Below are 115343 nucleotides of genomic sequence, written 5' to 3' on the forward strand. Positions count from 1 at the left end.
CGACTGTTTATCAAAAACACAGGGCTTTGCTAAATTGAAAGATGATGTATAAGGCCTGACACCTGCCCGGTGCTGGAAGGTTAAGTGGAGTTGTTAGCCTCGGCGAAGCAATGAAATGAAGCCCCAGTAAACGGCGGCCGTAACTATAACGGTCCTAAGGTAGCGAAATTCCTTGTCGGGTAAGTTCCGACCTGCACGAATGGTGCAACGATCTGGACACTGTCTCAGCCATGAGCTCGGTGAAATTGTAGTATCGGTGAAGATGCCGATTACCCGCAGCGGGACGAAAAGACCCCGTGAACCTTTACTATAGCTTCGTATTGGTTTTGGATAAGTAATGTGTAGGATAGGTGGGAGACTATGAAGCGGCGTCGCTAGGCGTTGTGGAGTTGTCCTTGAAATACCACCCTTTGCTTATCTAGAGTCTAACTCAGCAATGAGAACAGTGCGTGGTGGGTAGTTTGACTGGGGTGGTCGCCTCCAAAAGAGTAACGGAGGCTTCTAAAGGTTCCCTCAGCACGTTTGGTAACCGTGCGTAGAGTGCAATGGCATAAGGGAGCTTGACTGAGAGACATACAGGTCGATCAGGTACGAAAGTAGAGCATAGTGATCCGGTGGTTCCGCATGGAAGGGCCATCGCTCAAAGGATAAAAGGTACTCCGGGGATAACAGGCTGATCTCCCCCAAGAGCTCACATCGACGGGGGGGTTTGGCACCTCGATGTCGGCTCGTCACATCCTGGGGCTGGAGAAGGTCCCAAGGGTTGGGCTGTTCGCCCATTAAAGTGGCACGCGAGCTGGGTTCAGAACGTCGTGAGACAGTTCGGTCTCTATCTGCTGTGGGCGTTAGAAATTTGAGTGGATTTGACTTTAGTACGAGAGGACCGAGTTGAACTAACCTCTGGTGTATCTGTTGTTCCGCCAGGAGCATTGCAGAGTAGCTACGTTGGGAAGGGATAAGCGCTGAAAGCATATAAGCGCGAAACCCACCACAAGATGAGATTTCTTTAAAGGGTCGTGGAAGATTACCACGTTGATAGGATACAGGTGTAAAGGCAGTAATGTCATAGCCGAGTATTACTAATAACCCATAGGCTTATGTATAGTTCCCGGTCTTCGGACCGGGACGCAAACTCTTTTGATAATTTACGATATGATTTTACTAATATGTTAACTTATACAGTTGCAATATACTGAAACAATTTAAGGTGATTATCGCAATGGGGCTCACCTCTTTCCATCCCGAACAGAGAAGTTAAGCCCATTTGCGCCGATGGTACTGCCAATGGTGGGAGAGTAGGTCGTTGCCTTTCTTTTAAACCTCAATCTAGTTATAGATTGAGGTTTTTTTTTACGCGAAATTTAACTACTTTAGTTATGATGAATTATAAATACACCTACTTAGTTACCTTACAATATTTGGGGTTTCGTTTTCATGGTTGGCAAAAGCAGCCAAACTTAAAAACAGGGCATCTTTTTTTGGATAAAACACTCAAATTTATCTATAAGGGTATTCGTCTTAAAAGTTTAGGTGTTGGAAGAACTGATGCAAGAGTTTCTGCAACTCATTTTGCTTTTCAATTATTTATTGATGAGAAAGTAGATTTTGACCAATTTATGGTTGACTTTAATGCGAATGCGCCAGGAGATATGTGCGCTTTGAAGATTGAAGATATTGATAAAAATTTTAATATTATTCAACATCCGAAGTTAAAGGAATATCGTTATTATTTTTCATACGGAGAAAAAAACCATCCTTATGCTGCGCCATTCTTAACTCGTTTTAGAGAACAATTGGATGTTGATTTGATGAAAGAAGGAGCCTTGTTATTTGAAGGTTTTCATAATTATAAACGTTTTTGTACAAAACCAACTGAAGAAACAAAAGTTGAAAGAGAGATTGTGTTTTGTAGAATTGAAAAAAACACAGAATTAACAGCTTCTTTTTTTCCAAAAGAAAGTTTTGTGTTAATAGTTAGAGGGCAAGGTTTTTTAAGAAATCAAATCCGTTTAATAATGGGAGCTTTACATGATTTAGGAAAAGGAGAATTTGATTTAGATTTTATTAAAGAAAGTTTAAACCCTACTTCTGATATTGAGTTTATTAAAAATATTGCTCCTGCTTCTGGTTTGCATTTACACAAATTAGAATTTAAAGATTTGTAATAATAATTACACGCGTTAGCGATTGCAGTTTTGTTTGAGCTCTTTTGTGAAGGATGAACAGAAAGCGAGTACGGAAAGCGCGACCCTTGTGGTAACGCCCTTATGTTGATTACGCTTAATACAAGAAAAGTCCATCAAACTAATGATGGACTTTTAATATATAGTTCTGGACTTACTTTGTAAGCTATCTTCAAACAAGATATATTTTGTTTTCAATAATACTTAAATAGACAAGTTTTATCCTTTGATAATACCTCTTGAAATAACAATTTTCTGAATTTCAGAAGTTCCTTCGTAAATTTGAGTAATTTTTGCATCACGCATTAAACGCTCTACATGATAATCTTTTACGAAACCGTTACCACCGTGAATTTGCACCGCTTCAACAGATTGTTCCATAGCAACTTTAGAAGCATATAGTTTTGCCATTGCACCAGACATATCGTAATTATTACCTTGATCTTTATCCCAGGCAGCTTTCATTACTAACATTCTTGCAGCTTCAACTTCTGTATGCATATCAGCTAATTTAAATGCGATTGCTTGATGGTTGCAAATTTCGGTTCCGAATGCTTTACGCTCTTTAGAGTATTTTAAAGCTAATTCGTAAGACCCTGAAGCGATACCTAATGCTTGTGCAGCAATACCGATACGACCACCTGATAATGTTTTCATAGCGAATTTAAAACCGAATCCGTCTTCACCAATTCTGTTTTCTTTCGGTACTTTTACGTCGTTAAACTGTAAAGTATGCGTGTCAGAACCACGAATTCCTAATTTATCTTCTTTAGGACCTACATGAAAACCTTCCATCCCTGCTTCTACAATAAAAGCATTGATACCTCTATGTTTTTTACTACGATCGGTTTGTGCGATTACTAAGTAAACACCTGCACGACCACCATTGGTAATCCAGTTTTTGGTACCATTTAATAAATAGTGATCTCCTTTATCTTCGGCAGTTGTAGCTTGAGAAGTTGCATCAGATCCTGCTTCAGGTTCACTTAAACAAAACGCTCCGATTTGCTCACCAGTAGCTAATTTTGTTAAATATTTTTGTTTTTGTACTTCAGTTCCATATGCTTCTAGTCCATAACATACTAATGAGTTATTTACAGAAACCATAACAGAGGCAGAAGCATCAATTTTAGAAAGTTCTTCCATAATTAATACGTAAGAAATAGCGTCCATTCCGCTTCCTCCATATTTAGGATCTACCATGATACCTAAAAAACCAACTTCACCCATTTTACGAACTAATTCGTCTGGAAAGGTTTGTGCATTATCTCTTTCAATTACTCCTGGTAATAATTCGTTTTGTGCAAAATCACGGGCTGCATCACGAATCATTATGTGTTCTTCTGTTAAACTAAAATCCATTATATATGATTATTATATTCGTAAAAATTGATTCCAAAGATACTTTTTTCATAGCATATTTTCAACAGAGTTTTATTATTTTTACAGATATGAATAGCGATTTTTACTTTATTATAGGTTTGATGTCTGGAACATCATTAGATGGAATAGATTTAGTGTATGTTCAGTTTGATAAAAAGGATTATAAAAACTTTAAAATACTAGCTACAGATACTATTTCTTATAAGGATGATTGGAAAGAAAAGTTGCAAAAAGCCATTCATTTTTCTGAAGAAAAATTATTAAAATTAGACATTGAATACGGTGAATTGTTAGGAGCCGAGATTAATGTTTTTACTAAAAAAAATAAGATAAAAAATATTGACTTTGTTGCCTCTCACGGACATACAGTTTTGCATGAACCAGATAAAGGCATTACACTTCAAATTGGTAATGGAAAGAAGATATCTGAACTTACTAAACAAAAAGTGATTTGTGATTTTAGAACTCAAGATGTTAATTTAGGTGGACAAGGAGCTCCATTAGTACCTGTAGGAGATAAGTTATTATTTGCTAATTATGATTACTGTGTAAATCTTGGAGGCTTTGCAAATGTGTCGTTTAAAGAAAATGAAAACAGAATAGCTTTTGATATTTGTGCTGTAAATATCGTGTTAAATTACTATGTGCAAAAACTAGGATTTGAATATGATGATAAAGGGCAAATAGCAGAGACAGGTGAAATAAATTTTGGATTATTAGAAAAACTAAACGCTTTAGAGTTTTATAAAAAAACGCCACCAAAATCATTAGGATTAGAATGGGTGCAGACAAATATTTTGCCTTTGATTGATGAATTAGAAAGAGATATTCCAACAATTTTAAGAACATTTATAGAGCATTCAGCAATTCAAATAGGGAGAGTTATTCATGAAAATGAATCGGTTTTAATAACTGGAGGCGGTGTTTTTAACTCTTTTTTAATGCAGAGAATCGAATTTTATGCTGGAAATAAAATAGCAATTCAATCTAATGAACTTATCAATTATAAAGAAGCCATAATTTTTGCTTTTTTAGGATTGTTACGTGTTGAAAATCAGGTGAATTGTTTGCGGAGTGTAACGGGTGCAAAAAAAGACCATTCTTCAGGAGTGATTTTTAATCCCTCGTATTTTTAAATCAAAATATTTGAGCTATCATTTTTTTATGGTAAGTTTGTGACTGTCTGTTTTTAACAGCAATAATAACAATCAAAAACCTTTTTAAATGACACAACTTTAACTTCTCTTTAAGAGACTGTTTAAAAAATAATATTATAGATTATAACGAATTGAAGTTGAAAATTTATTAGAAGATATTTATGAAAGATTTACTTAAAATATACGAACAAAAAGAACCAGAAATTGTTTTTCATTGGAGAGATCAAGAAACTGATGCTGAAGGGTGGACAGTAATTAATTCATTACGAGGAGGTGCTGCCGGTGGAGGAACAAGAATGCGTAAAGGATTAAACAAGAATGAAGTTTTATCTTTAGCAAAAACAATGGAGGTGAAGTTTACTGTTTCTGGACCAGCAATTGGAGGTGCAAAATCAGGAATTAACTTCGATCCAAATGACCCAAGAAAAAGAGGTGTTTTAGAACGTTGGTATAAAGCGGTTACTCCGTTATTAAAACATTATTATGGTACAGGAGGAGATTTAAATGTAGATGCAGATAAAGATGTAATTCCGATTACAGAAAGCTGCGGAGTTTGGCATCCACAAGAAGGTATTTTTAATGGGCATTTTAAACCTACTGAGGCCGATAAAATCAACCGAATTGGACAATTACGTCAAGGAGTAATTAAAGTAATTGAAGACAAAAAATTCTCACCAGATTTATCAAAAAAATATACAGTTGCAGATATGTTAACTGGTTACGGTGTTGCAGAAGCAGTTAAGCATTACTATAATATTTATGGAGGAAATATTGAAGGCAAAAGAGCCATTGTTCAGGGTTTTGGAAATGTAGGTTCTGCAGCAGCTTATTATTTAACACAGTTAGGGGCTAAAGTTGTAGGTATTATAGATAGGGAAGGAGGAGTTATAAATGAAGCAGGATTTTCTATGGAAGAAATGAAGGATTTATTTTTAGCTAAAGATGGTAACAAATTAGTTACTGATAAGATGATTCCTTTTGATGAAATCAACAGTAAAATTTGGAGCTTGCCTGCAGAGATATTTGTTCCAGCAGCAGCTTCAAGATTGGTTTCTCAAGATCAAGTACAAAAAATGATTGATACAGGTTTAGAAGTAATTTCTCCAGGGGCAAATGTTCCTTTTGCGGATAAAGAAATTTTCTTCGGACCAATTATGGAATATACAGACAATCATTTAAGTTTATTACCAGATTTTATTTCTAATTGTGGTATCGCAAGAGTTTTTGCATACTTAATGGAAGCAAAAGTAGCGTTACCTATGGAAGATAAGGCTATTTTTGATGATACATCAAACATTATAAAGAAAGCATTACAAAGAGCATTCACAAAAAGTGCGTCGAAAACAAAAATTTGTTCAACAGCATTTGAAATTGCATTAAAAGAATTGATATAAATTTAAACAATGGAAGCAGCGATTATTTTAGTATTTGTAATGGGGTATTTAGCCATTACTTTAGAACATAATATAAAATTAGATAAATTAATTCCAGCTTTAGTAATGATGGCCATTTGTTGGGCATTAGTGGCATTAGGGGTTGATGGTTTTACAAATTGGTTTGATTCATCACAGCATGCTTTAGTAGAAGGTTTTGCAGGTTTGCCTCATAATGATAAGTTACATTTAGTTGAAGAAACTTTATTACATCATTTAGGAAAGACAGCGGAAATATTAGTATTTCTTTTAGGAGCAATGACAATTGTTGAAATTATAGATTATTTCGATGGATTTTCAACAATTAAAGATTACGTAAAAACAAAAAGCAAGAAGAAAATTCTGTGGATGTTTGGTGTGCTAGCATTTATTTTATCAGCAATTATAGATAACCTTACTGCAACAATCGTATTAATTTCTATTTTACAGAAAATAGTAAAAAGAAGAGAAGATAGAATTTGGTTTGCGGGTTTAATTATTATTGCTGCAAACGCAGGTGGAGCATGGTCTCCTATTGGAGATGTAACAACAACTATGTTATGGATTGGTAAAAAAGTAAGCACACAAATGTTAGTAGCGTACTTATTTATACCATCATTATTATGTATGATTGTACCAACCGTTATAGCTTCATTTTTACCTGCTTTTCAAGGTAATATTGAATCTGATGAAAAAGAAGAAGAAAGTAAAAAAAGCCCTCATAGTGCTAGAATGTTATATTTAGGTTTAGGAGCAATTGTGTTTGTACCTTTCTTTAAAACAGTTACACACTTACCACCTTATGTTGGTATGATGTTGTCTTTAGCAGTGGTAGCTACTTTTGCTGAAATTTATAGTAGATCTAAGTTCTCATTAACAGATTATAATAGTGAAGAGTCAGATGCTCACGCACACCACAGCCCTGTACATGCTTCATTATCTAAAATTGAGATGCCTAGTATTTTATTTTTCTTAGGTATTTTAATGGCTGTTGCTGCATTAGAATCATTAGGTATTTTATTTAATTTTGCGGATAGTTTAAAGCAAAGTATTCCGTTAATGGGAACAGAAGTAGCGGGTACAAATGTATCTGATTTAGTAGTAATATTATTAGGTATTGGATCAGCAATAATAGATAATGTACCATTAGTAGCTGCGTCATTAGGAATGTTTTCTGAACCAATAGATAATCCGTTATGGCATTTTATCGCCTTTTCTGCAGGAACAGGAGGATCAATGTTAATTATCGGTTCTGCAGCAGGAGTTGTAGCAATGGGTATGGAGAAAATTGATTTCTTTTGGTACTTAAAAAAAATATCTTGGTTAGCGTTTATTGGCTTTTTGGTAGGGTCTATAGCTTTCGTTATCATGAGAAGTATCATTTTATAATAATACAGTAAAATAAAAAATCATTTTGAAAAAAGGAAAGTACATTATATTGTGCTTTGTGGAATTCAAAATGATTTTTTTTGAACAATTAAAGTAGCAAAGAGTCGTTAGTATTAAAAGCACTTAAAAAATAAGTAGATGTTATTATTTATTCAAGAAAATTTACAAGAAACAATATCCGAAGAAAAAACATTGTCTGTAATTCAGTTAATTAAAGATGGTGGTTTAGGTGGTCAAATTATTATAGGTCTACTTTTTGTATTGTTAGCCGTAGCATTGTACATTTATTTCGAACGTTTTTTTGCTATTAAAGCAGCTTCTGAAGTAGATAAAAACTTCATGAATCAGATTAGAGATCATATTACAAGCGGAAAGTTGGAAAGTGCTAAAGCATTATGTGAGAATACTAATTCTCCTACAGCACGCTTAATCGGAAAAGGAATTTCTAGAATAGGAAAACCATTAGATGATATTAACAAAGCAATAGAAAATGCCGGAAAATTAGAAGTGTATCAATTAGAAAGAAACGTTTCTGTAGTAGCAACGATTGCTGGAGCTGCACCAATGATTGGTTTTTTAGGTACGGTAATAGGAATGATTGTTGCAATACATGAAATAGCAAATTCAGGTGGTCAGATTGATATTAAACTGCTTTCTGACGGATTATATACGGCAATGACAACAACAGTAGGCGGATTAATTGTAGGTATTATCGCCTACATATCATATAACCATTTAGTTGTTCGTACTGATAAAGTGGTACATCAAATGGAGGCAAAATCAGTGGAGTTTTTAGATTTATTAAACGAACCAGCCTAATGAATTTAAAAGGAAGAAATAAAGTTGATCCAAGTTTTAATATGTCGTCTATGACGGATATTGTTTTCTTGTTATTAATATTTTTCATGCTAACATCAACATTAGTTACGGTAAGTGCCATTGATGTATTATTACCAAAGGCAGGCGGTAAAACAGAAAGTAGCAAAGTAGTTGCAGTTACCATAACTGATAAAGCTGCTTTTTACATTGATAAAACTAAGGTGAATTCAGCTAACTTAGAACGAACAATTCTAACAAAAGTAGGGGCAGAAAAAAAGAAAACCATCGTTATTAGAGGTGATCAAAATGCTCCTTATAAAAGCGTAATGAAAGTTATTGATATTGCGAATAAGAATAAATTAAAAATGATTTTAGCTGTTAAAGCTAAATAAATTGATTCATACTTCGAGTTATTTTCGAAGGATGCTAAAACAGTATTGAGGAGTTAGTAATATGAAAATATTTGAAACCGAACATAAACGTAAATCAGCAATTATTACTGCTGTTATTCTGATGCTTTTAATTGTTGGAGTATTCAATTTCGGAATGAAATATTTAGATCCACCAATAGAATACGGATTGGCTATTAATTTCGGTAATTCAGAAGTTGGTAGTGGTGAACCTGTCGAGAAGATAAAATCCCAATCGGCACCAGAAAAACCACAAGAAGAAGTTGTTGAAGAACCTGTAAAAGAAATACCGCAAGAAACTGTGCAGGAAGAAGTAATTACGAGTGAAACTTTAAAAGAGGTTCCTGTTATAGAAAAGTCAAAAGAAAAAAAGGAAGTAGTAAAAGAAACGCCTAAAAAAGTAACACCAAAAAAGAAGCCGAAACCTAAACCATCAAAAGAAACAACGGATGCGTTAAATAGTTTGTTAAACGGAACATCGAAAGATGGGGAAGCAAAAGGAGAGGGAGATGATGACAAATCGGGCGTAAAAGGAAACGAAAAAGGCGATCCAAATTTTAGTAAATATTATGGGAATTCAGGAAGTGGTTCTGGAGGAAATTATAATTTAGAAGGAAGAACAGCACTCTCTAAGCCGATACGAAAACCAGATTGCCAGGAAGAAGGTACGGTGGTCGTTAGTATTGAGGTTGATCAAAACGGAAAAGTTATCAAAGCTATTCCGGGAGTAAAAGGATCAACAAATACAGCAGCGTGTTTGTTAAAACCAGCTAAAGAAGCTGCTTTAAGAACAAAATGGAATGCAACGGTAAATGCGCCGTCAAAACAAAGAGGAACCATTATCTACAAGTTTTCTTTGTCTAAATAATTGGCTTTTAATAAAATTTCATCTCAATTAATATTGAGAGGTTATAAAATAGATATATGACATATCAAGAAACCCTAGTTTGGATGTTTGCGCAACTGCCAATGTACCAAAATCATGGTAAAACAGCTTTTAAAAAAGATCTAACCAATAGTATTGCTTTAAGTAACGAGTTGGGGGGTCCAGAAAAGAAATTTAAAACGATTCACGTAGGTGGAACTAATGGAAAAGGCTCTACAAGTCACATGATAGCTTCTATATTACAAGATTCAGGCTATAAAGTAGGGTTATATACTTCGCCACATCTTAAAAATTTTACTGAACGTATTCGAATAAACGGAGAAGAAATAGGTAAAGAGAGTGTCGTTGCATTTATATCAGAAAATAAATTCTTTTTAGAAACACAACGCTTGTCATTTTTTGAAATGACAGTAGGAATGGCATTCGATTATTTTGCAAAGCAACAAGTTGATATTGCTATTATAGAAGTAGGTTTAGGGGGGCGATTGGACTCTACAAATATTATTACGCCAGAAGTGTCGGTAATTACAAATATTGGTTTAGATCATACACAGTTTTTGGGAGAGACATTGCCAGAAATTGCTTTTGAAAAAGCGGGAATTATTAAAAACGGAGTTCCAGTAGTTATTGGTGAACGACAAAAAGAAGTTGAAAGTGTTTTTATAGCTAAAGCAGATGCTTGTAATGCTAAAATTCTTTTTGCTTCGGATGAAGCGTTTAGTTATGAAACCGATTTATTAGGCGATTATCAATCTAATAATATAAAAACAGCTGTAAAGGCTATTCAGCAGTTAAAAGTATTTAAAATATCAGAAGAAAATATAAAAAAGGGTTTGTTAAACGTTGTTAAAAACACCAATTTAAAAGGGCGTTGGCAAATTTTACAAACTGCACCAAAAATAATTTGTGATACAGCACACAATAAAGAAGGTTTGAGCTATACCTTAAAACAACTTGCAAAAGAAAAGTTTAAAGCATTACATATTGTTTTAGGAGTGGTTTCTGACAAGAGTTTAAAGGATATTTTACCAATGTTTCCTGAAAAAGCAATTTATTATTTTTGTAAACCGGCTATTCCAAGAGGGATGTTAGAAAAAATATTAAAAGAAGCAGCAAGTGAATTCAATTTGATTGGTGATTCGTTTAATTCTGTAAATCAAGCTTTTGAAGCAGCGAAGCTAAGAGCAAGTAAAGACGATGTAGTTTACGTTGGAGGAAGTACATTTGTTGTTGCAGAAATTTTATAAAATAAAGTAGAATATTATTGTTTTTTTCTAAAACAATACTATATTTGCACCCGCAATTGAGGGCAATTAGCTCAGTTGGTTCAGAGCACCTCGTTTACACCGAGGGGGTCGGGGGTTCGAATCCCTCATTGCCCACAGAATTCCAAGCCGAAACGGAATTAAAAAAATATCGGGGCAATTAGCTCAGTTGGTTCAGAGCACCTCGTTTACACCGAGGGGGTCGGGGGTTCGAATCCCTCATTGCCCACAGGATTCCACACCGAAACGGAATTAAAAAAATATCGGGGCAATTAGCTCAGTTGGTTCAGAGCACCTCGTTTACACCGAGGGGGTCGGGGGTTCGAATCCCTCATTGCCCACAGAAAGTCTCATCAGAAATGATGAGACTTTTTTTTGTTTAACATATTACTTCCTATAGTTTTTTTGTAATTTCGTAAATTAATTTAATAGATAGATTAAGTGTAGGCTTAATCTTATAAGTTGCTAAATCATAATTAATGAATAAGTCGAAAATTGCAATCATAGGATTGGGTTATGTAGGGTTGCCTTTAGCAAGGTTATTTGCAACTAAATATTCGGTTGTTGGTTTCGATATAAAATCTAAAAGAGTTGAAGAGTTAAAGTCAGGTTTAGATTTAACGTTAGAGGTAGGTGACGATTTATTAAAAGCTGTTTTAGTAGACAGCGATTCTGATAAAAAAGGCTTATTTGTAACAAGTAATGCTGATGATATAAAAAACTGTAATTATTATATTGTTACAGTGCCAACATCTGTAGATAAAAACAACCAACCTATTTTAGCACCTTTATTAAGTGCTAGTAAAACAATAGGAACTGTTTTACAGAAAAACGATATCGTTATTTACGAATCTACCGTATATCCAGGGGCAACAGAAGAAGATTGCGTACCTGTGTTAGAAGAAGAATCAGTGTTAAAATTGAATCAAGATTTTTATGTAGGGTATTCACCAGAAAGAATAAGTCCGGGAGATAAAATTCGTACTGTAGAAAATATTTTAAAAGTTACTTCAGGATCTACAAAAGAAACGGCTCAAAAGGTTGATGATTTATATAAGTCGGTAATTGCTGCAGGAACTCACATGGCACCCTCTATTAAAGTAGCCGAGGCTTCAAAAATTATAGAAAATTGCCAGAGAGATATTAATATCGCTTTTGTGAATGAGTTGGCTAAAATTTTCAACCTAATGAATATTAATACGAGCGAAGTTTTAGAGGCAGCAGGGACAAAATGGAACTTCTTACCTTTCAAACCAGGTTTAGTTGGTGGGCATTGTATTGGAGTAGATCCATTTTACTTAGCGCAAAAAGCACAGCAATTTGGGTATTATCCCGAAATAATTTTATCAGGAAGGCGTTTGAATGACAGTATGGGTAATCATATTGCATCAGAAGTGGTGAAATTGATGATATCTGAAGATGTGAAAGTTAAAAATGCTGAGATTTTAATTTTAGGAATAACGTTTAAAGAAAACTGTCCGGATATTAGAAATACAAAAGTAATTGATGTGTATCACGCTTTAAAAAGCTACGGAGTTAATGTTGATATTCACGACCCGTGGGCTAAAGAAAAAGAGGTTTCAGATACATACGGCATAAGTTTAAATGATACTCTTTATAAGAAAAAATATGATGCTGTTGTTTTAGCGGTATCACACAATAAATTTAAACAAGTAGATTTATTGAGGTTGAAAAAGGAGAATGGGGTTGTATATGATGTAAAAAATTTTCTACCTCAAGAATTAACAGATAAAACATTATAATGAAAAATTTCGCTTTAATTGGTGCCGCCGGATATATAGCTCCACGTCATTTAAGAGCTATAAAAGACACTAATAATAATTTAATAGCTGCGCTCGATAAATTTGATAGTGTGGGAGTGATGGACAGTTATTTTCCAAAGGCAGATTTTTTTGTGGAGTTCGAGCGATTCGATCGTCATATAGAAAAAATTAAACGCCAGCAAAATATTCAGCTCGATTATGTGAGTATTTGTACGCCAAATTATTTACACGATTCACATATAAGAATGGCTTTGCGCAGAGGAGCAGATGCTATTTGTGAGAAACCATTAGTTTTAAATCCGTGGAATGTAGATGCTTTACAAGCAATAGAAAAAGAATCTGGAAATAAAATTAATACGATTTTGCAATTAAGATTGCACCCAAGTATTATTGCGCTAAAAAAGAAAGTAGAATCAGAGAGTAAAAAAGGAAAATACGATATCGATTTAACCTATATAACTTCTCGTGGTAATTGGTACGATGCTTCATGGAAAGGAGATGAAAGTAAATCGGGAGGAATAGCAACAAATATCGGAGTGCATTTTTACGATATGCTTTCTTGGATTTTTGGTGAGGTACAAGAGAATTTGGTGCATTTAAGAGAAAAAGATAAATCGGCAGGCTATCTAGAGTTTGAAAATGCAAGAGTGCGTTGGTTTTTATCTATAGATGAAAATTCATTACCAAAGCAAATTCAAGAAAACGGACAAAGAACCTATCGCTCTATAACGGTGGATGGAGAAGAAATAGAGTTTAGTGGCGGATTTACAGAGTTGCATACCGAAAGTTATAAAGGCATTTTAAAAGGAAAAGGTTTCGGATTGATAGATGCCAAGCAATCTATAGAAATTGTACATGATATTAGAAATACCGAATTGGTTAATATAGGAGAGAAACATTTGTTTTTAAGTAGATAAAAGTATATTTGCAAAAAAGAAAAAGGAATGAAAATAGGAATAACCTTTAGTGCTTTCGATTTATTGCATGCAGGTCATGTAAAAATGCTTGAAGACGCAAAAGAACAATGCGATTACCTTATTTGCGGTCTTCAAACAGATCCTACTGTTGATAGACCCGAAAAAAACAAACTAATTCAATCTGTAGTAAGAAAGATATATTCAGTTAAAAGAATGTAAGTACGTTGATGAAATAGTGCCTTATGCTACGGAACAGGGCTTAGAAGATGTATTGCAATCTTTTAAAACATATATACGTGTTTTAGGAGATGAATATGCAGATAAAAACTTTATAGTGAGGTCGTATTATGAAGGAAAAAATATAGTATTATTTTATAATAAAAGAGAACATCGTTTTTCAAGTAGTGAACTTCGAAAAGAAGTTGCTCAAAAAGAAAGTATAAAAAAAAATAGAATGAATATAGCTGTAATAGGTTCTGGGTATGTAGGTTTGGTTTCAGGGGCATGTTTTTCAGAGATGGGGAATAAGGTTACTTGTGTAGATATTGATCAGCATAAAATAGACAAGCTACATGAAGGGATTATCCCTATTTATGAACCAGGTTTAGAAAAAATGGTGTTGAAAAATATAGCTAATAAAAATCTATTTTTCACAACCAAGCTAGAAGAAGCTATAAGAGATGCTTCTATTGTTTTTATAGCTGTAGGAACGCCCATGGGAGATGACGGTTCTGCTGATTTACAATATGTGTTGGCGGTAGCTAAAGAAATTGGTAGCAAGATGAATAAAAGACTTGTGGTGGTTGATAAATCGACTGTACCTGTTGGTACAGCAGACAAAGTTAAGGCAACGATTCAACAAGAATTAGATAATAGAGGGGAAGATATAGATTTTGATGTAGTTTCAAATCCTGAGTTTTTAAAGGAAGGAGCTGCCATCGATGATTTTATGAAGCCTGATAGAGTTGTTATTGGCGCTGAATCTGATTATGCTTTTGATAAGATGAAAGAATTATATAGTTCTTTTTTTAGATCACACGATCGTTTTATAACCATGGATATTCGCTCTGCAGAAATGACAAAATATGCAGCAAATGCAATGTTAGCTACTAAAATTTCTTTTATGAATGAGATCGCTAATATTTGTGAAAAAGTAGGCGCAGATGCGAATCAAGTTCGTATTGGTATCGGTTCAGATAGTAGAATAGGATATAGCTTTATTTATCCAGGAGCAGGGTATGGAGGTTCATGTTTTCCTAAAGATGTAAAGGCGTTAAATAAAATAGCAGAAGAAAACGGATACAACGCGCAATTAATTCAGTCTGTAGAAGAGGTTAACAATCGTCAGAAGTTTGTTGTTGCAGAGAAAATTGTAAAAAGATTTGGTGAAGATTTATCAGGAAAAAATTTTGCACTTTGGGGCTTGGCATTTAAGCCAGGAACTGATGATATGCGCGAAGCACCTGCAATTTATGTCGTAAAAGAATTGTTAAAACGAGGAGCAAAAATAAAAGCATACGATCCGAAAGCTATGGATGAGGCTCAACATTTTTATTTAAAAGGTATTGAGGGTATTTCGTATTTCGAATCAAAATATGAAGTATTAAAAGAGGCAGATGCTTTAATTATGCTAACAGAATGGAAAGAGTTTCGTTCTCCTGATTTTTCAGAAATAAAACAACAACTAAGCACTCCTATAATTTTTGATGGAAGAAATCAGTATAATGTATTTAATTTAGAAGATAAAGGTTTTGAATACCATCAAATAGGAAAAGCCTAAAAAAAATCGTTAGTAAAGAATTCATTAATTGGTTTAAAAATTATGCAGTTGAAAAATAAAACAGGAAAAAAAGAATTATTAAAACGTGTTTTCATAGTTCTTTTCATATTAGCTAGTTTTACAAATTATGCTCAGAATATTCAACAACAAATGAATACTATTGAGGTAGATAATTTGTCAGATAAACAAGTTGCTAATTATTGGGACAAAGCTAAAAAAGAAGGGTATACTTTAGAACAGGCATTAGCTATTGCTAAAACTAGAGGGATGTCTGAAATTCAAGCTCAAAAATTACAAACTAGGATTCGAAATTTAAATACTTCAACAAATAGTAAAAGCAAAGTAGAAGATTCATCACAAAACTCGGACAGTTCGGGTAATTCGGAAAATGAACTGTTTTTTGGATTAACAGGGGAAGAAGATATAACGCCTGAAAAAACATTGCTTTTCGGGTACGACTTTTTTAACAATCCAAATATTTCATTTACACCGAATTTAAATGTGGCAACACCTGAAAATTATGTAATTGGTAGCGGAGATGTTATTTCAATTGATTTATGGGGTGCTGCTGAGGCTAATTACGAAAAGAAAATAAATAGGCAAGGAGCAATTAATGTTCAAGGGGTTGGATATATTCAATTGGTAGGTTTGCCAATAAAAGCAGCTAAATCTAAAATAAAAAATTATTTAAAAAGAATTTATGCAGGAATCGGTGCTTCGTCTAACAGTTATAATAAAGTAAATATAGCTGTTTCTATAAAAGAAGTTAGAAATGTTCAAGTAAGTATTGTTGGTGAAGTAAAAGTGCCAGGTTCTTATTCATTAAGTGGTTTTTCAACAGTTTTAAACTCCTTATATGCAGCCGGTGGGCCAACCGAAAACGGAACTTTTAGAAATATAAGATTATTTAGAGGTGGTGAAAAAGTAGCTGATTTTGATTTTTATGATTTTTTAACAAATGGGTCTGAAGAAGGAAATATAACGGTTCAAGACCAAGATGTAATTATCGTAAAACCTTATGAGAAGTTAGTAACTATTGAAGGGGCGGTTAAAAGACCTGGTTTGTATGAAGTAAAGGATTCAGAAACGGTTTCAGATTTATTAAAATATTGTAGCGGTTTTGTATCAAATGCATATAAACAAAACATCATCATAGAAAGAGTAAACGGAAAACAAAAAGAAATAGTGGAAATTCCGTTTAAAAACATAGCTATAGAAAAATTAAAAGATGGAGATTTTATAACAATAAATGAAATTACTGATGATTTTTCAAATAGAATAAGCATAGCAGGTGCTGTTTTTCAACCTGGTAATTATGAATATAAAGAAAATTTATCCGTAGCAGCTTTGTTAAATAAGGCAGAAGGGCTTACCAGAGAGGCTTTTTTAGATAGGGGAATTATTGTAAGAACTTATGATAAAACTAACAAAGAGACAATATCATTTTCATTGAGAGACGTAAATAAAAATTTATTTTTGAAAGAAAACGATAGTATTTATATTTTCAACAAAGAAGAGTTAAAAGAAAAAGAATTTATTACTATTAATGGAGCGGTTAATAAGGCAGATAAATTTGATTTCATGAAAGGGATGCAAGTTGAAGATTTAATTGCCCTTGGAGGAGGATTAAAGGATGGCGCTGACGCTAATACTATTGATGTTTCAAGAAGGTTAAAAGATGGTAGTTTTGAAACAATAAGTAAAAATTTTAATCTTAGTGCAAGCGAAAGTTTAGAAGGTACGGCTAGTGATAGTTTTATACTACAGCCTTTTGATATTGTTTCAGTTCGTTATTTAAAAGGATATACAGAACAAAAAACAGTATTTATAAAAGGAGAAGCTAACTTTGAAGGAGAATATTCTTTAGGAGGTAAGAATGAAAGAATTTCAGACTTAATAGTACAAGCAGGAGGGTTAACAAAATACGCATATATAGAAGGCGCTTTTTTAACAAGAAAAAACAATAAGGTAGAAGATGTTAAACAATTAGAAATGATAGCAGACTTTGCTAAAAAAGACAGTTTAACAGCCGACACATCAAAAGAAATAAAACAGAAAAATACTTTTAAGATTGGTATTAAATTAAATGAAATTTTAGCCGAAGATGGTAAAGATTCAAAATTCGATTTAATATTAGAAGAAGGTGATGAGCTTTTTATACCTTCAGAAAGGCAAACCGTAAAAGTTGAAGGAGAAGTATTATCCCCATCATTAGTAAGGTACGAGAAAAGCAAGAGTTTTAAACATTATATAGAAAATTCGGGTGGTTTTTCTGCAAATGCAAAAAAGAGTAGGGCCTATGTTATTCATGCAAATGGAGATATAAAGACAACTAAACGGTTTTTGTTTTTTAAATCATATCCTAATGTAAAGCCAGGTTCAGTAATTTTAATACCTAATAAACCCGAAAATAAAGATAAGATGTCAACGCAAGAAGTAATTGCGATTACTTCTGGTTTGGCTACTTTAGGAGTGTTGATTAAGAGTTTAACAGACAAGTAATAGGATATGGAAAATAAAAAGAACCATAATGCTGAAGACGAAATAGATTTACTAGCATTGTTTAAAACTATTTGGCAAGGAAAGAGAACAATTATCCGTTACGTTATTGTATTTGGATTCATAGGTTTGTTTATCGCTGTTTTTTCAGAAAAAGAATATACCGCCTCAACAACAGTTATTCCACAAACTAAAGGTAGCAATGTTGGCGCAAATTTAGGCGGACTAGCCGCTATGGCTGGAATAAATTTAGGAGCATCAAGTAATACAGAGAGTATACCACCTAGTTTGTACCCTCAAATAGTGAGTAGTATACCTTTTAAAAGAGAGTTGTTAAAGGTTTCTGTAAAATTTTCACACATCACAGAAGAGGTTACTTACAAAGAATATTATGAAAAGTATAAAAAAAGGAATGTTCTTTCTGTTATAAAAGACTACACTATCGGTTTGCCTAATAAAGTATTTAATTTGGTTAAAAGTGAATCGAATAATATCAAACAGAAGAACAAAGATGCTATTTATAGAATATCAGTTAATGAGAATAAGCTATTTAACCAACTAGAGGGGCAATTAGTAATAGATAATAACAGCAAAGATGGTTTTATTAAAATTTATTTTTCAATGCCAGAAGCATTTCCTGCTGCGCAAATGACGAAGAAAATCCAAGAACTATTACAAACAGCGATTACTAAATTTAAGACACAAAAAACTAAAGAAGAGTTTGAATTTATAGAAGAACGATATGCTGAATTAAAAAAAGATTTTAAAAAAAAACAAGCTGTTTTAGCAAGTTATAGAGACCGTAATCAGGGCTTAATTACCTCGCGCTCACAATCGCGTTTAGAAAGTTTGCAATCTGAATACAATTTAGCATTTAGTATTTATTCTGAATTAGCGAAGCAATTAGAAACTCAAAAAATAAAGCTAAAAGAAGATACGCCTGTTTTTACGGTGATAGATCCTGTAAGCGTTCCTGTTGTAAAATCAAAGCCTAAAAGAGCAATAATTTTTATAATTTGGCTGTTTTTGGGGATAGTAATTGGAACAGGAGTTGTTTTTGGTAAAGATTGGATTAAAAAATTAAGATGAGTATGGCTATTTTAGAGAGAGTTATTTTAAAACTTCATAGACTAAGGTTTCGGTTGTTATACCCTAAAACATACAAAAAAGGAATTGTTTATGGACCTTTTTCAATAATACATCCTTAAAAATTACAATTTGGAGAAAGATTTTCATTAAATGACTATTCTTATTGGAATGCAACAAATGGAATTAGAGCGGGAAATAATGTAGCTATTTCTGCTGAAGCAAAAATAATATCACTCAAATTAAATTTCACAAAAGATAGTAATACTAAATTAGTGCATGTTGGTTTTGAAATAATAATAGGAAAAAATGTGTAAATAGGGGCAAATGCAATAATATTACCAAATGCTTCTATCTGTGATAATGTAATTATTGGAGCAGGAGCAGTCGTATTTAAAAGTATTTTAGAACCAGTTATTTATGTTGGAATACCAGTGAAAAAAATACATACGTAAATTATTGGAGAATATTAATTTTTTGACCATCGTAAAAATATTAGATTTTTTAATTCCGTTAGTTGTATTATCAATTGTAATTTTAAGAATAGGATTAGGGCTTTTTTGCATTGTATTTATCTGTTATTGTTTATGTATTAATAATAGTTTGCTTGGAACAGAAAAAGCATGAGTGATATTTGCAGTTCTGTTAGGAGCGTGTATAGATATTGTGTAGGTATTGGTTAATATTAAAAAAAGAAGGGAATTAATTTGATGTTTAGTATTTATTATTTAGCACTATTTTTTATACTTTTATTGACTGTTATTGTTACAGACATTCTTAAAAGTAAACAAGCGCTATCAGTATTTGTTGTTATTTTAGTTTTATTTTCAGGTTTTCGTTATGATGCGGGAATAGATTATTTTAATTATGAAAATATGGTATATGGAACATACCCACTTGTTTACATAGAGCCTTTAAGTCGCATATTGTTATTGGTTGCGAGAGCATATAATGAGGCTTTTGTTTTTTTTTCAATAACGTCTTTAATTTATATAGTTACAACATTAATAGCCGCTTTTAGATTCAAATCTTATGGTATGTTATTTGTTTTCTTATTTACAACTTTTACAACTTCTTATTTAACTTCTTTTGGTTTTGTAAGACAATATGTTGCAATGGGAATAGTTTTTTTAAGCTTCAGCTACTTATATGATAGAAAAAAAAAGAAATTTTTATTTTTTATAGTTTTAGCAACGATGTTTCATTTATCAGGTATATTTTTTATATTTTTTATGTTTTTCAATAAAATATTAAAGAAAAAATATAATCTATTAATATTTATTAGTGGTATGATTTTATCTTTCTTTTCTACTAAAATTTTTATTTTTTTAGTTAGTAGGTTAGGCCTTTTTGCTAATTATTTCCAAAGAGATTTTAATAGTGTTTCTGGAAAAAAAATTTTTTATAGTTTCGTTTTGATTTTCTTTTTTGCATCTTTAATACAATATTTTTTTGTTAAAAAAAGTAAGAATAAATTAATGATTTATGCCCAAAATATGACTTTTGTAGGGTTATTTCTTTACGGAACATTCTTTCAGTTCGGTGAGCATATAGCAAGAATTAGTTACTATTTTACTCCTTTTTATTTTGTATGGTTTTACCATTTGTATAAAGAGTTAAAAGGAAGGGATATAAAAATAGTTTTTTTGTTTTTTTTGTTTTTGGTTTGCACTTTTTACTATTTCAGTACATTGTATTTTGCCCAGTTCTCTGAAAGAGGAGATATTTTAAATAATTATGAACTATTCTTTTTGAAGTAATTTATATTATAAATTTTAATTGAAACCTTAGTTATTAACATAAGTAAATATAATATGACAATTGATATATTGATATCAACAATTAGTTCAAATATTAGTAATGTACCTTTTGTTTTATTAAAGCAAAGAGAGGATGTTTCTTATATTATTTCTATTCAGGTAATAAATAACGTAGCGTATGAAATACCAGATGTTTTAAAACAAAGAAAAGATGTAAGTATCTTTTTCTGTAAAGAAAAAGGTTTATCAATGAATCGTAATAATTGTATCAAACATGCAACTTCAGATATTTGTATAATAGCAGATGATGATGTTAGGTATAAAGATTCCTATATAGATAAAATAAAAAATGAATTTATCAAAGACTCTAGTTTAGATATTTTAATAGGCAAAATTAAGACAAATATAGGAGAGAAAGAGTATAAAAATTATAAACAAAAGGTGCAAAAAATTACTTTTTTAAACTTCAAAAATATTAGTAGTATTGAAATAGGTTTTAGAAGAAGAAGCATTATTAATAGTGATTTAGTTTTTGATAAAAATTTTGGGTTAGGTTCAACTAAGTTTTCAAAAGGAGGAGAAGAAAGTATTTTTATAAGAGATGCTATATTAAAAAAAATGAAAATTTTTTACTATCCTTTTTACATAGTAAATCACCCTTATGAGAGTTCTGGTAAAACAACTGATTTTAATCAACAATATATGGTTTTTTTAGGCGGGTACTCTAGAAGGGTGTCAGGTGTATTTGGCTACTTATTGTTCGTGTATTTTTTATATAAGCACAGAAGGAGGTTGAAAACTTTTAAAAAGGTGACAATGTTTTTTAGTTTTTTTTATAAAGGGTTTAATATGTGAATGAAAAAAGTTTAAATTAAAGTAGTGATGAGAGATAATATAAATATCAATAAAGTATCTATAATAACGCCATCGTATAATTCTGAAGATTTTATTTCAGAAACAATTGAGGGTGTATTAAATCAAACATATACTAATTGGGAACTATTAATAACAGACGATGGATCTACCGACAAAACAATTGATATTATAAAAGAATATCAGCAAAAAACAACTAAGATAAAATTATTTCAACTTAAAAAAAACGGAGGGGCAGGAATAGCTAGAAATAACTCTATTAAAAATGCTTCAGGTAGATTTATAGCTTTTTGTGATAGTGACGATGTGTGGAAAAGTGATAAATTAGAGAAGCAAATTAAGTTTATGCTAAAAAAGAACCTGTCTTTTACCTATTCGGCATATCAAAAAATGGATGAACAAGGTAATAAAGGAGCCATTATTTACCCACCTTTAAAAACTACTTTTATAGGTTTATTAAAAGCTAATACAATAGGATGCTTAACAGCAATCTATGATACAAATATATTAGGTAAAAGGTATATGCCTACTATTAGAAAAAGACAGGACTATGGCTTATGGCTGACCATTTTTAAAGATATAAAACAAACAGAGGGTATATATAATGAAGTTTTAGCTTATTATAGAGTACGATCAAATTCTATTTCAAGAAATAAATTTAAAGCAGCAGTATATCATTATAAGGTGTTAAGAGAGTGTGGAGAGGTAAGTTTATTTAATTCAATTTATCTTTTTTTACACTATTCTATTAAAGGGTTGTTCAAATATTTGAAATAAGTTAGATTTACTAGTATTGTTTTATAATTAAAAGAAAATAATTTTTCCTTAATTTAGCAAAAAAGCTAGAAAAGAAAGAAAATGAATTTGATTACCTTAAAGGAAAATGAAATTGTAAGAAGTGTGGTGATGATTAAAAAAGAAAAATGTTTATTTGTTAACCTTAATAAATCATTAGATAAGCTATTGACGAGTAGTAAAATATCTGATAAGTATGAAATTGTTTTTCATAAAGATTTAAATTTACAAGACAAAGCTATTACCTGTTATATAAGAGAAAACAACATAAAAGTTGTTGTTTTCGAGAAAACACAATTAAACCAATTATCTAATAATGAAGTTAATGAATTGGTTAATTTGCGTTTGTTGGGTATTGAAATATATGATTCAGAAAATTTTTATGAAACGGTAAATAAAAGAATTCCAATTATAAAAATTCAAGACAACCAGTATTTTTCAGACGAAATCTTTAGCCTGAAAAGAAAAAGAAGACTTACCTTTTTTAAACGAGGTTTTGATGTTCTATTTTCTGTGGTAATGTTTCCCTTTGTCTTTCCTTTAATAAGCTTGGGGTGTTTTTTAACCAAAATAAGTTCAAAAGGAAACATGTTTTATTCACAATTACGAATTGGTAGAGAGGGGAAAAAATTTAAAATCTACAAAATACGTACAATGGAAAATAATGATGGAGGTTTTACAGTGAAAAATGACAACCGAATTACACCTGTTGGTAAGTTTTTAAGATTATCTAAAATAGATGAATTACCACAGTTCTATAATATTCTTATGGGCGATATGAGTTTGATTGGCCCGAGACCTGAACAACCTAAATACGTAAAAGAATATAGCGAAGAGAATCCTTTTTTCAATTTAAGGCACATGATTAGACCAGGAGTATCAGGCTGGGCGCAAATACACATGCCAAAAGCTACACCTGAAGAAAATTTAAAGAAGTTAGAGTATGATTTATATTATATAAAAAAGTACTCATGGAAATTAGATGTTAAAATACTACTGAAGACAGTTCAGATTGTTTTTACTATGAATAGTAATTAAAACAGTATTTTTGTTTTTAAAAATAGCAAAAGAAAATGAAAAATATTTTAGTTACTGGAGGTTTGGGTTTTATAGGTTCGCATGTTGTGGTAGACTTACAAAAATCAGGATACGAAGTTTTAATTATAGATAATTTATCTAATAGTAAAATAGAAGTATTAGAACAGATAACAGCAATAACAGGCGTTAAACCAGCATTTTTTCAAATAGATTTACGAAATAAAAAAGAAGTAGCAAACTTTTTTTTACAAAATACAGTTGATGGTGTAATACATTTTGCGGCATCTAAAGCTGTTGGCGAGAGTGTAAGTGATCCTTTAAAGTATTATGAAAATAATATAAATAGCTTAGTATATTTATTGCAAGAAATGAAGGCGTTAAAAGTAAATAACTTAATATTCAGTTCTTCATGCACTGTATATGGCCAGGCAGATGGCTTACCTATAACAGAAAATGAACCAGTAAAAAAAGCAGAATCGCCATATGGTAATACAAAAAAAGTTGGAGAAGAAATAATAGAAGAATGCTCTAGGGCATATGATATTAAAGCTATTGCATTGCGTTATTTTAATCCAATAGGCGCACACGAGTCTATAAAAATAGGAGAGTTACCAATTGGTGTTCCTCAAAACCTTATTCCTTTTGTAACCCAAACAGCAGCAGGAATTCGTGAAGAATTGGCTGTTTTTGGAGGTGACTATCCTACAAAAGATGGTACAGCTGTTAGAGATTATATACATGTGGTAGATTTGGCTAAAGCCCATGTTACTGCATTACAACGTTTGCTTAAAAATAAAAGTGACTTAAAGTACGAAGTATTTAATATAGGTACGGGTAAAGGAACTTCTGTAATGGAAGTTATTAATATTTTTGAAGGCGTAACCAATATAAAACTAAAATACAAAATTGTTTCACGAAGAGAAGGAGATATCACTGCAGCCTATGCGGATACTACAAAAGCAAATGAAGTTTTAGGGTGGGCAGCCGAAAAAAACCTAGAAGAAGGATTGCTTTCTGCGTGGAAATGGCAAGAAAAAAAGTAATTAGTAACCCTATGAAAGGAATCATACTAGCAGGCGGATCGGGAACATGTTTATACCCGATAACCAAAGGGGTGTAGAAACAATTATTACCGGTTTATGATAAACCTATGATTTATTATCAGTTATCGGTATTGATGTTGGCAGGGATTAAAGAGATTTTAATTATTTTGACCCCAGAGGATTTACCGAATTTCGAGAAATTGTTAGTTGATGGAGCTGATTTGGGTATTCAAATCAGGTATGCTGAACAGCCTTCGCCAGACGGATTGACACAGGCCTTTCCGAATTTGATAACTTAACACAACAAATCAAATTTTTAGAATTGTTGTATGAATACGAAAAAACATAAACGATTATCACTTAAATAACATGTCATTATTCAGACGCTTTTGGAAGAAAATAAATCCAATTTTTTTATTGCGAAGTAACACAATCGTTCACGTTCAACTATCACTATAAAAGTCAATAAGTGGGTGTCAAATCCTAATGAAAAATACGATGCTGCACTTGCCGATTGGTGTGCTAAAGATGACTATCTAAATAAAAGAAATTTAGACAAAATTAGAACACATTCTATACTGTGTCTTTATGTCTATAATAGAGTTTTAAAAAACTGGTCGCCTGAACTAATTTCTGATCTAATTAAAATCGATTTCCCAAACAATTCTATGATGACAATATTATACGAAGCTACCTATATGCATATCTATACGCACCCACAAGCTAGCCTGAAAAAAAAACTAATAAAGCTTCTTTTTTATCAAAATCTAGGCGTAGAAAACCTAAAAATAGATGTAAGAAAGGCTCTAAAATCAAAAGTCAAGTAAATATATTTCAAAGACCTGAACATATTGAAAACAGACAGGAAATAGGGCATTGGGAAGGAGGGCGGTTCATTGGTGAAACTCAAAAATTTGTGATAGGAACTATAGTAGAACGTAAATCTAGATACACTATAATTATTGATCTTGAAAACAGAACTACAAAAGCATTAACTAGAGCTTTTGTCAAGGAATTGAATCGTTTTGATAACCAACTAACAAAAACAATGACATACGATAATGGAACTTAAATGGCAGGCCATAAAAGGTTATCCAAGAACGTTAAAATGGACATGTATTTAGCCAATCCTTATGCATTATGGTAACGTGGAACTAGTGAAAATACAAATGGATTTATTAGACGACATCTTCTTAAAAAAACAGATTTTAGAAGTGTAGATAATAGACAACTAAAAAGCATACAAAGGAAACACAATTACAGACCTAGAAAAATATTAGGTTATAAAACACCTCTTGAAGTCTTAGAACAAAAACTCTGTCTAATTTTTTCTTTCTAAAAAGCCTTCATGAAAATCTAGGTTTTTTGGAAACAAAAAATTAAATTGCGGCATTAATAATTAGCAACATTTGTTGCGTTAAGGCCTTGAATGCACCTAAAAAAAGCAGAATAGCCATATGACAATACAAAAAAAGTTGGCAAATGAAGAGGATTTAGTGCATGAAGATAATTTAGAATCTACAAAACACTCACTCAGAAAAAATTTGACGGAATTGTTTTAACAGTAGCGTATAAAGAATTTCAAACATTGGAGTATGCCGCTATGAAAAAAGAGAAGTCAGTAGTGTATGATGTAAAGAATATACTACCTATAGATATTAAAGACAAAGCGCTATAATTGAATAAGTTTTAATTGTAGATTTTATGAAAATGTATATTTCGATCGTTTTGATTCTTAAAGTTACCATATTACACAAGTAGTGTAATATATTTATTGATAGTTAAATAAATTGTTTTTTTATGAAAAAAATATTAATTACTGGAGGGGCTGGTTTTATAGGAAGCCATGTAGTCCGCTTATTTGTAAATAAATATAAAGATTACCAGGTTTTTAACTTAGATTGTCTAACCTATGCAGGAAATCTTGAGAATTTACAAGATATAGAATACGAACCAAATTATCATTTTATTAAAGGCGATATTACAGATGAATCTTTTATAAATGAATTGTTTATAAAACATCAATTTGATAATGTACTCCATTTAGCGGCAGAATCGCACGTAGATCGTTCTATTAAAGATCCCTTAGCATTTGCTAAAACTAATATTCTAGGAACCATGATTTTGTTAAATGCTTTTAAGAATTTATGGACAGATAATTGGCAAGATAAGCGATTTTATCATGTTAGTACCGATGAAGTATATGGCTCACTTGGCGAAACAGGTTTATTTATTGAAACTACTTCTTACGATCCAAACTCACCATATTCAGCTTCAAAAGCAAGTTCTGATCATTTTGTACGTGCTTATGGTGAAACTTACGGAATGCCTTATGTAATTACAAATTGTTCCAATAATTATGGTTCATATCAATTTCCTGAGAAATTAATTCCGTTGTTTATAAATAACATCATGAACAATAAAGCATTACCCGTTTATGGCGATGGTAATTACACCAGAGATTGGTTGTTTGTAGAAGATCATGCAATTGCTATCGATTTGGTATTTCATAAGGGGAATAATCATGAAACCTACAATATTGGAGGGTTTAATGAATGGAAAAATATCGATTTGATTCGTGTATTATGTGCTCAAATGGATGAGAAATTAGGTAGAGAAAAAGGAGTTTCTGAAAAATTGATTACCTATGTGAAAGATAGACCAGGACATGATTTACGATATGCTATTGATGCTACTAAAATTCAAAAAGAATTAAATTGGAATCCGAGTGTTACTTTTGAACAAGGTTTGTCTAAAACTATCGATTGGTATTTAGCAAATACAGATTGGATGGATAACATTACAAGTGGTGCTTATGAAAAATATTATAAAGAGCAATATCAGTAATTTTTTTCAGTTATCAAGTTAAGGAGCTATGAAGTCAACAACATAACAACCTAACTCAGCTTAACATTAAAAATGACAAAAGTGAGTGTCAAAAGCCATAAAGACCTAAATCTTTGGAAAGAAAGCATGAATTTCGTGGAGGACACTTACGCGTTCTTAAAGCGCTCTCCAAAAGAAAAGATATATGGTTTAACCAGACAAATTAGAAGATATACTGTTTCTGTTTCGTCTAATATTACAGAAAGAGCTGGTAGAAAAGGAGAAAGAGAATTTGCTCGTTTTTTATAGATTGTTTTAGGATCGTTATCGGCATTAGAAAAACAATTTGAAATAGGAAGAAGATTAGATTACATTTACAAGGGAGTTGATATATAATCGATATTTGATAAAATTATTTATATTCGAAGAATGCTCTCAAAGTTGATTAAAAGTATAACTGTATAACAACATCACACCATAACACAAAAAAAATGAAAGGAATAATTTTAGCGGGAGGTTCAGGAACACGTTTACACCCACTCACTTTAAGTGTAAGTAAACAATTATTGCCCATTTATGATAAACCGATGATTTATTATCCATTATCAGTTTTAATGTTGGCAGGAATTAAAGAGGTGTTAATTATCTCTACGCCTCACGATTTACCTAATTTCAAAACTTTACTGGGTAGTGGTGAACAATTTGGAATAGATATAACCTATGCCGAACAGCCTTCACCGGATGGTTTAGCGCAAGCCTTTATTATTGGCGAACAATTTATTGGTACAGACGATGTCTGTTTGGTCTTGGGAGATAATATATTTTATGGTGCTGGTTTACAGGGTTTATTAAAACAGGCGATTACTACGGTTGAGAATGAAAAAAAAGCTGTGGTGTTTGGCAATTATGTAAATGATCCAGAGCGTTATGGAGTAGCTGAGTTTGATAACGACCGTAACGTGATTAGTATTGAAGAGAAACCGACAACACCAAAATCTAATTATGCTGTGGTAGGCTTGTATTTTTATCCTAATTCGGTAGTAGAAATAGCAAAAAAAGTAAAGCCTTCAGGTCGTGGTGAATTGGAAATTACAGCTGTAAATCAAGCCTATTTAAATAAAGAGCAACTTAAATTAAATATTTTGAGTCGAGGCTTTGCATGGCTCGATACAGGAACGCATGAAGCCTTAACAGAGGCAACTGAGTTTGTAAAAGCTGTTGAAAAAAGAACGGGTTTAAAAATTGCCTGTTTAGAAGAAATTGCAGTGAACTACGGTTGGGTATCAAAACAGAGCTTAAGCCATAAGATAGAAAATTTAAAAGGCGACTATTATGAGTATTTAAAAAAGATCATTACTACTTAAAATGTCTTTAAAAAAGCAAGCCATACATAGTGTCATCTGGACTTTTGTAGATTCCTTTTTTGTAAAAGGGCTCTCGTTTGTAGCTGGGCTTATACTAGCACGAATTCTTGGCCCTACAGAATTTGGACTTATAGGGATGATTTCAATTTTTATCGCTATCGGAACCTCTTTGGTCGATAGTGGTTTGTCATCGTCCTTAATACGAACAAAAGATGCAGACGATACCGATTATTCAACGGTGTTCTTTACCAATTTAGGGATGAGTATTCTTATTTATGGTCTCTTGTTTATGGCAGCGCCTTATATCGCTGATTTTTATGAACAGCCCATTCTTATCAACCTTATTAGATTGTACTGTATTGGTTTTGTTATCACGGCAATAGCTGCTGTGCAGTTGGCAATATTAAATAGTGAAATGAGGTTTAAACGTATTACGCAATATAATATACCTTCAACAATAATAGGGGTGAGTGTTGGTGTAAGTTTAGGCTATTTAGGATACGGCGTGTGGAGCATTGTTTGGATGTATTTAACGACACAAGCTTGTAATTCTGTATTACTTTGGGTTTTCTCATCATGGAAACCCAGTATGACGCTTTCACGAACCAAATTAAAGTACCACTATAACTTTGGGTATAAACTCATGCTTTCAGGTTTGCTAGATCAGGTTTTTAATAATATATATAATGTTGTGATTGGTAAATATTTTAGCGTGCAATCGCTCGGGTATTATGAGCGTGCAAAAACGTTTAACACCTATCCAAGTACGGTATTGTCTGGTGTTATAGGTAAAGTAACTTACCCCATGTTGGCTAAAATTCAGGACGACCCACAACGTATATCTAGCGTTTATAGAAACATATTAGGTCTTACATTTTTTATCATTGCACCGATAATGATTGGCGGAGCAGCCATAGCAAAGCCTTTATTTTTAATGGTGTTAGGAGATGCTTGGTTGCCAGCAGTGCCTTTCTTTCAAATTTTAACGTTGGGTTTTATGTTGTACCCAATTCATGCTTTTAATATCAATGTTTTAAAAGTTTATGGACGTAGTGATTTGTTTTTAAAGTTAGAAGTGTATAAAAAAATAGTGGTCACTATTAGTATCATAGTAGCTGTACCATTTGGTATTTATGCGCTCGTTTGGAGCAGTGTTTTTATGTCTTTTATAGCGCTAGTTATCAATACCCATTACAGTAGTAAAATGATTAATTACACCTTAAAAGAGCAAGTGTTAGATGTGCTACCTGTATTATTAATTACGACAATTATGTACGTAGTTATGTCATTTGTTGTCAGTCATACAGAACCGGAGCATGATTTAATTCAAATTTTGTTAGCATCGCTTGCTGGCATAACTTTATACTTTGGTTTACATCATGTATTTAAAACGCAAGTCATGCTCTATGCACTTACTTTTATAAAAAACAGAAATCTATGATTCCTATTACAAAACCCTTTATGCCTCCACAAGAGGAATATCAGAAGTACTTAAAAGGTATTTGGCAACGCCAATGGTTAACCAATATGGGGCCTCTTGCGAGTGAATTAGAGATGTCGCTTAAAGCACATTTAAAACTCAAGCACCTATTGTATGTAACTAATGGCACTGTAGCGTTGCAAATGGCTATTAAAGTCTTGGGGTTAAAAGGAGAGGTAATAACGACGCCTTTTTCCTTTATTGCTACGACAAGTAGTATTGTCTGGGAAGGTTGTAAGCCGGTATTTGTAGATGTAGATAAAGCATCTTTAAATATAGACGCTAGTAAAATAGAAGCGGCTATTACCGATAACACAACCGCAATCTTAGCGACGCATGTATATGGAAACCCTTGCGATGTCTTAGCCATTGAAGTCATTGCTGAAAAATACAATTTAAAAGTGATTTACGATGGTGCTCATGCCTTTGGAGTGGAGGTTTTTGGGAAATCTATTTTTGAATATGGCGATATCAGCATCTGTAGTTTACATGCCACCAAATTGTACCACTCTACTGAAGGGGGACTTATAGTAGCCAAAGATCCAGAACTGCTAAAGCGATTATCCTACATGCGCAATTTTGGGTTTTCAGGTCCCGAAAGTTTTGCAGAACTAGGTATTAATGGTAAAAACTCAGAGTTTCATGCTGCCATGGGGTTAGCAAATATTCCTTATATTGAACAGATTCATAATAAACGTAAGGCGCTTACCGAGTTGTATCATTTAAGATTAAAACACTTAAAGGCCGTAGCTCCAATATGGCATAAAGCAGCGACTATAAATTACGCTTATTACCCTATAGTTTTTGACAGTGAGACTTTAATGTTAAAATGTATGGACCAATTAAAAGCGTCTGAGATATTTACACGCCGTTATTTTTATCCGTCATTAGCAAATGCTTTACCTTATTTAGAACCTCAAGATTTTGAAGTTACCGATATGGTTGCAAAACGTGTACTATGTTTACCATTGTTTTATGATTTAACGGTAGAAGAAGTAGAATTGATTTGTAGATTATTATTAAGAATTCAAAATAATTAAAAAGTATGCAATCTTATTTTTTTATTCCAGCATCTCGATTACATAAGCTTTCTGATATAAAGAAATCTCATGTAGATGAGATTATCATTGATTTTGAAGATGCTATTTTAAGTTCTAATATAGATACATATTTTAATCAACTCAATACCGTGACAGATTTTAGTTCCTATTGGTTTAGGGTGCCTTTACGAGCCGATTTTGAAGATGAATTAAATTTAACTTATATAGAACGATTTAAAAATATAGGGGTACAACTTATGGTTTTGCCAAAAATAAAATCAGCTGCAGAACTTATTGATATTATTTCAACATTTAAAACACTCAAATTTATAATACTTATTGAGCACCCAAGATTATTATTGGAGATTCAGCAGGTGTTTATGAATGAGGATTCTTTATTAAAATCTATAGTCGGTATAGGAATGGGGTCACATGATTTAATGACGTTTTTAAAAGCAAAACATACATCAGCTCAATTAGATTATCCTAGAAAAGAATTTTTGTATCTTGCCAAGGCTTATAATTTGCAAGCTATTGATATTGCTTCAATGAATGTTTTTAAAGAAAAGGATTTTACAGAAGAAGTTAAATATGCTCAAGATAACGGTTATGATGGAAAATTTTTAATCCATCCTACGCAATTGATTTGGTTTCAAAATCAAATACAACAAGACAATATATTATTAGATTGGGCTAAAAATGTATTACAACATTTACCAAAAGATTATAACGGAGAAAGCGTTGTTCCTTTTATATTGAACGATGAGGTTATAGAAAAGCCTCATGCGCTAAAAGCTTTAGAAATTATTAGAACACATAACAATGGAAAGTAAATTTGGAAATTATTACGAAGAGTTTGTCGTTGGAGAGACTTTGACTCACGCTTTAACAAAAACAATTTTTGAAAGTGATAATAATCTATTTAGTTTGTTAACAATGAATCATCATCCTGTGCATATTAATTTGGATTATGCACAGCAAAAACAACACGGAAAAATATTAGTTGTAGGTACTCTAGTATTTAGTGTTGTTGTAGGTATTACTGTTGCAGATATTAGTGGTAAAGCGATTGCCAATTTAGAATATGAAGCGGTAAAACATTTAAACCCTGTATATATTAATGATACCTTATATGTGCGTACTACAATCTTAGATAAATGGGAAACCTCAAAAAATGACAGAGGGATTGTATATGTTGAAACTATTGCTGAAAATCAATTAGGCGAAGATGTTTTGTCATTCAGAAGAAAAGTGTTAGTTTCTAAAAAGAATTCATAATTATGATTGATTTATTATTAAGAAGTTTAATGTTTGTGCCTAGTCATAATGAACGATTAATGACAAGTGCCTCAAAATCTGAAGCCGACGTGTTACTTTTAGATGTTGAAGACTCTGTACAACCATATGCAAATAAGCAAGTTGCAAGAGATCTTATAATCTCTTATGTTTCAGCAAAAAAGTTTGGAGGCAAAAAAATATTTCCACGTGTTAATGATCGAGAAAGTGGTGAATTACTTAAAGATGTTATGCAGCTCACTATTGATGGGGTAGACGGTTTTATGTACCCTAAATCTAAACGTGGCAAAGATGTTTATTTCTTTGATAAGCTTTTAGAAACGATTGAATACGAAAAAGGACTTCCTATTGGGACGTATAAAATTATTCCTTTAATTGAAACCGCTTCAGCAGTGATGAATGTTCAGGAAATTTGTTTGGCCTCACCACGAGTTGTAGCTATAGCTTATGGATCGGAAGATTTTGTTACCGATTTAGAAGGTGTACATGATTTAGAACATCAAAGTTTGTTTACACCTAGAGCAATGATTGCTATGGGAGCTAGAGCAGCTGGAGTGATCCCAATAGACACAGTACATGTTAGGGTACATGATTATGAAGATTTAGAAAAGAATTTAAAAATATCAAAAACCTTAGGTTTTGAAGGGATGTTGGTGTTGAATCCTAAAGAAATTCCTTTAGTACACCAGTATTATTCTCCAACAAAAGACGAAATTACAGACGCCAAAGAAATGTTGGTTTTAGCAGAAGAAGCTAAAGCTAATGGAGAAGGTGTGGCTATTATGAATGGGAAGTTTATTGGACCTCCAATGATTAAAGCCGCGAAAAAAATATTATTAAAAAAAGAATTAATTACAAGTAAAGGATGAAAAAATTAGTAATACTTGGAGGTAGAGGTATTGGTATGATTGCAGCTTCAGTTGCACAAGACCTAGGATACTATGAAGTGCTTGGTTTTTTAAATGATGTTGTGCCTATTGGAGACACGGTTGGAGTATATAAAAAGCATAAAGTGATCGGTACTTCAAAAGATGTAGAGCACTATTTGAAAGATGATGATGTTTATTTTTTTATTGGTTACATTGGAATGAAGAATGAAAAAGAAGTTTTTGATAAAATTTCTAATTTAAATATTCCAAGGAGACGTTATGCGACTTTAATACATCCAACAGCAGTTATTCCTAGAGGCTATTGTAAAATAGGTTATGGCGTTTTAATAGCTCCTTTAGTGCAATTATCTCCAGACACAACAATAGAAGACAATTGTATTTTATTGCCAAATTCATTTTTAGGCCATGATAGTACTATGAAACGATTCTCTCATATTACAGCAAATGCAGTGGTTGGAGGGAATGTGATCTTAGGTCGTGGTGCACATGTAGGAACAAATTCGACAATTAGAGAAAATGTTACTATTGGAGAATTTGCTATTGTTGGTTCAGGGGCAGTTGTATTAGGTGACATTCCTGATAACTCTATATATATAGGGAATCCAGCTAAATTTTTAAGACAAAAGTAAATGAGAAAACCTGTTGTTTCCGTATGTTGTTTAGCCTATAATCATGAACCTTATATACGCCAGTGTTTAGATGGTTTTGTAATGCAGCAAACTAACTTTCAGTTTGAAGTTTTAGTACATGATGATGCTTCAACCGATAATACTGCTGCTATTATTAAGGAGTATCAAGAAAAATACCCAACTATTATAAAACCTGTCTATCAAACTGAAAATCAGTACTCAAAAGGGGTGAGGGTTACTATTGTTTATAATTTTTCGAGAGCAGAAGGTAAATATATAGCTATGTGTGAAGGCGATGATTACTGGACAGACCCGTTAAAGTTACAAAAGCAGGTGGATTTTTTGGAAGCAAATCAAGATTGTTCAGTGGTTTTTCATCCAGCGTATTATGTAAATGAAAATAGCCGTGAAGTACTTAAAATTAACCAGCCAAAAGTGATACCACATGATTTTAAGTTAGGAATAAAAGATGCTATTTTGGGAGGAGGAGATCTTATAACGACGAATTCTATGGTTTTTTTAAATAAGTTTGTTGAAGAACTCCCCGCTTGGTTTTTTACAGCTCAAGTTGGAGATCTTACGCTTATGCTAGTTTTAGCGACACATGGTAAAATGGGGTATGTTGACGATGTAATGAGTGCTTATCGTGTAGCCGCGATTGGTTCTTGGAGTGAAACGATGAAAAAAAGTGAATCTAAAAGGATAAAACACCAAAAAGATGTTAAGAAAATGTGGATCCAGTTTGATATATGGACAAATAAAAAACACCATTTTTATATCCTTCTAAAATTAATAAAAGATGACTTGAACATCCGCAAAGTAAACATTATTAAATTGATTAAAAAATCCGTTAAAATAAAACGAGGAAGAATTAATTACAGGTGATTTAGTGCTAAGCGAACGTTATGATGCGGCTAATATTAACCCAGATGTTGTGGCGTTATTTAAGTAGTCTGAGTAGAATGTAATTAACATAGAGGCTACTATTACTAGTTCCAATAAAAAGATTTCAAAAACTGGACCAAATATTAAATCGGATTAAGACAGTACTCTAGGTGTTTTAAATTTATTAAGAATAGGTGCGTTACATTAGCGAATAACCAGGTTTTAAATTAGGGTAAAGAAGGACTGGAGGAGATTTTAAGTTTGTGTAAAAAAAAAACATTATTCAGTCAGTTGGTGCTTTGGTGCTGCTATAAATTTATAAGTAGCCTCCAGAACACTGTTTTTAAAAACTAAAGTAGCAGGATAGCCTTAGTTAATTTTCGGGAATATGAATGGGCCAGTGCAATTGAAAATACAGGAGGAGCAAGTCCTATAGATAATACAAATCATAGAAGTTCACATACATATGAGATAATTAACAATATGCTTATTATTTAAATCTTTTTTTACAAAGATTGAGAAATAACTGCTATTTATTTGAATATGTAAGTTATTTAGGCGGTATCTTGCGTTAATGAAATGATGTAGTTTAAAAAGCAAGAATAATTATGAATTTTATTAAAACAGAAATTCCTGAAGTTGTTATTATAGAGCCTAAAGTGTTTAACGATGAAAGAGGATATTTTTACGAATCGTTTAATAAAAAGAAATTTGAAGAAAATATTGGTGAAATTAATTTCATTCAAGATAACGAGTCAAAATCAACTTTTGGCGTATTAAGAGGCTTACATTTTCAAAAACCTCCATATGCGCAAGCAAAATTAGTTAAGTGTATTCAGGGAGCTGTTTTAGATATTGTTGTAGATTTAAGAAGAAATTCTAAAACTTACGGTAAACATGTTACGGTGGTATTATCTGAAAAAAACAAAAAACAATTATTTATTCCTAAAGAGTTTGCTCACGGTTTTATAGTACTGTCTGAGGAAGCTATTTTTTCTTATAAAGTAGATAATAAATATGCACCAGAATACGAGGATAGAATTTCGTGGAATGATGAAACTTTAAATATTGATTGGACTATTCCTTCAGAAGAAATTATTTTATCAGAAAAAGACAAAATAATCTCTAAGTTCAGCGAATTAGTATCTCCTTTTTAATATTGCGTAATTTAAAGAAGGCATAAAAAAAACAATTGCATGGTATTTAGGTAATCAAGATTGGTTGGATGCTATTGCGATGAAATAGAAAACGTCATTCCGAACATTGTGAAGGAATCTTTCGGTTTTGTACTATAAGATTACTTCGTCTTTTATCCTCGTAATGACGTAAAAGTTGTGTTTTTAATTTAGTTGGGTGTAGTAAACTTCAAAGAGAACGTCATTCCGAACATTGTGAAGGAATCTTTCGGTTTTTTGTACTATAAGATTACTTCGTCTTTTATCCTCGTAATGACGTAAAAGTTGTGTTTTTAATTTAGTTGGGTGTAGTTAACTTAAAAGAAAACGTCATTCCGAACATTGTGAAGGAATCTTTCGGTTTTGTACTATAAGATTACTTCGTCTTTTATCCTCGTAATGACGTAAAAGTTGTGTTTTTAATTTAGTTGGGTGTAGTTAACTTAAAAGAAAACGTCATTCCGAACATTGTGAAGGAATCTTTCGGTTTTGTACTATAAGATTACTTCGTCTTTTATCCTCGTAATGACGTTAAGTTATGTTTTTATTTTAGTAGGATACAATTACTTAAGTCTTGTTAAACTTAAGTCTTTATTATATTTTACAATAAACAAGCCGTTATTATTTGTACTGCTAAATGTTTTTTTACGATAGTCAAACTTGTTTTCTAGGCGCAGTGATACTCCGTCTTTAAAAGTTTCTGACAGCTCTTTTCCAGAGGCCAAACGTATTAAAATATCATACGTAATATCGAAACCTTTAATCGCATAATCAGAAGCTACAGTATTGTTTTTTTTGTAGTATTTTTTATTGAAAATCTTTACATTATCTGAAGATGAATCTTCAAAAGCATTAGAAACATAAGTAAAATCAACACTAGCTAACTTGTTATTTTCTATTTTATCGTAAGATTTATTTCTTTCTACAGCAAAAACCTGGACTGTCATATCATCAGGTATACCAATCATACTGTTTAAAACATCGGCAATAGCTACATTGTTATCAGAAGTGATGATAACCCAGTTTTGTTTATTCACAGCCATTTTATTGGTAAATAACTCTCTTTTAATATAACCGTCTTCTGGTTTTAAAATATGAATTTCGCTAATAGAATCATGCTTTTTTAAACTACTTACAATTTTACTTATTCTATCGTTAGAGTTAGCTTCACCATCACCTACAACAAAAACCTCTTCACCTTTATAAATGTCTTTTAAATATGAACCTAAATATTCAGTGTATTTATTTTTATCTGGTGCAGATTTAATAAGTTTGGTTGCAGAAAAATCATTTTGATTGCTAGAGAAATGAGGGAATACAATAGGCGCACGAACCTTACGAGCAATAAGCTCAGCTTTATCTGAATAAAAAGGACCAATAATAACATCGGTAGAATCTAGTTTTCTTTCTTCTATAATTAAAGGAACATTATCATCTCTGTTTCCGGTGTCAAAAACAGTTGTATTAATAAGTATGCCTTGCTTTTTAATTGAGTCGATTGCTATTTCGGCACCCATGTAAAAATCAGTAACCATATTAGCCAAAGGAGCAGAACTATTTAAATCACTAAATATATCTTTTGCAGAAGCAGATTTATAATCTTTTAATTTAAAAGGAAGTAAAATGGCTACGTCTATTGCTACATTTTCTTGAATGCTATCTTTATAAAATGTATAATTCTCATTAGTATTTACTTCTTCAATAGGTTTTATTTTTATTAATTGATCAATAGATAATTCATTATTTTCTATGCCAGGGTATTCAGGGTTTAAACGAATTAAATCTTCTTTTGAGATGTTATAAAAACGAGTTAAACTATATACGGTTTCTTTGCTTTTAACTGTATGAGTTAAAAATTTTTCTAAAACCTCTTCTCTGTTAATTGTGATTACTTTTTCAACAGATTTAACCTTTAAAACTTGGCCAATACTTAGTATATTATTTTTAATAGTTGGGTACTCAGGGTTCCATTCTATTAAATCGTCTTTAGAGATGTCATATAGTTTGGTTATACGATACACCGTTTCTCCTGCGATTACAGTATGATTTTCATACTCATACACAGTTTGTAGAAAAGAGTTTTTCGCTTTATTTTCTTCGTCAATATTCTTATCAGAAGGGTTTTCGTCTATATTTTCGTTATCAACAACTGTTTCATCAGCTGTGTTTGAAGAAATTCCGGTTTTTACTTCAGGATTCGGAATAATAATAACTGTATTTGCATCTGGTCGTCTGCTAATATCAGGATTTAAACGTAACAAATCTTTTGTTTTCATATCCAGTCTTTTTGCAATGTCACGCATTGTCTCGCCTTCTTGAACCTTATAAGAAATATAACGTTTTTGCTGACCACAAGAAACGGTAAAGGTTAAAATACAAATTAAAAGTAAAAATTGAAATTTCTTCATCTACATTTTTTTTATTATAAGGGGTTTATTCCCATTCAATTGTTGCAGGTGGTTTAGAGCTAATGTCGTAAACAACTCTGTTAACACCTTTTACATTATTAATTATTTTGTTTGATATTTTTTGTAAAAACTCATAAGGTAAATTTACCCAATCTGCAGTCATACCATCTGTGCTTTCAACAGCACGCAAAGCTACTACTTTTTCATAGGTTCTTTCATCGCCCATTACTCCAACAGAGTTTACAGGTAATAAAATTGCACCCGCTTGCCATACTTTGTTATATAAATTGTCTTCTTTTAATCCGTTGATAAAAACAGCATCTACTTCTTGTAAAATACGCACTTTTTCTTCGGTAATATCCCCTAAAATACGAATTGCCAATCCAGGACCAGGAAAAGGGTGACGACCTAATAGGTCTTTGTCAATTCCCATTGATGCTCCTACACGTCTAACTTCATCTTTAAAAATCATTCGTAATGGCTCAACAATCTTCAGTTTCATAAAATCAGGTAAACCACCTACGTTATGATGACTTTTAATCGTTGCTGATGGGCCACCGTTTACCGAAACTGATTCAATTACATCAGGATAAATAGTTCCTTGTGCTAACCATTTTGCGTCTTCAATCTGATTTGCTTCATCATCAAAAACATCAATAAAAACTTTACCAATAGCTTTACGCTTTTCCTCTGGATCACTTAAACCAGCAAGCTCATTCAAGAAACGTGCCGAAGCATCCACTCCTTTTACGTTTAAGCCCATACCTTCGTATTGCTTTAATACATCGGTATATTCATTTTTACGTAACAAACCATTATTAACAAAAATACAATGTAAATTATCGCCAATAGCTTTGTGTAATAATACCGCAGCTACGGTAGAATCTACACCTCCAGACAATCCTAAAACCACTTTATCGGTTCCAACCTTTGCTTTTATGTCAGCAACTGTTTCATCAACAAAAGAATCAGGTGTCCAAGTTTGTGCTACTTCAGCTATATTAACTAAAAAATTTTGTAATAATTGTTTACCATCGGTAGAATGATATACTTCTGGATGAAATTGAATAGCATACGTTGTTTCACCATCAATTTTATAAGCAGCGTTTTCTACATCGTTTGTGCTTGCTAATAAGATACCGTTTGTTGGTAAATCTTTAATGGTGTCTGAGTGACTCATCCAAACCTGACTTCCTTCTGATATGTCTGAAAAGAACGTTTCATCTTCTTTTACAAAAGATAAATTAGCTCTACCATACTCTCTAGTGTTTGATGGAGCTACTAATCCGCCAGAAAAGTGGGCTAAGTATTGAGCGCCATAACAAACAGCTAATAACGGTTTTTTACCTCTAATTTCAGATAAATCTGGATGTAACGCCGCTTCTGAACGAACAGAGTTAGGACTACCAGATAGTATTACTGCTTTAAAGTCGTTTAAGTTTTTTGGAATTTTGTTATAAGGATGAATTTCACAGTAAATGTTCAATTCTCTAACACGGCGCGCAATAAGTTGTGTGTATTGCGATCCGAAATCTAAAATAAGTACGTTGTGTTGTTGCATGTGCAAAAATAGTACTTAGAATTTAGATTTTAAGTATTTGATTTTAGATTTTTTGAAGTTTTTTAATAACGATAAACCACTGCGTTTATATTCATTCCTGCACCAACAGAAGCCAGTATAATTACGTCTCCTTTTTTTACCTCCTGATTTTCGATATTTCCTTTTAAAACCAAGTCTAATAAAGTAGGTACTGTAGCAACAGAGCTGTTCCCTAATTTATGAATACTCATAGGCATTATACCTTGCGGAATCGATTTTTTATACAATCTATAAAACCGCTTGATAATAGCTTCATCCATCTTTTCATTTGCTTGATGGATAAATATTTTTTTTACCTCATTAATTTCAATCTCACTTTTATCTAAAGCTGTTTTCATCGCTTTGGGTACATTGTTTAATGCAAATTCATAAATTTTACGTCCGTGCATTTTTATGTATCGAATATCTTTATCTAAGCTCTCATTATTTGACTTTCCGAAAAATAAAAAATAAGCTTCTTCTTTGGTGAAAGTTTGTGTAGCATGACTCAAAATTCCGCTATTACCGGCTTCTTTAAGTTCTACAATACAAGCGCCTGCTCCGTCGCTATAAATCATAGAATCGCGATCATACTTGTCAACAACTCTCGATAAAGTTTCACCGCCAATAACTAAGCATTTTTTAGCAATACCTGCTTTTATAAATGCTTGTGCTTGAATAACTCCTTCAATCCAACCAGGGCATCCGAATAAAATGTCATAAGCAACACAGTTAGGATTTTCAATTTGAAGTAAATGTTTTACTCTACTAGCCAAACTAGGAAGGATATCAGTTTGAATAGCATCATTTTTTACATCACCAAAATTATGAGCGAATATGATATAATCTATATTTTCAGAATTCACATTGGCATCTTCTATAGCTTTTTTAGCAGCAAAATATCCTAAGTCCGATGCTTTGTAGTCATTTTTAGCATACCTACGTTCTTCAATGCCAGTAATTGATTTGAATTTTTCAATAATTATGGTATTCGTGCTATCAAAAGAAGTTCCGTCTGCATTCAAAAATGAACTTGCTAAAAACTGACTATTTTCTTTTTTTATTGAAGGGATATACGAACCTGTACCTGTAATTACTGCTGATGCCATTCTGATTTATTAGGATTGTAAATACAAATAAAGCATTTTAAATTATATTAAAGTATTAATTAAGAGTCATTTTAAAAGAATTGTAGAATCCTTAAAAAATGGCTTTATAATTAAATATTTTAAAAAAAAGAGTTGTCTTTTTTGAGCTTGTGGTTTTCTAATATTATAAATACGAACTGTCGAAAGAGAAAGGTAACAAAGAAAGTAAAGAATCTGTTTTTACAATTTTACCAACTTCACCCATAAAAAACACTTCTATTGGTTCTTTTTGATTGATTTCATATTCTGATAAAGTTTGTCTGCAAGCACCACAAGGCCCCACAGGTTTATTTACGGTTGTATTTTCAGAAGCAGCTGAAATGGCTAGTTTTTTAATTTTTATTCCAGGAAATTCTGATCCCACTTTCCATACACCAACTCTTTCGGCGCACATACCAGATGGGTATGCCGCATTTTCTTGGTTGTTACCTAAAACTACAGCATCGTTTTCTAGTAAAAACGCAGCACCTACTTTAAATTTAGAGTAGGGGGCATAAGCTTTTGCTCTTGCTTCAATAGCCTTATCCATTAACTTTTTATCTTCTTGTGCTAATTCTGCTAAATCGTTATAAATCGTTGCAGCAGCTTTTAATTCTATTTTTTCCATAAAGAAATAGTGTTGGTCAAAAAAAGCAGCCTGTAAGACTGCTTTATATTATACTACGAATTTATTAAAAAAAAACTACAATCTAATAGTCATCGTAAATTTCTCCTAGATCAAATGATAAAGAAAAGCGTAAAGTGTTTTCTAAAGGGTTATTAACTGCTGATGTATTTACTAAGTATGATAAGTCTAACGTAAATGCTTTCGCAGTAAAACCTGTACCCAATGTTAAGAACTGTCTTTGACCTTTCTCTTCACTTTCGTGAAAGTAACCAGCTCTAAGAGCAAAGGCATTGTTGTATAAATATTCGGCACCTAATGCCCAAGTAGTTTCTTTCATTTCTTCACCAAAACTTCTGTCACCTAAAGAAGTAAACATTCCTTCAAACCAACCTCTGTTATTTCCTTGGCCTTCAGGAGAATTAGTATCACCACTACTAGATGGGACTAATAGTTTTGTGAATTCTAAATTAAGACCTACGATGTTCTGGCTGTCTAATATAAAGTCAAAACCACCACCAATCTTTGCGTTGGTAGGAATAAAGTTTTCTTGTCCTGGAGTGTATTCTACTTTAGGACCAATATTAGCAATGTTAAAACCTAAGCGGTAACGACCATTAAAGCTGCCGTAATTTTGTTCGTCAGATTGATAGTAACCAGAAACATCAACAGCAAATGAATTAACGGCATTAACATTACTATCATTAACATCTAAATTAGAGTTGATGTATTTTAAGCCAATACCCATTGAGAATTTTTCGCTTAACTTCATAGAATAAACACCCGTAATAGAAAATTCACTAGGGTTTTCTGTACCGGTACCGGTACCATTTTCGTTTGTTAATTCAACCTGTCCAAGTGAAAAATACTTAATATCTACACCCCAAGCGGCATTTTCTTTAAACCTATTTACGTAAGAAGCATTTCCTACAAAAATATCATCAGTCAAATTACGTAACCAAGGAGTATAGTTAACACCAACACTTATCTTGTTTTGGTTAAAAACTGTTTTAGCAGGATTGTGAAAAATAGAAAAAGCATCTGCGGAGGTTGCAACCCCTACATCTCCCATACCTCCGGCACGAGCATCAGATGATATTAATAAAAATGGAGTTGCTGTTGTATTTTGAGCTTTGATTTGAAGGGCAAAACATACAAAGAATAAAAAAAATGTTAATTTTTTCATGTAAAATTTTATTATTAGTTGAGCAAATATATGATATTCTTAAAAAAATGCTAATTTTTATTAGTTTTTAATCAGTTGTTTAACGTTTTAATCAGCTGATTATTATATAAAATAATATTTTTTTAGAATAAAGTTAAAATTTGTGCTCATTAAGTTTTTAATAATGTTAGCATAAAACTTTTTTATGTATAAAAATTAAATTTAATGGTAGATATTTAATCTTTTTCTTAGATTCGTAATACTAAACGTAAAAAAAAAACGTTTGTAATCTAGCAAGAGAAACTCTTAGACCCTTTTAATTTATAAATAAATTAGTTGTAAGGAGTCATAAATATTGTAAATTGCGCTACCCTTAAAATAGTTAAAAATACATGAAAAGCACGTTAAAAATATTTAGTTTATTGGCTATCACTGGATTGTTGATTACTTCTTGTAAGAGCAATAGAGGCAGTGGTTCAGGTAAATCTTCACTAACTGGCTGGAACTTTAATGATCCTAATTATGGAGGTTATATAAAAGGAAAAGATAATAATAGTAAAGAAGCTCCTCCTGGTATGGTACATATAGAAGGTGGAAGTTTTACTATGGGGTTAGTACAAGATGATGTAATGTTTGATTGGAATACGACACCTAAAAAGATGCATGTGCGTTCTTTTTATATGGATGAAACTGAGGTTACAAATGCTGAATATGGTTTATTTATGCAATATACCAAAGATATATTTCCACCAGAAGAGCCACAATTTAAAAATATTTACCAATCTATTTTACCAGATACTTTAGTGTGGAGAAAAGGTTTGGGAAATACAAATTTATTATCTGAAAGTTATTTAAGGCACCCATCTTATGCTGAATATCCTGTTGTAGGTGTTAGTTGGTTACAAGCAAATAAATACTGTAAGTGGCGTACAAATGCGGTGAATTTAAAAATATTAATGGATAAAGGTGTTATTAAAAACATTTTTAAAGAAGATTCATTAAGTTTTAAAGGAAAAGATAATTTTGATACAGATACTTATTTAACAAATCCTTATGCTTTGTTTGAAGGAGATTCAACAATTTATAAAAAAGGGATTCCTGTGCCAAGAAAAAAAGGAGATCCTAAACCAGCGAAAGATCAATTCTCGGGAAGACAGGTTACTTCATCAGATGGTATTTTAGCGCAAAAATTTAGACTGCCAACAGAAGTTGAATGGGAATATGCTGCAAAAGCTATTTTTGAAAATCGTGAGTATAATAATATTCGTGGGAGAAAAAAATATTCTTGGAATGGTAAGTATACTAGGGATAGAGATAAGAGAAGAAGAGGTGATCAGTTAGCTAACTTTAAACAAGGTAAAGGAGACTATAGTGGTATTGCTGGTTGGAGTAGTGATGGTTCAGATATTCCAAATGCAGCAAGAAGTTATCCTCCAAATGCTTTTGGTTTATATGATATGTCTGGTAATGTAGCAGAATGGGTTCAAGATGTATATCGACCTATAATTGATTCAGAAGCAAATGATTTTAATTATTTTAGAGGTAATGTTTTTACTAAAAAATTAATAGATCAAAGTGGTAAGGTTGTTATTGTAGGAGATGAAGTAGGTGAGATAGAATATGATACGCTAGAAAACGGAAGAATAGTACCTAAAGATTTACCAGGTAGTGTTAAGTATATTCCTATTACAAAAGAGGATACTTACATGAGAAGAAATTATAATTTAGCAAATAATTCAAGTTTGGGTGATGGAGATCAAGCTTCTTCTAAAAATTATATTTTAGATAAAGATCAGTTAGAAGGGGTGTCTAGAATGTATAATTCACCACAAAAACCTGAAGCTGAAAGAGATTCTTTAGGAAATGCAATAGATAATTACAAGTACGATTCTAAAAGAAGAACTACTTTAGTGAGTGATAAATCTAGAGTTTATAAAGGAGGTTCATGGGCTGATAGAGAGTATTGGTTAGATCCTGCTCAAAGAAGGTATTTTCCAGAGTATATGGCAACTAACTTTATCGGGTTTAGATGTGCTACAGATAAAATGGGACCAATGAGGCTTAATAAAAGGAAAAGAGCCGTGCCTGATAAAATTAACTAATACAATATATAAACCTCATTGAATTTCAATGAGGTTTTTTATTTTTACAGGATGAAAATAGTAGATTTATATTCGTTATTTACTAAACACGGTTTGGTAGATACAGACACAAGAGAAATTAGAAAAAACACCATTTTCTTTGCATTAAAAGGTGATAATTTTAATGGCAACAACTTTGCAGAAGAAGCGCTAACAAAAGGCGCTGATTTTTCGATTATTGACGAAGCTGAATATAAAACGTCAGAAAATATAATTTTAGTAGACGATGTATTAAAAACACTTCAAGAATTAGCAAGTTACCACCGTAGAATATTAAATATACCTATTATTTCATTAACAGGAAGTAATGGGAAAACAACCACCAAAGAGCTTATTAACGCAGTGTTGTCATCTAAATATAATACAACAGCGACAGTAGGTAATTTAAACAATCATATAGGTGTGCCTTTAACACTATTGTCGATGACAACAGCTACAGAAATAGGTATTGTTGAAATGGGAGCAAATCATCCAAAAGAAATTGCTTTTTTATCAAAGATATCAAATCCCGATTTTGGTTTTATAACCAATTTTGGAAGTGCACATTTAGAAGGTTTTGGTTCACTTGATGGTGTGATAAAAGCAAAATCAGAGCTGTATGATTTTCTTATTGATAATAATAAAAAAATATTTGTAAATCCAAAGGATACAATTCAGCTAGAGAAAACAAAAAATGCAAATACTATTTTATTTGATGAGTCGATTGAGTTTGTTGAAGCAAATCCGTTTGTGAAATTATCTTATAGAAGAATTGACATACAAAGTAATTTAATTGGAGCTTATAATTTCTCTAATATTTCGGCAGCTATAACGATCGCTAATTACTTTAAGGTGCCTAAAGAAGAAATAAGAGAGGCTATTGAAAATTATATTCCTTCAAATAATCGATCTCAAATAATAGAGACAAAAAAGAATAAGATTATTTTAGATGCTTATAATGCAAATCCAACAAGTATGAAAGCAGCATTAGATAGCTTTAGGACACTTAAATCAGCACATAAAGTCGTAATTATAGGAGATATGTTTGAGTTGGGTGATTATAGTCTTAAAGAGCATCAGAAGATAGTAGATTTAGCTACAGAATATAAGTTTGGTAATTTGTTTTTTGTTGGTGAAAATTTTAATCGAACCGAAACGGACTATCTAAAGTTTATAAGTTTTGAAGCGTTGAAGAAACATTTAATTAATATCCCAATACAGAAAAGTGTTATTCTAATAAAAGGTTCAAGAGGAATGGCACTAGAGCGAGTGGTGGAACTTTGTTAAATTGTGTTTTCTTGATGAAATTTAACCAGGTTGTTTATAGGTCGTTGAATTACATCGGTAACAGTTAAGTTATTTTTTCTAGCAATTTGCTCTAAAATATCGCTAAAATAATAAGCAATAGAACCTATAAAATAAATGGGGGTATCAATACCTTTTTTATAAGGTAATATATGGTGTTTAAAATATTTTTGAAACCCTTTTTTAATTATTTTTTTAATGTATTTTTCCTCTTTATACTCGAACATAAATTTAGCAAAAGAGGCTAAATACATATTAGGATTTGGTGTTCTATATAAATTTTTTTTAATGAAATCAACATCAACATTAAACTGATTTTTAAATGCTGCTGCTAAATTAATAGGCATTTTTTTATAGAAAAAATCTCTTAATAATTTTTTACCAAAATAGTTGCCACTAGCTTCATCCATTACTGTATAACCTAAGGATGCAGATGATTTTTTTATAGTAGCACCGTCATAATAACAACTATTAGAGCCTGTACCTAAAATAGCAACAATAGAAGGTTCTTTAGGGCTGCAGGCATATACAGCTGCTAGCATGTCTTCAGAAATAATGATGTTAGCATGTTTAAAAACAACCTGTAATACGTCAGTTAATATTTCAATAGGCAAAGTAGATCCACAGCCGGCACCATAAAAATGAATTTCTTGAATATCGTTTTTACAAGCTATTAGTTGTGTTACATTATTTATACGATTTAACAATTCTTCTTTTAAAATAATGGCAGGATTTAATCCTAGCGATTTAACTCTAAATACTTCTTCTTTTTGAGAGTCAAGAGCAATCCAATCTGTTTTTGTTGAGCCAGCATCTGCAATTAAAATCATCTAGATTATTTTGTAATATTAGTCTAGCAAAGAAACGAAACTTATATCTTCTTCATTTGTTGCTTCATCATTTGCATTTGTTCTTTTAGCATGCCATGCTTATCTAATTTTTTAGCTTCTATCATTAAATTAGTAGCTTCACGTTTTCTGCGTTTGGTCATTGCTATTCCTGCTAGTTGTAATTTAGCCATGGCCAAGTCATGATCCATCGCTAAACCTAATTTCACAGCCTTTCGTAAAAACTTTTCAGCTTGCGTTATGTTAGTTTGACTCAACATGATTCCGTGTAAGTAATTATAGTACCCTTCTTGTTTTTGAATTAAGGCTGTTGATGGATTTTTAATATAATCTAACCATTTTTTAGCACCTTCAAAGTTTTGTTTTCGCAATTGCATAAATGCTAGTAAAATAAATTCGTTTTTAAAATAAAAGAAAACGAAAAGACCTGCTAGTAAAAGAATACTAATTCCGTTCATTATATGAACTTGAGAAAATTCATAAATAGACCATAGAGTTATTAATCCTGCTAATCCTAATTTTATATTTTTATTGAACATTTTTTCTTTTTTTAATCAACATACAAAAGTACATTTTTCTGTTATAACATTAATGAGATTTATTTTTTATAAAACTTTTTGTACTTAAACCAAGCAAATAATCCTATAATAAAAACAAATGAAACTGAATAATAAACTGAGGTAGGTGTAATTACCTTATCTCCACTTGCATAGGAATGCAACCCTGATAAATAGAAATTTACTCCAAAATAAGTCATCATGATAGATGCAAAAGCGATAATAGACCAAAGATTAAAAGTATATCGTCCTCTTAACCCCGGAATTAAACGCATGTGCAAAACAAAAGCATATACCATAATAGATATTAACGCCCAAGTTTCTTTTGGGTCCCAACCCCAATAACGTCCCCAACTTTCGTTCGCCCACATTCCGCCTAAAAAAGTACCAATTGTTAATAAAACCAATCCAACCGTTATAGACATTTCATTGATAATGGTTAACTCCTTTATATGAAGATCCATTTTTTTCTTGTTTTTCGAGTTAGTGAAAATCATTAAGAATAAACTAAAAACACCTAAGATCATACCTAAAGAAAAAGGTCCGTAACTAGCAACAATAATAGAAACGTGTACTTTTAACCACCAAGAATTTAATACCGGTTGTAAGTTTGCTATTTCTGGATCTAACCAATTCTGACTTGCAAAAAACAAGGTAATTGCCGTAATAAAAGTTGCAGCAGCAATTGTTAATGTTGATTTTTTACCTAATGATAAACCAAAAAACATCGTTGCCCAAGCAACAAAAATAATAGATTCGTACGCATTACTCCAAGGAGCATTACCGCTAATATACCATCTAGATAATAAGCCTAAAGTATGTAGAATAAAGAAACCAATAATAATTGCGATTAATCCTTTTACCACATAGCTTATCCATTTTTTGTTTGAAAAAACCTGAGCGACTAAAAAGATAATTAAAAGAATACTTGACAATCCGAAGTACTTAATCAAACGATTAAAAACATCAAACTCATTATACATAATCTCTAATTCAATTTTATCTTCTGAAGGATAGACTTCTTTTCCGAATTTTTTCTGAAACTTTTTAATTCCGTCTAAAACCTTGTTAGTTTCTGCGTAGTTTCCAGATTTTCTTGAGTTTTGTAGAAGTTGCATATACACCGGTAGTGATTGACGTACAAATACAGAATCCGTTCCTTTAAAACCAGCATTTAATGTTTCTGGCTGCGATACCCATTTGTTATTCTCGTCATTAGGAATCGGGTAGATGCGTAACATACCGCCACCTAAAGTTTGTGATAATAACCAAACTCTTTGCTCTATTTTAATAGCATCCGTTTCAAACTTACTCTGAATCTTCTTTTTCTTAGCTTCCGCTACTAATTTACCTATTTTAGATGTTCCTTTAGTATCATAAAAATCAATAAAGCGCGCATATTTTGCATCTTTAGCAACGCCTAAAAGCTCTCTTATTTGTGTATTTCCTTTTTCTAAATAGATAAACGGAATATTTAACCAAAGCATTGGCATTTCTGTAATAGAAAGCAAAACCTGCGTTGGGTTCAGTCCTTTAAAACTATTGGTATGTGCAACTTTTCTTACTAATTCAGAAGCTAAAGTGTGTGCCGGCTTCATTCTACCACCAACATCTTGTATCACTAAAGTACTAAATTGATTGGTATGTTCAGGGCTAGGTTTATTGCTTGTTAAAATAGAATCTATTTGTATTATTGAGAGCTCTTTTGGTTTGTGCACATCACCATGTTCTTGTGCAGTTGAATTAAGAGATAAGAATAAAAGGATTACAGATAAACCAGCTTTTTTTAGCTTGATTTTATCTAGTGAATTCTTTAAGTCGTTAAAACGAGTGTTTTTTATGAATAAAATAAAAGTTAAACCAAAGAATAATAAGGTATAACCAACATAAGTAATCCAAGTACCTACGAAATCATGATTTACAGATAGATGAGTTTGTTCATTGTCGCCTTCGATTTTATAACTAGATTGAAACAGTTTATACCCTTTGTAATCTAAAATATTATTCATAAATATTCTAAAATCAAAAGTTTCTTTGTCGTCTATAACTGTAATTTCACTAGCATAGGCAGCGGCACTTTCTGAACCAGGATACTTTTCTAATTGAAAGTCATTTAGTTTAACTTTAAAGGGAGTTTCTAATTTTTTAGCACCATACCAAGCTCTAAAGTTTAAGTCGCCAATACTAAATTCTTCAACATTATCAACATTAAATTTACCACCATACAGCGCTATTCTTTTAGTTTCGTCATTTGCTGTAATATCAAAAATAACAGTATCGTATTTTTCATTATCTTTTTCTCCGGAAAGGGTTTTCATGATTCCTTTTTCAGGAGATTTCGGAATAACAAACTGTAATCCTTTTATGGTGTGCAATGTTAAAAACTGAAAGTGTTGCGAACTGTCTTTAACAATTTGACCTCTTTTTTGATCAGCCATTCTTAGCCAATCACCGTTGTTTTTAGAGACCATCTTTAAATTATCCCCTTCGTAATAAAAGTTAACAGAGGCATTTTTCTCAGGCACATCAAAACTTACAAGTATGTTGTGAATATTTTGAGTAGTTCCTCTTTTAATATAATGTTCGTGTCTGCTTCCGCTAGAACTTTCTACTAAAAATAAGTGTTCTACTCCGTTTTCGTCTAAAACAAGTTTTTGTTCAGACCAAGGAATGTATTCAACTAAATTATACGATATCTTATGTTGAGCTTTGTCTTTTTCAGGTTGAAAAGTTTCAGTAAATTTTACAGAATTACTTCCCCAAGCAGAAAGTAATAATTTGTTGTTTGTTTCTTTTTGAAACTGATTATTATCAACAACAACGTTTAAATAGTTGGTGTCAGAAAAGAAAGTGTTTGTAGTCTCTCCTTCATCAATAACCATAATTCCTTCATAACTAACATAGCGCGTAACTCCTGCGCCAATTAATATGAGTAAAAATGCTGAATGGAAAAGTAAAACGCCCCATTTTTCTTTTTTATATAAACGATACCTAAAGATGTTTCCAAAAAAATTAATTACAAAAAAGATCATAATTAATTCGAACCACCAAGTATTGTAAACTAAAGCTTTTGAAGTTTGTGTTCCGAAATCGTTTTCTATAAAAGTGGCGATTCCCATGGCCACTGCAAAAACGAAAAATAGTACCGCTGTTAAGCGTGTAGAGTAAAGAATATCTAAGATTTTTTTCATCTGTAAATCAGCTAAGTGTAAAACTTCGCAAATTTACGTATTAATGTCTTAATACCTTTATGAATTCACCCATTTTTAAGGAAATAAAACGTTAAAAAAGAAAGGTTATATCCCTATCTTTTCTCCCATTTTAACAAATGTCTCAATACGGTTCTTTGTGTTTTTTATAATGTCGGCGTCAATCGTTAATTTATTTTTATTAACTAACAGTACAATTGTTGATCCACCGAAGGCAAAATACCCCATTTCATCCCCTTTTTTTATTTTGATATTGGGTTTAAAAGTTTCGATAATAGTTCCTACCATTGTTGCACCAACAGGAGCTACGATAATATCTCCTTTTTCTTCGGACGATAAAATGCAATACTCACGTTTGTTTTCACAAAAAACTTTGGTAAAGTTTGATGCCAATGCGTATGGAGAAACTGAAAAATAGTCACCTTTTATCTTCGTCATTTCAGAAGGTGTACCGTCGTAAGGAAAATGGTAACGGTGATAGTCGTTTGGTGCTAATCGTAAAATAATTAACGAAGAGTTTTTGTGCTTCTCAGCCAATTCATCATTGGCTAAAAATTCTTTTAAAGTGAAATTTCGTCCTTTTATAAAGAAATGACCAATGTCTGTAATGTTTTCAAAAGCAAGCATTTTTCCGTCGCCAGGAGAGGTAAAGCCATTTTGAATAGGTCTGGCAGTTGGTTTTAGTTTTCTGTAAAAGAAATCGTTAAATGAAGTAAATTCAGAAATTGGCTTTTCAGCCTCGTCAATATTAATATCTAACTGTTTTACAAAAACGTTTATTTTTTTTATAGAAGATGATTTATCCATTTTTTTACCATACCAAGCAGATAAAAACTTACGTTTTGCTATTGGTAAAAAAGCCATTTTCCCAAACGGATTATTGTATAATAACTTTAAAAAAACTTCACCAGGCGGAGTTTCAGTAATTATATTGCCAGATGTTCTATCGATGAATTTTATTTTCATAATTTTATTCCTCTACGCTATCAATTAAAATAGTTAACATATCAATTGCTGCTTGTGCAATTTTGGTTCCAGGGCCAAAAACACCTACAGCGCCTGCGTCAAATAAATATTGATAATCTTGCGCCGGAATTACACCTCCAACAATTACCATGATATCTTCTCTTCCGTATTTTTTTAATTCAGCAATTACTTGAGGAACTAATGTTTTATGACCTGCCGCTAATGACGAAATACCTAAAATATGAACATCGTTTTCAATAGCCTGTTTGGTTGCTTCTTGCGGTGTTTGAAATAAAGGACCAATATCTACATCAAAACCTAAATCAGCATAACCAGTGGCAACTACTTTTGCGCCACGATCATGACCGTCTTGGCCTAGTTTGGCAATCATTATTCTTGGTCTTCGTCCTTCTAATTCAGCAAATTTATCGGCAAATTCAATTGCTTTCTTAAATAACTTATCGTCTTTTATTTCTTTACTATACACGCCCGAAATTGTTTTATGAACCGCTTTATGACGTCCGAAAACACTTTCTAAAGCGTCAGAAATTTCACCTAAAGTAGCTCTGTTTTTAGCAGCTTTTACTGCTAAATCTAATAAATTCCCTTCATTGGATTTAGCACAAGCTGTTAAATCGTTTAAAGATTTTGTAACCTTAGCGCTGTCTCTTTTTGATTTTATATCGTTTAACCTCTCGATTTGCGATAAGCGCACTGCTTCATTATTAACTTCTAAAATATGTAAAGGATCTTCTTGTGCCAGTTGGTATTTGTTTACACCTACAATTATATCTTGTCCGCTATCTATCTTTGCTTGTTTTTTTGCAGCAGCTTCTTCAATACGCATTTTCGGAATTCCTTTTTCAATAGCTTTTGTCATTCCGCCTAATTCCTCAACTTCCTTAATTAATTCCCAAGCTTTGTTGGTAATATCTTCAGTTAGTTGTTCTACGTGATAGCTTCCTGCCCAAGGATCAACAGTTTTTGTAATATTTGTTTCTTCTTGTAAATATATTTGCGTGTTACGCGCAATACGTGCAGAAAAATCTGTTGGCAAAGCAATTGCTTCGTCTAAAGCGTTTGTGTGTAAGCTCTGTGTGCCTCCAAAAGCCGCAGCCATAGCTTCAATAGTTGTTCGAGCTACATTGTTAAAAGGATCTTGCTCTGTTAAAGACCAGCCACTTGTTTGGCAATGTGTTCGTAAAGCTAAAGATTTTGGATTTTTAGGGTTGAATTGTTTTACGATTTTTGCCCACAACATTCTAGCTGCTCGCATTTTGGCAATTTCCATAAAGTGATTCATCCCTATTGCCCAGAAAAAAGATAATCTCGGAGCAAAAGTATCAATGTCCATTCCTGCTTCTAGTCCTTTTTTTATGTAGTCTAATCCGTCAGCTAAAGTATATGCTAATTCAATTTCGGCGGTTGCACCTGCTTCTTGCATGTGATAACCAGAAATAGAAATAGAATTGTATTTCGGCATAAAATCCGATGTGTATTTAAAAATATCCGCAATTATTTTCATTGATGGAGTAGGAGGGTAGATATATGTGTTACGCACCATAAACTCTTTTAAAATGTCGTTTTGAATGGTTCCTGATAATAATTCAGGAGCAACGCCTTGTTCTTCGGCGGCTACGATATAAAAGGCCAAAATTGGTAAAACTGCACCGTTCATAGTCATTGAAACCGACATTTTATCTAACGGAATTTGGTCGAATAAAATTTTCATGTCCTCAACAGAATCAATCGCTACACCAGCTTTACCAACATCACCTTGAACACGTTCATGATCTGAATCGTAACCACGGTGTGTTGCTAAATCAAAAGCAACAGAAAGTCCTTTTTGACCAGCAGCTAGGTTTCTTCTATAAAAAGCATTACTTTCTTCGGCTGTTGAAAATCCGGCGTACTGACGAATAGTCCATGGTCTTCTAACATACATTGTTGAGTATGGGCCACGTAAATTCGGAGCTATACCAGCAACGAAATCTTCATGTTGTTTGCTTTCAACTTGTGATTTTTGACTTTGGTCTAATTGTATGTTTGATACGTTTTTTCTACTCATCTTGTAAACGTTCTTGTTCTAGCTTTTCAGCTAATCTTTTTTGAATAATAGGTTGGATGAGTGTTTTTTCGTTTCTAATTTTCATAAACGGAAAAAGCTCCAAATCATTCTTCATTTTATCGTTGTTGTTCTGTATTTTATTAGTTCCTAATAAAACTAATTTACCAGTATCGAATTTTGTTTGTTCTTTCTCAGCAGAATCTTTAATTTTTCGTTGTATGATCCCTTCTTTAAGTTGTTTTAAGAATCCACCACCTTTTTCAATAGTTTTAAAAACTTCTAAAGAATTATGAGCCAATTGTTGCGTGATAGCTTCTATATAATAAGCCCCGTCTGCAAAGTTCTGAGCATCTGAAAGTTCGCTTTCTTGTTGTAAAATCAATAATTGATTTCTTGAAATTCGTTCACCAAATTCATTCGAATGATGAAAAATATCATCGTAAGAAATATTACATACCGTGTCAGCTCCGCCTAAAACAGCACTCATACATTCTGATGTTGTACGAAGCATATTTACATTATAATCGTACAATGTTTTGTTACGTAAGCTGGGTTGCACAAATAAATGCGTTTTATTGTTTTTAATAGCATACTCTTTTAAAAGTGATGCCCATAAAATTCTAAAAGCTCTTAGTTTCGCTATTTCAAAAAAGTAGTTACTGCCTACAGAGAAATTGAAATGTATGTTACTCGCTATTTTACTTCCGAAGTGATTTAAATATTCATTTGCGTGTGCAAGTGCGTAGGCAAGTTGTTGTGTGTTATTTGCTCCGGCATTTTGATATGTAGAAGCGTTAATACATATAGCGTTATTAACATTATTAATGATCTTTTCGAATTCTTTATGATCATTATTTAAGTTGGTAAACCAATTACCTGTACTCGTTAAATTGCCAATAATATCAATATTAAAATAACAATTATCAGAAGCGATAAAGTTTGATAATTCAATAATAAATTTAGCATCTAAAAATTTTACTTTAAAATAAAGCACAGTATTTTTAAGGTCTAAATCCTGAAGTAGTGTTTTGTAATCAAATTTATTTTTCGCTTTAAACTCAATAGACTTAGCGCCTCTTTTTAAAGAGTCGATAGCAAAGGAATTTGCTTTTTTTTCGTCTTCAATATAAATAGACTGACAAATATTGAATCCCTTTTCTGGGGTTGCTATTTTTGTTTTTGTTTGGTCTTCTTTTGTATAAAAAGGCTTAACGGTAATTCCTTCGTCAGTTTTCCAAAGAAGCGTGTCATTATAATCAGCACCTTTAAGGTCTACCTGTATTTTTTGTTTCCATTCGGCAGCACTAATTTCCTTGAAGTCGTTAAATAAATAAGTACTCATTATTTTTGTATGGTATCAAATTCGATAATATAAATATCTTCATCTTCTTTCTTCATCAAATATTTTTCACGCGCATAGCGTTCCAGTTGAAGAGAGTCTTGAAGTTTTTTTATAGTTTTTTTGTCTTTATCAATTTTGTTCTTGTGATAATCTATCCAGATTTCTAGTTCTTCAATTTCTTTATTAAATTCTCTATGGGTAAGATAAGAATTTTCATCAAAAAAAAGCATCCAAATAACAAATACGGTTAAAATAACAACATAAATATTTGTTGCTATTTTAAAAGAGGGTTTATTTTTTATTGATTTTAAATTCATATTATAAGCGATCGCTAATTACGGTTCTAACAATATCTATAGCTACAGTGTTATATCTATCATTCGGAATTATAATATCAGCGTAGTTTTTTGTTGGTTCAATAAATTGTTGATGCATTGGTTTTAGGGTACTTTGGTATCTGCTTAAAACTTCATCAATATCTCTTCCTCTTTCTTTAATATCTCTACGAACTCTTCTTATAAGGCGCTCATCAGCATCGGCATGTACAAAAACTTTTATATCACAAAGGTTTCTTAGTTCTTTGCTGTTAAAAATTAAAATACCTTCTACTATAATCACTTTTCTTGGGTGTGTTTTTATCGTGTCCTTGGTTCTGTTATGAGCTACAAACGAATAAATAGGTTGTTCTATTATTTTACCACTCTTTAAATCGCTTAAATGTTTTACAAGTAAATCGAAATCTATAGCCCTAGGATGGTCAAAGTTTATCTTTGTGCGTTCTTCATAGCTTAAATTATCGGTTTGAGCATAATATGAGTCTTGTGATATGATGCATACTTCATCTTGAGGAAGCTCATTAATTATTTGATTTACTACGGTTGTTTTTCCACTTCCAGTTCCGCCAGCAATACCGATTACAAATATGTTTTTCATTGAGTTTTATTAAGATGAGTTGTTAAAGCAAATTTAATGAAATATGTGCATAAAAAAAGCGCTAACTTAAGTTAGCGCTTTTTATTTTTATTGAGCCGATGGAGGGACTCGAACCCACGACCTGCTGATTACAAATCAGCTGCTCTAGCCAGCTGAGCTACATCGGCTTGTTGCCTTTAAAAGCGATGCAAATATATAATGTTTTTTGAATCTGCCAAAAGTTTTTTTTGATTTTTTTAAGAGATTTTTTAGGCTTTTTTTTTGTAGTTAATTAACCGTCTGATTAACATAAAAATACGATTTTTTTATTACTCAAAATAAATAAATATTTTATTTAAAATAATAACAGAAAGTAATTTTTTTCTTTCTTAGAGTGAGAAAATTGTTTTTTCGAGAGAGAAATGAAGTTTCTATTAAAACTTAGAGCGTAAAAATAAAAAAAAGCTCTAGTTTTAACTAGAGCTTTTATCAAGAATAAATATTATTAAGAATAGTAAATTATGAAAAATACTATTCTACCTATAGTAATAAACGAATAATAACGTTGTTTATTGTTGTAATAAGTTTATGCAGTTAAAGGTTTTCCTTTTAATCTTTTTTCAATTCGTTGCTTTACAACTGTTAATCGCTTCATAGCATCCATTAGGGCGCTATCTTTTGTTTCTTTATATACTTCGTTTATCTCTAGTATTAAAGATTTTACCTCTCTTGAAGCTAATATTCTATCACTAGTAGTAATAAATTTGAATTTTCTGTGCTCAAATTCGTCTGCTTTACTAATTAATTCTGAATTCATAAAATACTTACTTATATTTAATTATATTATCTTTTAGATTTTAGTCTGGTAATTGATTTTGTTTTACACAAAATTGTAAAATCATAAAGTAAAATGGGCGACAAATATATATTAATCTTTTTGTTAACCTATAATAAAACAATCAAATTGTTTTATTTATTTATAATTTTTCTTTATATAGTTCATTAAAGCTTAATTCTTGCTTTTATTTCAATCATAGACGGTATCTGTTGAGTTAAATATAATAATTTTTAATTGATAAATCAAATTTATTAGTAAAGTTTTAACAGATTAGGCCTATTTGGCTGATGATATCATAGTTTTTATATATGTTTTGTGTAATGAAATATTTATAAAGAACTAAAGTTGCTTATTTTTGTTAAAGAATGTTTTCTGTTGGTCTCAGAGTTGTAAAAAATTGTAGATATTTTGATTTCATATGTTTTGTACAATGCTACTAATAGAAAACATATATTAGGTAATAAAATTATAAATTAAATGAGAAAAAATTTATTAATAATTCTTGTAGTTATTATATATTCATGTAATAGTCAAGAGAAAAGAAAATTGTTAGGAGTTTCTGATTTTCAAAAAGAAATGAATGTTAAATTTAAAGATGCTTCTAAGTCGCCACTAACAAAAAGAGATTTAAAAAAATTTGAAGGACTAGATTTTTTTAAAATAGAAGATAAATATAAGGTGGTAGCCAAATTAACAAAAACACCAGATGCGCCTAGTTTTAGTTTTTCAACAACAACAGATAGGGTAGCGGTATATGAAAAATACGGTATAGTTTCTTTTTCGATTGATGGAGAGAATTTCGAGTTAGCTATTTATAAAGATGAAAACCCAGAGCCAATATATAAAGACAATTTATTTTTGCCTTTTTTAGATAATACAAATGGAAAAACATCGTATGAAGGAGGTCGATTTATAGATGTTTTAATTACTGATGAAAAAAATGATGGTACAATTAGATTAGATTTTAACAGAGCATACAACCCATATTGTGCTTACAGTAATCGATATTCGTGTCCTATTACTCCAAGAGATAATTACTTAAATACAGAAATAAAAGCCGGAGTTATGGCGTATAAGAAGTAAAACAAGAAAGCCTGCTAAATGCAGGATTTCTTTTATTTTGTAGGTGGATGCAATCCGTCTTTAATGTCTTGTTCAATAGCTTTTTCTAATGAAGCTAAATAATTTTTTCTAACTTTTAATTTAGTAGCTGCATGTGCTTTCGGGTTTAATGAAGCAAACATTTCGGCAACTTTAATAGCTGTTGGTAATAAATGAGTTTCAGGAACAACTTTATCTAAAAACCCAGCTGTAACAGCATCTTTAGGATTGTAAATTTCAGAATTATTTACACTGCGTTCAAAATAAACAGGCGCTAAACGACCTTTGGCTATTTCAATACCAGCATTGTGCATGGTCATTCCTATCATTACTTCGTTTAAACCTATTTTAAAATCACCTTCGGTACCAAGTCTATAATCCGCAGAAAGTAGTAAAAAAGCGCCTTTGGCAATTGCATGCCCTGTGCAAGCTACAATTATAGGGAAGGGAAAAGATAACATTCTATGTGATAGTTTAGATCCTTTAGTGACTAATTCTAAAGCCGATTCAGGAGAAGCGGTCATGCTTTTTAAATCATAACCAGCAGAAAACATTCCTTGTTGGCCAGTTAAGATTATGATCTTTTTTTCTTGCTCAGCTTTATCTAGTAGCGTGTTTAAAGAGTTGATTACTTCATGTGATATCGCATTTACTTTACCGTTAGAAAGGGTAATGATTGCATAGTTGTCTTTTGATGTATATTGTACTAATTCGCTCATGTTTAAATAAATTTGATAAGGTAGATTCCGGCAAAAACAGCTAAAAAACCTACAACAAAACTTGCAATTGTGTATAAGGCAAAAGAGGTGAAATCTCCAGATTTTAAAAATATATGATTCTCATATACAAAGGTAGAGAAGGTGGTGAAACCTCCACAAAAACCTGTTGCTAGTAATAACGTGCTGTTTTGAGACAGGGCTTCATTTTTAGCAGCTAAACCTAAAATAAAACCGATAAGTAAGCTTCCAATAATATTTGCGGTAAAGGTTCCGTAAGGAATTCCTGTTTGTGTGTTGTTTAAAGTTTTTCCTATTAAGAATCTTAAAACACTTCCAAAGCCACCTCCAATAAAAACCAATAATAGTTGTTTCATGTCTTTGCTAAAATAATAAAACCTCACATAATTGCGAGGTTTTATTGTATGAATATTATGAGGTATTGTTATTTTAAAGTAACATCATCTGCGTCGGTCCAATTCCATTTTCCTACTATGGTACCTTTTTCAACTGTAACAATTCCTGGATTTGCTCTTATAACTGTTTTTAAAGCGGTTTCATCACAAAACCCAAAAGTGTATGGTAAGTTAAATTCTTTTTGTGTAGCAGCTAAGTCTTCAATATAAGAGGCTGTTAAAACATAAACTTCATAGCCTTTAGCTTTAGCTTTAGCTGCAGTTTTTGAAATAGCGCTAATACCTTCTTTTTCTGTTTTTTCAAAATTATACATAATGATAAGCATTGCCTTTTCTTTGGCTAACATATTTTCTAATTGATCACCATTTTCATCGGTTTCAATCATAAAGTCATGAATAGGCGGTACTTCGTCACTGTCTTCCTGGTATTTCATGCCTTCAGCAATATCTGTACCTATTGAATATGCTCTGAAATCGATAATTGGCAAATGATTTAACACATAATAAGTAATAAATAATGAGATTAATATTGTTCCGTAAGTTTTTATAGCGCTAAGTTTCTCAGAAAGTAAAGGTTTAATATGTTTTAATCCGAAAATTAAAATCACAATGAAAACCATAAACACAACATTCTTGTAAAAAGTTTCTTTAGGCGTAAGCTTTAAAGCATCACCAAAACATCCACAGTCTGTAACCTTGTTGTAAGTGTAAGAATACCATGTTAAGAATAAGAAGATTAAGTTAAGGCCAAAGATACTCCATACTGTAATTTTTGGTTTGTAGCCAACAATAAGCATTACCCCTAAAACCAATTCAGAAATAATTAAAAGAATGGCAAAAGGCAAGGTGTAGGGAATTAAGAACTCCATATTTAAAACACCTTCACTAAAGTATTCTTGAAATTTATATTGAGAGCCAATCGGGTCTACTAACTTTACAAATCCTGAGTAAATGAATAAAAGCCCTACTAATACTCTTGAAATGTGTGTAAAAATTTTTAAAATCATTTTTTGGGGTTTAAGGTTAACTGTCTAATTCTGAATGATGAATCAATGCAAAAATAGCATAATTAATCATATCTTGATAATTTGCATCAATTCCTTCAGAAACTAAGGTTTTTCCTTTGTTATCTTCAATTTGTTTAACGCGGAGTAATTTTTGAAGAATTAAATCGGTTAAAGATGAAATTCTCATATCTCGCCATGCTTCACCGTAATCATGGTTTTTATTTTCCATTAATTCTTTGGTGATTTGTATATGTTTATTATATAAAGAAGTGGCTTGGATAGTATTTAAATCTGGTTGTTCAGCAACTCCCAACTCTAATTGAATAAGTGCCATTATAGCGTAATTAATTATTCCTATAAATTCCGATTTTTCTCCTTCATCAACCATACGCTTAGTGTTTTCTTGTAACTGTCGTATGCGTTGTGCTTTTATAAATATCTGATCAGTTAATGAAGGAAGTCTTAATATTCTCCATGCACTACCATAATCGCTCATTTTTTTTGTAAACAAATTACTACATTCCTCTACTACTACATCATATTGTTTGGATGTGTTTTGCATCTTTTTTATTTAAAAGTAATCCATCAAAAATAGTAAATATTAAAAGCTTTTCATTTATTTTTACTTAGAAATTTATTATGATGACAATTAATTGCAAAGAAACATTAATCGATCTTACTTTTCCAAAAGTAATGGGAATTTTAAATATTACTCCAGATTCTTTTTTTGACGGCGGAAAATACAAAGATAAACATGCAATTCTTAGTCAAACAGAGAAAATGTTACGAGAAGGAGCTACGTTTATTGATGTTGGAGCATACTCGTCTAGACCAGGCGCAAAGCATGTTTCTGAGGCAGAAGAGCTGCAAAGAATAGTGCCGGTAATAAAATTATTGGAGAAGAATTTTCCTGATATTCTTATTTCGGTAGATTCTTTTAGAAGTACTGTTGTAAGAGAATCTATAAATGCGGGAGCATCAATAGTAAATGATATTTCAGGAGGTAAATTAGATGATAACATGTTTGCTACAGTTGCAAGTTTACAGGTGCCTTATATTATGATGCATATGCAAGGAACCCCTCAGAGCATGCAGTTAAATCCTGTTTATGAAAATGTAGTAACCGATATAATTTTATTTTTTGCAGAGCAGTTGCGTAAACTTCGCAAATTAAAAGTAAATGATGTTATTATTGATGTGGGTTTTGGTTTTGGAAAAACAACTGAACATAATTACGAGCTGTTAAAAAAGCTATCGTTGTTTACGAATTTAGAAGTGCCAATTTTAACAGGTATTTCTAGAAAATCAATGCTTTATAAGCTATTGGATGTTTTACCAGAAAAAGCATTAAATGCAACTACAGTAGCTAATACAATTGCTTTATTAAATGGAACTAATATTTTAAGAGTTCACGATGTAAAAGAAGCTGTTGAGGCAGTAAAGATTGTAGAACAATTACGATAAAATGATTACATTTACTAAAACTTCAAAATAATTAATGAATTTGGATTTTATCGATTTTTCGTTTCTCGATGTACTTGATATTATTTTAGTAGCTGTGCTGCTTTATTATATTTATAAACTACTAAAAGGAACCGTAGCCATTAATATTGTTATAGGAATTGCCTTGATATTTTTAATTTGGAAAATAACACAAGCCCTTAATATGGAAATGTTAAGTGGTATTCTCGGTTATTTATTGTCAGGAGGTGTTATTGCATTGCTTATTGTATTTCAGCAAGAAATTAGAAAATTTTTATTGATGATAGGAACTACTAATTTTTCAACAAAGCGAGGTTTTTTAAATCAATTAAAATTTTTAAAGACTGAAATAAATTCAGAAACTGATGTGGAAACAATTTTAAAGGCATGTAAAAGTATGTCTAAAACACGAACAGGCGCTTTATTGGTTATTGAAAAAACAAACAACCTTGATTTTTTAATAAATACAGGCGATAAAATGAATGCCTTGGTAAACGAAGCTATTTTAGAAAGTATTTTTTATAAAAATAGTCCATTACATGATGGGGCAACTGTAATTCGTGATAATTTTATTATTGCAACTCGTGTGGTTTTACCTGTTTCTGGTAGTACAAGAATACCATCTCGGTTTGGGTTAAGGCACAGGGCAGCTATTGGTGTTACCGAAAAAACGGATGCTATATGTTTATTGGTTTCAGAAGAAACAGGAGAAATATCATATATAAATAATGGTGAATTTATATTTTATAAAACAGCTGAAGATTTATTTTTAAGATTGCAAAAAGACTTGGCATCATAAAAAAAGCTCGCAATTGCGAGCTTTTTAATTCTTATAAAAATCTAAAATTATTTAGCCGGAGCCATTTTAGATTGTATAGCAGTCATAACAGAGTTAAATTTCTTTGTTCCTTCAGCATCTAAAGTAGCAACTATTTCTTTCCCTTTTTTAGCTAATTCAACACTTTTTTTAGCTAATTCAGTATTTTTTAATACATCCCCTTTAGCGTCAATATAGTTTTTAGCGTATTCAGAATATGACTTTAAGTATTCGCCTACTTTAGGGTCTTTAAATTCAGGAATAGTTATTCCTTCAAAAGCAGATTTTACAGCTTCAGTAGTCTCTTCAGCTACAGCTTCAACTTCTTCTACAGTCTTAGTTGCAGCGTCTGTGGTTTTTTCGGCAGCAGTATCTAAAGCCTCAATAGTGTTTTCTTTTGCGTCTTTTACTTCTTTTTTACAAGAGGTTACTAGCAAAGCACCAGCAACACACATAGTTAAAATTACTTTTTTCATCGTTTTACTTTTTTAATCGGGTTAGTTTAAGCAAATGTATTCTTTTAACAAATCTAAACAAACTAATTACGAGATATTTTCAGCACTAAATTGCTTTTCGTATAAGTTTTTGTAGTAGCCATTATTTTTTTGAAGTAACTGATTATGATCGCCTTGCTCAACAATTATGCCTTTATCCATAACAATAATAGTATCTGCTTTTTTTATAGTTGCTAACCGGTGTGCAATTACTATAGAAGTTCTACCTTTTGTGATTTCATCGGTAGCATGTTGAATCATTTGTTCTGAATGCGTATCTACTGATGATGTAGCTTCGTCTAAAATTAAAATACTTGGTTTGCTAACATAAGCACGTAAAAAAGCGATTAATTGACGCTGACCAGAAGAGAGCATTCCGCCACGTTCTTTAACATTATACGAGTAATTGTTAGGTAAGGTCATGATGAAGTCATGAATGCCAATTTGCTTGGCTGCTTTTTTTACATCTTCTAGAGAAATGTCTTTATTTTTTAAAGAAATATTATTAAAAATAGTATCAGAAAATAAAAACACATCTTGTAAAACTACGGCAACTTTTTCACGTAAAGCATTAATTTCATAATCTTCAATAAGAACATTATCTAGATAAATAGCACCGCTATCTATTTCATAAAAACGATTTATTAAATTTATAATAGTCGATTTTCCTGCTCCTGTGGCGCCAACAATAGCAATAGTTTCTCCTTTTTTAGCATTAAAACTAACGCCTTTTAAAACTTCTTCGTCCTTAATGTAACTAAAACGGACGTCTTTAAAGCGAATGTTACCTTGTAATGATTCAGTAGTAATTGTTCCGCTTTTAGTAATAGAACTTTCTGTATCAATCACATTAAAAACTCTTTCTCCAGCTACAATTCCCATTTGTAGCTGATTAAATTTATCTGCAATTTGACGAAGCGGCCTAAATAACATTTGAGACATTTTAATGAATCCGATAATTGCACCTACAGAAACAGCGCTGTCTTCAATAACTTGAAGACCTCCATACCAAACAATTAATCCGATGGCAATAGATGATAGTATTTCGGCTATTGGAAAAAATATTGAATAATACCAAACCGTTTTTACATGTGCTTTTTTATGCTTCTCGTTAATACCAACAAAATTTTGATATTCAATATTCTCACGGTTAAAGAGTTGCACAATTTTCATTCCCGTTACTCTTTCTTGCACAAATCCGTTAAGATTTGCTACTTGATTGCGTACATCTTGAAAAGTGGATTTTATGGCTATTTGAAAAATCTTTGTAGCATAAATTAAAACAGGTAAGGTTGCTAATGCTATAATGGCTAATTTCCAGTTGGTATATAACATTACCATTATAACAATAATCATTTTTAAAACATCACTTATAATCATAAAAACACCTTGCGTAAAAAAATTAGCAATTGTTTCAATATCAGAAACAACTCTGGTTACTAATTTACCCACAGATGAATTATTAAAATAACTCATTTTAAAAGATAATATCTTCCTGAATGTTTTGGTTCTAATATCTCTAATAATATGTTGACCAACCCAGTTAGCATTATAAATAAAACTAAATTGAAACAATACTTGTACTAATAGTACGGCAAGCATTGCTATAGTATAGTATAGTAATCTTGTTAAATCTTTATTCGCTACAAAATCATCAATAGCTGCCATTAAAATAACCGGACTCATTACGGCAAAAATAGCTAAGAGTATTGTTGATGTTGCTGCTACAATAAATCGTGTACGGTAAAGTTTTGCAAAACTCATAAGCCTTACAAAAATTTTAATATCAAATGCTTTTCCTGTTGTTTTACTCACTATATATAATCGTATTCTACTTTTGTTAAAAATAATCCTTTTGCAGGTACAGATGTTCCTGCGTTACTTCTGTTTTTGCTTTCTATAATTTTTTTAAAATCCTCAATAGTAGTTTTACCTATTCCAATATCTATTAACGTGCCTACAATTGCTCTTACCATGTTTCTTAAAAAACGATTTGCGCTAATATGAAACGTTAATTCGCTACCGTTTAAAACCCAAAAAGCCTTTGTAACATTACAATTAAAAGTGTAAACTCCTGTTTTTACTTTCGAAAAACATTCAAAATCTTCATATTCATATAATATTTCAGCAGCTAGGTTCATTAAATCAATGTTTAATTTTTGATTGTATAATTGCCAAGATGTGTCTAACGAAAACGGATTTCGACCAAGCCAAATTTTATATTCATAACTTCTGCTACTTGCATCAAAACGGACATGTGCATCATCATGAACTAATTTAGTATTGTAAATTACAATATCATCCGGTAAAATAGCATTTAATCTAAATGCAAAGTTTTCTGATAAAACAATATCGGTATCAAAATGAGCAAACATTTGCGATGCATGTACACCTGCATCTGTTCTGCCAGCACCCGTAATTACTGTGTTTTTTCTTAAAACGGTGCTAATAGCATTGTTTATTTTTTCTTGTACAGAAATTGCATCAGGTTGTATTTGCCAACCATGATAATTTTTTCCTTTATAAGCGAGTTCAATAAAATACCTCAAAAAACAATGAAATTTAAAAGGGCTAAATTATGAAATATTAGACTGAGTTGTTATGGCTATTTAAAGAAATATATATTACATATATTTTAAAATATTAAGAGTTGTTTTATAGGGCCTATTTAGTAGTTTTGTGGTAATGAAAAAAATACTATTACTTTCTGATACCCATAGTTATATTGATGAGCAAATATTAAAGTTTGTAAAGCAAGCTGATGAGGTTTGGCATGCTGGTGATATAGGTGATTTAAAAGTTACTGATACTTTAAAAAAGTACAAGCCCTTACGGGCAGTTTATGGTAATATAGATGATAATGATGCTAGGGCAGAGTTTCCTTTAGATAATAAATTTATAGTTGAGGGCGTTTCTGTTTGGATTACTCATATAGGTGGATACCCAAATGCATACAAACCAAGAGTAAGAGAAGCATTGAAAATAAGTTCACCCAAAATATTTATAAGTGGGCATTCGCATATTTTAAAGGTGCAATACGACCAGAAATTTAATTTACTACACTTAAATCCTGGTGCGGCAGGAAAACACGGATTTCATAAAGTAAGAACAATGCTTCGTTTTGAGCTAAGTGCAGGCGATATTACAAATATGGAGGTTGTAGAGTTAGCTCACCGATGATAACTTAAATGATTTTTTTTCCTGAACGGGAATAGTGATAGATATTTTGGTTCCTTTATTTTTTTCTGAATCAATACTAAATCTACCGTTCATCATTTCAATTCTTGCTTCTATTTGGTTTAACCCGATGCCACTATTTTTAAAAGAAGAAGATGAGGTTGAAAATCCAACCCCATCATCATTAACAAGAATAGTTAGTTGATTCTTCTCTTGTTTTATAATTATTTGTGCATAATTAGCTTTACTATGTTTTAAAATATTGTTAGCAAGCTCTTGAATGATATTAAATACTTTTATTTCGAATTCTTGATTGTATCTGTAGATGTTAAGGGCGGTAACTTCAAATTTTAATTCACTGTTAGAAAATTTTTTAGCCACATCTTTTAAGGCGTATTCTAATCCGAATTTTAGTAATATAGAAGAGATAAGGTTATGTGATAAATCCCTAACCTTTTGTGATGCTTCTAATATAATGGATTGTGTTTTTTCTATTTCTAAAGGAGTAACACCTTTAAATTGTTTTTTGGTAGCGCTTAAATGCATATTTGCAGATGATAGTAAAGCGCTAACATTATCGTGCAGCGTTTCAGCGATTAGCTTTCGTTCAGATTCCTTACCGTCTATAGTTGCATTTAGTATTTTTGTTTGAGCATCGGATTTAATCTTTTCAATACGTTGTTGTTGTTTTAAGTTGTTTTCAGATAATTTTAACTGCAGGTTTTTTTGACGCAACTTATAATTATATACCACTACACCAGAAATAATAATAACTAATAAACTTAAGGCACCAAAAAGTAAAGTAGTTTTGTTGTCTTTAGCTTTAATTAACTCAGTCTGATGTTTAACTAACAAAGCTTTTTGCTGTTCTAGGTTTTCTTTATGTTTATTTTCTGTCTTTAGAAGGATGTTTTTTATTTCAGTCTTCCTAAGACTATCTCTAATATTGAATGATTTGTCAAGGTAATTATATGCTTTGTAATTTTTTTGATTATACATAGCCCATGAAATATTGTCATAAAATACTTCTTTGTATTTTAAAGACTTATTGTCTTCGTGGTTTTTAATAAGGTATATAGCTTTTAAATATTGTTTTCGAGCCTTTTCATATTGTTTCTGTTCTAAGTAAACATTTGCCAAGCTGGCTATAGAAGCAGCTTCTGAAGCTTTATTCCCAATTTTTTTTTTAATTTTTATAGCTTTGAGGGCATACTCTTCTGCTTTATTAAAATCATCATAATAAAGGTTAGATAAGTTATTAAAAGCTTTAGCTTTAACAAGTAATTGATTCTTCTTTAGAGAGTTTAAATTAATTATTCTATGATAATAATATTTAGCACTGTCATTATTATTCAAATTATGAAAAGCAGACCCTATTTTAAAGAGTAGGTTGATTTTAATTGAGTCTACTCTAGAGGATAAAAAAATTCCTTTACTCTCTATAGTCTTATCTGAATAGCAAAGAGCAAGGGATTCTTTATAATAACTTAATGCTTTTTTATAATTACTATTTTCTTTAAAAATATCTCCAATTAAATCATTTGTCAGTAAAGGCAGTCCATATACATCTTTTTCATTACAATAATTTATAAAAAGTAAAGCTTTCTTTAGTGATTTAGAGTATTCTTTGCTTTCATAGAGAGTTTTTATTAGGTTGAATCGAGCTATGTCAATTTTATTAATACTTTCATGTTCTTCACTATTTTTTTCACCGACTTGAGCATAAGTAGTTTTAAAACAGCTGAAAATTGCAAAGGTAAATAGAAAGAAAAGTTTATATTTATAATACATATTTTAATTAAAGTATTCCCTCAATTATAGGTCTAGGTCTTTTTTCAACTATGGTTTCTTCCGATTTAGCATAGTATTTATGATTAACAAAGTCAATCTTTAGTAAATTAGATATATTCATCTCTAATTGTCTCGAAAACTCCTTTTGTTTTGCTTTTCCATTAGCTAAATGTACTTCATATGTTTCAATATCTTCGTTGTAAATAAATTCTGTAGTAACATTGTCATTAACTTTAAAGTTAAGTGTAAATGTGTCATCTTCATTTTTTGTTATGCTATAAGAATTTAAAAATTCTGTAACACGGCCTTTGTAAAACTTAATATTTTCATCTTCAACTGATATTTGTATACGCTTCCCTTTTTCAGCTTCTAAAAAACCTATTTTCAATTGATTTTCTTCAATATTAAAATTATTGCTGTATTTGCTTGCTGTTTTGTGTTCTGCTTCGGATAAAATAATCTCATTAGAATTGTCAATGTTTTTAACAGTAGCTACATCTGTGTTTTCTTTAGTATTAAAATCTATAGAATAAGCACCGCTAGCATCTCTTTTTAATGTATATGATTGTAATAAGTTTTCTGGAGTAGTAGTTGCTAAATCTTCATTTGTTGAACACGAAACTAATATTAAGCTAAAAACTAATAGGTAGGGGGTTAATTTGTTCATGATTTATGATTTTAAATTATTTTTTAAGGTTTAAAATAAGCGATGTACTTTAAATAAATGAATTCCAATTAGCATTTAATTTTATAAGGTAAAGAGAACAATATAAAAGGTTTTCTATTTTATGTTATTGCTAACACATACATCGCTAAAAATTAGTTTAATTAGTAGTTGTTAGCGATGTACTATTAATAAGGTATAGATTTCGGGGGACATTTTCTTCATTACGGGGGATTAAAGAAAACATTTTGAAGGGTTTCTATACTATATTGTTTCTAACAGCGTACATCGCTAAACCTACTATATTTTTTACTTTTAATTTTTTATATAAACTTCTACGATATGTTTCAACCGTTTTAATACTAACCAATAGATGTTCTGCTATTTCAGTAGAGCTTTTTTCTAAGGCTATTAATTTTAATACTTCAACTTCTCTTTCAGTTAGGTTGTCATGTTTTAAACCTGTTTCTTCTATTTTAGCTTCAGCTACATATAGCTCTAGCAGGTTGGTTTTTATATCATCACTAAAGTACTGTTCTCCTTTATAAACACTTCTAACAGCATTAATAATATGCTCACTGGCACAAGTTTTATCTATATAGCCATTAGCTCCTAGCTGTATCATTTCTTGCACTAGTTTTGTGTCGCTTAAGCCAGATAGAATTATTGTTTTTATTTTTACATTACGTTGTTTAAACGTTTTTAAAACTTCAATTCCATCCATTTCAGGCATGTTAATGTCTAAAATGAGAACATCAGCTACGTTTTTTGTAGACCAATCTACTACTTGCTTTCCTGTTAAAGAATAACCTTCTATTTCAAAGTCATCTTCAGTATTTAATAAGGCGATAACTCCATCTATTAAGATTTTATGGTCATCGGCTATATGAACTTTAATCTTGTAATTCATTGTTGTTGCGTTTACAAATCTATAGTATAAAAATAGTGCGTACAATACCCAATAACCCTATTTGTTGTCTAAGGGTTAACCCTAGCGAAATAGGGTTAACCCTATTTTCTTTAACGTTTCTTTAACATTTTAAGTGTGGGGCGAGTAAGTTTGATATTAGACAAAAATAGAAAACCGAGATATAAATCTCGGTTTTTTTCGCACTAAATATACTAAGATGTTAGGTTTATCGTAATCTATCTACAGATTTTACAAGATCTTCATCCTTCTTAATGGCTTTATTTGCTAAAACTAACAGCAAAATAACAATGACAGGAAAAAACATCCCAATACCCTTCTCAGAAACTAAAGCTTCTCCAGATAATGTTTGTGACAGATATATCAATATGCCTAATAAAAAAAGGTTTATCAATATGTTTAAGCGCCCTAAAACAAATTGTAATTGTCGGTTTTTAAATAAAAACAAAGTTACAATAGATAATAAGGCTGAAGTAAAAAATAATACCGGAGTTGTTTTCTCTAAAAAAGAAGCCCCTGAAAATAAATCTATTATATATATAGGTAAATCGGTTTGAGACATAGTCCAAAGACTAAATGTAAATGTTAAACCTGCAGAAATAATTCCTGCAATTAATAAATATATAGATTGTTTTCTTTGTATCATGTTTTTTATTCGATAACAAATGTAATATTTCTTTTTTTAAAAAGAAATATTACAAGTTAAAATATTTGCATATATTTGTCCTGTAACTACACATGCCGATAATTATATAGTTCCTATATAATTACAATCAAATAAAACTTAAATACATTACATCCTTTTTTCTTAAAGGATTATATATAACTTAATTATTTTACGAATGTTCGAGATTTCGGAATTAAAAACTAAAAAACTAATAGATTTACAAGCAATTGCAAAAACCATCGGTTTAACAAAAGTAAGTCAATTAAAGAAATTAGATTTAGTTTATAAAATTTTAGATGCACAAGCTGAAACTAGTGCAAATGAAGCTAAACCTATAGAGGAGAAGCCAAAAAGAAGAAGAATAGAAAAGTCTGAAGAAGCTCCAAAACAACCAAAAGAAAAAGTTGTTAAAAAGGTAGAGGTCAAAGCGGAAAAAAAAGAAACTCCAGTTGTTCATAAAACTGAAGAAATTAAAGCTGAAACGGAAGAGCAAGTATCTGAAGAAAAAGAAGTTGTTGAGGTTAAAAAACAAGCTCCAAGACCAAGGCCAAGGCCAAGGGCAGAGGTAGAAGCAAAGAAAAAAGCTTCAAGTCCTGAGCAGCAAGCAGAACCTAAAAAGCAAACTACACCAAGACCAAGAGCACAGGTAGAAGCAGGTAAGAAGCCGCAGCATAAAAATCAGAATACTAAAAAATCACATAATAAAAGTAGTAATAAGTATAGAGATCCTGATTTTGAGTTTGATGGAATCATAGAAAGTGAAGGGGTATTAGAGATGATGCCTGATGGATATGGTTTCTTGCGTTCATCTGATTATAATTATTTATCATCACCTGATGATATTTATGTATCTCAATCACAAATAAAATTATTCGGATTAAAAACAGGAGATACCGTTTTAGGTAATGTACGTCCGCCAAAAGAAGGGGAGAAGTATTTTCCTTTAATTAGAGTATCAAAAATAAATGGATTAAATCCTAATATCGTTCGTGATCGTGTATCTTTTGAGCACTTAACGCCGTTATTTTCTGAAGAGAAATTCAACTTAGCAGAAAGAGGAAGTTCTTTATCTACAAGAATTATTGATATATTTTCTCCGATAGGTAAAGGGCAGCGTGGTATGATTGTATCGCAACCAAAAACAGGTAAAACAATGTTATTAAAGGATGTTGCCAATGCAATTGCAGCAAATCATCCAGAAGTCTATCAAATTGTTTTATTAATCGATGAAAGACCAGAAGAGGTTACCGATATGAAGCGTAATGTTCGTGGAGAGGTAGTTGCTTCTACTTTTGATGAACCTGCAGATAAGCATGTTCGTGTTGCAAATATCGTTTTAGAAAAAGCAAAACGTTTGGTGGAATGTGGGCACGATGTGGTAATTTTATTAGATTCAATTACGCGTTTAGCAAGAGCTTATAATACTGTTGCACCTGCTTCAGGTAAAATATTATCTGGTGGTATTGATGCCAATGCATTACATAAGCCAAAACGTTTCTTTGGTGCGGCTCGTAATATTGAAAACGGAGGGTCGTTAACAATTATAGCTACAGCACTTACGGAAACTGGTTCGAAAATGGATGAGGTTATCTTTGAGGAATTTAAAGGTACTGGTAACATGGAGTTACAGTTAGATCGTAATATTTCTAATCGTAGAATTTATCCGGCTATTGATTTAATTAAATCAAGTACGCGTCGTGATGATTTATTATTAGACGAGAAAACAGTACAACGTATGTGGGTGTTGCGTAAATACTTAGCAGATATGAATCCTGTTGAAGCAATGACATTTATTAATGATAGAATTAGAGTTTCTAAAAATAATGAAGAGTTTTTAATTTCTATGAACGGATAGTTCACTGAAATATAATTTATAAAAAATCCCGCTGCAAAGCGGGATTTTTCTATTTAGGAACAATAATTTGATGTAAAGGAACGTCAAATTTATGCGTATCTTCTATTGTTTGTATTGGAGGAAAAAAATTAAGACCAATTGTTTTGGTATCTTTTCTGCAAGCCGCTAAAAATCGATCATAAAATCCTTTTCCGTAGCCAACTCGGTATTTTTGTTTATCAGAAATTAGCATAGGAACAAATACTAAGTCGATTTTTGTTACCGCAACTTCTTCTGCATTTATAGGCTCTGGAACGCCAAATTTATTTAGAGCAATTTTAGTGTCTTCTTTTAGATAAAAATGAGAAAGTGAATCATCCTTAAAATTACATCGGCTAACAATAATTTTTTTATCCTTTTTTCTAAGAAAATTGATAATCGGTTGCGTGTCTATTTCATTAAATTTTCGCATCGATAAAAACAAATGAACATTATTAATACCATTGAAATCTAAATCGAAAATTTGCTGATATAGACTTTCTTGAAATTTTGTTTTTTCAACTACAGTTAACTCTTTTCTCTTTTGTTTGTATAATTTTCTAAGATCGGATTTTAGCATTTTTACATCGCTTTTAATTTTTCTTGCAGTTTTTTTGTTAAGCCTTTTACAATTAAATCATAAGAATGATCGATTAATTGAAAAACAAACTCGTCTGAAACATCGTTATTTAAAGTAACGGTATTCCAGTGTTTTTTATTCATGTGCCAACCAGGGTTTATACTTTCATATTCAGCTCTTAATTCTAAAGCACGCTCAGGGTTACATTTTAAGTTGATTTTGGCATCATTTTGTTCCCAACTATTCAATCCGCTTAAAGCAAACATTTTATCCATTACTTTAAAAACGAGTGTAACCTGATCAAAAGGAAAGTGTTCAGTAACTCCTTTTTTAGTAATGCAATAATCTCTAAGCTGTTCTATATGCATTATTTTGATATGTTTTTAGTTGACTCAGGTATTTCTAGCGTAGAGAAATCTAGTTTCCATCCAATAGTTTCTACAAGATTTTGCATTAAAGAAATAGCTTCTAAAGCTTCTTTATTTGCCGTTTGCATTAAGTTGCTTTCAGGTATTTTTTGTAAAATATGTTCTTTAGCTTCTTTGTTTACTGTTGTTAAGTCATCTGAGCTAAACTTGTTTAATAGTCCGTTTTGAATATCATAAAAACGTAAATTAGGTTCTACAGAAAAAACTTCAGGTTGCGGAAACTCCGATAAGATTAATATTTTTTTTTGAGTATCAGTATGCATTTTAATTTTTCTGAAATCAAAACCAATATGAACTTTAGCATTAATTATAATAATAGCTTTTTTCTTACTAGTAAATAAACCTAAAAACTTTTCTTTAGAGTTTTCATGGTGATAAATCTCGGCGAACTCACCTTCGATAGTAATTAATTTAGATACTTTTTTTATTTTATCGAGTAAGATAACAGATTGCTTTTCTGTTAAGTTTCTTTTACTTCTTGAAGAAAACTTATGAAAAATAAAATAAGAGATAATCGTTCCGCCTATTAAGCCTAAAAAAAGTAGTTCCATAGATACGAATTTACGTAAAATACTTTAATTTTATTTGTAATTACAGTGAAATAGTATTGAATAATACAGGTTTAGCTAGCGTTTTGTTCTTTAAAAATAAGAATAATTAGTTGTGTTAATTATTGTAATAGAATGTATGCTTTAGGCTTTAGTATTTTAAATAAATTTAGAATCATTATTTAGATAAAAAATAAAGTTAATATTGCTATATTAGAATAGAAAGTAGTTTTATGAATTGTTTATTTATTTAAAGGGTCCCTCACTTCTTTTATTTAGAGATAAATTAATTTTTGTTGCATAGAGTGTTTATTTTCATTGAGTTAGTTTTAGAAAAAATAATAAGTTAAGTGTTTTCAGTTTTAAATAATTATCTTTGGTTAAAGTGCCCAGTCAGTTGAAAGTATATTAGTTTGATGCTATTGGTTATTATTTTATATTGTAGGTAGAATTATTTTTTTTCCTCCCCTAAAAGAGAATATTTACCATCTTTTTAGTATTATTTATTTCGGTAACTGAATGTATATTATTGTGTTTATAATAAATTATTATGGTTAGGTAGGTTTATTAATTACAGTACCTTTTTTTTTGAAAACCTTCTTTCTTTCAGTTTTATATAACAATAGTAATTGTTCTTTTATCTGTCTAAATAGTGTTTAATATAATTTTTTTATGAAGAATATATAATTATAAATTTAAAATTTATGAATAAGAAAAGCACAAAATCTATCTATTTTATTTTAATGATTTTATTATTGTTTTTAACAAGTTTTAGCAGTTGTAGTAAGGAGAAAATAAAAGAGATAAATATTGGCTATATAGGCCCTTTGTCGGTAAGAGCAACAGATTTAGGTATTGAGCCTTCTAATGCGATGTTATTAGCAATAGAAATATATAATATAAGTAGATCTAAAGACGAACCTAAAATTAATTTATTTATCGAGGATGATAAATGGGAAGAAGAAAATGCAGTTATTGCGTATCAAAATTTGCGAAAAAAGCACAATGTAGATGTGGTGTTTATCAGTAACACAGATGGTACTATAGCTGTTAGTGATAAGGTGTTGAAAGATAAGGTGGTACTTGTAAACCCATTAAATAATGGTGAGTTATTCGGGGCGTTAAATAAAAATACATTCAACATTGCAAAATCTACAGAAGAAGCAAATGGATTAATAGCTATAAGACTTATTGAGTTAGCACATAAGAAAGTGGTGCTTTTCCAATATCCTAATAGTTTCATGGCTATAGCAGCCAAAGAGGTAAAGCGTATTTTAGAAGAGTCAAATATAGAGATTGAAATTATTGTTACCGAAAAAGGGAACACTAATTTTAAGGAAGAATTAAAGAGACTTCAGAAAGAGAACTATGACGGGTATGTGTTTTTTGGTTACAAAGAATTAGGTTTTGCTATGAAACAAGCCAGAGATATGGGGATTACAGCTCCATTTTTTGGATCAACAGTCTTACTTGATCCTCAATTCTATGAAAACTCAGAAGGCGAAATTGTTAATACGGAGTTCACTTACTTTACACCAGCGGATGGTAACTATGTTCTTGCAAGTGAGTTTTTAAAAGCATATGAGAATAAATTTAATAAAAAGCCCTATTCTGTTTGGCCAGCTATGCAAGCTTATGATGCTATGAATATTTTATTGAGTCAGTTGCGAACTATAAATAAAAGCAAGAAAGAAGAAGAGTCTTTTGATGATTGGTTAAGAAAAGCACTTTACGAAGTAAATTATTACCAGGGAGTTTGCGGTAATATTGCTATCACAAAAAATGGAACATCAAAAGGGATTTATTTTTCGTTATACAATTATGAATCAAAAGATAGACCTTTTGTTAAAGTTAAACGATAATGATATTTTAACATGAAAATTAGACAAAAATTAATAATAGCCTTTAGTATATTGATAATTATTGTGTTAGCGGAAGTTGTTCTTAATCAGATAGTTGCTAATCGTGCAAAAGAAACATATCAAGCACTTCATGATAAAATTAATCCAGCAATAATTGTTTTAACCAAATTTGAATCTGTTAATAAAGAATTATATTTATTAACAACTAATAGAATAAAAGGAGATAGTAAAACACAAACGATTAATAGATTTAAAGCAATCATAGAGGTTGAGCTACCATACATTAAAAAAGAATTGCTTCAGTTAAAAGAATATCCGCCAAAAATTATCACAGATAAATCTAATTTAGAAAAACTAATAAAAGATACTGATTACTTAATATATTTATCAACTAAAGTTAATAATTTACTTATAAATCAAAAAAATGATGAAGTGAGGATTAAACTAGTAAAAAATATATGGAGTAATGAAATGGAAGAGTTGTATTTAGTTTTAGATAGAGGTATAAAGGAAATTGGCTTAAATTTTAATCGCTCTTTTAAAACGTATAATATGGAGCTTTCAGATAGTTTAGAAGCGGTGTCTAAAATTATTTTAATTGTGGGTGTTATAGGTGTTTTATTAGGGATAGTTATAACGATGAATATAACTTATACTATTTCAAAGCCTATATATCAACTTAAAAAAGCTGCATTAATGATTAGTAAGGGAAGATTGGATGAGCAAATTGTAATTAAAGGTAAAAATGAATTGGCAGAGTTAGGTAACTTGTTTAACGACATGAGTTCTTCTTTGAATAAGAGTTTTAATAATCAAGAAAACCAAATTAATCAAATTAAGTCAGTAAACAAGGAGTTAGAGCAGTTTGTATACGTGGCTTCTCATGATTTACAGGAGCCTTTAAGAACAATATCTAGCTATATTGGTTTAATAGGTGAATTATACCAAGATCAGTTAGACGATGATGCTTTAAAATATATGAAATTTATTGAGGAAGCATCTGAAAGAATGAAAACCTTAATTAGTGATTTGTTAGATTACTCTAGGTTAGGTAAAGAGAAGGTAATAACAAAAGTGAACTGTAATACAATTGTAAAAAATATTACATTAGATTTTGGATTGTATATAAACGAAAACAATGCTTTAATTAAATATGATAAATTACCTACAATTATAGGGTTTGAGCTTGAGTTAAAACAATTATTTCAAAATTTAATAAGTAACGGTTTAAAGTTTAGAAAAAATGATGTTTTTCCTCAAATAGAAATAAAAGCTATAGATAAACCAGATCATTGGTTATTCTCAGTAAGAGATAATGGTATTGGTATGGATGCAAAGTATTTTGAAAGAGTGTTTGTTATATTTCAGAAATTACATAATATAAGTGAATATAAAGGTACAGGAATAGGGCTTTCTGTGTGTAAAAAAATTGTTGAAATACATGATGGAAAAATATGGGTAGAATCTGAATTAGGAAAAGGAACAACTTTTTATTTTACGATAACTAAAAAATTAATAAAAACAATAAAAAATGAAAAAATTTAATTCTATCTTATTGATTGATGATGATGTAACAACGAATATTTTCCATAAAATAATAATTAAACAAGCTGATATTACACACAATATTCATGCTGTAGAAAGTGGTCAAGGAGGATTAGATTATTTAGCTTCTAGGGGGGATTTTCATTCACAAAAAAATGTGCATCCAAGACCATGTTTAATATTTCTTGATATTAATATGCCTGCAATGAATGGTTTTGAGTTTTTAGAAGAATATAAAAAAATACCAGAAGATCAAAAAGGATTGTATCTAATTGTTATGCTAACTTCTTCTTTAAACCCTGATGATAAAGAAAAAGCAGAAAAATTATTTAATATTAAAGAGTATTTAAGTAAGCCTCTTACAAAAGAAAGTGTGTTGAAAATAAGAGATCAATATCTTTCTTAAGTTTTAGTTGTCGATCTTAAAAATTACAATAATTACTAGCTGACTCAATAATTAACAAGGTTTTAGTTGTGATTGGCATTACATTTAGTCGGGGTGGCAGGATTCGATCCATGCCACTATAGTACAGTGATATCAAGGGTTGCTGTACTTTACTAAAACGGTGTTAACCGAATTGTGAACCTATCTGTTAGGTTGAAATAGTATGTTTTACGTGAACGTTTTTAACAAATTAACGAAATTAATCTTCTTAAAACTAGCTGAATAGCATCATTATTTATGGCTAGTCTACTAAGTAATTTTTCTAAAAATAAAAAACAATATACACTTTCGCATTAATTAAAATAATAGCTTTTTTCTAGCTAGTAAATAAACATAAAAACTTTTCTTTAGCGTTTTCGTGATGATAAATTTCAGCGAATTCTCCTTCGATAGTGATTAACTTTGAGACCTTTTAAATTTTATCAAGTAAGATAACCGATTGCTTTTCTGTTAAACTTTTTTTATTTACTGATGAGAATTTTTGAAAAATAAAATAAGCGCCAATTACTCCGCTTATTAAGCCTAAAAAAAGTAATTCCATAAATACGAATTTACTTAAAATATGGTAGAGAATAAAAATGATTTTATGAATGAAACAAAAGGCTTAAGAAAAGTCTTAAGCCTTTTGTTGGGGGGGAGCAAAGTTTTTTAATTAATAGATACCTATATAAAATGAATCTGCTCCATTATCAAGTTCGGCACCTTTTGTATAGCCATCAGGCGAAGTGCTTTTAGGATCGAAACTATATATGTTCCCTTTTTCACCAAGAGGAGCAATAGCCATATGAAACTTACCGTCTTTACCTAAAACACCAGATTGGTAATACCACATCCATAGGTTAGTAGGAACGTTTAGTTTAACAGCAGTTTTGTTGTATAAATCAATTCTTGTAACTCCCCAAGGTGTTGTTTTATCGCTACCACTTCCTACCGAAGCATCATAATATGGCGCATAAGCAATACCGTTACCAACATAATACCATCCGTTAGCACCAACTTGTGTCATTCCTAATGCAGTAGATAGGTCTAATTGATATGCATCATCATAGGTTCCGTTTTTAATACGAACTAATTTTGCAGGGTTAGAAGTTAAATGATAAATATCTCCTTTTTCATCTACATGATATACAGGAGCTCTGTAGCCATAAGTAGATCCTTTGGCAACTTCAGATTCTAGTAATACAGGGTTTTTTAAAGAAGGATAATCTACAACTAATGTAGTTGCTTTATATTCATCTGTTCTAATATTTTCATCAGTATTTGGATCGTAACCTCTTTTTGCTACACCGTAATAAGCTTTTCCGTTTTGAATTGTTGGGTTGTCGATTCTCCAAATATGTAAATCATCAGCTGTTTGTGGTATTGCTACTTCTTCTTTTTCAGCTAAAGACAAATCTGCAAGTTCAATTCTCTGTAAAATTGCTTTCGCATCTGTATGTGTGTATACGCCATCTTTATATATTTTTTCGGTATTAATGGCGTGTACTAATGCATCATTTTCGTTAAGAACTTTCCATCGAGGGTAAGCGGTTCCCATTGCTACTTGAACACTTGTTTCTTCTAGCTGAGTGTAATTTGAAGCTCCGTTTATTTCATATTTATAAAGTATACCACCACCATAACTAAGGTTGTATAAAAATTTTCCAGAAGGAGTACCGTAAATTCTTGCCGTACGTACAGAAGGAACCTCAAAACCTTCGCCTTTAAAAGAAATAGAGCCTTCTTTTAAATCAGTAAAAGCCTGAACGAAAGTAGCAGAGTTACCTGTAGATCCTACCCCAAAAGCTACATTGTAAAATTCTTGAGTGCCTGTAGGTGTTTTGTCTTCGATAGCATCATTTGATTCGCAACTTGTAAATAAGGTACTTACAAAGGCAGCTGTTAATAGCAATGATTTGCTTATTGATATTAAATTTGTTTTCATAATTGTAATGTATATTTAGATTTAAAATGTGATTAAAATATTGGTCTATACGTAAGTTTTAAATAAAATGACCTGCCTGGTTTTTGCATAGCCCAGTTATCAAAAACTTGCTTATCGGTGATGTTTTTAGCATTAAAACTTACAGCTATTTTGTTGTTAGGAGCTGTGTATGAAAGACCTAAATCATGTAGTGTTTGTGTTGGAATGTAGGCTTTTCCTTTGCTAGCTAAGCTTTCCCAGTTTCTATAGAATTGATGTGTATATCCGAAATTGTAATTGATAGATAGTTTTGAGTTTTTCTTTATAAAGTCATTGAATTTATATTCTACATAAGTATTTGCTGTTAAATACGGAGCATTTCTTAATCGGTCTTTATAATAAATATATTCTGATCCAAATTCATCATACCTTAAGTTATAACGGGCATTAAAATTAGAAAAATTAGAAGTTATAAATAAGCGATTGTTATAGTTGTACTTTAATTCAACATCATAACCAGTACTTTTTACTTTACCTAAATTTTCAAAGCCATAGGTGTCTGAAATACTTCCGCTAATTCCTCTTGTAATCAGGTTTTTTATATCTCTTATAAAGAAATTAGTTTCAATATTAAAATGATGTTTTTTTGCAGTATAAGTTCCTAAAAGAAACCCTAGATTAAAATTCGTACTTGTTTCTGGCAAAAGAGTATAAGTCGGTTGGATGTTATCACTAGTATTTCCTAATAATTCTGAAATACCAGGCATTCGCAATGCTTTTTCAGCAGAAGTTAATATGAGTATTTTTGGAGTTATTGCAAACGAAATAGCTGCTCCATAACCATTGTGACTAATGTCTTTTTTATAAGTAGTAGTAGCAATTTCTTGTCCTACCTTTTTAGGGTCAGATAATTTTACATGTTGCTTGTACTGTTTATAGAAGAGGTTTGTTTTTAGCTTTTTTGCAAAAAAATTACTTTCATAAGAGTAGCTAATTATTTGTTTGGTAAGATATCTTGTATCTGTTAAATCTCTTTCTGCTTGTGGATGTAGTGGATCGTCAATATCTCTTGTAAACCTGTTATAGAAATAATGTAACCCTATTTTATGTTGTGGGTGTAATTGGTAGTAAATACCTGTTCTATTGGCGATATTAATTTCTTTGTTTTTAGCTAATGTAGCATCACCTGCTTCTCCGCCATTACTTTGCCAATTAACGGGATCGCCATTATTGTCTCTTATGATTTTTCCCAGCCAACTATACATATAAGGAACGGTGTCAATTACGGTACGGTTTGTATGAGAAAAAGAGGTAAAGGTGTTAAGAGATAAACCATTGGTTATTATATCTTTTTTTCGGTATTTAAAAGAGAGCATTTTACTAGTACGTTTGCTTTTTCTATTACCATATACAATATCCATAACAGGACCTGTTTGTATATCATTCTCCATGTCAGAGATTATAAAACCTAAGGTAATTTCATCGGCCCATTTTATTGAAGTATAGCCAATGTTTGTTTTTATTCCCTTAGATTTATATTTATCATGAAAACGCTCTGCTCTCACGTATTTTATTTTCCCTGTATTTGGGTTTATAACATAAACGTTATCGCCCCAAACCTCATAATTATTATCTGTACTATTTAAAAAAGTTGAAACATCTATATTAAAGTTTGTTATAGGATTTCTATAGCCACCATCAATATTAACTTGATGTGTATTAAAAGATCCATATGAATATGATGCACTAAGATGTGTACCAATACTTTTTTTAAGAATAATATTAATACCGCCACCCAAAGCATCCTCTGTTAACTCGGCAGGCAAAACACCTTTGTAGGTTTCAATGCGTTCTATCATTGTCGGAGGAATACTTGACAAAGAAAATGACTCACCGTAATTTCGAATCGGAATTCCATCAATAAAAACTCGAACAGAATTGCCGCTTAATCCATTAAGATTAAAGTGTGTGTGTGAGCCAAGTCCTCCACTTTGTCTTATTTTAACGCCTGCTGTTCTACCTAAAATTTCGGTTGATTGTAGGTTTTGAATAGCTAACTTTTGAGTGTTAGCTATAGCAATCGAAAACCCTTTTTCTTTAATGATTTTCCCTTTAGATTTACTAGTTATAGTAACATTATCTAACGTGGCGCTTTCGTTGCTTTCTAAAACAATAGTTAAATGATCTGACTTTTTAGTTAAATCTACTTTTACTGTAATTCCACTTGTTTCGTAGGCTTTAATAAAAACAGTGTATTTTCCAGCAGGAATATCAGAGAAAATAAAATTTCCTTTCTCATCTGTATAGGTGCTTTTACTTATTTGTTTAATATAAACCAAAGCTAATTCAGCAGGGGTGCCATTTTTATAGGCTACTTTACCAGATAAGCTTTTTAACGAAGTCTCTTTTGGTGTTTTACTGTAACAGTTAAAACTTATTAATAAGGATATTGATAGTAAATATAAAGCTCTCAAAATTTATTTAGATTAGATTTAAATAACGAGGCAAATATAATTATTGTTTTTATTTAGATTGGTTAAAAATTAAATATTTTTTGAGTAAATTTTACAAGGGTGTAATTGTTTGTTAATAAGTTGTGTAGTAGGAGTTATTTGTATAAAGGTAGGTTTAAGTTAAGGGGGTGTTTAGTTGTTATATTCAAGTTTAAAGTGTTTTTTAATCTCAATACCTGAAGAATTTCCTATTTTAAGTGCTAATGTAACTGCATCTGAAATTTGTTTTGAAAATAAACTTTACTTAAAAAGATCACTTGCTAAATGCACCATTTGTAAACTGTAGTAAAAATCCATAAAATTACGTATAGGATTAGTTGTATCATACTCTTTGGCATATATGGTTAGTTCCTTAATGATTATTTTTATATATAGTTTATTTATTTACGGTTTGTGCTTCTCTTAAAAATTGTAATTTCTTGAAGAAGTCTTCTTCTTCACTTGTAATGCTTCTTTGGAAGATTTACAAGTAGTTTCACTAATAAATCTCTATATTGTAAAGCCTTTCCTTATATCGGCATTCCTTTACCTTTTAGTTTAAATTTTTTTCCTGTTTCAATTTCTTTAAGTGCTGTAATTTTTATGATTTCTGTAAGTGGTGGAATATCAATTTTTCTACCAAGAATAGCCGTGTGTGTATCTATGTATTTTGTGTATAGTAGATTATCTTCTTTTCTTTGAAATCGAGCATCTGGTTTCACTTTCAAAATAATGTGTAAATCACCTATGTTTCCTCCTTTAAAATCTGGTTGTCCTTTTCCTTTAATTTTCAATTACTGTCTATCATAAGAACCCGGTTTTATGCTAATTCTTAAATTATCATTATTAATTTTAAACGTGAGTTTACTTCCTTGATAGGCTTCTAGAAGTGTGATTGGCACTACTGCCTGAATATCCCCTCCAGATTGTGTAGTTTGTTGGCCTATTGCGGACTTCCCATTAAAAAAAACTCAAAAAAGTTTGAAAATTGTTCTTCAGTAGCTTCCTTACCATAAAAATTGGGTTCGTTTTGATTATGACGTTTTTGCTGACTTTTTTGTTTTACATACTCTTTCTAATCATCTCCTGTGTACTGATATGCCTCCCTATCTGAACCTAAAGCATCGTGCTTTTTGCGTTTTTTCACATCACTTAAAACACTATTTGTCTCGTTAATTTCGTTAAATTTTTCTTCGGATTTTTGGTCATCAGGCTTTTATCTGGAAGATGTTTCGCAGCCAATTTTCTGTATGCTTTTTTAATCTTTTTTACTGAAGCGTTCTTACTGATTTCTTATATTTTATAGTAAAACTTATAGTTCATTGTTAGGAAATTTAGTCGATAGAGAATTTATTAAACAAACTTCTTTTAAGTGATTTACTAGCATCATTTAAAAGCACTTTAACATTTTGAAATAGGCATATTTTATACTTTGAGATTTCTACTATTTTAAGATAGTGCTTTGTATATAATTCAAACACATTTTGCGTTTGCAATGGTAAATTGAGTAACACAAATTATACGTGTTTATAGGGTTTCTTGATGTGAATTTTAATCTATTTTTTACAAGTTCACTTTCCGTATTCTCTAGAAAAACATCTTTTATTGTGAAAGGATTTTTATAATATAAAATATCTGATAATTATTATTTCATAATGAGATTCCCATCAATTTCTGCTGCAAATTGTTCTTCCATTTGATCCCATTCATGTTTAGAATAGTCATCAATATTTTTAAAGAATAAATCATTAAGCTCTTCTTCGTTAATAGCACCTTCTAGTAGATCATTGGTCTTTTTATAGAGCCAAAGATAAAACTCATTTTCATTAGAGACATTTTCAATATGATCGTAGGTTTCAATAAATAGTTGATCTATAAAATCGTTAGGCACATATTTGTTCTTGAGAAAATGATTCTTTAGTATCGCAGTTTTAATCCGTTTAATGATATAGCTTCTTATATCTGGCATTACATCTAATAGTAATATATTAAATGTAACTCTGTTTTTTTCTTTCTTAAACTAAAGTGATTTAGGAAGTTTATGCTTTATAGGTATGCGAAGTTTTTTTTGAATTTTATAATAACTGGTTTGATTTTCCATAGATTTATTATTTAGGCATTAAAAGTCATAATAGGTAATTTTGCATGGATTGAAAGATCTTCAGAAATTCTGTTATTAAAAAAATAACTTAAACCTTTTCGAGAGCTTGCGTTTATAGCAATAAGATCGGCATTAATATCCTCAGCATAATGAATTAAACCATCTTCAAGCGTATGATCAGCTATAAATGCTACTTCTTCTGATTCGCCTGCAGCAGCAAATACACTAACTTTTTTACGAAATTCTCTCGAACTGATAAAGTTCCCGTAAGGTAGATTTAAATAAACAGGACAAATGGTGCTACCTAATTTAGATAGCATTGCTGTTTTCTGTAGATATAAAGATCTACTCTCTGGACTTAAATCTGTAGCTATTATTACCTTTTCTAATTGAAAGTCTTCAGGGTCATTATTTATAATTAAAACAGGGGCTTCACTGTTATGAATCATTCTTTCTGTATTCGTTCCGGCAAATATGCCATTTCGAGCTGTTACACCGTGCGACCCCATAATAATTAAATCTGCCTTTATCTCTTCTGCTAAAACAGCAACTTCTTTATACACTTTATGATGTTTAATTATAGGAATAACCTTTATATCTTTCAGATATTCTTTCTCTAAAAAAGGCTCAAATTGTTTATAGGCAAAAGCAATCATAAATTGCACTTTATTTTCAGTTTCAGTATTAAAAAAAATACCATCAGATAATTCTAAAGTATGTATAACGTGTAGCACTGCTTTGTGTTTCTTAGCTAAAACTGCGCCTGCCTTTAAAGCAAATTCCGATTTCTCTGAAAAATCTACAGGTATGATTATGTTTTTCATCTTTTATATTTTCTTTAGGTTACTAATTTTATTTCGGATAAAGGTGCTAATAAATTGAGCATACTGAAATGACTTGGGTCAGTGCTTTTTTTTTAGTTTTAAGCAACTACTTAATCATTAAACCTTTTAAGATTAAAACAGAATTAATAAAAGTTTTTTAACTATGACTGATACAGGTCATAACTTAAATTGACTTATATAAGTTTCTTTGTCATTAAATAGCAAAACTATGACAGCAAATTTTAAACTAAAACTAGATCAGAATCAAATAAATAATAACCAATTATATAAATGACAAATTATGAAAGTGTTGCTATAAATGATTGCAAACATATTTAATACTATGTTTTATAAGTAGATTTTACATATTTATTATTTAACAGGTTTAACTTAATATCTTATTAGTATTAATAACCTTGTTCCCTATACTTTATATGGGTAAACGTTTGTAGTTTTTATATCTATAAAAAAATAACAAAATGTTAATTCGTGAAAAAAAAGGTATTTACTGTTAGTCTGATGTTTATTTTTTTAAAACTCTTAAATAAAAGAAAAGTATAGGGTATTCTAAACAGGATAGATAAAATGAAATACTATTTATATATAAAAAAAGCAAAAATGAATAAAACAAAATTAAATTTACCTTCGGAATTAGGAAACATACTTAAATACTGGCAGATTATTGTTGTAATACTATTTTTAGCAATCATTTCATGGTCATCAATTTTTCAGATAAGCACTGAGGAAGTAGGTGTTATCACTAGATTTGGGAAGTATGTACGACAAGTAGAATCTGGATTGAATTTTAAAATACCCATAATTGAAGATGTTTATAAAGTTCCGGTAGAAAGACAACAAAAGTTAGAGTTTGGTTTTCGAACCACCAAAGCTGGAATAAATACACAATATAACGAATCATCAAGTACAAAAGATGAATCATTGATGCTTACAGGTGACCTTAACCTAGCAGAAGTACAGTGGGTTGTACAATACAGAGTAGATGATGCTTACAAGAACCTGTTCAAAGTCAGAAACCCTCAGAGTACGCTTCGTATTATTTCTGAAGCAGCTATGAGGCAAATTGTGGGAGATCGCACCGTAAATGAAGTACTGACTGTTGGTCGTACAGAAATAGCAAGCGAGTTAGAGAAACTCATTCAGCAAATATGTAGAGAATATTCAATGGGTATAAAAATAGAACAAGTAGTCCTTCAGGATGTAAATCCACCAGAACCTGTAAAAGCAGCTTTCAATGCAGTTAATGAAGCACAACAAGAAAAAGAAACGTTAATTAACGAAGCTAAATCAGAATACAATAAAGTAATACCCAAAGCAAGAGGTCAAGCAGAAGAAACCATTCAACAGGCAAAAGGATATGCCGCCGAGCGTGTAAATAACGCAGATGGGGAAGCAACTCGGTTTAGGGCCTTGTATAATGAGTTTATTAAGGCTCCTGAGGTAACAAAAAGAAGAATCTACCTTGAAACAATGTCAGTTGTGATACCTAATATCGGGAACGTAGTCATAACTGACCAAAAAGGCAACAATGTTTTGCCTTTATTACAAATGCAGATGAACAAAAAAATAAAAAAAAATGAAAACTAAATCAATATTAATCACAACATTAAGTATTATTATTCTGATAGTTTTAAATAGTAGTGCTTTTGTTGTACAAGAAAAGGACCAGGTGGTAATCACCCAGTTTGGAAAGCCAGTTGGAGAAGCAATTATTGAACCTGGGATATACTTCAAGATGCCATTTATACAAGTTGCTAATTATTTCGAAAAACGTTATATGGAATGGAATGGTGCCCCAAACCAAGTACCAACCAAGGACAAAAAGTTTATTTTCGTCGACACTTATGCAAGGTGGCAAATTACAGATCCTCTTCAATTTTTTAAACGGTTAACGAACGAACGTGGCGCACAATCTCGTATAGATGATATTCTGGATGGAGACACAAGAAATTTTATAGCAAATAACGACATAGAAGAGACTGTTCGTACAAGTAACAGAATACCTGAATCATCCGATACTGAAATTATTGGTGATTCCTTGGCAATGATTTATGTAGGTCGGGATAAGATTCAACAAATGATATTAGAATCTGCTAATAAACAAACTGAGGATCTCGGAATTAAGATACTCGATTTTCGATTTAAACGCATCAATTATGTACAGGAAGTACAGAATCAAGTATTTAAAAGAATGAAAAGTGAACGTTTCCGCATCGCAGATAAATTCCGTTCAGAAGGCCAAGGTGAAGCTTCACGAATTAATGGAGAGAAGGAACGAGAACTTAAAAATATACAATCTCTTGCTTTCAGGGATGCTGAGATGATTAAGGGGGAGGCAGATGCCATTGCAGCTTCAATTTATGCAAAAGCATATAATAAATCGAATCAATCAAGAAATCTTTATGGTTTTCTGAAATCAATGGAAACATTTGAGAAAACTTTTGATGTAAAAACATCCGTTTTCATTTCAACGGATAGCGAATTGTATAAGTACCTAAAAAGGATAGATTAACGTTTTAGAGGGTGCTATTAATTTTTAAATAAGAATTAAATAATGACAACTGACCCAGGTCAGTTATCATTTTAAAAAGTGAGCGTACATTGCAGTATTATTAAGAAATAAGTTCTTTAAAATATAAATTTGAGGATTATAATATCCTATGAATTTTGGAGTTATTAAGTTTTTTTTAAGTCTTTTTTTTATGTTTCTAGAGATATAGATGCTAAAAATTTAAAGTAGCCTTAAACCATATTTAATACCTTCAAGAAAATCGAGATGATGAAAAATCTCGATTTTCTTAAAAAAATGACCTTGGATTACTGTTAAGTAGAAAAGGCATTATGAAGTAACTGATGTTTTTCTTTAAAAACCATTTTTAAAAACTCTCTAGACATAGAGGTTTTTGCTTTTAGGAATTAACAGAGAAAATAATAATATCTTCATAGAAAACGGGAAGCCTTCTTGGCTTCCCGTTTTTATTTTCAATCAATATTAACTTAAATAAGAAAAAGCTATAAATTATCTGTTAATAGATTTAATTCATTTTTAAAACCTCTAAGTATTAGTAAATAGTTGCCTAGCTGTAGAGATTTTAAATAAAAGGTTGTTCTTTCACTATCTATTCCTAAACCTCTTAAAATACCATAAGGACCTGTAGACATAGAACCTATAGTTCTTTTTTCTACTTTTTGTAAAAACGTATTTACTAAGAAACCAGAGATGAAAATGTTTCCAATTTCTGGGTTTAAAAATATACCAAAGTCTGCAGGGAATTCAAATAATTTTTTACATCGTGCCTCTATAGTGTCTTTTACTATAACAAGTTTTTCCTCATTATCGCTACTTTCTTTATTAAACAGACCAATGATAGATATTTGTAGATCACTACTTTTATACTGGTTAATAATTTTCATAGCTCTTTCAACAAGTAAAAAATCAGAATATGACTTTACATAAACATACTTTTCATTCGTACCTTGTATTTTAGATTTCATAATAGTTTAATTATGGCAATATTTTACCTAATGTGTTTCTATTACAAATTTAGAGCTACTACAACCTAATTACAATGACCTATATCACACCTAAAAAACTTAATAATATATATTAAGTCTAAAAGTTTTATATAACACTATTTATTAAAAAGTACTACCTGTTTTAACTTACTCCTATCCAATAAAACTAATCTTTTATCTGATTCTATATTGATTAGTTTTTCTACTTTAAATTCAGAAAGCATTCTAATAGCTGTTTCTGTTGCAGTACCTATTAAACCAGCAAAATCCTCTCTGGGTATATTAATTCCTAAATGATTTTTATCTTTAATCATTCCTTTTGCATCTAACTCTAATAATGCTTTAGCCGTTTTTTGTCTTACAGTTGCAAATGCCATATTTATCAGTTTTTTTTGCAAATCAATCATATTATTAGAAATCATACTGATAAATTTGTTAGAAACAGCTTTGTTTTGATATAGTAGTGTTGTAAAATTTGCTTTAGGTATTTCGCAAATTTCTGCTTTTTCCAATACAGTAGCAGTTTCTGTATATTTTCCAGAATCTCCAAGAAGTGATAGCTGGCCAATAAAATCTCCAGCACCATATAAACCTGTTACAAACTGCTTGCCTGTTTCTGTTGTTTTAAATGTTTTTACATTTCCACTTTGGATAAAGTATAATCTTTGAGCAGCACTTCCTTCTCTAAAAATTTCTTCTTTGTTTTTGTAGTCTTGTAATTCACGGTCTTTAGATAATTCTTTAAGATTTAAGTATTTTGATGCTTCATTCAAAAACGTACTAATCCCTTGGAAGTTTTTGGAGAATTCTTTTTTTAAAAATTTATTTTTTTTAAAACGGCACTCTATAACTTGCAATAGTTCAAATTCTTCAAAAGGCTTTGTTAAATAATCATCTACACCAAGATTCATCCCTTTTCGTATTTCAGATTTTTCAGATTTTGCAGTAAGATATATAAAAGGGATACTTGCTGTTTTTGGGTCTTTATTTAAACCTTTAAATACTTCATAGCCATCTAATTTTGGCATCATAATATCGCATATGATAATATCAGGAATATACTTCATAGCCACCTCTAGACCTATTTTGCCATCTTCTGCAGTGTAAACCTTGTAGTTTGCTAATTCTAAGATTTCTGCAGTGTTTTCTCGTACATCTTGATTATCTTCTATTAAAAGTATTTTTGTCATTATTTTTTTATTTACTATGTTTTGGCCATTGTATTAAAAAAGTTGTGCCTTTATTTATTTCACTCTTAAAATCTATAGTACCATCCATAAGGTCTACGTATTGTTTTACAATATTAAGACCTAGACCGGTTCCTTGAATATTGTTTGCGTTTTTTGCTCTAAAGAAACGTTCAAATAGTTTACTCTGTTCAGCCTTAGGAATTCCAATACCTTGGTCTTGAATTTGAAGAGAGACAAACTGTTTACTTTCTTCAATTGTAATATGTATATCTGTATTTTTTGGAGAATATTTAATTGCATTAGATAATAAATTCATTAAGATAGTACGCACTAGTTTAGAATCTAGATTTAGTAATAGAGGATAATCTGGCGATGCAAAAATTATTTTTTTTCCTATTTTTTTAGTTGTTGACACTTCTTTAATAAGTGCCTTAGAAAAGGTAACTAAATCAAACAGCTCCTTATTCGCTTCAACTTTTCCTTCCTCTAACTTGCCGAGAGATAAGAAATCATTTAAGATAACAACCATATGTTTAACATTTTTCTTTATTTGCATTACGTATTTCTCTCTTTTTTGTTCCTTCCCAGCTTCATTTTGTCTTCCAATAAGGATTGCTGAAGTCTGTATGGCGCTTAAAGGCGTTCTAAATTCATGTGATGCCATAGAAACAAAACGTGATCTCAATTCATTTAATTCCTGTTCTTTTTTTAATGCATTTTTAGCAACGCTTTCAATCTTCTTTTGTATAGTAATATCGCTGTAAACGAATAATGCACTAAATATAATAGAGTCTTTATCAAGTAATGGAATGGTGTTAACAGAAAAATATTGATTTCTGTACATTATTTCGAAACCAAGATGTGCTCCGGCAATGGTTTTTAAAATATCTTTTTTTAGTTTTGTTTTTTGCCCTTCAGAAAAGATGGCGATGTCATCAATAGTTGTATTATCAAAAACCATTTTGTCTAAACCTAATTGTATTATAGCTTCGCCTTCTATAAGTAACATTTCAAAATTTCGATTAAAAACAATAATAAAACCATTTGGGAAATTTTTAGCAATTGCCGAGGATAAAGATTTATTGGCAATAGCACTTTGTTCTGCTTCTCGCGTTTCCTGTATTTGGTCCTCAAGACTCAAATTTGAGGCTACCAATTTTTGAACTGTAGCTGTTAGTTCTTTAGTTCTACAGGCTACTTTATTTTCTAATTCTTCAGAATGAATTTTTAGTTTGGCTTGGCTAACTTTTAGTTTTTTTTCTATTTTATTACGTTCTGAAACATCTCTAACAAAAGCTATTATAACTTGTTTTTGGTCTATTATTGTTGGACTTAAACTTATTTCTAATGGGAATTGAGAACCATCTTTTTTTAACCCCCATAATTCTAGGTTCTGTCCCATTCGTCGTGCTTTTGGTTTTACTATATATCCTTTTCTATGACTTTTATGTTTGCTTTTGAACTTCTTTGGAATAAGAATTTCTATTTTTTTAGCTATAAGTTCTCCTTCTTTATAGCCAAACAATTGTTCACTGGTTAGGTTAGCTTTAATAATGACACCATCGGTGCCAACTACTAAAATACCCTCCACAGATGATTGAAAAATACCTTGAAAAAGGGCTATATCTTGTAATTCTTTACTCATAAGTAGTATGTAGTTATACAGATTAGAATGTATAACAATGTAACCTATTTAAACATGACCTAGGTCATGTTTAAATTATTTGATTTTCAATCATTTAGCAGCCTATATTCTTGTCTTTTCAATTTATAGATAGAATACTTTTACAAGACTAAGTTTTCGTATATAAATCATCCAAACTGATACAGGTCATTCTTTACAACGCCACCTTCTTGTAAATTTACTGCAGTTATAGTATTAATAATCAAATAATTATAAAACATAATAGTAATGCCAAAAACAAAAAAAAATATTCCTATAATAGAAGCCTATTCAAATGGTGCTTCGTCTAAAAATTTATCTATAATGAAAGGTTTAGTTTACGATGGGCCAGGAAATATTGTATACAAGGATGTGCCAAAACCACAAATTAAAAAGCAAACAGATGCTCTTGTGAAAATTGTAAAAACTACAATTTGCGGAACAGACTTAGGCATACTGCATGGTAAAACACCTTCTGTAAAACCAGGAACTATACTCGGTCATGAAGGTGTTGGGACAGTAGAGGAAGTGGGTACTGGCGTTGGTAATTTTAAAAAAGGTGATCGCGTGATTATTTCGTGTATAACAGCAGATGGTACTTGTGAGTATTGTAAAAAGCAAATGTATGGGCATTGTAAAGATGGTGGATGGATTTTAGGCAACCTTATTAATGGTACACAAGCAGAATATGTTCGTATTCCACATGCAGATAATAGTCTTTATATGGCACCGGAAGGAATGGATGATGAAGCACTCGTTATGCTAAGCGATATTCTACCAACAGGTCATGAAATAGGTGTTATAAATGGTTGTGTAAAACCAGGAGATACCATAGCCATTGTAGGTGCGGGACCTATTGGGATGTCTGCTCTTCTTACGGCAAAATTCTATTCTCCTGCCAAAATATATATGATTGATTTAGATGAAAATCGTCTAGAATTGGCAAAAAAATGGGGAGCGACAGATACCATTAATTCAGGTACAGATGAAGCCGTCAAAAAGATACTGTCTGAAACTGTAGATGGCGTAGATGTTGCGATTGAAGCCGTTGGGATTCCTAGTACTTTCGATATTTGCCAACAAATTGTACGTCCTGGCGGTCACGTAGCCAATATTGGTGTACACGGAAAAAGTGTAGCCCTTAAAATTCAGGATTTATGGATTAAGAATATTACCATCACTATGGGCCTAGTTAACACCAATACAACACCTATGCTTCTTAAAACAGTCACCTCTGGTAAAATTCAACCAGAAAAATTAATCACGCACCACTTTAAGTTAAATGAGATTATCAAAGCTTATGAAGTGTTTGGAAATGCAGCAAAAGAAAAGGCATTAAAGATAATTCTGACTAATTAAAATTAAGATATAAAATGATACATATGAAGAAAGCATTAAATCCTATGAAAATAGAAAGTATAGATGAACTTATTTTAGTTCTAAATAAATGCGAAATAGATAAAACAAAAGATTGTTATTTAAATGCCATGAGACGAGTAAGCATAACTTTTACTAAATGGGAAGAACATTTTAAATTTAGCGATGAAAAACCTAGAAGGGTTCGTTTATCCAAGACAGAAGAATATGATTTGTTTTTATCATGTTGGGAAAAAGGCCAAGAAGGACCAATTCATGACATTGATTCTGAAGAAGCTTGGATACATCCAATCTGTGGGAAATTTATAGAAGAAAGATATAAGCTTTCTCATAACAAACTAGAACAAGTAAGCTCTGTTTTGTTAACTACTCAAAGCTATTCTTATATGCAAAAATCAAAGACAATATATAAATACATTAACGCCTATGAGTCTCGATCTGTATGTATCCACTTATACTCTAGACCTGTAACAGTTTGGAGGGAGTATGATAAACTAACAGGACAGACAAGTAAGGTAGAGCATAAATACTATTAAATTTATAAATAAAGAACTAGATACGAAACGACTAAGATGTATTTGAAAATGAAGTAGAAAAAACATTGAAATAATTCCGATGAATTAATCTTAATAATTAAAATAAAAACTTCAAAAATGAAAATACATCTTAAACTTCTAGTGCTTATTATCATAATAGTATTTACCAACATTGGGTTTGCACAGTCTATATACAAAATTCAGAAGAATAATACCATAGATATAAAACTTAAAGGTACATCAACCATGCATGATTGGGAAATGGCTGCCAACACTGCTACAGGAGAAGCACAATTTATCTTTAAATCTACAGATATACAAGAACTTACGTCACTAAAATCACTTACGTTTAATTTGATAGTAAAGGATTTAAAAAGTGACAGTAAAGGGCTTGATAAAAATGCTTATAAAGCATTAAAAACAGACGAGTTTAAAAATATCCATTACATACTATCTACATCAATATTATTCCCTCAAAAAAATGGATATCTTTTTAAAACCAAAGGTAGATTAACCGTTGCAGGAGTTACAAAAGGTATAACAATGGATATGCACGTTGTAGTAAATACAAATAACACTATAACCTGTAAAGGATCATGCACATTAAAGATGACAGACTATGATGTTGAACCACCATCGTTTATGCTGGGAATAATGAAAACCGGTGATGATACCACGCTTGATTTTGCAGTAACATATATAAACTAATATGAAAGGAGGGTCTTTCTTAATCAATAAACAGAACTAATGAAAAAAATCACAATAATATTGCTTTGCCTTTTCTCAATTGGAATAAAAGCACAACAAAAAAAGTTACAGTATTTTCGATCTAATGACAAACACGGTATAAATGTTTTTGAAATCTCTAAAACAGATACCATAACATTTGAAGATGTTAGAGTTAGAGTGGGGGGAGATTTCGCTATGCAGTTTCAAGGTATTAATCATAGCAATGATGCTAATAATCTAGTAGAGCTTGGTTCTGACTTTAATCTACCAAATGCTAATCTTAATTTAGACGTTCAGCTAATGGACGGTGTTAGAATGCACTTGAAAACCTATTTGTCCTCACACCATCATGAAGAAACATGGGTAAAAGGTGGGCATATCCAAATAGACAAACTATCATTCATCAATTCGGTCTTTTTAGAAGGGCTTATGCGCTATACTACTATTACAATTGGTTTGGATGAATTTAATTATGGTGATGCGCATTTCCGTAGAACCGATAATGCTAGAGCTGTTTTCAACCCCTTTGTCGGGAATTACATTATGGATTCTTTTTCTACAGAAACTTTTGGAGAGGTAACCTTTCAAAACAAGGGTTTATTGGCAGTGGTAGGAATCACCAATGGTAAACTCAATCAAAATGTAGTGGTTAACGAGCAAAGTGATAACAAGCCATCGTTTTATGGTAAATTAGGTTTTGATGAACAATTAAAAGACGATTTAAGAGTACGTTTAACTGGGTCTGTCTATTCTAATCAAGGAACTTCAACTGGTGCTTGGTTATATGGCGGAGATCGCTCGGGTTCTAGGTATTACAATGTATTGCACACGTTACCAGATGTTAATGGTAATACTCAAGGAGGTGAATTTGAAGGGAGATATAATCCTCGCTTCAGAAAATTAACAGCCATACAAATTAATCCTTTTATAAAATTTAAAGGACTTGAATTCTTCGGTATTTATGAATTGGCATCAGGATCTAATGAAACCACTACAATAGTAACGGATAAAGAAGGAGATTTTACCCAGTTAGCGGCAGAATTAGTATATCGTTTTGGACAACAGGAACAATTCTACATAGCGGGAAGGTATAATACCGTAGAAGGCCAATCTTTAGAAAGTGCAACAGAAGACCTAAAAATAAATAGGTTAAATGTTGGCGGAGGCTGGTTCATGTCAAAAAATATTGTGATGAAGTTAGAATACGTTAATCAACAATATGAGGGGAGTGCTTGGAATGGAAGATTTGCAGGTGCAGAATTTGACGGAATTAATATTGAAGCATCAATAAGTTTTTAAGTACAAAAAGCATTACAGCGGGATGTATAAGTGTTCATCCACAACAGCAAAAAAATAAAAAAGATGGAAACAATACATGAAAAAGAACAAATTATCGCAATGCCTAGAGTAGGAGATGAAGCTCCAAAATTTAAAGCAGTAATACCCCAAGGACCTATTAACTTTTCAGATGACTATGTAGGAAAATGGGTGGTTTTATTTAGCCATCCAGCAGATTTCACACCAGTTTGTACTTCAGAGTTCATAACATTCGCCAGTCTTGAAGATAAATTCAATAAAGCAAATTGTAAGCTCGTTGGACTATCTATAGATGGACTTTACAGTCACATAGCTTGGTTACGCACCATTAAAGATAAGATAGAATTTAATGGTATGAAAAACGTAGCCGTCAAATTTCCTTTAATTGAAGACATCACTATGGAAATTTCCAAAAAAATATGGAATGGTACAGCTTAATGAAAGTAAAACGCAAGCAGTTAGAGCTGTATTTTTTATTGATAGACAAGGTATCGTTAGAACCATTATTTATTACCCATTGAGTTTGGGTAGAAATTTTGATGAGATTTACAGAGCACTTATTGCTATGCAAACTGCCGATGCATGTAACGAAGCCACTCCTACAGATTGAAATCCTGGTGACGATGTTATTGTTTCACCAGCTAGATCTTGTGGTGTTGCAGAAGAAAGAAAGACTTCTACTGATGAATTAGATTGCAAAGACTGGTTTTTTTGCACTAAAAAATTAGATAAAGACGAAGTATTAAAAGCTACTTAAATAAATAACAAAGGCAGTAATGCTGAAATTCACTTAAAATGAAACAAACAACTTATATCATATTAACAATTATCATACTTATATTTATTGTTGTATTCACGCTTCAAAACACGAGCGAAGTAAGTATTTCTCTATTGTTTTGGGACATTAAAACATCATTAGCTTTGTTGATTTTCTCTTTATTCTCTTTAGGAGTGTTAATTGCAATTTTTATTTTAACACCAATAATTATTGCTCTTAAATCTACATTAAGAAAAGATAGAAAAATTATTTCTGAATTAGAGGAAACCAATGCCTTAAATCCTGATAGGAAAGTAGAATGAATAATAATTTGCTAAAAGACGTTGATATATTTAATTGCCTAGATAAGTGAGTGAATGTATTATTATGCGATTGCCAATTAAAGTTTAAGAGCAGAATCTAAAATGAGTACATACCCAAAAATTATAAACTAAAGAAAATATGGATTATTACTTTAAAACCACAATAAGCAACACCACGTTTGATAAAGCAATTGAAAAAACAATTACCGAGCTTCAAAAGGAAGGATTTGGCGTGCTTACAAAAGTTGACATAAAATCTACTTTGAAGAAAAAACTAGACGTAGATTTCTATAATTATACAATTTTGGGAGCCTGTAATGCTCTATCTGCTTATAGGGCGTTACAAGCTGAGGATAAAATAGGTACTATGCTTCCTTGCAATGTAATAATACAAGAAAAAGAACCCGAAAACATTGAGGTTTCTGCCGTAGATCCTTTATTTTCAATGATTTCAGTTGAAAACAAATCTTTAGGAGGTATAGCTCTTGAAGTAAGAGATAAGTTAAAAAGGGTTATTGAAAATCTATAAATATTAATTCTTTTAAGAAGTATATCGAATGAAACAATTCATCACTATGATTTTTACTTGTATATCAGAATGGAAAAAATAAATGAAATTTTAGAACCTGAAATCTTCACTTTTGGCACTTATACACTAAAGGTTTTTCAATTAGTTAGTGTTTTAGTCATCATAATCGTTACTAAAGCACTGCTTTGGGGTATTAAGAAAGCATTTTTTTAGAATTGGAAAAACAAAAAGTGATATTCGAAGAATAATCAAAACAAATCTTACTAAAAACAATATAGTAATTGCCTTTTATCAAATGGAGCTGAATCTTAAGTCTAACTAGCAACAAAATGGACTAACGTTGAGTGTTTATTAACATAGGTTTGGCAGTATCAAATCGATAGCCAAGGAATGAAGGGTTATATTAAATATGAACTTTAAAACAAAAAACCATGGGGATTACTCAAGATAGAAGAAAATTTAAAATAAAAAAGAAACAAACTTTCCCTACAAACCCAACTCTTAATTTAAAAAGGGATATTAAAGAATTTGACATTAATAGAGGAACTATTAAAGAAAGTAAAACAAAGGAATAATTAGGTGAAATAAAACTAAATAAGTTCTAAAATTTTAAAGACCACCTTGCATTAAATTACTTGGTGGTTTATTTTTTCCATAAAATTTATTAAATATAATACAGGCAGTTAAATTTCCTGTTACATTCACTGCAGTTCTAAACATTCCTAAAACACAATCTATCCCGATAATAATGATTAGTCCATCAATTGGGGTACCTGCGCTTTGTAAAACGGTTGCGAGAATAATAATTCCACCTCCAGGAATCGCTGGTGTAGCAACCACTGTAAATGTTATTAACAGAAGATTCACTATATATAATTCAATTCTATAAACTTGTGCCATTAACAAAGTAGTTACACATTGAAATAATGCGGTACTATCCATATTAATGGTAGTCCCTACAGGAATTACAAAGTCACTAATATTAGAGGATACTCCTAATTTTTTGTCTGCTTTTTTTTGACGAAGTTGTGTAATTACAACACCAATAATAATGGTAAAAATAACCACGCCTAACATTTCTGTTGTTAAAATAGATTCCATCGGGTTATTAGGAATAAAATTAGATATCGCATTGGGAATATTCCCTACAATATCAGCTTGTTCTTCAGATACTATTTGAGGTTTACCACTATTTGGAAACCCTCTTAACTCAAAAATATACTGCCCAGGTTTTAAAATTAAAGTGACTATTAAACCAGTTGTTATAGCAATTGTGGTTGTAAAAACGAAACACAACAACAATCTTAAACCAAAATTTTTAAAATTTTCTGATGTGTTTCCTATAATTCCTGTGATAATTGATGTAAATATCAATGGAGTCATAATCATTTGTACCAATCGCATAAAAATTTGTCCTGGCAGATTCATTCATTTTGCAATTCGAAAACTACTATTTTCAGAAATTATTCCTGTAGATGGATTTAGCAAGACTCCTATTCCAGCACTTAATAAAAGTCCAATAATTACTTTAAGCTACAAACACCCCTTTATAAGATGATCTAAATGAAAGGATAATCTATTAAGTGATTTAAGCCACATCATAATATTATACACTTGTTTATCCTACATTTAATTTAAAAAGATAACCAACTAAAGCAGTTAATCCCATTGCAACTGTTCCCCAAAAGGTAATTCTTAAAACAGCTTTTCTAATACTTGATCCTCCAGCTTTGGCTGATAAGGTACCTAATAGTATCAAAAAGAATAATGCAAAACCATAAAGGATATATTCCATGCTGTGTAAAGGAAGAAAAAGCACCACTAAAAAAGGAAGCAACCCGCCAACTGTAAACGCTGTTCCAGAAGTCATTGCAGCTTGTATAGGTTTTGCTTTGCTTATTTCATTGATGCCTAATTCATCTCGAATATGTGCTGCTAAAGCATCTTTTTTAGTTAATTCTTTAGCTACAATTAATGCGGTTTCTTTTTTTAAGCCTCTTTTTTCGTAAATATTGGCTAGCATTTGTAATTCAATTTCTGGCATATTTGTTAATTCAATTTTCTCTCTTTCAATATCTGCATTTTCAACATCAGTTTGAGAACTTACCGAAACGTATTCTCCAGCTGCCATAGATAGTGCTCCTGCAACCAACCCCGCCATAGTAGCTAAAATAATAGGCTCTCTAAAATTGCTTGCTGTAGCAACACCAATTGCAATACTTGCTGTTGATAAGATGCCATCATTTGCACCTAAAACTGCAGCTCTTAACCAATTGCTTCTATGTATGTAATGATTGTTTAAATAATCATTTGAAATATCATTCATTTTTATATTGATATTAAAAAACCGAACATCTATGCATGCTCAAAATGTTTTTTCACAAAAGCAATCTGTTGGTTATCAGTCATTTTGTCGGCAGATGCTATGTAAATTTTAATATTCTTAAAATGTAAATCTTTATTCAAATAATTATGCATTTCTACATTTGCGTTCGTTGGTCCAAATAATAGCACATTTTTATAGTTTAAAATTTCATCTGCTATTTCTTTATAAAAAGCTTGATTCATTTGCTGTCTTTTATTATGCATCAAACTTTCGCTTCTGTTTAAAGCCTCTTCTTTTGTGTTAGATGTAAAATTTGATACAATAGATTTTGAGTTTTTCTTTGAATTTAAATCAATTAAATTGGCGATTGAATGATCCATCCAAATACCCAAGTTTTTCTGTTTTGTCATTTTTATAAATTTTAATGTTTTTGAATTTTTCCAAGAATGGTTTTTACAGCCGTTTCTATTTTATCAATAGCGCCAGTTAATGCAAAGTCTATCGTATTTGCTTTGTTAGTAATTGCGATAGGTTTTTTGCCTTCAAGCCTGGCTTCTAAAAGACAAGAAATGTTATTGAAACCGTCTTTGTTGCCATTCTCATCTTTTAAGTGAACTTCTATTCTGGTAATATGAGATTCGAATTTTTGTAGTGCTTCATCAATTTGAGCAGTAAAAAAATCAGTTCTTCTTTTTTCTCCAGAAAGCGTTTTATCAGTATTTATTTGAATTATCATATTTTATAATTTGGAGTTTACTTTTTCTAACTTTTTATTGATGATCTTTTCTTTATCTAAAACCAACAACACAAGATTTGCATAATCGTTTACGGTTTCTTCTATGGATTGTGGGTTGACAATATCTATGTATCCTTGCCAAATTAATTCGGAATCTTCTGTAGAACAAATAAAATATAAAGACGTTTCTACATGGTAAACAGTATATTCATCATAGTATTCTGGATTATAATAAATGTCTTGATACATAAAATAATCATCATCAAAACTTCTATTTGTTTTTTTATAATCGAGATACGATTTTTTGTAAGCAATTTTATCTTCTATGCCAATAACTTTTGATAGTAAAACCGAATCAAAACCATCGTTTGTAAGTTTATTTTTCAATATAGTTAATTCTTCTTTAGTCATTTTTTCTGTTCTTAAAGAAGCATCAAAAAGATCTATACTCATAATTGCATTTATGCCACGTAATTCTAAATCACTTTTTATTTGTTGTTCAAATTTTAATCTGGCCTCTGTGTTTGGCGTCATTCCAACAATTAAAACTTTGCTTGGTGAAAAGGTTTCCATATCTGGACTCTTCCAGCTATCTATTAACTCTGTAGTTGAGCAATTCATGAAAATTAATGCAATCATCAAAAAATAGAAATGTCTCATATCTTTAGGCTTTACTTGATGTGTTAATTGATTAGACGTTTTTGTTTTTGAGTTTTTTTTATTTTTTTAATCATATCAAACAACTCTTTTTTAAGTACTTTATATTCTTTTAAAAACTTGTAAATTATTACAGTAATATTCCTGTGTTCATCTTTGTAGGCTTCTTCTTCTTCTTCTTCTTTTGGTTGATTAATACCATCAATTATAATTTTAAGATCGTTTTCGTGTTTACGAATCACTTTAATTAATTTTTCGTTTTCTTTCGTAGAGTTATTGATTGCTTCAATAACTTTTTTACTATCAGAAAAATAGGTTTTATCAATTAGCTGAAGGGCAAATGAGTTTATAATATCATCTAAAAAAAGATGCTCCGTTTTTATAAATTCTAATTCAGATAACCATTCTTTTGAGTTGTTGTGCATGTCTTCTGCACTTAACCATTTAATAAATTTAATACTACTTGTATGTGTTGTTTTCATAATTTTTAATTTTATTAAAAAAAACAGAAAATAGCCCCCCAACTACTTTCTGATAATAGAGAAGAATTGTAAAGACTCTATTTTTTTTAATTTCTTAAATCGTGCATTACCAAAATTGGTACTTGTGAGTTAAAACCAATATCTTTTACTAAAGCTTGCGCTAAAATACTTCCAAAAAACCAATGTTTTTTGTTGATAAACGCAATCATATTACTACCTCTACTTTGGGTAAAAATATTTAATGCAGCTTCTATAGAATGATGTTTTAGTTCGTGAAAATCATAAGAGATTTTTTCAAAAATTTCTTCGAGTAATTGTTTATTTTTAATTTGTTCTTTATCTAAATTATCATCTTTAGAAACGTGCAAGATTGCCACTTTTGCATCACATTTTTTAACAATATTTATTAAATTATTTAGTTCTTGTCTTTTATAATGTGTCTTGTAACTGGTTGGAAATACAATTTCTTTAGGCAAACCGACTTTCGAATTTGCTGGAACCACAATTACTGGGCAATTTCTAATTTTTTCCATCACATAAATAGAAGTACTTCCATACACTATTTGTTTGGAGTTTGTTACTCCTTTAGTGCCCATTACAATCATTTCTATATCTTCTTTTTCAACAATATTTTTAATAGCATCTAACGGATTATTAAAAATTGAAATGGTTTTAAAATGATGATTTGGATTTTTACATCCTTGAACCTCTAATAAATCCATCAGCTTTTTTAAACCAGCTTCAGATTTCGATTTAGCTATTGTAAACAACTCACTACCGGGTTCTAAATTGGTTAAACTATCCATAATGTTACCCGTAGAAGAATATACATTTAGAATATAAAAATCGCAGACATTTTCTTTATATAGCTTTAAAGCATACTTTATTGCGTTCCAAGAATTGTCTGAAAAATCTGTAGGTAGTAGTATCTTATGTCTCATATTAGATTCATTTAAATATTTGATGTAAAACTACTTGAATACTATAAATACTGCTATGACGTGCGTCAGTTTAGGTTTAAAAAAATTATGTTTTAGAAGGAATTACCAAGAAAGGAATATTCAAGTGAAAAGCTATTTCATTAATTTTTGATTTTAAAAACAGGTTTTCAAAAAATGAATGCTTATTATTAACCATAACCAAAAAATTAACACGAGCTCTTAATTGAAAATTGACAATCGCTTCTGATATATTTTTATTGATAACATTATGAAATAAATAGCTAGTATTTTTTAATAAAACTTCTAGTTTTTTCTTATTATCTTTTTGTTTTTCTGATAAATCATGACCATAGGAAGCATTTAAGACAGCTATTCTTGCATTGGTTAATGAAGCTATATCTACCATTGGCTGCAATAATTTTTTTTGAAAATCTATCTCATAATCTGAGGGAAATAAAATTTCTCGAGGAGATTCAAAGGAAAAACTATTAGGAATCGCTAATACTGGGCATTTTGCATTTTTTATAACATCTACTGTATTAGAGCCAAACAATACTTCTGTAATACCGCTTGCACCTTTTGTACCCATTGCTATAAAATCAATTATATATTTTTTGCAAAGTGTTTTTATTTCATTCTCTAAAGTATTAAATGATGAAATTTTACAAAATGTATGATATTCATTTTCGAATTCGCTGTTAATTTTAGCAAGCTGCATGTCTAATTGTTTCATAGAAGATTCTTTAATTTCATCAATTAAATCTATCTGTACATTACGTACCTCTATATATTGTGCTTGATATATAATTGGCTTGTAAACATTTAATAAATGAAAAGTGCATTCTCGATCTTTAAATAATTGAAGCGCATATTGTATGGCGTTCCAAGAATTGTCAGAAAAATCTGTTGGTAAAAGTATGTTATACATTTATTTAGTGCTTTTAAAATTAGACTTAAAACTCTTCTAAGAAATAGTATTTTACTTATAAGTTCTTTTAATAAAGTATAATTCCATACCCTTTATTTAATAAGAAAACACCAATAAAAAATAGAAACATATATATAACTTGTATAAATTTAATATTGATAATGTCTAACCATTTTACAGTAAGTTTTGGTAAAATAAATAAAGATAAACCCTTGAATAAAGAAATCCAACCAATAAATGTAATGATGATTTTCCAATTTGGCTTCCAAATATTATGAAACATAATATTTAACAATCCAATAATAATTGCTATAAAAGATAGCAGAATTAGAAATTTATCATCTTTTAAATCTTTAATTATTTGTTTGGTTCTTTTTGGGTTGAAACTTAATATTAAAAAGAAAATAATAAAGTACCACCCCCAAAATTTGGCTAAAAAAATTGAAATATCCATTGTATATTATTTTTATTCGTGAATTACTAAGAAAGGAATCTGTGTATGAAAACTAATTTTTTTTGCTTTAGAGTCAAAAAATAATTGTTGCAAATAATTTTCGTTTTTAGCAACCATTACAATCATATCTATATCTCTATCTTCTGCAAAAAAAAGTATAGCTTCTTCAACTTTTTTGTCACTTAAATTATGAAAGCTATGGTTATAATTTTTAATTAAATTTTTTAATTTATTCTTATTGTTTTGTTGTTTTGTACTTAAAAATTTGTGTGTTTTAGTTATGTGAACCATTCGTAATGAGGCCTTCTCTTTCTTAATAATTTTAATGATTGGTTCTAATAAATCAATGGTAAAATTTTGTATAAAATCTGTTGGAAATAAAATTTCTTTTAGAGATTTAAATTTTGCATTCCTTGGTACTACTAAAGTTGTACAAGGTATTTTTGCGATAACATTGCCAGTATTACTACCAATTAAAGTTTCTTTTATGCCAGAAGCTCCTTTGGTGCCCATAACAATTGTATCTATATATTTTTCTTTGACGTGTTTTTTAACAGAATCAATTAAATAATTATATTCTGCCAATGGGTAAAAATTATGATTTTCATTAGAAGAGAATTCTTGAGAAATACGTTTTAAAATTTTTCTCAATTTTATTTTCGCAGAATTCATAAACACCCCTTCAAAAATATCAGCTTCAGAAACATAAGACTCATCTGTAACCATACTACCAAAACCCTCTACATGTAACAAATAAAATGAGCACTTGTAATTTTTATAAAAGTTAATAGCATAGGTTATAGCGTTCCACGAGTTTTTCGAAAAGTCTGTTGGAAGTAAAATATTTTTCATAAATATTAGTTTATGTGCAAATGTAAAAGGAAGTTCTCCTCTATAAAATGATGTACGTCATATCTAATATTTCTAAATTCAATATATTGATAAATTTAGAGCCTATAATTATCAGCCATTTTGGTATTGCCATGTGAACAGGAACAGATGTTGCTATAGAAAGTGCCTCAATAACATTGGCGAAAGGCATTTTACAGGGTATTTAAAAAATTAAGCCATAAGGTGTAAAAAATATTCAACAAAATCTCTTTTTTGTATTCGTTTATAATGTTTTAGGAGTTCCAATTGCAACGGGTTTATTATATCCTATATTTTGATTATTACTTTCGCCAATGATTGCAGCTTTTGCTATGAGTTTTAGTTCGGTGTCGGTAATAACAATCGAATTACGATTACGATATATAAAAATTTAGAATGATAAAAATTATAATTTTTACTTTCTTACTGGAAATTTTTTCTTCAGGAACTTCCAATGTTTCTTAAAAGAATTTTTGTATGATGAGCGTCATTTTACAGTAACACAAACCTTTTTATTTTTGTAGTAAATTTTTTTAAATAATGTTGTTATTTAAAGAATCAACATACTATTTATTTTAATATTTCTAATTTCCATTTTGGGATTTTCTCAAACAACAGAAACTTTCGATTATATTTCTCCTTTCAACGAAGGTTTTTATGAGGTTAAAAAAGACGATCAATGGGGTTTATAAATACAGAAGGCAACCTTGTAACTGATTTTAGGGCAGATTTATTTATTACAAAAATGAAAGAAGCATCCTTTCCTGTTTTTAGCAATAACAGATGTATCATTATAAAAAAGAAGAGATTATTTCTTATTTTGGATACATAAATACTTCTGGGAAAACATATTGTATATTATACTTATAAAGAGATAATCATTAATGTTGATGGCAAAATGAAAGAGAAATTAACTTCTCCGAAAAATGTAGTTTTAACTGAAAGGTTTCTAACAGAACCTCCAGAAATAACTTCAAAAGTTATTTTAGAAAATATGGTTATAATTATAGTTGAACATAAAAAATGGGCTATTAAAAAGTTTTATACATTATTAATTAAAAAGAAGCAAGAATTATTTGAAAACGACCTGTATAAATTAATTACAAAACACTATGAAAACTTTCCAAAACAAAGTTACTCAAATACTAAAAATAATAAGTAATATAGAGGCTAATTACCCAGAATTGTATGCTGTTTTAGATGAAACTCCACTTACAATACCTACAGTAGAAAACCCAAATATGACTATAGATCTTATGGAAGAATATTTAGACAGTTTAAAACAAATACTAAAGAAATACAAAGAGTCATTATAAAAATAGCTTATAAAATAAATTACCAATAAAACTTTTTTACAACTAAAATATAGTATTGTAGATTGGTTTTCATTTTATAGAATTTTCATAACCTCTTTTTTACTGTTACTAATATGGTTAGAATCTCGTTTAATTTTCACCTCATGTTTATTAGTAAGTTATCTAACAAATAATATAGATACTTATCTTAACTATCAAGATTTAATAGCTTGAGAAGTTATAGGTATATTCTCAAGTGTTAGTTCATTTTTAGATTGAATAATTCCTTTATGAACCTGATTTAAATATTCATTAATTGTTCTTGTCTCTTCCTTGGTACCTTTTACTTTGTTAGAATCCCATTCTGAAATTCTTAATTTTTCACTTTAAACTGATGTTAGCGCGTTTACCGTTTACTGTTATTCTGGCGTAAACAGCAAAATACTCATTTTTAGCTCTAGTGACATTTATCCAAAAGGATAGGGTAAATGTGGTCTTTGATTGCATAATTGTCGTCTTTGAATTAAACATTTAATTAAAATGAAAGTCAATTCAACTGTCTTAAAAACAGGTATTTAGGTATTTGTTCGGTTAGCACTTTTTCGAATTTAAAAGTGTTAACCGAATTGTGAACCGAATTAGTTCATATAATATCAATTTATATGGTTGCCTAAAAACCAAAAAACCTTGTTAATCATGTGATTAACAAGGTTTTAGTTGTAATTGATGTTACATTTAGTCGGGGTGGCAGGATTCGAACCTGCGACCTCCTCGTCCCAAACGAGGCGCGATGACCGGGCTACGCTACACCCCGAATAGTTATCGGGGTGCAAATATATGTAATATATATGTACTTGAAACAAAAAACAATAAAAATTTTCAGAAAAGAATATAGCTTTAGTTTATCGCCTAATAATCAAAATATATATTAAAAAAAGATAATAGCGCTAAAAAAAAATTACATTTGTAATTCCAAAAAAATTAAAACGATGGCAGAAAAAATTAAATGTTTGATTATTGGTTCAGGACCAGCAGGATATAGTGCTGCAATATACGCTGCAAGAGCAGATATGAAACCTATTATGTATACAGGTATGCAAATGGGAGGGCAGTTAACAACAACTACCGAAGTAGATAATTACCCAGGATATCCAAACGGAACTGACGGAACAGCAATGATGAACGATTTACAAAAACAAGCTGAACGTTTTGGTACAGATGTTCGTTTTGGAATGGTTACTAAAGTTGATTTAAGTACTAAAGTAGGAGGTATTCATAAAGTTATTGTTGATGAAACTATTGAGATAGAAGCTGAAACAATAATTATTTCAACAGGAGCAACAGCTAAATATTTAGGATTAGAAAGTGAACAACGTTTAATAGGTGGTGGAGTTTCGGCTTGTGCTACTTGTGATGGTTTTTTCTATAAAGGACAAGATGTTGTGGTTGTTGGGGCCGGAGATACCGCTGCTGAAGAAGCAACGTATTTGGCTAATATTTGTAAAAAAGTTACGATGTTAGTGCGTAAAGATTTTATGAGAGCTTCTAAAGCAATGCAACATCGTGTAGACAAGACAGCAAATATTGAAGTATTATACAATACTGAATTAGATGAGGTTTTAGGAAAAGATGTTGTAGAAGGTGTTCGTGTTGTAAACAATCAAACAAAAGATAAAAAAGAAATAGCTGTTACAGGAGCTTTTATAGCGATTGGACACAAACCAAATTCTGATTTATTTAAAGGTGTTTTAGATATGGATGAGGTTGGGTATTTAATAACTAAAGGAAAATCTACGAAGACAAATTTACCAGGAGTTTTTGCAGCAGGTGACATTCAAGATAAAGAATACCGTCAGGCAGTTACAGCAGCAGGATCAGGTTGTATGGCAGCTTTAGATGCTGAGCGTTATTTAGGTGCTTTAAAATAAGTAACTAAGTTACTATTGAATAAATAAAAAAGCTTCCAAATTTGGAAGCTTTTTTTTATGATTAATATTTTTGTTCTTCTATTGATTTTGTAATAGTCGACTCTGTAGTTCCTGTATGTTTGGTTGTTTTACTTTCAATAAGCATAATCAAACATTCTTTTTTTGCTGAAACTCGATGATTTACACCTTTTTTAACAACAAATAAATCTCCTTTGTTCATTGTAAAACTAGGCTCATTCTCAATTTCCATTAACAAAGAACCTTCAGAAATATAAAAAAGTTCATCTTCGTTCTTATGATTATGCCAAGGAATATCTTCTCCTTTAATCTTCGCTAATTTTACATATTGATCATTAACTTCAGATATTATTTTAGGAGAAAAATAATTTTCTATAGTTTTAAATTCGGCATTTATATTCATGGCAAGAAGTTTTTAACTAGATGTTTTTTACAAAATCTAAAAACACTTTTTTATGACGATCAAGATCCATGTCAGGAGAAAGAGATACACGAGCAATGTAATCTTTGTCACCTTCTTTAGTGGTTCCTTGCGTAGATGTTGCAGGTATTGTCCAATAACAACCTTTTAATTGTCCGTAACTTACACAGTATTTACTTTCATGCGGAATCTCAGTAATCATTAAACTGATTAACTTTAAATTTAAAGCTCTCTTGTAGGTTTCTCTTTCTTCATCAGAATTTCCTTTTGTAGGAAGATCTAAAGAAAAAACAGAAGGAGTAAAGCCTTGTTCAGCTAATTCTTCTGATACAAAATTAATTTTAGCAGCAGGTAAAACCTTCTGAATAAAGGTTACAAATTCACGGGTGTTTTTATAAGCATCTATAATTCGTTGATTCATAGAAGGCATTTGCTTTGCTAATATTTCATACTGAAACTCTGTAGCTTCATTATCGCAAAGATTTAAATGCATTTCTATTTTATCGATCAATGCAGTTGTTTTTTGGTTACCAATACAATAGCCAGCAGTACATTGACCTCCGCTAGGAAATTTAGATCCACTAGCAAAAGAAATTGTTCTTACAGTTGATAGAATTTCATTTTCACCTAAAAAATGAACATTCGGACAAAATGTTTGATCTAAAATAAAAACAGGATCAATGGCTGTTTCTCCAGAAGAAGTTGTACGTTTTTTGCTTAAAACTTCTTTTAACTGTATAAGGTTAGGAACTTCAACTCTAGGGTTTGTAGGTATTTCAGCAATAATATACGGAATAGCATCTTGACTAGCGATTTTAGCTAATACGATTTCAATACTCTGTACCATATCATTATCACCATCTACCGGTAAATCTACAATTTCAACATTTTTAATACAAGTAGCAACACGCCTTGCTTGGTCGTTTGTTCCTCCATAACAATTAGGTGGTACAATTATTTTTATATCTTTTCCGCTATGTTTCTCTAAAGCATCATGTATCAGTCCCATTAAAATAGCATACTGAATAGATAATCCACTTGATGCTACTAAAGGTTTTGTATTTGCTCCAGTAATTTTTTTAATAGAATTTAAGACACTCGTTTTATTTGAACTATCAATTTTTTCATTTTCAATGGATGTTTTGTTAGTTAAAGCTTTTAAGGCCATAAGAGAATTACTAGGTGTCATAGCAACAGTTTCTCTTCTTCTTACATGCTGGATATCTGAAGTATAACTTTCGTTCTTCTCACCGTTTATAACTAAAACACTTCCTATTTGAGAATGAATATTGATGAAAAAATCAATAGCAGTATTTAAGTTAAGTAAACCAATTTCATCTTGTTGAGAAATGAATATTGTACTACCATTAAATTCAGAAATTTCTACTATTTCTTTAACTTGCTTTAATTCAAATTTATAGCCATAAACATGCTGAATAGTTTCAATATCAAAACAGTCAGGTAATTCACCTTTATAAACTATTTGAGTGTTTTTATTTTCTAATAAATTTTTTCTTAAGATTGCTAGAACAGGAACAGTTTTAGAATCAAAACTAATCACGTTTTCTGATTTAAGGTTGTTCAAATTGGCAATTCCCCATTCTAAAACACAAGATAACGGGTGTCCTAAGCGAATATAATCATATGCAGTAGGTAAATGATCAAGTGCTTTTGATTCAGAATTATTATTAACATATAAAGTTTCAAATTTCTCTAAAAAATCTGTTTTAGCTAGTTCTTCATTGTAAATATCTAATCGATGTGTAGTAATATTTAACCAACCTGTTGGCATATTTTTAAGCACATCTTTAATATAGTTTAATATTTTATTCTCTTGCATAATGTTCACTTTTAAATAGGTTGCAATATACGTTAATTAGATTTTTTTAAAAATATTGCAACGCGTTTTGTTGGGCTTTGTTTACTGCTAATTAACGTAGTTATTCTTAAGTAGTCAAATAAGAATAGTTTACTTACAATTATCATAGTTATATAATGATAAGTTCTTTTAAGACTTTTATTGCTATGTAAGAGGTTAGTAACTAAAAATTTATTGGATTACATTATTAAGTGTTTTAGAATTGAGTGTGGTATAGTTTTTTGATATATAATATTTAAAAAAAAAAGACCGTCAAAAATTAATTTGACGATCTTTAAACAAACAACTAAATTCTAAAACCTATAAAGTTATAGAAGATTTTAAATCAGTAATTAGCTTTTATAACTAGAAAACAAATTGTTAATCTAATAATTTTTGTTAATCACTAAATATATTATTACCTAATTCCTCTTAGAGGATTAGAAGCAGTACTTGTTTTCTGCTTTTAATTTTTCTGCAATTGTTTTACGCAACTCAACTACGTTAGGGTAGTTTGCGTATTTTGTAAAACGCTTAAGACCCATTAACATCATGCGTTGCTCATCACCTTCAGCAAAAGATATAATACCTTCTTTTGCATTTTTAATAATGATTTCTACAGCGTTGTATAAATATAACTGAGACATAGCAATTTGTTCTTTTTGAGAAGCTTCACCAGAACGTTTTACATTCTTTTCAGTTCTTAAAATAGCAGATTCAGCCATGTAAACTTCAATTAAAATATTTGAAGCTGCAGTTAACAATTGCTGGTGTTCCTCTAATTCAGGGCCGTATTTTTGAATGGCACCACCGGCAACCATTAAGAATACTTTTTTAAGTTTAGCGATGATTTCTTTTTCTTCAGCAAATAACTCTGAGTAATCTGGAGTATCAAAAGAAGGAATACCTAATAATTCGTTACCAACAGCTGTTGCTGGCCCTAATAAATCAACATGACCTTTCATTGCCTTTTTAACTAACATACCAACAGAAAGTAGTCTGTTAATTTCGTTAGTTCCTTCGTAAATACGAGCAATACGAGCATCTCTCCAAGCAGACTCCATTGGAGTTTCTTCTGAGAATCCCATTCCTCCAAAAATCTGAATTCCTTCATCAGCACAAGCTTGTACATCTTCAGAAACAGCAACTTTTAAGATAGAACATTCAATAGCGTACTCTTCAACACCTTTTAATTCAGCTTCTTGATGACTGCTTCCTTCTGCTTCACGCATAGAAATTCTGTCTTCAATATTTTTAGCCGCTCTGTATGATGCAGATTCACCTACGTAAGCATTTGTTGCCATTTCAGCTAACTTTAACTTAATCGCGCCGAAATCTGCAATAGGAGTTTTAAATTGTTTACGTTCTGTAGCATATTGTGTAGCGTAAGTGATTACTCTTCTTTGAGAATCTAAACAAGCCGCAGCTAATTTAATACGACCTACATTTAATGCATTCATTGCTATTTTAAATCCACCACCACGAACAGATAACATGTTTTCAACTGGTACTAAAGTATCACTAAAGAATACTTGACGCGTAGAAGATGCACGAATACCTAATTTGTGTTCTTCTTCACCTAAAGTTACTCCGTTAGGGTTTGCTTTATCATATTCTAAAATGAATCCAGTAATATTTTTATCATCACCGATACGAGCAAAAACAATAAAAATCTCAGCAAAACCTGCATTCGAAATCCACATTTTTTGACCGTTAATCTTATAGTTTTTTCCGTCTTCAGTTAACTCAGCAGTAGTTTTACCAGAGTTAGCATCCGATCCAGCACCTGGCTCCGTTAAACAATAAGCACCAAAACGCTCACCCATTGCTAAAGCAGGAACAAATTTTTGTTTTTGTTCTTCGGTACCGTATAAAGTAATTGGCATAGTACCAATACCTGTATGCGCACCAAAAGCAGTACTAAAAGAACCTGTACCACTTGAGATATAATCACAAGTTAACATGGTAGAAACAAATCCCATTCCTAATCCGCCATAAGCTTCAGGAACAGATACACCTAAGAAACCTAATTCACCAGCTTTACGCATAGTTTCTTCGGTTAAAGCATAATCTTTCTTTTCGAAACGTTCTTTATGAGGAATAATCTCACGGTCGTTAAATTCTTTAACCGCTTCTTTCATCATTACTTGCTCTTCAGAAAAATCTTCTGGTGTGAATATATCTTCACATTTTGTTTCTTTTACAAGGAATTGACCTCCTCTTAATAAATCTGCCATTTTTTGTTTTTTTTGTTGTTAGTTTAAGAATTCGAAAATACCTGCAGCACCTTGACCGGTACCTACACACATTGTTACCATTCCGTATTTTCCTTGCATGTTACGCTTACGCATTTCATCGAATAATTGAACAGATAGTTTTGCTCCAGTACATCCTAATGGGTGTCCTAATGCAATCGCTCCACCATTTACATTAATGATGTCTGCATCTAATCCTAATTCTCTTATTACAGCTAATGATTGTGAAGCAAATGCTTCGTTCAATTCAATTAAGCTAATATCTTCTTGTTTTAACCCTGCTTGCTTTAATGCTTTTGGAATTGCAGCAACTGGTCCGATTCCCATAATTCGAGGAGGTACTCCTGCAACAGCATAACTTACCATACGAGCAATTGGTTTTAAGTTTAATTCCTTCACCATATCTTCACTCATAACCATTAAAAATGCAGCACCATCACTAGTTTGAGATGAGTTACCAGCAGTAACGCTTCCGTTAGTAGCAAATACTGGCTTTAAACGTTCTAAACCTGCAATGTTAGATCCTTTACGAGGCCCTTCATCTTTAGTTACTGTATATTCTCTTGTGGCACGTTTTCCGTTTGCATCTACATACGTTTCTTCAACTTTAATAGGAACAATTTGATCTTGAAAACGATTCTCTTCTTGTGCCTTTAATGCTTTTAAATGAGATTGTAAAGCAAACTCATCTTGGTCTTTACGAGAAACGTTGTACTTCTTAGCAACTTCTTCTGCAGTATTTCCCATACCCCAGTAATAATCCGCATGACCAGCCGCAACTGTATCGTAGTTTAATTCTGGTTTAAATCCTGTCATTGGTACAGAACTCATACTTTCAGCCCCACCTGCAATAATACATTCAGCCATTCCTGATTGAATTTTTGCAACCGCCATACTAATAGTTTCTATTCCTGAAGAACAAAAACGGTTAACGGTTACTCCAGGAACATCCTCAATTTTTAATCCCATTAAAGAGATTAAACGTGCCATGTTTAAGCCTTGAGAACCTTCTGGCATTGCATTACCAACAATAACATCGTCAATACGACTTTTGTCAAAATCAGGTAACTGCTCCATCATATATTCGATAGTTTCAGCGGCTAATTCATCAGCTCTTTTAAATCTGAACGCACCTCTTTTAGACTTTGCTATGGCAGTTCTATATCCTTTTACTATATATGCTGTTTTCATATTTCTTAGTTTCTTAATGGTTTACCAGTTTTTAACATGTGTTGAATGCGCTCTAATGTTTTGCGCTCTGAACATAAACTTAAGAAAGCTTCGCGTTCTAGGTTTAATAAATACTGTTCAGAAACTTTTGTTGGTTCTGATAAATCTCCACCAGCCATTACGTAGGCTAATTTATTTGCAATTTTTTGATCGTGTTCTGATATAAAATTACTTGCTTGCATAGAATCTGTTGCTACCATAAATGCACCCAATGCTTGTTTACCAAGAACTAATACATCTTTACGAGCAGCAGGTTGTGTATAACCAGCTTCTGCCATTAATACTGCATGCTTTTTAGCTTCAGCAATCTGACGTTCTCTGTTTACAACCACAACATCTTTTCCTTTTTCTAATAATCCTAAATCGAAAGCTTCATAAGCAGAAGTACTTACTTTAGCCATACCAATAGTTAAGAAATACTCTTGTAATACGTTTAACTGAACGTCTCCTGTACGGAAAGTATCTGAAGCACGTAATGCCATTTCTTTAGAACCACCACCACCAGGGATAACTCCAACACCAAATTCTACTAATCCCATATAGGTTTCAGCAGCGGCAACTACTTTATCTGAGTGTAATGATAATTCACATCCACCACCTAAAGACATACCGTGAGGTGCAGCAATTGTTGGAATAGAAGAATAACGCATACGCATCATAGTATCTTGAAAATACTTGATAGCCATATTTAACTCATCATATTCTTGCTCTACAGCCATCATAAAAATCATTCCGATATTTGCTCCAACCGAGAAATTTGCTCCTTGGTTACCAACAACTAATCCTTGAAAATCTTTTTCAGCTAAGTCAATCGCTTTATTTAATCCAGCTAAAACATCGCCACCAATGGTGTTCATTTTAGATTGGAATTCACAGTTTAAGATACCATTTCCTATATCTTCAATAACAACTCCCGAGTTTTTAAATACTTCGGTAGTTTTACGAATGTTGTCTAAGATGATAAATGAATCCTGACCTGGTTTTTTAGTTTGTGTTTTAGAAGTAACATCATAAAAGTAAGTAGCTCCTTCTTTAACTGTATAGAAAGAAGTTTCTCCTTTTGCTACCATTTCGGTAACCCAAGCAGCTGGCTCTTTTCCTTCAGCTTTCATTAATTCGATACCTTTTTCTACACCAACAGCATCCCAAATTTCGAAAGGTCCATTTTCCCATCCGAAACCAGCTTTCATAGCATCGTCAATCTTATATAATTCGTCAGAAATTTCTGGAATTCTATTTTGAACATACGCAAACATTGCTGCGAAGTTTTTGCGGTAAAATTCACCCGCTTTATCTTTTCCGCCAACTAATACTTTAAAACGATCAATTGGTTTATCTATAGTTTTTGTTAGTTCTAAAGTTGCAAAAGAAGCACGTTTTTTAGAACGATATTCCATCGTATCTAAATCTAACGTTAAAATTTCTTTTTTTCCTTCAGCGTTTACTGATTTCTTATAAAAACCTTGTCCTGTTTTACTTCCTAACCATTTATTGTCCATCATAGTGTTGATGAAACCAGGAAGTTTAAATAATTCGTGCGCTTCGTCGTTAGGACAGTTTTCATAAATACCGTTAGCCACATGTACTAAAGTATCTAAACCTACAACATCAACAGTTCTAAAAGTTGCTGATTTTGGGCGGCCGATTACCGGACCGGTTAATTTATCAACTTCTTCAACAGTTAATCCTAATTCTTTTACTTGATGAAATAAAGATTGAATTCCGAAGATTCCAATTCTGTTACCAATAAAAGCAGGTGTATCTTTAGCTAATACTGAAGTTTTTCCTAAAAATTTAGAACCATAATCCATTAAGAAGTCAGTAACTTCTGGCTTACAGTTTGGACCAGGAACAACTTCAAATAATTTTAAATAACGAGGAGGGTTAAAAAAGTGAGTAACCGCAAAATGCTTTTGAAAATCTTCACTTCTTCCTTCATTCATAAATTTGATAGGAATTCCAGAAGTATTAGAAGTAATTAAAGTGCCAGGAGTA

109 protein-coding genes, 5 tRNA genes, 2 rRNA genes and 4 pseudogenes (2 of these 120 only partly in view) are annotated in these 115343 nt (G+C 31.1%); 63 read left to right on the plus strand and 57 right to left on the minus strand.

The annotated features are described in order from the left end of the window. From ACQ629_RS10695 to ACQ629_RS10705, 3 genes are all read left to right on the plus strand, one after another. Positions 1 to 1103, plus strand: a 23S ribosomal RNA gene (locus tag ACQ629_RS10695); it begins 1781 nt to the left of the window's first position. A gap of 100 nt (positions 1104 to 1203) precedes the next feature. Further along, positions 1204 to 1312, plus strand: a 5S ribosomal RNA gene (rrf, locus tag ACQ629_RS10700). Between the two features lie 64 nt (positions 1313 to 1376). Further along, positions 1377 to 2165, plus strand: a complete 789-nt coding sequence (locus ACQ629_RS10705) for a tRNA pseudouridine synthase A (protein ID WP_483704802.1) — start codon at positions 1377 to 1379, stop codon at positions 2163 to 2165. A gap of 237 nt (positions 2166 to 2402) precedes the next feature. Here the strand turns inward: ACQ629_RS10705 and ACQ629_RS10710 are convergent, their stop codons facing one another. Beyond that, on the minus strand, positions 2403 to 3545 hold the full coding sequence (locus ACQ629_RS10710; protein ID WP_483704803.1) for an acyl-CoA dehydrogenase: 1143 nt from the start codon (positions 3543 to 3545) through the stop codon (positions 2403 to 2405). 89 nt (positions 3546 to 3634) lie between these two features. On the opposite strand from ACQ629_RS10710, the gene ACQ629_RS10715 reads away from it, so the two are divergent. The 35 genes and pseudogenes from ACQ629_RS10715 to rfbC all read left to right on the plus strand — a co-directional run bounded on the left by ACQ629_RS10715 (position 3635) and on the right by rfbC (position 36046). Beyond that, positions 3635 to 4702 (plus strand): anhydro-N-acetylmuramic acid kinase, encoded by a 1068-nt coding sequence (locus tag ACQ629_RS10715; protein ID WP_483707213.1) that lies wholly within the window; start codon positions 3635 to 3637, stop codon positions 4700 to 4702. A gap of 182 nt (positions 4703 to 4884) precedes the next feature. Continuing rightward, positions 4885 to 6117 carry a Glu/Leu/Phe/Val dehydrogenase dimerization domain-containing protein gene (locus ACQ629_RS10720; protein ID WP_483704804.1) on the plus strand — a complete coding sequence of 411 codons (1233 nt, stop codon included), beginning with the start codon at positions 4885 to 4887 and terminating at the stop codon, positions 6115 to 6117. A 9-nt stretch (positions 6118 to 6126) separates the two neighbouring features. Beyond that, positions 6127 to 7524 (plus strand): sodium:proton antiporter NhaD, encoded by a 1398-nt coding sequence (gene nhaD, locus ACQ629_RS10725; RefSeq protein ID WP_483704805.1) that lies wholly within the window; start codon positions 6127 to 6129, stop codon positions 7522 to 7524. A 138-nt stretch (positions 7525 to 7662) separates the two neighbouring features. Then, positions 7663 to 8343 carry a MotA/TolQ/ExbB proton channel family protein gene (locus ACQ629_RS10730; RefSeq protein ID WP_483704806.1) on the plus strand — a complete coding sequence of 227 codons (681 nt, stop codon included), beginning with the start codon at positions 7663 to 7665 and terminating at the stop codon, positions 8341 to 8343. Then, entirely contained in the window at positions 8343 to 8735 is a 393-nt protein-coding gene (locus ACQ629_RS10735) for an ExbD/TolR family protein (protein ID WP_483704807.1), read from the plus strand. The genes ACQ629_RS10730 and ACQ629_RS10735 overlap by 1 nt, the downstream gene beginning before the upstream one ends. 61 nt (positions 8736 to 8796) lie before the next feature. Then, positions 8797 to 9621 (plus strand): energy transducer TonB, encoded by an 825-nt coding sequence (locus tag ACQ629_RS10740; protein ID WP_483704808.1) that lies wholly within the window; start codon positions 8797 to 8799, stop codon positions 9619 to 9621. Positions 9622 to 9677: 56 nt separating this feature from the next. Next, positions 9678 to 10886, plus strand: a complete 1209-nt coding sequence (locus ACQ629_RS10745; RefSeq protein WP_483704809.1) for a bifunctional folylpolyglutamate synthase/dihydrofolate synthase — start codon at positions 9678 to 9680, stop codon at positions 10884 to 10886. A gap of 60 nt (positions 10887 to 10946) precedes the next feature. Then, positions 10947 to 11021 (plus strand) — tRNA-Val (locus ACQ629_RS10750). A gap of 37 nt (positions 11022 to 11058) precedes the next feature. After that, positions 11059 to 11133, plus strand: a tRNA-Val gene (locus ACQ629_RS10755). Positions 11134 to 11170: 37 nt separating this feature from the next. Next, positions 11171 to 11245: transfer RNA gene (locus tag ACQ629_RS10760), tRNA-Val, on the plus strand. Between the two features lie 138 nt (positions 11246 to 11383). Beyond that, positions 11384 to 12667, plus strand: a complete 1284-nt coding sequence (locus tag ACQ629_RS10765) for a nucleotide sugar dehydrogenase (protein WP_483704811.1) — start codon at positions 11384 to 11386, stop codon at positions 12665 to 12667. After that, positions 12667 to 13605, plus strand: coding sequence for a Gfo/Idh/MocA family protein (locus tag ACQ629_RS10770; RefSeq protein WP_483704813.1), 939 nt, complete (start codon positions 12667 to 12669; stop codon positions 13603 to 13605). Before ACQ629_RS10765 ends, ACQ629_RS10770 begins: the two co-directional genes overlap by 1 nt. A gap of 27 nt (positions 13606 to 13632) precedes the next feature. Continuing rightward, positions 13633 to 14050 (plus strand): annotated as a pseudogene (locus ACQ629_RS10775) (adenylyltransferase/cytidyltransferase family protein); the annotation flags it as partial. 9 nt (positions 14051 to 14059) lie between these two features. Beyond that, positions 14060 to 15385 carry a UDP-glucose dehydrogenase family protein gene (locus ACQ629_RS10780; protein WP_483707214.1) on the plus strand — a complete coding sequence of 442 codons (1326 nt, stop codon included), beginning with the start codon at positions 14060 to 14062 and terminating at the stop codon, positions 15383 to 15385. Between the two features lie 48 nt (positions 15386 to 15433). Beyond that, on the plus strand, positions 15434 to 17887 hold the full coding sequence (locus ACQ629_RS10785; protein WP_483704815.1) for an SLBB domain-containing protein: 2454 nt from the start codon (positions 15434 to 15436) through the stop codon (positions 17885 to 17887). Positions 17888 to 17893: 6 nt separating this feature from the next. Then, positions 17894 to 18973, plus strand: a complete 1080-nt coding sequence (locus ACQ629_RS10790; protein WP_483704817.1) for a Wzz/FepE/Etk N-terminal domain-containing protein — start codon at positions 17894 to 17896, stop codon at positions 18971 to 18973. A gap of 314 nt (positions 18974 to 19287) precedes the next feature. Then, positions 19288 to 19425, plus strand: a complete 138-nt coding sequence (locus ACQ629_RS10795) for an acyltransferase (RefSeq protein ID WP_483707215.1) — start codon at positions 19288 to 19290, stop codon at positions 19423 to 19425. A gap of 255 nt (positions 19426 to 19680) precedes the next feature. Then, entirely contained in the window at positions 19681 to 20730 is a 1050-nt protein-coding gene (locus tag ACQ629_RS10800) for an EpsG family protein (RefSeq protein ID WP_483704819.1), read from the plus strand. Between the two features lie 54 nt (positions 20731 to 20784). Next, positions 20785 to 21585, plus strand: a complete 801-nt coding sequence (locus tag ACQ629_RS10805) for a glycosyltransferase (protein ID WP_483704821.1) — start codon at positions 20785 to 20787, stop codon at positions 21583 to 21585. A gap of 27 nt (positions 21586 to 21612) precedes the next feature. Beyond that, positions 21613 to 22380 carry a glycosyltransferase family 2 protein gene (locus ACQ629_RS10810; protein ID WP_483704823.1) on the plus strand — a complete coding sequence of 256 codons (768 nt, stop codon included), beginning with the start codon at positions 21613 to 21615 and terminating at the stop codon, positions 22378 to 22380. 81 nt (positions 22381 to 22461) lie between these two features. After that, on the plus strand, positions 22462 to 23436 hold the full coding sequence (locus ACQ629_RS10815; RefSeq protein WP_483704825.1) for a sugar transferase: 975 nt from the start codon (positions 22462 to 22464) through the stop codon (positions 23434 to 23436). 35 nt (positions 23437 to 23471) lie between these two features. Then, entirely contained in the window at positions 23472 to 24479 is a 1008-nt protein-coding gene (gene galE, locus ACQ629_RS10820) for a UDP-glucose 4-epimerase GalE (protein WP_483704827.1), read from the plus strand. A gap of 11 nt (positions 24480 to 24490) precedes the next feature. Continuing rightward, positions 24491 to 24760, plus strand: a pseudogene (locus tag ACQ629_RS10825) (sugar phosphate nucleotidyltransferase); the annotation flags it as partial. A 93-nt stretch (positions 24761 to 24853) separates the two neighbouring features. Beyond that, a pseudogene (locus ACQ629_RS10830) lies at positions 24854 to 25818 on the plus strand (IS30 family transposase). Positions 25819 to 26279: 461 nt separating this feature from the next. Then, complete coding sequence (gene rfbB / locus ACQ629_RS10835) at positions 26280 to 27326, plus strand: dTDP-glucose 4,6-dehydratase (protein WP_483704829.1); 1047 nt, start codon at positions 26280 to 26282, stop codon at positions 27324 to 27326. A gap of 81 nt (positions 27327 to 27407) precedes the next feature. Then, positions 27408 to 27614, plus strand: coding sequence for a four helix bundle protein (locus tag ACQ629_RS10840; RefSeq protein ID WP_483704831.1), 207 nt, complete (start codon positions 27408 to 27410; stop codon positions 27612 to 27614). A 182-nt stretch (positions 27615 to 27796) separates the two neighbouring features. Further along, positions 27797 to 28669: a glucose-1-phosphate thymidylyltransferase RfbA gene (gene rfbA / locus ACQ629_RS10845; protein ID WP_483704833.1), complete on the plus strand. Its 873-nt coding sequence runs from the start codon at positions 27797 to 27799 to the stop codon at positions 28667 to 28669. A gap of 1 nt (position 28670) precedes the next feature. Beyond that, positions 28671 to 30110: a lipopolysaccharide biosynthesis protein gene (locus tag ACQ629_RS10850; RefSeq protein ID WP_483704835.1), complete on the plus strand. Its 1440-nt coding sequence runs from the start codon at positions 28671 to 28673 to the stop codon at positions 30108 to 30110. Next, complete coding sequence (locus ACQ629_RS10855; RefSeq protein ID WP_483704837.1) at positions 30107 to 31189, plus strand: DegT/DnrJ/EryC1/StrS family aminotransferase; 1083 nt, start codon at positions 30107 to 30109, stop codon at positions 31187 to 31189. Before ACQ629_RS10850 ends, ACQ629_RS10855 begins: the two co-directional genes overlap by 4 nt. A gap of 5 nt (positions 31190 to 31194) precedes the next feature. After that, positions 31195 to 32022, plus strand: coding sequence for an aldolase/citrate lyase family protein (locus tag ACQ629_RS10860; RefSeq protein WP_483704839.1), 828 nt, complete (start codon positions 31195 to 31197; stop codon positions 32020 to 32022). Further along, entirely contained in the window at positions 32012 to 32467 is a 456-nt protein-coding gene (locus tag ACQ629_RS10865) for a MaoC family dehydratase (protein ID WP_483704841.1), read from the plus strand. The genes ACQ629_RS10860 and ACQ629_RS10865 overlap by 11 nt, the downstream gene beginning before the upstream one ends. 2 nt (positions 32468 to 32469) lie before the next feature. Continuing rightward, the gene (locus ACQ629_RS10870) at positions 32470 to 33354 is read left to right on the plus strand and encodes an HpcH/HpaI aldolase/citrate lyase family protein (RefSeq protein ID WP_483704843.1); all 885 of its coding nucleotides are present in this window, start codon (positions 32470 to 32472) and stop codon (positions 33352 to 33354) included. Beyond that, complete coding sequence (locus tag ACQ629_RS10875; RefSeq protein ID WP_483704845.1) at positions 33351 to 34004, plus strand: NeuD/PglB/VioB family sugar acetyltransferase; 654 nt, start codon at positions 33351 to 33353, stop codon at positions 34002 to 34004. The genes ACQ629_RS10870 and ACQ629_RS10875 overlap by 4 nt, the downstream gene beginning before the upstream one ends. Beyond that, positions 34005 to 34889 (plus strand): glycosyltransferase, encoded by an 885-nt coding sequence (locus ACQ629_RS10880; RefSeq protein ID WP_483704847.1) that lies wholly within the window; start codon positions 34005 to 34007, stop codon positions 34887 to 34889. 608 nt (positions 34890 to 35497) lie between these two features. After that, a complete protein-coding gene (gene rfbC, locus ACQ629_RS10885) occupies positions 35498 to 36046 on the plus strand; it encodes a dTDP-4-dehydrorhamnose 3,5-epimerase (RefSeq protein ID WP_483704849.1) in 549 nt (182 codons plus the stop codon). A 581-nt stretch (positions 36047 to 36627) separates the two neighbouring features. Here rfbC and ACQ629_RS10890 read toward each other — a convergent pair. The 5 genes from ACQ629_RS10890 to porV form a co-directional block, all read right to left on the minus strand. After that, positions 36628 to 38472, minus strand: coding sequence for a LysM peptidoglycan-binding domain-containing protein (locus ACQ629_RS10890; RefSeq protein WP_483704851.1), 1845 nt, complete (start codon positions 38470 to 38472; stop codon positions 36628 to 36630). A gap of 25 nt (positions 38473 to 38497) precedes the next feature. Then, a complete protein-coding gene (gene guaA, locus ACQ629_RS10895) occupies positions 38498 to 40033 on the minus strand; it encodes a glutamine-hydrolyzing GMP synthase (protein WP_483704853.1) in 1536 nt (511 codons plus the stop codon). 62 nt (positions 40034 to 40095) lie between these two features. After that, complete coding sequence (locus ACQ629_RS10900; RefSeq protein WP_483704856.1) at positions 40096 to 41160, minus strand: 3-oxoacyl-ACP synthase III family protein; 1065 nt, start codon at positions 41158 to 41160, stop codon at positions 40096 to 40098. Between the two features lie 163 nt (positions 41161 to 41323). Continuing rightward, complete coding sequence (locus ACQ629_RS10905) at positions 41324 to 41806, minus strand: cytidine deaminase (RefSeq protein ID WP_483704858.1); 483 nt, start codon at positions 41804 to 41806, stop codon at positions 41324 to 41326. An 82-nt stretch (positions 41807 to 41888) separates the two neighbouring features. Then, the gene (gene porV / locus ACQ629_RS10910; protein WP_483704860.1) at positions 41889 to 42989 is read right to left on the minus strand and encodes a type IX secretion system outer membrane channel protein PorV; all 1101 of its coding nucleotides are present in this window, start codon (positions 42987 to 42989) and stop codon (positions 41889 to 41891) included. Between the two features lie 371 nt (positions 42990 to 43360). Between porV and gldJ the strand changes: the two genes are divergently transcribed. Both gldJ and ACQ629_RS10920 read left to right on the plus strand, forming a co-directional pair. Beyond that, entirely contained in the window at positions 43361 to 45070 is a 1710-nt protein-coding gene (gene gldJ, locus ACQ629_RS10915; RefSeq protein ID WP_483704862.1) for a gliding motility lipoprotein GldJ, read from the plus strand. Positions 45071 to 45121: 51 nt separating this feature from the next. Beyond that, positions 45122 to 46375, plus strand: a complete 1254-nt coding sequence (locus tag ACQ629_RS10920; RefSeq protein WP_483704864.1) for a UDP-N-acetylmuramoyl-tripeptide--D-alanyl-D-alanine ligase — start codon at positions 45122 to 45124, stop codon at positions 46373 to 46375. Here the strand turns inward: ACQ629_RS10920 and ACQ629_RS10925 are convergent. The 10 genes from ACQ629_RS10925 to ACQ629_RS10970 form a co-directional block, all read right to left on the minus strand. Continuing rightward, positions 46372 to 47223, minus strand: a complete 852-nt coding sequence (locus tag ACQ629_RS10925) for an N-acetylglucosamine kinase (RefSeq protein ID WP_483704866.1) — start codon at positions 47221 to 47223, stop codon at positions 46372 to 46374. The two genes, ACQ629_RS10920 and ACQ629_RS10925, sit on opposite strands and share 4 nt — an antisense overlap. Before the next feature lie 41 nt (positions 47224 to 47264). Continuing rightward, the gene (locus ACQ629_RS10930; RefSeq protein ID WP_483704868.1) at positions 47265 to 47780 is read right to left on the minus strand and encodes a DUF2892 domain-containing protein; all 516 of its coding nucleotides are present in this window, start codon (positions 47778 to 47780) and stop codon (positions 47265 to 47267) included. Between the two features lie 59 nt (positions 47781 to 47839). Continuing rightward, the gene (locus ACQ629_RS10935) at positions 47840 to 50989 is read right to left on the minus strand and encodes a cytochrome c biogenesis protein (RefSeq protein WP_483704870.1); all 3150 of its coding nucleotides are present in this window, start codon (positions 50987 to 50989) and stop codon (positions 47840 to 47842) included. A 105-nt stretch (positions 50990 to 51094) separates the two neighbouring features. Further along, positions 51095 to 51973, minus strand: coding sequence for an archaetidylserine decarboxylase (gene asd / locus ACQ629_RS10940; protein ID WP_483704872.1), 879 nt, complete (start codon positions 51971 to 51973; stop codon positions 51095 to 51097). Between the two features lie 4 nt (positions 51974 to 51977). Further along, the gene (gene scpA / locus ACQ629_RS10945) at positions 51978 to 54041 is read right to left on the minus strand and encodes a methylmalonyl-CoA mutase (protein WP_483704874.1); all 2064 of its coding nucleotides are present in this window, start codon (positions 54039 to 54041) and stop codon (positions 51978 to 51980) included. Continuing rightward, a complete protein-coding gene (locus ACQ629_RS10950; protein WP_483704876.1) occupies positions 54034 to 55383 on the minus strand; it encodes a methylmalonyl-CoA mutase subunit beta in 1350 nt (449 codons plus the stop codon). Before ACQ629_RS10950 ends, scpA begins: the two co-directional genes overlap by 8 nt. After that, entirely contained in the window at positions 55383 to 55700 is a 318-nt protein-coding gene (locus tag ACQ629_RS10955) for an FtsB family cell division protein (RefSeq protein ID WP_483704878.1), read from the minus strand. Before ACQ629_RS10955 ends, ACQ629_RS10950 begins: the two co-directional genes overlap by 1 nt. Position 55701: 1 nt before the next feature. Continuing rightward, positions 55702 to 56307: a uridine kinase gene (gene udk, locus ACQ629_RS10960; protein WP_483707217.1), complete on the minus strand. Its 606-nt coding sequence runs from the start codon at positions 56305 to 56307 to the stop codon at positions 55702 to 55704. 102 nt (positions 56308 to 56409) lie between these two features. Then, positions 56410 to 56483: transfer RNA gene (locus ACQ629_RS10965), tRNA-Thr, on the minus strand. 398 nt (positions 56484 to 56881) lie between these two features. Continuing rightward, the gene (locus tag ACQ629_RS10970) at positions 56882 to 57112 is read right to left on the minus strand and encodes a hypothetical protein (RefSeq protein WP_058884388.1); all 231 of its coding nucleotides are present in this window, start codon (positions 57110 to 57112) and stop codon (positions 56882 to 56884) included. Between the two features lie 498 nt (positions 57113 to 57610). Between ACQ629_RS10970 and ACQ629_RS10975 the strand changes: the two genes are divergently transcribed. Then, complete coding sequence (locus tag ACQ629_RS10975) at positions 57611 to 58216, plus strand: DUF1684 domain-containing protein (RefSeq protein ID WP_483704880.1); 606 nt, start codon at positions 57611 to 57613, stop codon at positions 58214 to 58216. A 32-nt stretch (positions 58217 to 58248) separates the two neighbouring features. Here ACQ629_RS10975 and ACQ629_RS10980 read toward each other — a convergent pair whose 3' ends face one another. From ACQ629_RS10980 to ACQ629_RS10995, 4 genes are all read right to left on the minus strand, one after another. Beyond that, positions 58249 to 58953 (minus strand): crotonase/enoyl-CoA hydratase family protein, encoded by a 705-nt coding sequence (locus tag ACQ629_RS10980; protein ID WP_483704882.1) that lies wholly within the window; start codon positions 58951 to 58953, stop codon positions 58249 to 58251. A 2-nt stretch (positions 58954 to 58955) separates the two neighbouring features. Further along, complete coding sequence (gene crcB, locus ACQ629_RS10985; RefSeq protein WP_483704884.1) at positions 58956 to 59327, minus strand: fluoride efflux transporter CrcB; 372 nt, start codon at positions 59325 to 59327, stop codon at positions 58956 to 58958. Between the two features lie 68 nt (positions 59328 to 59395). Further along, positions 59396 to 60373 carry a DoxX family protein gene (locus ACQ629_RS10990; protein WP_483704886.1) on the minus strand — a complete coding sequence of 326 codons (978 nt, stop codon included), beginning with the start codon at positions 60371 to 60373 and terminating at the stop codon, positions 59396 to 59398. 16 nt (positions 60374 to 60389) lie between these two features. Next, positions 60390 to 60935 (minus strand): DUF1599 domain-containing protein, encoded by a 546-nt coding sequence (locus tag ACQ629_RS10995; protein WP_483704888.1) that lies wholly within the window; start codon positions 60933 to 60935, stop codon positions 60390 to 60392. A gap of 80 nt (positions 60936 to 61015) precedes the next feature. Between ACQ629_RS10995 and folP the strand changes: the two genes are divergently transcribed. Together folP and cdaA are read left to right on the plus strand one after the other, a co-directional pair. Further along, positions 61016 to 61837, plus strand: a complete 822-nt coding sequence (folP, locus tag ACQ629_RS11000; RefSeq protein WP_483704890.1) for a dihydropteroate synthase — start codon at positions 61016 to 61018, stop codon at positions 61835 to 61837. A 34-nt stretch (positions 61838 to 61871) separates the two neighbouring features. Beyond that, positions 61872 to 62654: a diadenylate cyclase CdaA gene (cdaA, locus tag ACQ629_RS11005; protein ID WP_483704892.1), complete on the plus strand. Its 783-nt coding sequence runs from the start codon at positions 61872 to 61874 to the stop codon at positions 62652 to 62654. Between the two features lie 47 nt (positions 62655 to 62701). Here the strand turns inward: cdaA and ACQ629_RS11010 are convergent, their stop codons facing one another. The 3 genes from ACQ629_RS11010 to truA all read right to left on the minus strand — a co-directional run bounded on the left by ACQ629_RS11010 (position 62702) and on the right by truA (position 65715). Beyond that, the gene (locus ACQ629_RS11010; RefSeq protein WP_483704894.1) at positions 62702 to 63148 is read right to left on the minus strand and encodes a hypothetical protein; all 447 of its coding nucleotides are present in this window, start codon (positions 63146 to 63148) and stop codon (positions 62702 to 62704) included. Between the two features lie 66 nt (positions 63149 to 63214). Continuing rightward, on the minus strand, positions 63215 to 64930 hold the full coding sequence (locus ACQ629_RS11015; RefSeq protein ID WP_483704896.1) for an ABC transporter ATP-binding protein: 1716 nt from the start codon (positions 64928 to 64930) through the stop codon (positions 63215 to 63217). 50 nt (positions 64931 to 64980) lie between these two features. After that, a complete protein-coding gene (gene truA / locus ACQ629_RS11020; protein WP_483704898.1) occupies positions 64981 to 65715 on the minus strand; it encodes a tRNA pseudouridine(38-40) synthase TruA in 735 nt (244 codons plus the stop codon). Between the two features lie 136 nt (positions 65716 to 65851). Here truA and ACQ629_RS11025 point away from each other — a divergent pair, with 136 nt between their 5' ends. Next, positions 65852 to 66346 (plus strand): metallophosphoesterase family protein, encoded by a 495-nt coding sequence (locus tag ACQ629_RS11025; protein ID WP_483704900.1) that lies wholly within the window; start codon positions 65852 to 65854, stop codon positions 66344 to 66346. Here the strand turns inward: ACQ629_RS11025 and ACQ629_RS11030 are convergent. The 4 genes from ACQ629_RS11030 to ACQ629_RS11045 all read right to left on the minus strand — a co-directional run bounded on the left by ACQ629_RS11030 (position 66332) and on the right by ACQ629_RS11045 (position 70372). Beyond that, complete coding sequence (locus ACQ629_RS11030; RefSeq protein WP_483704902.1) at positions 66332 to 68134, minus strand: tetratricopeptide repeat-containing sensor histidine kinase; 1803 nt, start codon at positions 68132 to 68134, stop codon at positions 66332 to 66334. The genes ACQ629_RS11025 and ACQ629_RS11030 overlap by 15 nt on opposite strands. Before the next feature lie 7 nt (positions 68135 to 68141). Beyond that, a complete protein-coding gene (locus ACQ629_RS11035) occupies positions 68142 to 68801 on the minus strand; it encodes a hypothetical protein (RefSeq protein WP_483704904.1) in 660 nt (219 codons plus the stop codon). Between the two features lie 256 nt (positions 68802 to 69057). Then, complete coding sequence (locus tag ACQ629_RS11040; RefSeq protein ID WP_483704906.1) at positions 69058 to 69708, minus strand: response regulator; 651 nt, start codon at positions 69706 to 69708, stop codon at positions 69058 to 69060. 226 nt (positions 69709 to 69934) lie between these two features. Beyond that, on the minus strand, positions 69935 to 70372 hold the full coding sequence (locus tag ACQ629_RS11045; protein WP_483704908.1) for a DUF4293 domain-containing protein: 438 nt from the start codon (positions 70370 to 70372) through the stop codon (positions 69935 to 69937). A 196-nt stretch (positions 70373 to 70568) separates the two neighbouring features. Between ACQ629_RS11045 and rho the strand changes: the two genes are divergently transcribed. Further along, positions 70569 to 72248, plus strand: coding sequence for a transcription termination factor Rho (gene rho / locus ACQ629_RS11050; RefSeq protein WP_483704910.1), 1680 nt, complete (start codon positions 70569 to 70571; stop codon positions 72246 to 72248). A 49-nt stretch (positions 72249 to 72297) separates the two neighbouring features. Here rho and ACQ629_RS11055 read toward each other — a convergent pair whose 3' ends face one another. Genes ACQ629_RS11055 through ACQ629_RS11065 form a run of 3 tightly spaced genes read right to left on the minus strand, consistent with a single transcriptional unit; the run spans position 72298 to position 73825 of the window. Further along, the gene (locus tag ACQ629_RS11055) at positions 72298 to 72846 is read right to left on the minus strand and encodes a 5-formyltetrahydrofolate cyclo-ligase (protein WP_483704912.1); all 549 of its coding nucleotides are present in this window, start codon (positions 72844 to 72846) and stop codon (positions 72298 to 72300) included. Positions 72847 to 72848: 2 nt separating this feature from the next. Continuing rightward, entirely contained in the window at positions 72849 to 73214 is a 366-nt protein-coding gene (locus tag ACQ629_RS11060) for an MmcQ/YjbR family DNA-binding protein (RefSeq protein ID WP_483704914.1), read from the minus strand. After that, entirely contained in the window at positions 73214 to 73825 is a 612-nt protein-coding gene (locus ACQ629_RS11065) for a DUF4230 domain-containing protein (RefSeq protein WP_483704916.1), read from the minus strand. The genes ACQ629_RS11060 and ACQ629_RS11065 overlap by 1 nt, the downstream gene beginning before the upstream one ends. Positions 73826 to 74526: 701 nt before the next feature. On the opposite strand from ACQ629_RS11065, the gene ACQ629_RS11070 reads away from it, so the two are divergent. From ACQ629_RS11070 to ACQ629_RS11080, 3 genes are read left to right on the plus strand one after another with little or no spacing between them, the layout of a single operon-like run. Continuing rightward, complete coding sequence (locus ACQ629_RS11070; RefSeq protein WP_483704918.1) at positions 74527 to 75684, plus strand: ABC transporter substrate-binding protein; 1158 nt, start codon at positions 74527 to 74529, stop codon at positions 75682 to 75684. Positions 75685 to 75696: 12 nt separating this feature from the next. Next, a complete protein-coding gene (locus ACQ629_RS11075; RefSeq protein WP_483704920.1) occupies positions 75697 to 77229 on the plus strand; it encodes an ATP-binding protein in 1533 nt (510 codons plus the stop codon). Next, the gene (locus ACQ629_RS11080) at positions 77216 to 77635 is read left to right on the plus strand and encodes a response regulator (RefSeq protein WP_483704922.1); all 420 of its coding nucleotides are present in this window, start codon (positions 77216 to 77218) and stop codon (positions 77633 to 77635) included. Before ACQ629_RS11075 ends, ACQ629_RS11080 begins: the two co-directional genes overlap by 14 nt. Positions 77636 to 78086: 451 nt before the next feature. On the opposite strand, the gene ACQ629_RS11085 is transcribed toward ACQ629_RS11080, so the two are convergent. The 7 genes from ACQ629_RS11085 to ACQ629_RS11115 form a co-directional block, all read right to left on the minus strand. Further along, complete coding sequence (locus ACQ629_RS11085) at positions 78087 to 78215, minus strand: hypothetical protein (protein ID WP_483704924.1); 129 nt, start codon at positions 78213 to 78215, stop codon at positions 78087 to 78089. A 111-nt stretch (positions 78216 to 78326) separates the two neighbouring features. Continuing rightward, positions 78327 to 79598, minus strand: a complete 1272-nt coding sequence (locus ACQ629_RS11090) for a hypothetical protein (RefSeq protein ID WP_483704926.1) — start codon at positions 79596 to 79598, stop codon at positions 78327 to 78329. 32 nt (positions 79599 to 79630) lie between these two features. Further along, entirely contained in the window at positions 79631 to 82051 is a 2421-nt protein-coding gene (locus ACQ629_RS11095) for a TonB-dependent receptor (protein ID WP_483704928.1), read from the minus strand. Positions 82052 to 82599: 548 nt separating this feature from the next. Continuing rightward, on the minus strand, positions 82600 to 82863 hold the full coding sequence (locus ACQ629_RS11100) for a DnaJ C-terminal domain-containing protein (protein WP_483704930.1): 264 nt from the start codon (positions 82861 to 82863) through the stop codon (positions 82600 to 82602). A gap of 358 nt (positions 82864 to 83221) precedes the next feature. After that, positions 83222 to 83359 carry a DnaJ domain-containing protein gene (locus ACQ629_RS11105; protein WP_483707220.1) on the minus strand — a complete coding sequence of 46 codons (138 nt, stop codon included), beginning with the start codon at positions 83357 to 83359 and terminating at the stop codon, positions 83222 to 83224. A 355-nt stretch (positions 83360 to 83714) separates the two neighbouring features. Then, the gene (locus tag ACQ629_RS11110; RefSeq protein ID WP_483704932.1) at positions 83715 to 84038 is read right to left on the minus strand and encodes a hypothetical protein; all 324 of its coding nucleotides are present in this window, start codon (positions 84036 to 84038) and stop codon (positions 83715 to 83717) included. Positions 84039 to 84181: 143 nt separating this feature from the next. Next, entirely contained in the window at positions 84182 to 84994 is an 813-nt protein-coding gene (locus ACQ629_RS11115) for a universal stress protein (protein WP_483704934.1), read from the minus strand. 618 nt (positions 84995 to 85612) lie between these two features. Here ACQ629_RS11115 and hflK point away from each other — a divergent pair. Further along, positions 85613 to 86599 carry an FtsH protease activity modulator HflK gene (gene hflK / locus ACQ629_RS11120; RefSeq protein WP_483704936.1) on the plus strand — a complete coding sequence of 329 codons (987 nt, stop codon included), beginning with the start codon at positions 85613 to 85615 and terminating at the stop codon, positions 86597 to 86599. Next, entirely contained in the window at positions 86589 to 87524 is a 936-nt protein-coding gene (gene hflC / locus ACQ629_RS11125; protein ID WP_483704938.1) for a protease modulator HflC, read from the plus strand. Before hflK ends, hflC begins: the two co-directional genes overlap by 11 nt. Before the next feature lie 500 nt (positions 87525 to 88024). Here the strand turns inward: hflC and ACQ629_RS11130 are convergent, their stop codons facing one another. The 3 genes from ACQ629_RS11130 to ACQ629_RS11140 form a co-directional block, all read right to left on the minus strand. Continuing rightward, positions 88025 to 88507 carry a hypothetical protein gene (locus ACQ629_RS11130; RefSeq protein ID WP_483704940.1) on the minus strand — a complete coding sequence of 161 codons (483 nt, stop codon included), beginning with the start codon at positions 88505 to 88507 and terminating at the stop codon, positions 88025 to 88027. A 137-nt stretch (positions 88508 to 88644) separates the two neighbouring features. Then, on the minus strand, positions 88645 to 89718 hold the full coding sequence (locus ACQ629_RS11135; RefSeq protein ID WP_483704942.1) for a response regulator: 1074 nt from the start codon (positions 89716 to 89718) through the stop codon (positions 88645 to 88647). Positions 89719 to 89725: 7 nt separating this feature from the next. Then, entirely contained in the window at positions 89726 to 91363 is a 1638-nt protein-coding gene (locus ACQ629_RS11140; RefSeq protein ID WP_483704944.1) for a sensor histidine kinase, read from the minus strand. A 267-nt stretch (positions 91364 to 91630) separates the two neighbouring features. On the opposite strand from ACQ629_RS11140, the gene ACQ629_RS11145 reads away from it, so the two are divergent. The 9 genes from ACQ629_RS11145 to ACQ629_RS11185 all read left to right on the plus strand — a co-directional run bounded on the left by ACQ629_RS11145 (position 91631) and on the right by ACQ629_RS11185 (position 97524). Continuing rightward, the gene (locus ACQ629_RS11145) at positions 91631 to 92740 is read left to right on the plus strand and encodes a zinc-dependent alcohol dehydrogenase family protein (RefSeq protein ID WP_483704946.1); all 1110 of its coding nucleotides are present in this window, start codon (positions 91631 to 91633) and stop codon (positions 92738 to 92740) included. A gap of 23 nt (positions 92741 to 92763) precedes the next feature. Continuing rightward, entirely contained in the window at positions 92764 to 93294 is a 531-nt protein-coding gene (locus ACQ629_RS11150) for a cupin domain-containing protein (RefSeq protein WP_483704948.1), read from the plus strand. A 141-nt stretch (positions 93295 to 93435) separates the two neighbouring features. Next, positions 93436 to 94002: a YceI family protein gene (locus ACQ629_RS11155; RefSeq protein WP_483704950.1), complete on the plus strand. Its 567-nt coding sequence runs from the start codon at positions 93436 to 93438 to the stop codon at positions 94000 to 94002. Between the two features lie 39 nt (positions 94003 to 94041). After that, on the plus strand, positions 94042 to 95322 hold the full coding sequence (locus ACQ629_RS11160) for a hypothetical protein (RefSeq protein WP_483704952.1): 1281 nt from the start codon (positions 94042 to 94044) through the stop codon (positions 95320 to 95322). A gap of 63 nt (positions 95323 to 95385) precedes the next feature. Then, positions 95386 to 95778, plus strand: coding sequence for a redoxin domain-containing protein (locus ACQ629_RS11165; RefSeq protein WP_483704954.1), 393 nt, complete (start codon positions 95386 to 95388; stop codon positions 95776 to 95778). Continuing rightward, complete coding sequence (locus ACQ629_RS11170; RefSeq protein ID WP_483704956.1) at positions 95765 to 95950, plus strand: hypothetical protein; 186 nt, start codon at positions 95765 to 95767, stop codon at positions 95948 to 95950. The genes ACQ629_RS11165 and ACQ629_RS11170 overlap by 14 nt, the downstream gene beginning before the upstream one ends. 185 nt (positions 95951 to 96135) lie before the next feature. Then, on the plus strand, positions 96136 to 96420 hold the full coding sequence (locus tag ACQ629_RS11175) for a lipopolysaccharide assembly protein LapA domain-containing protein (protein ID WP_483704958.1): 285 nt from the start codon (positions 96136 to 96138) through the stop codon (positions 96418 to 96420). A 139-nt stretch (positions 96421 to 96559) separates the two neighbouring features. Beyond that, positions 96560 to 96949 (plus strand): DUF302 domain-containing protein, encoded by a 390-nt coding sequence (locus ACQ629_RS11180; RefSeq protein WP_483704960.1) that lies wholly within the window; start codon positions 96560 to 96562, stop codon positions 96947 to 96949. Positions 96950 to 97380: 431 nt separating this feature from the next. Then, entirely contained in the window at positions 97381 to 97524 is a 144-nt protein-coding gene (locus tag ACQ629_RS11185) for a hypothetical protein (RefSeq protein ID WP_483704962.1), read from the plus strand. A gap of 34 nt (positions 97525 to 97558) precedes the next feature. On the opposite strand, the gene ACQ629_RS11190 is transcribed toward ACQ629_RS11185, so the two are convergent. The 11 genes from ACQ629_RS11190 to ACQ629_RS11240 all read right to left on the minus strand — a co-directional run bounded on the left by ACQ629_RS11190 (position 97559) and on the right by ACQ629_RS11240 (position 104515). After that, on the minus strand, positions 97559 to 98377 hold the full coding sequence (locus tag ACQ629_RS11190; protein WP_483704964.1) for a dicarboxylate/amino acid:cation symporter: 819 nt from the start codon (positions 98375 to 98377) through the stop codon (positions 97559 to 97561). Between the two features lie 190 nt (positions 98378 to 98567). Next, complete coding sequence (locus tag ACQ629_RS11195) at positions 98568 to 99275, minus strand: VIT1/CCC1 transporter family protein (protein ID WP_483704966.1); 708 nt, start codon at positions 99273 to 99275, stop codon at positions 98568 to 98570. Positions 99276 to 99304: 29 nt separating this feature from the next. Beyond that, positions 99305 to 99685 (minus strand): hypothetical protein, encoded by a 381-nt coding sequence (locus ACQ629_RS11200; protein ID WP_483704968.1) that lies wholly within the window; start codon positions 99683 to 99685, stop codon positions 99305 to 99307. A gap of 11 nt (positions 99686 to 99696) precedes the next feature. Next, positions 99697 to 100011: an HPF/RaiA family ribosome-associated protein gene (locus tag ACQ629_RS11205; protein WP_483704970.1), complete on the minus strand. Its 315-nt coding sequence runs from the start codon at positions 100009 to 100011 to the stop codon at positions 99697 to 99699. Positions 100012 to 100014: 3 nt separating this feature from the next. Then, positions 100015 to 100671 (minus strand): hypothetical protein, encoded by a 657-nt coding sequence (locus ACQ629_RS11210; protein ID WP_483704972.1) that lies wholly within the window; start codon positions 100669 to 100671, stop codon positions 100015 to 100017. 23 nt (positions 100672 to 100694) lie between these two features. Continuing rightward, on the minus strand, positions 100695 to 101150 hold the full coding sequence (locus ACQ629_RS11215; RefSeq protein ID WP_483704974.1) for a hypothetical protein: 456 nt from the start codon (positions 101148 to 101150) through the stop codon (positions 100695 to 100697). A gap of 86 nt (positions 101151 to 101236) precedes the next feature. Then, positions 101237 to 102091 (minus strand): universal stress protein, encoded by an 855-nt coding sequence (locus ACQ629_RS11220; protein WP_483704976.1) that lies wholly within the window; start codon positions 102089 to 102091, stop codon positions 101237 to 101239. A gap of 85 nt (positions 102092 to 102176) precedes the next feature. Then, a complete protein-coding gene (locus ACQ629_RS11225; RefSeq protein ID WP_483704978.1) occupies positions 102177 to 103019 on the minus strand; it encodes a universal stress protein in 843 nt (280 codons plus the stop codon). A gap of 67 nt (positions 103020 to 103086) precedes the next feature. Beyond that, on the minus strand, positions 103087 to 103473 hold the full coding sequence (locus tag ACQ629_RS11230) for a hypothetical protein (protein ID WP_483704980.1): 387 nt from the start codon (positions 103471 to 103473) through the stop codon (positions 103087 to 103089). 12 nt (positions 103474 to 103485) lie between these two features. Beyond that, positions 103486 to 104325 (minus strand): universal stress protein, encoded by an 840-nt coding sequence (locus tag ACQ629_RS11235; RefSeq protein WP_483704982.1) that lies wholly within the window; start codon positions 104323 to 104325, stop codon positions 103486 to 103488. A 40-nt stretch (positions 104326 to 104365) separates the two neighbouring features. Continuing rightward, positions 104366 to 104515, minus strand: a complete 150-nt coding sequence (locus ACQ629_RS11240) for a hypothetical protein (protein ID WP_483704984.1) — start codon at positions 104513 to 104515, stop codon at positions 104366 to 104368. Here ACQ629_RS11240 and ACQ629_RS11245 point away from each other — a divergent pair. From ACQ629_RS11245 to ACQ629_RS11255, 3 genes and pseudogenes are all read left to right on the plus strand, one after another. Next, positions 104463 to 104738, plus strand: a pseudogene (locus ACQ629_RS11245) (ATPase); the annotation flags it as partial. The gene ACQ629_RS11240 and the pseudogene ACQ629_RS11245 overlap by 53 nt on opposite strands. Before the next feature lie 201 nt (positions 104739 to 104939). After that, positions 104940 to 105035 carry a WG repeat-containing protein gene (locus ACQ629_RS11250; protein ID WP_483704986.1) on the plus strand — a complete coding sequence of 32 codons (96 nt, stop codon included), beginning with the start codon at positions 104940 to 104942 and terminating at the stop codon, positions 105033 to 105035. A 420-nt stretch (positions 105036 to 105455) separates the two neighbouring features. Further along, entirely contained in the window at positions 105456 to 105659 is a 204-nt protein-coding gene (locus tag ACQ629_RS11255) for a hypothetical protein (RefSeq protein ID WP_483704988.1), read from the plus strand. A gap of 718 nt (positions 105660 to 106377) precedes the next feature. On the opposite strand, the gene ACQ629_RS11260 is transcribed toward ACQ629_RS11255, so the two are convergent. Continuing rightward, positions 106378 to 106452 (minus strand) — tRNA-Pro (locus tag ACQ629_RS11260). A 175-nt stretch (positions 106453 to 106627) separates the two neighbouring features. On the opposite strand from ACQ629_RS11260, the gene trxB reads away from it, so the two are divergent. Continuing rightward, positions 106628 to 107566 (plus strand): thioredoxin-disulfide reductase, encoded by a 939-nt coding sequence (gene trxB, locus ACQ629_RS11265; protein WP_483704990.1) that lies wholly within the window; start codon positions 106628 to 106630, stop codon positions 107564 to 107566. A 61-nt stretch (positions 107567 to 107627) separates the two neighbouring features. Here trxB and ACQ629_RS11270 read toward each other — a convergent pair whose 3' ends face one another. The 5 genes from ACQ629_RS11270 to ACQ629_RS11290 form a co-directional block, all read right to left on the minus strand. Further along, positions 107628 to 107987, minus strand: a complete 360-nt coding sequence (locus ACQ629_RS11270; protein ID WP_483704992.1) for a cupin domain-containing protein — start codon at positions 107985 to 107987, stop codon at positions 107628 to 107630. 16 nt (positions 107988 to 108003) lie between these two features. Beyond that, positions 108004 to 109845, minus strand: coding sequence for a PLP-dependent aminotransferase family protein (locus ACQ629_RS11275; protein ID WP_483704994.1), 1842 nt, complete (start codon positions 109843 to 109845; stop codon positions 108004 to 108006). 458 nt (positions 109846 to 110303) lie between these two features. Continuing rightward, positions 110304 to 112100 carry an acyl-CoA dehydrogenase family protein gene (locus tag ACQ629_RS11280; RefSeq protein WP_483704996.1) on the minus strand — a complete coding sequence of 599 codons (1797 nt, stop codon included), beginning with the start codon at positions 112098 to 112100 and terminating at the stop codon, positions 110304 to 110306. A gap of 18 nt (positions 112101 to 112118) precedes the next feature. After that, the gene (locus ACQ629_RS11285; RefSeq protein WP_483704998.1) at positions 112119 to 113309 is read right to left on the minus strand and encodes an acetyl-CoA C-acyltransferase; all 1191 of its coding nucleotides are present in this window, start codon (positions 113307 to 113309) and stop codon (positions 112119 to 112121) included. A 5-nt stretch (positions 113310 to 113314) separates the two neighbouring features. Further along, positions 113315 to 115343 carry the 3' portion of a 3-hydroxyacyl-CoA dehydrogenase/enoyl-CoA hydratase family protein gene (locus tag ACQ629_RS11290; RefSeq protein WP_483705000.1) on the minus strand. It continues 377 nt past the right edge of the window, so 2029 of the gene's 2406 nt are visible here — the last part of the coding sequence; the start codon falls outside the window, past its right edge; its stop codon occupies positions 113315 to 113317.

It is taken from the genome of Tenacibaculum sp. SM2510, assembly GCF_057002845.1.

Excerpts from the sequence above, each read along its gene's own strand:
- ACQ629_RS10705 (WP_483704802.1), top strand. The coding sequence starts at position 1,377 with ATGATGAATTATAAATACACCTACTTAGTTACCTTACAATATTTGGGG.
- ACQ629_RS10710 (WP_483704803.1), bottom strand. The coding sequence starts at position 3,545 with ATGGATTTTAGTTTAACAGAAGAACACATAATGATTCGTGATGCAGCC.
- ACQ629_RS10715 (WP_483707213.1), top strand. The coding sequence starts at position 3,635 with ATGAATAGCGATTTTTACTTTATTATAGGTTTGATGTCTGGAACATCA.
- ACQ629_RS10720 (WP_483704804.1), top strand. The coding sequence starts at position 4,885 with ATGAAAGATTTACTTAAAATATACGAACAAAAAGAACCAGAAATTGTT.
- nhaD (WP_483704805.1), top strand. The coding sequence starts at position 6,127 with ATGGAAGCAGCGATTATTTTAGTATTTGTAATGGGGTATTTAGCCATT.
- ACQ629_RS10730 (WP_483704806.1), top strand. The coding sequence starts at position 7,663 with ATGTTATTATTTATTCAAGAAAATTTACAAGAAACAATATCCGAAGAA.
- ACQ629_RS10735 (WP_483704807.1), top strand. The coding sequence starts at position 8,343 with ATGAATTTAAAAGGAAGAAATAAAGTTGATCCAAGTTTTAATATGTCG.
- ACQ629_RS10740 (WP_483704808.1), top strand. The coding sequence starts at position 8,797 with ATGAAAATATTTGAAACCGAACATAAACGTAAATCAGCAATTATTACT.
- ACQ629_RS10745 (WP_483704809.1), top strand. The coding sequence starts at position 9,678 with ATGACATATCAAGAAACCCTAGTTTGGATGTTTGCGCAACTGCCAATG.
- ACQ629_RS10765 (WP_483704811.1), top strand. The coding sequence starts at position 11,384 with ATGAATAAGTCGAAAATTGCAATCATAGGATTGGGTTATGTAGGGTTG.
- ACQ629_RS10770 (WP_483704813.1), top strand. The coding sequence starts at position 12,667 with ATGAAAAATTTCGCTTTAATTGGTGCCGCCGGATATATAGCTCCACGT.
- ACQ629_RS10780 (WP_483707214.1), top strand. The coding sequence starts at position 14,060 with ATGAATATAGCTGTAATAGGTTCTGGGTATGTAGGTTTGGTTTCAGGG.
- ACQ629_RS10790 (WP_483704817.1), top strand. The coding sequence starts at position 17,894 with ATGGAAAATAAAAAGAACCATAATGCTGAAGACGAAATAGATTTACTA.
- ACQ629_RS10800 (WP_483704819.1), top strand. The coding sequence starts at position 19,681 with ATGTTTAGTATTTATTATTTAGCACTATTTTTTATACTTTTATTGACT.
- ACQ629_RS10805 (WP_483704821.1), top strand. The coding sequence starts at position 20,785 with ATGACAATTGATATATTGATATCAACAATTAGTTCAAATATTAGTAAT.
- ACQ629_RS10810 (WP_483704823.1), top strand. The coding sequence starts at position 21,613 with ATGAGAGATAATATAAATATCAATAAAGTATCTATAATAACGCCATCG.
- ACQ629_RS10815 (WP_483704825.1), top strand. The coding sequence starts at position 22,462 with ATGAATTTGATTACCTTAAAGGAAAATGAAATTGTAAGAAGTGTGGTG.
- galE (WP_483704827.1), top strand. The coding sequence starts at position 23,472 with ATGAAAAATATTTTAGTTACTGGAGGTTTGGGTTTTATAGGTTCGCAT.
- rfbB (WP_483704829.1), top strand. The coding sequence starts at position 26,280 with ATGAAAAAAATATTAATTACTGGAGGGGCTGGTTTTATAGGAAGCCAT.
- rfbA (WP_483704833.1), top strand. The coding sequence starts at position 27,797 with ATGAAAGGAATAATTTTAGCGGGAGGTTCAGGAACACGTTTACACCCA.
- ACQ629_RS10850 (WP_483704835.1), top strand. The coding sequence starts at position 28,671 with ATGTCTTTAAAAAAGCAAGCCATACATAGTGTCATCTGGACTTTTGTA.
- ACQ629_RS10855 (WP_483704837.1), top strand. The coding sequence starts at position 30,107 with ATGATTCCTATTACAAAACCCTTTATGCCTCCACAAGAGGAATATCAG.
- ACQ629_RS10860 (WP_483704839.1), top strand. The coding sequence starts at position 31,195 with ATGCAATCTTATTTTTTTATTCCAGCATCTCGATTACATAAGCTTTCT.
- ACQ629_RS10865 (WP_483704841.1), top strand. The coding sequence starts at position 32,012 with ATGGAAAGTAAATTTGGAAATTATTACGAAGAGTTTGTCGTTGGAGAG.
- ACQ629_RS10870 (WP_483704843.1), top strand. The coding sequence starts at position 32,470 with ATGATTGATTTATTATTAAGAAGTTTAATGTTTGTGCCTAGTCATAAT.
- ACQ629_RS10875 (WP_483704845.1), top strand. The coding sequence starts at position 33,351 with ATGAAAAAATTAGTAATACTTGGAGGTAGAGGTATTGGTATGATTGCA.
- ACQ629_RS10880 (WP_483704847.1), top strand. The coding sequence starts at position 34,005 with ATGAGAAAACCTGTTGTTTCCGTATGTTGTTTAGCCTATAATCATGAA.
- rfbC (WP_483704849.1), top strand. The coding sequence starts at position 35,498 with ATGAATTTTATTAAAACAGAAATTCCTGAAGTTGTTATTATAGAGCCT.
- ACQ629_RS10890 (WP_483704851.1), bottom strand. The coding sequence starts at position 38,472 with ATGAAGAAATTTCAATTTTTACTTTTAATTTGTATTTTAACCTTTACC.
- guaA (WP_483704853.1), bottom strand. The coding sequence starts at position 40,033 with ATGCAACAACACAACGTACTTATTTTAGATTTCGGATCGCAATACACA.
- ACQ629_RS10900 (WP_483704856.1), bottom strand. The coding sequence starts at position 41,160 with ATGGCATCAGCAGTAATTACAGGTACAGGTTCGTATATCCCTTCAATA.
- ACQ629_RS10905 (WP_483704858.1), bottom strand. The coding sequence starts at position 41,806 with ATGGAAAAAATAGAATTAAAAGCTGCTGCAACGATTTATAACGATTTA.
- porV (WP_483704860.1), bottom strand. The coding sequence starts at position 42,989 with ATGAAAAAATTAACATTTTTTTTATTCTTTGTATGTTTTGCCCTTCAA.
- gldJ (WP_483704862.1), top strand. The coding sequence starts at position 43,361 with ATGAAAAGCACGTTAAAAATATTTAGTTTATTGGCTATCACTGGATTG.
- ACQ629_RS10920 (WP_483704864.1), top strand. The coding sequence starts at position 45,122 with ATGAAAATAGTAGATTTATATTCGTTATTTACTAAACACGGTTTGGTA.
- ACQ629_RS10925 (WP_483704866.1), bottom strand. The coding sequence starts at position 47,223 with ATGATTTTAATTGCAGATGCTGGCTCAACAAAAACAGATTGGATTGCT.
- ACQ629_RS10930 (WP_483704868.1), bottom strand. The coding sequence starts at position 47,780 with ATGTTCAATAAAAATATAAAATTAGGATTAGCAGGATTAATAACTCTA.
- ACQ629_RS10935 (WP_483704870.1), bottom strand. The coding sequence starts at position 50,989 with ATGAAAAAAATCTTAGATATTCTTTACTCTACACGCTTAACAGCGGTA.
- asd (WP_483704872.1), bottom strand. The coding sequence starts at position 51,973 with ATGAAAATAAAATTCATCGATAGAACATCTGGCAATATAATTACTGAA.
- scpA (WP_483704874.1), bottom strand. The coding sequence starts at position 54,041 with ATGAGTAGAAAAAACGTATCAAACATACAATTAGACCAAAGTCAAAAA.
- ACQ629_RS10950 (WP_483704876.1), bottom strand. The coding sequence starts at position 55,383 with ATGAGTACTTATTTATTTAACGACTTCAAGGAAATTAGTGCTGCCGAA.
- ACQ629_RS10955 (WP_483704878.1), bottom strand. The coding sequence starts at position 55,700 with ATGAATTTAAAATCAATAAAAAATAAACCCTCTTTTAAAATAGCAACA.
- ACQ629_RS10970 (WP_058884388.1), bottom strand. The coding sequence starts at position 57,112 with ATGAATTCAGAATTAATTAGTAAAGCAGACGAATTTGAGCACAGAAAA.
- ACQ629_RS10975 (WP_483704880.1), top strand. The coding sequence starts at position 57,611 with ATGAGAAAAAATTTATTAATAATTCTTGTAGTTATTATATATTCATGT.
- ACQ629_RS10980 (WP_483704882.1), bottom strand. The coding sequence starts at position 58,953 with ATGAGCGAATTAGTACAATATACATCAAAAGACAACTATGCAATCATT.
- crcB (WP_483704884.1), bottom strand. The coding sequence starts at position 59,327 with ATGAAACAACTATTATTGGTTTTTATTGGAGGTGGCTTTGGAAGTGTT.
- ACQ629_RS10990 (WP_483704886.1), bottom strand. The coding sequence starts at position 60,373 with ATGATTTTAAAAATTTTTACACACATTTCAAGAGTATTAGTAGGGCTT.
- ACQ629_RS10995 (WP_483704888.1), bottom strand. The coding sequence starts at position 60,935 with ATGCAAAACACATCCAAACAATATGATGTAGTAGTAGAGGAATGTAGT.
- folP (WP_483704890.1), top strand. The coding sequence starts at position 61,016 with ATGACAATTAATTGCAAAGAAACATTAATCGATCTTACTTTTCCAAAA.
- cdaA (WP_483704892.1), top strand. The coding sequence starts at position 61,872 with ATGAATTTGGATTTTATCGATTTTTCGTTTCTCGATGTACTTGATATT.
- ACQ629_RS11010 (WP_483704894.1), bottom strand. The coding sequence starts at position 63,148 with ATGAAAAAAGTAATTTTAACTATGTGTGTTGCTGGTGCTTTGCTAGTA.
- ACQ629_RS11015 (WP_483704896.1), bottom strand. The coding sequence starts at position 64,930 with ATGAGTTTTGCAAAACTTTACCGTACACGATTTATTGTAGCAGCAACA.
- ACQ629_RS11025 (WP_483704900.1), top strand. The coding sequence starts at position 65,852 with ATGAAAAAAATACTATTACTTTCTGATACCCATAGTTATATTGATGAG.
- ACQ629_RS11030 (WP_483704902.1), bottom strand. The coding sequence starts at position 68,134 with ATGTATTATAAATATAAACTTTTCTTTCTATTTACCTTTGCAATTTTC.
- ACQ629_RS11035 (WP_483704904.1), bottom strand. The coding sequence starts at position 68,801 with ATGAACAAATTAACCCCCTACCTATTAGTTTTTAGCTTAATATTAGTT.
- ACQ629_RS11040 (WP_483704906.1), bottom strand. The coding sequence starts at position 69,708 with ATGAATTACAAGATTAAAGTTCATATAGCCGATGACCATAAAATCTTA.
- ACQ629_RS11045 (WP_483704908.1), bottom strand. The coding sequence starts at position 70,372 with ATGATACAAAGAAAACAATCTATATATTTATTAATTGCAGGAATTATT.
- rho (WP_483704910.1), top strand. The coding sequence starts at position 70,569 with ATGTTCGAGATTTCGGAATTAAAAACTAAAAAACTAATAGATTTACAA.
- ACQ629_RS11055 (WP_483704912.1), bottom strand. The coding sequence starts at position 72,846 with ATGCTAAAATCCGATCTTAGAAAATTATACAAACAAAAGAGAAAAGAG.
- ACQ629_RS11060 (WP_483704914.1), bottom strand. The coding sequence starts at position 73,214 with ATGCATATAGAACAGCTTAGAGATTATTGCATTACTAAAAAAGGAGTT.
- ACQ629_RS11065 (WP_483704916.1), bottom strand. The coding sequence starts at position 73,825 with ATGGAACTACTTTTTTTAGGCTTAATAGGCGGAACGATTATCTCTTAT.
- ACQ629_RS11070 (WP_483704918.1), top strand. The coding sequence starts at position 74,527 with ATGAATAAGAAAAGCACAAAATCTATCTATTTTATTTTAATGATTTTA.
- ACQ629_RS11075 (WP_483704920.1), top strand. The coding sequence starts at position 75,697 with ATGAAAATTAGACAAAAATTAATAATAGCCTTTAGTATATTGATAATT.
- ACQ629_RS11080 (WP_483704922.1), top strand. The coding sequence starts at position 77,216 with ATGAAAAAATTTAATTCTATCTTATTGATTGATGATGATGTAACAACG.
- ACQ629_RS11085 (WP_483704924.1), bottom strand. The coding sequence starts at position 78,215 with ATGGAATTACTTTTTTTAGGCTTAATAAGCGGAGTAATTGGCGCTTAT.
- ACQ629_RS11090 (WP_483704926.1), bottom strand. The coding sequence starts at position 79,598 with ATGAAAACAAATTTAATATCAATAAGCAAATCATTGCTATTAACAGCT.
- ACQ629_RS11110 (WP_483704932.1), bottom strand. The coding sequence starts at position 84,038 with ATGCCAGATATAAGAAGCTATATCATTAAACGGATTAAAACTGCGATA.
- ACQ629_RS11115 (WP_483704934.1), bottom strand. The coding sequence starts at position 84,994 with ATGAAAAACATAATCATACCTGTAGATTTTTCAGAGAAATCGGAATTT.
- hflK (WP_483704936.1), top strand. The coding sequence starts at position 85,613 with ATGAATAAAACAAAATTAAATTTACCTTCGGAATTAGGAAACATACTT.
- hflC (WP_483704938.1), top strand. The coding sequence starts at position 86,589 with ATGAAAACTAAATCAATATTAATCACAACATTAAGTATTATTATTCTG.
- ACQ629_RS11130 (WP_483704940.1), bottom strand. The coding sequence starts at position 88,507 with ATGAAATCTAAAATACAAGGTACGAATGAAAAGTATGTTTATGTAAAG.
- ACQ629_RS11135 (WP_483704942.1), bottom strand. The coding sequence starts at position 89,718 with ATGACAAAAATACTTTTAATAGAAGATAATCAAGATGTACGAGAAAAC.
- ACQ629_RS11140 (WP_483704944.1), bottom strand. The coding sequence starts at position 91,363 with ATGAGTAAAGAATTACAAGATATAGCCCTTTTTCAAGGTATTTTTCAA.
- ACQ629_RS11145 (WP_483704946.1), top strand. The coding sequence starts at position 91,631 with ATGCCAAAAACAAAAAAAAATATTCCTATAATAGAAGCCTATTCAAAT.
- ACQ629_RS11150 (WP_483704948.1), top strand. The coding sequence starts at position 92,764 with ATGAAGAAAGCATTAAATCCTATGAAAATAGAAAGTATAGATGAACTT.
- ACQ629_RS11160 (WP_483704952.1), top strand. The coding sequence starts at position 94,042 with ATGAAAAAAATCACAATAATATTGCTTTGCCTTTTCTCAATTGGAATA.
- ACQ629_RS11165 (WP_483704954.1), top strand. The coding sequence starts at position 95,386 with ATGGAAACAATACATGAAAAAGAACAAATTATCGCAATGCCTAGAGTA.
- ACQ629_RS11170 (WP_483704956.1), top strand. The coding sequence starts at position 95,765 with ATGGTACAGCTTAATGAAAGTAAAACGCAAGCAGTTAGAGCTGTATTT.
- ACQ629_RS11175 (WP_483704958.1), top strand. The coding sequence starts at position 96,136 with ATGAAACAAACAACTTATATCATATTAACAATTATCATACTTATATTT.
- ACQ629_RS11180 (WP_483704960.1), top strand. The coding sequence starts at position 96,560 with ATGGATTATTACTTTAAAACCACAATAAGCAACACCACGTTTGATAAA.
- ACQ629_RS11185 (WP_483704962.1), top strand. The coding sequence starts at position 97,381 with ATGGGGATTACTCAAGATAGAAGAAAATTTAAAATAAAAAAGAAACAA.
- ACQ629_RS11190 (WP_483704964.1), bottom strand. The coding sequence starts at position 98,377 with ATGAATCTGCCAGGACAAATTTTTATGCGATTGGTACAAATGATTATG.
- ACQ629_RS11195 (WP_483704966.1), bottom strand. The coding sequence starts at position 99,275 with ATGAATGATATTTCAAATGATTATTTAAACAATCATTACATACATAGA.
- ACQ629_RS11200 (WP_483704968.1), bottom strand. The coding sequence starts at position 99,685 with ATGACAAAACAGAAAAACTTGGGTATTTGGATGGATCATTCAATCGCC.
- ACQ629_RS11205 (WP_483704970.1), bottom strand. The coding sequence starts at position 100,011 with ATGATAATTCAAATAAATACTGATAAAACGCTTTCTGGAGAAAAAAGA.
- ACQ629_RS11210 (WP_483704972.1), bottom strand. The coding sequence starts at position 100,671 with ATGAGACATTTCTATTTTTTGATGATTGCATTAATTTTCATGAATTGC.
- ACQ629_RS11215 (WP_483704974.1), bottom strand. The coding sequence starts at position 101,150 with ATGAAAACAACACATACAAGTAGTATTAAATTTATTAAATGGTTAAGT.
- ACQ629_RS11220 (WP_483704976.1), bottom strand. The coding sequence starts at position 102,091 with ATGAGACATAAGATACTACTACCTACAGATTTTTCAGACAATTCTTGG.
- ACQ629_RS11225 (WP_483704978.1), bottom strand. The coding sequence starts at position 103,019 with ATGTATAACATACTTTTACCAACAGATTTTTCTGACAATTCTTGGAAC.
- ACQ629_RS11230 (WP_483704980.1), bottom strand. The coding sequence starts at position 103,473 with ATGGATATTTCAATTTTTTTAGCCAAATTTTGGGGGTGGTACTTTATT.
- ACQ629_RS11235 (WP_483704982.1), bottom strand. The coding sequence starts at position 104,325 with ATGAAAAATATTTTACTTCCAACAGACTTTTCGAAAAACTCGTGGAAC.
- ACQ629_RS11240 (WP_483704984.1), bottom strand. The coding sequence starts at position 104,515 with ATGCCTTTCGCCAATGTTATTGAGGCACTTTCTATAGCAACATCTGTT.
- ACQ629_RS11255 (WP_483704988.1), top strand. The coding sequence starts at position 105,456 with ATGAAAACTTTCCAAAACAAAGTTACTCAAATACTAAAAATAATAAGT.
- trxB (WP_483704990.1), top strand. The coding sequence starts at position 106,628 with ATGGCAGAAAAAATTAAATGTTTGATTATTGGTTCAGGACCAGCAGGA.
- ACQ629_RS11270 (WP_483704992.1), bottom strand. The coding sequence starts at position 107,987 with ATGAATATAAATGCCGAATTTAAAACTATAGAAAATTATTTTTCTCCT.
- ACQ629_RS11275 (WP_483704994.1), bottom strand. The coding sequence starts at position 109,845 with ATGCAAGAGAATAAAATATTAAACTATATTAAAGATGTGCTTAAAAAT.
- ACQ629_RS11280 (WP_483704996.1), bottom strand. The coding sequence starts at position 112,100 with ATGGCAGATTTATTAAGAGGAGGTCAATTCCTTGTAAAAGAAACAAAA.
- ACQ629_RS11285 (WP_483704998.1), bottom strand. The coding sequence starts at position 113,309 with ATGAAAACAGCATATATAGTAAAAGGATATAGAACTGCCATAGCAAAG.